Here is a 115,343-nt window from a genome sequence, read left to right as displayed (position 1 = left end):
TGCCGCCCACCCTGGGGGTCGAAAAGCCGAATTCCGGCGTGGATTTCGGCCGCAGCCCGTTCTACATCAACACCGAGGTCCGTCCCTGGTTCAACTCCAGGAAAGACGCCCCACGCCGCTGCGGCGTGAGCGCCTTCGGGTTCGGCGGCACCAATTTTCATGCGGTGCTCGAGGAATACACCGGCACCTACCGGGAAGGCGACACGGTCGATTTGACCCCCCGCGGCGCCGAACCTTTCGCGTTTTGGGGCCCCGACCGCGGACACATCGTCGAGACTCTGCAAAGCCTGGCCCAGGGCATCGAACATCCGGAGCAGCTGGATCTGGGCCAGCTCGCGTATGCGGTCCATGCGGAGCAGCAGCGCATCGCCCCGCCCCAGCGCGTTTGCCGGCTGGCGCTGGTGGCGACCTCCGTAACCGATCTAAAAGCCAAACTCGAACTGGCCCTGCACGAACTGGCGGATTCGAACAAGGCCGATTTCAAACATCCGCAGGGGATCCATTTCCGCCAGTCCATCGCCCCCGGCCAGGTCTGTTTCCTCTTCCCGGGCCAGGGTTCGCAAAAGATCAACATGCTTCGCGACCTGACGGCGACCGTTCCGTCGTTGCATGACATTTTCGAGCAGGCGGACGGCTTGCTCGAGGATCGCCTGCCGCGGCCGCTTTCCGGCTTCATCTATCCGGTTCCGGTGTTCAGCGAGGAAGACCGGAAACGCCAGCAGGCGGCTCTGAGCGCCACTCAGGTCGCACAACCGGCACTGGGCGTGGTGGAACTGGCCGCAGCGCGGCTTCTGGATTCGTTCGGCATAAAACCCGACTACCTTGCCGGCCACAGCTATGGCGAATACGTGGCCCTGTGCGCAGCCGGTGCGCTCGCGGCCGAGGATCTGATCCGGCTGTCGGAAATCCGGGGCCGTATCGCCGCCGCCGCGGGCCGCGACTCCGGCGGCGCCATGGCGGCGGTGGGCGCCGGGGGGCCGGCGGTAGAAGCGCTCATCGCCAAGCACCGCCTGCCCGTCTATGTCGCGAATTTCAACACTCCCGATCAAACCATCATCGCCGGCCCCGGTGCCGCGATCGACGAGGCGGTCGCCGTCCTGGGCGGCGAGTCGCTGCGGGTGACCAAGCTGCAGGTCAGCGGCGCTTTCCATTGCCCCGTCATGGCCAAGGCGCGCGAGGCATTGGCGGAGGAACTTTCCAGGATAAAGTTCACGGCGCCGGCCCTCCCCGTCTATAGCAACACCACCGCCGACGGCTATCCCGGCAAGCCGGCCGAAATCCAGGCGCTTCTGGCACGGCATCTGGTGGAACCGGTACGTTTCGTGGACGAAGTGAACGGCCTCTATGGGGCCGGAGCGCGCATCTTCATCGAAGTCGGGCCCGGCACGGTACTGAGCGGGCTCGTGGACCGGATTCTGGCGGAGGTTCCGCACACCACTCTGGCGATCGACATGCCGGGACGTCCCGGCTGGCTAAACCTGGCCCATGTATTGGCCCACACGTTCGCGCTGGGACTACCGGTCGACCTCCAGACCTGGTTCAAAGGGCGCGGCTTCCGGCAAAGCGCTCCGGCCGACTTGTTTACAGAGGCCGAACGGAAATCCCGGGGCGGGCCGCTGGTCTGGCGAATCAACGGCGGCAGGGCGGAACCTTGGGACTCCAAACCCGGAGCGATACCCGCCGCCGGCCCATTGCCCGAACCTGAAGCCACCCGCACCGACTCGCCCGCGATCGAAAGCACCGCAACTACACAAAGGAGCAACCCAATGAACAACCCGGAACTACCCCACGTCGGGGGGCCGGCCGGAGAGACGGGCGCCGCGCCGATACCGGCCGATCCTCGTCTCGCGTTCGTTCAGCAAAGCCTCATCCAATTCATCGAGCTGCAAAAGGAACAACAGCGGACGTTCACCCACCTGCTCAATTTCCTTCACGCCAGCGTCACCGGCGCCGAGGCTGCGCTGCCGGGAGGGAGCACGGAATCCAGCCCCCTGCCGCCGCGCGGCGCGGTTCTCGCCGCGGTCCCCCCCGCTCCCGTTCTGCCGAGCCGGATCGCCGCGTCGAGCGGACTCGCGGCCCGCACGGCTCAGCCCGCACGGACCGCGCCGGAAACGCCGGCGCCTCCGACCGCCGGCCCGGCTCCCGTCCCCACCGCCCCTGCCGCTGCGGCGATCGCCAAATCCGGCGGCCTTGCCCCGACCGACGAGTTCAAAGCCGATTTGCTGCATGCGATTTCGGAGAGGACAGGCTATCCGGAGAACATGCTCGATCTGGACGCCCAGATGGAGGCCGACCTCGGCATCGATTCCATCAAGCGCATCGAAGTCTTCGGCGCGCTGAAGGACCAGTACAACCTCCTGGAAGGGAGGGACGAGGAAACCGTCATCGAAGAGCTTTCCGGCCAGAAGACTCTGAATGAAATCATCGCCTGGTACGACCGGCTGCGTGAATCCGGACCGCAGGAAGCGGAAGGAGGGGCCGTTTCGCCAAAAAAATCCCCGGCTCCGCTGCCATCCTCGCCGGTTGAGGCAGCGGAGTCCGGTCCGATGGTCTACCAGCCGGCCGATCCCGTGGAATGCTATACCCTGAGGCCGGTCCCTGCGGCCTGGAACGGAACGGTGGCCGGACCCTGCGACCAGCCCGTTCTCCTCCTCGGACCGGCGTCGGAAATCAGCGAAACCTTCCGGGCGACGCTGGCCCAGGGTGGCTATACGACTTGGCTGATCGTGCCGGGGAAGGATACGGCCCGCCTGGACAGCGGGACGTTCGAGGTGGACTTCTCCGCAGCGGACGCAGCGGGCCGATTGAAAACCTTGCTGGAATCCGCGGGATCGCCCCCGGGCGGGCTGATCAATCTTCTCGGCGCGACCGCAGCCGGCGAGACGCTGGGCAACGCCGCCGATCCGGCCCGGATCCTGTTCCTCACCCTGAAGGCTTTGGGAAGCCGCCTGGCTGAAGGCGCAGGCGCCGGTGGAGGGTGGCTGGTCAACTTGACGGCGCTGAACGGGCAGTTCGGTTTGGGCGATGCCGGGGCTTCCTCGGTGGCGGGCGCCGGCACGCTCGGCGTCGCCAAATCCGCCGCGCGGGAATGGCCGCAGTTGCGGCTGAAATGCATCGACTTGCAGCCTGCCCAGACCGGCACCCAATGGGCGGAACACGTCTTGATGGAGATGCAATCCGCCGATCCCACGCCGGAAATAGGCTTCACGGACTCCGGCCGTTGGCGGCTGGAGCTGGTGCCCGTCCAGGGCAAGGCTGCCTCGGAGGAGACCGGCCTCGAGCCGGGCGCCGTCGTTCTGGTGACCGGCGGCGGCCAGGGGATCACGAGCTCCGTCGCGAAATCGCTGGCGGAGCAAGCCGGAGTGAAGCTCGTCCTGGTGGGACGCAGCCCTCTGCCGGAGGATGAGCCCGAGGCTACCCGGCACATCGCCGGGGCGGCCGAACTGCGGCAGTTCCTCATCGCCGAATCGAAAGCCAAGGGAGACAGGGTGAGCCCGGCGGAGATCGAACGGACGTTGAAGCAGATGCTCAGGGACCGCGCCCTCAGGGAGAATCTGGAAGCGATGAAGGCCAAGGGGGCCGAAATCTATTATCAGACCCTGGACATCCGCGATACCGACGCTTTTGCGGAGCTGATCGACGAACTGTACGTCCAGTTCGGCCGCATCGACGGGGTCATCCATGGCGCAGGCATCATCGACGACAAGCTGATCCGGGACAAATCGGAAGAGTCGTTCGACTCGGTCTATTCCACCAAAGTCGTCCCGGCCCTGACCCTGGCCGAAAAGCTGAAACCGGAAAGCTTGAAATTCATGGTTTTTTTCTCGTCGGTGGCGGGCCGCTTCGGCAACATCGGCCAGTGCGACTACGCCGCCGCCAATGAGGTGCTGAACAAGCTGGCGGACCGTCTCGGCAAGGAATGGCCGAACGTCCATACGGTTTCCATCAACTGGGGGCCTTGGGATTCCGGCATGGTGAACGCCGAGTTGCGGCGGCTCTACGCCTCCCGCAACATCGGCCTGATCCCTCTCGACGCCGGCGTCCGCTACTGCCTGGAAGCCTTGCGTAAACGCCCGGGGGTCGGGCCCGAACTGGTCGTGACGGCCAGCCTGGAAAGGATCGCATCGCTCCGCCGGACCGAAGCGGGCAGCGTCCCCCAACGCGGCAACGTTGAAACGCCTCGTGCACGGCCGCAGACAGAGATCGTATGAGAAAAACGGCTCGCCCGGCCGATCTGGACGCGGTGGAACACGAAACGAATACGGAGATTCCGGCGTGATGGCGAGGCTCGATAGAAACGACGAGATGAACGAAACCCGCGACGACGCGGCTTTGGAGGGCGACACGGCGCTTCCGTTCATTGGGGAAATACTCGAATTCATTCCCAATGAATCGCTTCTCGCCGAACGCTGGCTGACGCTGGAAGAGGACCTGCATCTGGCCGATCATGCCTTCGTCAGTGCCGCCGGGGTCAAACCGGTTTCCGCATGCCTGCCGGTGGTGCCCATGACCCTCAGCCTGGAGATGCTGGCGGAAGCGGCGGCCTGCCTCGCGCCGGACTTGGGTCTCATCGGTTTCGAAGACGTGAAAGCCACGAGCTGGATCGAGCTGGCCGACACGGACGTGCTACGCCTGTCGATCTCGGCCAGGATGCTGGAATCCGACCCGCAGGATCGATACTGCCGGATCGGAGCCGCCATCCAGGCGGAAGGCCAGCGTGGTCCGGCCATCCAGGCCAAGGTCTTGTTCGCCTCCCATTACCGTCTCGAGCTGTCTCCGGACTTCACGGAGCTCGTCAATCCGCGCGTCCATCCCCGCGATGCGCACGAAATCTACGCGGATCGCTATCTTTTCCACGGCCCCGTCTATCAGCGCCTGACGGGGAGGATCGTCCTGGGCGACCGCGGGGTCTTGGGTGAACTGGCGGTCAAGGCGCCGGCGGATTTTTTCCGGTCCACCGACCGCCCCCAGTTTCTGACCGACCCCGCATTGCTGGATGCCATAGGCCAGTTGATCGGCATTTGGGCGATGGACCAGGAGCGTTACGTTTTCCCCATCGGCATCGGCAAAATGGAGTTCTACCGCCCGCCACCGCCTGCCGGCACGAACGTCCCGGTGCGGGTCGAAATCACCCGGAACGAAGGCAAGACGCTGGATTGCGACGTCGAAATTCAAGACGGCGCCGGCGCCGTCTGGATGCGGATCAAGGACTGGAAGGACTGGAAATTTCGCTGGGACCGGCGGCTGGTCGACTTCCGCCGGATGCCGACCCGCTATCTCCTGAGCCGGCCGCTGCCGCTGCCGGAGCTTGGCCCGGACGCGGTCTGCTGCACGATATCGCCCGCCGAGATATCGGATTTCGATCCTCGCCTGCTGGCCTGCTTTTACCTTCACATGGAAGAGATGCCGGCATTCTCCGAGAAGAAGGGCCAAGCCCGCCGCCAGTTGCACTGGCTGCTCGGGCGCATCGCCGCAAAGGACGCCGTGCGTTCCTGGTGGGCGCGGAAGCAGGGGGTGCCCGACATGCTGCATCCCGCGGCGTTCGCCCTGCGGAACAGCGAGGAAGGTCGGCCGGAAGTGAGGTATTGGCCCACGGGTCCCGGCGCCGTTCCCGGCGTCAGTATTTCGCATTGCGAGGCCGGCGCGATCGCCATGGCGCTGGACGAACCGGTGGGCGTGGACATGGAAACGATCGAGGTTCGCGATCCGGACTTTCTCCAAACCATAGCCGTCGGCGCCGAAACCGCGTTGCTGGAAGCCTTGGACGGCGAATTCGCCAATAGGCCCGACGAATGGACGACGCGCCTGTGGTGTGCCAAAGAAGCAGCGGGAAAGCTGCTCGGCCTGGGACTGAACGGTTCGCCCCGGAACTACCAACTGAAAGCCGTCAGCCCCGGCGGGGAGATGCAGATCCTGCATGGTGAAAGCGGCCGGCTCATCGGGGTGCGCACGCTCAGGCTCGAGGGCTGCGTCGTTGCCTACTCGACCGCCGAGCCGCAACATGCCTCCTCGTCCAGCCGGCACGAATCCCACCCGTAGGAAGCCCTTTCGATGAAGCAGCAGCACACCGTGCCCGTGGTAGAACTCGACAAGGTCGGGAAGATCTACAGCCTCGGCGAAAGGACCATCACCGCGCTTCAAGCCGTCAGCCTCTGCATCCTTCCCGGCGAGTTCGTCGCTGTCTGGGGACCGTCCGGGTCGGGCAAATCGACGTTGTGCAACCTCATCGGGATGCTCGACGTGCCGTCCTCCGGCACCGTGCAGATTCTGGGGCAGGACGTGACCACGCTTCCCGACGGAAAACGCAGCGACATCCGTAACAAGACCATGGGATTCGTATTCCAGAGCTTCAACCTGATTCCGGTCCTGTCGGCCCTGGAGAACGTCATGCTGCCGCTGCAGATCGCCAAAGTCCCCGCGGCCCAAGCGAAACGGCTTGCCAGGGAACGTCTCGCCGAAGTGGGTTTGTCCGACCACGAGTCGCAGCGGCCGGCCAAGCTGTCCGGTGGACAGCAGCAGCGGGTCGCCATCGCCCGGGCGCTCGTCGCCAATCCGTCCCTGGTGATCGCGGACGAGCCCACCGCCAATCTGGACTCCGAAAACGCCATCAAGATTATCGAAACGATGCGGGAACTCAGCCGCCGGAACGGCACCACTTTCGTCTTTTCCACCCACGACCATCGCCTGCTGGAACGCGTGGAACGCCAGTTGCAGATGTGCGACGGAAAAATCATCGACGACCGGCTATCCGGACAGGCGGAATTCCTCCAACGAATCCAGGTGGCGCCATGATGACATGGCTCAAGCTAGCGATCAGGAATCTTTTCCGCAACCAGCGCAGGTCGCTCTTCACCATCCTTGCCATCGCCCTCGGCTTTGCCGCGGTCAACGTTCTGGGAGGGTTCACCGACTACATATTCAGTAATCTGGAAAATTCGTACATCCATGTTCAGGCCAACGGCCACCTCACGATTTTCAAGCCCGGGTTCCTGAAGGAAGGAAAGCTCGACCCGACCCGTTATCTGTTGGACGAAGAGTCCACCCGGAACGTCCAAGAAATCCTGCGTCATTACCCCGAGGTCCTGGTCGTGACCCCCCAACTGCATATTTCCGGCCTGCTCAGCAACGGCAAGGTTTCCACCATATTCCTGGCGTCGGGACGCGTTCCTTCCGATATCCGCGTCATCAACAGCCACAGCCGCGGGCTGGCGAGCAAATTCCAACAGTTCACCGGCAAGCCGCTCGAAGACGACGTGATTTATGGCGTCGGATTGAGCCGAGGCCTGGCGGAGCAGCTCAACCTGGACCTGGACGTCACCGCCGTAGCCATGGCACCGACCGTATCGGGACAGGTCAACGCGCTCGATGCCCAGGTATTCCAACTGTTTTCGGCGCCGATCGAGGCCCTGGACGACAAACTCATGCTGGTCCCGCTCAAGTTCGCCCAAAGCCTTTACGACACCGGCAGCGTCGACCGTCTCATCGTGCTGCTGCAAAACACCGCGCAGACGGAACCGGTGAGAAAACGGCTGGCACGGGATTTCGAAGCTCGCGGCCTGAATCTGGAAATCAAGACGTGGAACGAGCTTTCCACCTTTTACGTGAAGGTGAAGCAAATGTTCGACATCATATTCCTGTTCACATTTTTGATCGTATTCACGATCGTAGTGATGAGTGTCATCAATACCGTGAGCATGGCGATCATGGAGCGGACCCGGGAAATCGGAACGCTTCGCGCTCTGGGGCTCAAGCGCGGCGGCATCGTCGTACTGTTTGCCGCGGAAAGCCTGATGCTCGGCCTGTTCGGCTCCGCCCTGGGCATGGTCCTCACCCTCTTGACGTGGTCGGGCATTGCCCTGTTCAAACCAACCTGGGTCCCTCCCATGATTAGCGGGCGGGTACCTCTCGAAATCTACCTGGTGCCTGAATACCTGGCGTTCAGTATGGTCCTGCTCGGCGTACTGTCCCTCATGGCAGCGACGCTTCCGGCCAGGAAAGCCGCGCGGATGGAAATTGTCAGTGCCCTGGGACATACCTGAAAGGTCAGCAAAATGAATAAGCTGTATATATCCATTATGAGTGTCGCCTCCCTCTTATTGGTAACGGAAGTCCATGCGACCCAGAGCATCCACGACATCCTCAAGAGAGCCGATGAGTCCCGGGGCAACGTCGTAGGCATTTCCTGGGAAGTGGTCATAGAATCGGTGGAAGCACAGCGCACGACGGACACCATGGTGTACAACATCAAGGCCCGCGGATTCGACATATCCGGCCTGAGCCTGGAGCCGCCAAAATATAAAGGCAACAAAGTCCTCATGACAAATAACAACATGTGGTTCTACAAGCCGGGATTGAGCAAGCCCATCCCCATTGCCCAGAGACAAAAGCTTCTGGGTAATGCAGCCTACGGCGACATTGCCTCCACCAATTATGCCGAGGACTACGAACCCACCGTCTTGCCCGATGAAGCCGTCGAGGGGGAGGACTGCCACGTCTTCGACCTCAAGAGCAAGAACGATAAGACCACCTATGACAGAATCAAGTACTGGGTGTCCAAGAAACGTCTCGTCGGCGTCAAGGCAGACTACTACACGGTTTCCGGCAAGAAATTCAAGACCGCCGACATGGAATTCAAGAATACGGTCAAAGTCGATGGAAAGACACGGCCGTTCATTTCAAAGATCACCATGCACGACACGCTACTAAATGAAAACATAACCTATATGAATATGAACAAGCCGCGACTGGAAGCGCTACCGGATTACATATTCAATCTTAATCTTTTCATGAAATGAAACATCGTTGCTGGACTGTCTTTTCGTGCGCTGCCGCGATTTCGCTCGGCGCGGCAAATGCGAGTGACGAGCCGGTTTCGGCGTCCAGCTCTCCCGACGAAGAGTCTTTTTACGAAGAAATCGAGCGCGGATTCTACTCCCGAATAAACGTGCTGGCCTTCGGCATCACGCAGCAGCCCGCCAACCCTTCCGCCCTGAATCCGGACAACGTCCTCGGCATCTCCCGTTATCAGGCGGTGCTCAACCCGCGCATCGACCTCAATCTCGATTTCCGGCGCTTGGAGTTATCCGTAAAGGAGCGGTTCCTTTATGTTTGGGAACGCTGGGAAGATGGTCTTCCTTCGGGCCGGGAAGACAGCACGGCGCAGTTTTACCTCAACGAAGGATTTGCGCGTTATCGCCTTCTGGACGACCTGTTCGTTTCCTTCGGCCGGGAAAACCTCCAGTGGGGACCTTCGGTACTCCTCTCCTCTTCCAATCCGTTCAACCCCCAGAACGGCCGAAACAATCCGCGCGTGGAAGTCCCCGGCCTCGACTACGCCCGCGCGGTGTGGGTACCGGACTCGAACTGGTCGGTATCGTTTGTCGCCAACACCAGTCCGGGACGGCTCTTCAGCGCGAACGTCTTCGGTCTCGATCAAACCTCGTTCATCGGCCCAGCGACCAACGTCGAAGGCAGGCGCTTCGAACAGAGTTATGCCCTCAAGGCGGATTTTACGGGAGATGGAAAGTACTTCTCGCTAATTCCGACCTACCGGAACCAAAACGGGTATCAGGTCGGGTTCTTCGGCGGCTGGAACGTGTCGGACGCGCTTCTTCTTTACTCCGAAGGTTCAGCAGGCGAACAGAGAGACTTCGAGGTGCAAGTCGGCACGTCGTATACCTTCGAGGAGGGAGAGACTATAAATATGGAATATTATCATAACGAAAACGGCTGTCTGCTCGATAACATCCGTGACTGCTTCACCACACGCCAGATCACCTATCGAGATGTTTATTACAGACAGGATTACATGATGGGACAATTCACGGACAACAAGATAATCGGCGACTTGAACCTGAACCTCCGCTGGATCCATGACATCAACGACCAGTCGAATCAGATTATTGGAATATTCGAATATGAAGCAAACAGCAACACGCTGCTATACGTGATAGCAAACGGCTATACGGGCGGTTCGAAAAGCGAGTTCGGGAGCCTGCTCAACTACTCCCTGTTCGTAGGTGCCGGGTACACGTTCTAGGGCCCGGTTTCGGCATTTTTTGACCCCTATAGCCTTAACAGCGCTGAATATAACATTTTTTACAAGTGCTCATCCAATTTCCGATAATATAGTTTGCCTAACTAAATAACTTATGGTACTCATGTCGCATTAGAACGACCGAGTAAACAGTAGAGTTGTTTCCGATGATAACCGCATGATTACAAAGAAATTTTTAGATTCCAAAGGCCAGCGCCAAGCCCGAAAAAGCTATCTATGAATAGACTGAGTCGGTTTCTAATGCGATGCATCAAGCAATGAAAGGTCTTCATTCCTCCAATGGAGTGTTCGACGGAGATGCGAGTTCGCGCTTGCTTTTTGTTCTCGCGCCTTTGTTGATCTGCCAACGCGGGATGAGGATTGTTCTTGGAGGCTCTGGGTTTCTTATGAGGCAGGTGAATTCTGGCTTTATTCCCATAATCGGAAGCGGCCCCCAAGAACCCCAAATCCAACCAGACATCGGCACCGTCAAACCATGATAAGGCAGGATCGAACCATCGCTTCATCAGCGCATAATCATGAACACTGCCGGCCACGATACTTCCAACGAACAAAATTTGCCGTGCCAGGGTCGAAATGACTAGGGTTTTAACCGTATGGCGTTTTTTTTACCGCTATAGTGGGCTTTCTGCTGATCGTCATCCTGCGGCCTGACGCAACTGCATTCCACCCCGTCAATGATGATATCTCCATGTTTTTCAATCAGCTTCATCATCTCTCCCGGGGTCGTCAGCTCCCGCTCGGGCAGCAGATCAAGTTTCGCCAGGCTGCGCCGTAACACGGGCAGAAGTTGCGCCACATGGCGATGCGCGTGTCCCGAGCTGAAGCCAAAATGAAAGCCCAGGACATCGAAGGTACAGTAGGTCTTGAGGTAATGCAAAATGAAGAACAGCTTCTTATCTATCCGATCGAGATAGCCCACATGGCCACCTTTGGGTACCCGTTTTATTTCGCCTTGCTGAACGCGTTCTTGCTGAATCTCCGCATGAGCCTCCTCAAAGATAGGGCAAAGCTTGGCGAATTGCGCCTTACTCATTCCGATCAGGGCTCTGACGGTACGCTCACTGGTTTCTTCCATGAACTTTTCAAAAATCATTGGCTGACATCATTCGATTGTTGTTAATTGTTTTATACCACAACAAATCCATTTATTTCAACGGAAGCAACTCTAATAACTATGAATTGAAATCTGATGATGCCGACAGCCACTGAATATGTAATGCACCAGCAGCGATCCCAACCCCAAAACCGCCATAGTCAACCTGACTTGCAACAACACCGTTTTCCGTGACATACGTACACGCAGAATGACGGTTCACTGTCGACGCATAGTGGAGTGCCATCAATTGAGGACAGCCAATTCAATATTGGTCACAGGAGCAACTGGAATCCTTGGAGCCAGAATCGTCAAGGAGTTGCTGGACAAGACCACCTGCAAGATATATTGCCTGGTCCGCGCCGCCTCCGAACATGAAGGCATGGCAAGGATACGCGCCGCAATCGGCATATATGGAGAAGAATGCCTGGATGAGCGCATGCGGGGCCGCGTCACCGCGATTCCAGGCGACACACAGCTCCCTGGATTAGGCATAGCTCCCTCCACGTCCCGCATGCTGTCAGTGGACCGTGTCATACACTCCGCGGCCTCCGTCAATCTGATTGCGCTATACCACGCCCTTCGAAAGCCGAACGTAGTGGCGACCGAGAATGTGGCGAAATTCAGTGCGCAGCTTCAGGCCCCGATCATCCATGTTTCCACCCATGGAATATTTGGAACGAAGGCGTTTGAGCGCGATGCCATATTCAAGGAAACCGATCTTGACATAGGTCAGGAATTCCGGTTCTTCTATTATGCGAAGTCCAAATTCGACGCCGAACGAATCGTTCGAGGCCATGCCGACGCGGGACTGCCAACGATCATCGTTCGCCCCGGAGACATTTTTGGGGACAGCCAAACCGGTGCTTATCCATTACGGACACGGCGGGATGCGGATGTTTTCTATGACATATTCAAAACAGCAATCGACCTGGGCGTTGCACCTTTTAACGATGACTACTTCGATCTAACGCCCGTCGACTATGTCGCACAGGCCATCGTTGCGTTGATGCTGGACCCTGAATGTTATGGAAAGACATTCCATCTCACCAACCCTGACCGCAAGAAATATTATCAAGTCATTAACTATCTCGTCGAATACGGCTATAGAATCCGATTCGTACCGTTTTCAGAATATCTGGGGCTAGTAAAGAAAGGAGCCTTCACGAACAATGGCAAGAAATACACTTCGAAGTTTATATCCCTCACCGAATATTTCTCCAGCCTTTTCGACGGGAAGTCGCTCTGCGGAACCTTCGATACCACTTATACGCGGTCGGTCCTTAGCCGGAAAGGAATTCAATGCCCACAAGCGAACTTTGAACTAATCAAGACTTATCTGGATTACGCCGTCGCGGACGGATTCATTCCACCGCCATCGAGCCAGGTCCTCCTGAGCTATGAGGCGCGGACGACTCCAAACATACGAATCCCTGCCCTGTCCAGGTTGAGAAGGATATGATCCGGACATCTCCCGTCCAAGCTCTGTGCTTATGAGATCCAAGTCGAAACCTCCTGATAGCTCGAAAAATACGCTCGCATGGTATACGCCTCCCATATGGTTGGGTATGACCCTGTCGGGTTGGCTTCGAATGCTGGCCTATAATCGCTTCTCAGTGGACCCCCGCCATATTCCATGGGCGGTATTGATTACGCTGACCGCATTCCTGGGCGTTCCGTTCAACATCCTGCACGACCTGCGCTGGGGAGGGCGAATACGCCGCACCGAAATCGAACAGCCGCCTTTGTTCGTCATCGGACATTGGCGGTCGGGGACGACATGGCTGCATGAGCTGCTCACACTCGATGAGTCCCATACCTATCCCAATACCTATCAATGTTTTCTGCCCAGCCGCTTTCTACTTACCGAGCATTTCGATACCCACAGCCTCGGATTTATTTTCGACGCCATGCTGCCGAAAAAACGGCCTTTCGACAATGTCGAAGTCGGATGGACACGGCCCCAGGAGGACGAGTTTGCATTGTGCAACCTGGGAATCCCCTCGCCTTATCAAAAAATCGCTTTCCCGAGATGGGACCCCTACCCCGAATATTTCGACCTGAGCGGGATCGAGCCCGAACGACTCCGGAAATGGGAGGACGCTTTCGTCCGATTCCTCAAGCAGCTCACGCTTCGAGATCCCAGGCGCATCGTACTGAAATCGCCCACCCATACCTTTCGGATCAAAACGTTGCTCAATCTGTTTCCCGATGCGAAGTTCGTGCATATCGTTCGTGACCCTTATGTCACCTTTTATTCCACGTTGCGCATGTGGAAATCCTTGTACGAGGCCACCGGACTGCAGCGAGCGGGGGATACGGACGATCTTGAGCCTTACGTATTCCGGAATTTCATTCACATGCACGAACGGCTCGACGAAGCCCGCCCCCTGCTCGGCGCTTCCCGCTTCCATGAGCTGCGTTATGAGGATCTGGTGCGCGATCCCGTGGGGCAGATGGGGGCGCTCTATGGGCAATTGCAGTTGGGCGATATGGAACGCGTCATCCCAAATTTGGAACGATATCTGTCGGGATCGGCGGACTACAAGACGAACAGTTATGAGATTGCGCCCGCCTCGCGCGAGAAAATCAGGCAGCAATGGGGCCATATCATTGACAGGTATGGTTATTGACTTTGCACACTATGGCGGTTCTGGCCGGACATAGCCCACACCCTAAAGCGCGGCTTGACAATAACTCGGGGGCGGCGCACTGTTCAGCCTCACCCTATCGCCAATCCGTGTATCCTGGGAGAGTGCCGTGAGTAATGATTCGGCCCCCTATAATATCCTGATGATCTATCCGCGATTCAATGCGGAATCATTCTGGAATTACCCGGAAGCCTGCGAGCTCGTGGGTGCGCGCTATCCGGCCGCCCCCCTCGGCCTGATCACCGTCGCGGCCCTCCTGCCGGCCGATTGGGCGATCCGTCTGGTCGACCGAAATACCGAGGAGCTGAGGGACGAGGACATCGCCTGGGCGGACCTCGTCATGACAGGAGGCATGATCACCCAGCAGCCCGACACCCTCGATCTGATTCGGCGTGCTCACGGCATGGGCAAACCCGTGGTCGTCGGCGGCCCCGATCCGACCTCGAGCCCGCACGTCTACGACTCGGCGGATTTCAAGGTGCTCGGAGAAGCCGAAGGGGTCATGGGCGAGTTCGTCGAGGCCTGGACCGGTGGACGGCGGTCGGGAGTATTCACCGCTCCCAAGTTCCAGATCGATGTGACGACGACGCCGGTCCCGCGCTTCGATTTACTCAGGCGCGAGAACTATCTGTACGTGGGCCTGCAGTTTTCCCGGGGCTGTCCTTTCACCTGCGAATTCTGCGACATCATCGAGCTGTACGGCCGGGTCCCGCGGGCCAAGACGACCGCCCAGGTGCTGGCGGAGCTCGAAGCACTCTACGCGCTCGGGTACCGCGGTCACGTCGATTTCGTGGACGACAACCTCATCGGCAACAAGAAGCGGGTGAAAGCCTTCCTCGCGGAACTCAGGGCCTGGCAGGAATCCCATGGCTTTCCCTTTGAGTTTTCGACGGAAGCCTCGATCAATCTCGCCGAAGATGCCGAGCTTCTCGCCCTGTTGAAGCAGGCGAATTTCTTCCTCATTTTCATCGGCATCGAGAGCCCGGACCCGGACACCCTCATTGCGACCAAGAAAAGGCAGAACACCCGGCGGGACATGGTCGACAGCGTCCACAAGATCTATTCCTACGGCATGGCGGTTACGGCCGGCTTCATCGTCGGATTCGACAGCGAAAAGAGTTCGGTCGCCGATGCCATGGCGGATTTCATCGAAGCCGCCGCGATTCCCGTATGCATGGTCGGCCTCTTGTACGCCCTGCCGAACACCCAGCTCACCCGCCGGCTGGAACGCGAGGGGCGCCTGCATCCGGGCCATGACATCATGTCGACCGGCGATCAGTGCAGCGGCGGTTTGAACTTCGACACCCTGCGGCCTTTGCGCGACGTCCTCGGCGATTACCGGCGCATCCTGCTCCGGATCTACGATCCCGCAGCCTATGCCGACAGGATAAACCGGCTGGTCGCCATGCTGGACAGATCCGGCCGCCCGCCGGATTTGCCCGAAGGCGACAACCGGCGAAAAGCGGCCAGTGTAGAAACCGTACGGAAGACGTTCGGGGATGTGCCGGAACTGCGCGACGTGTTCTGGCCGACCTTCCTGAACTGCGCGAAAGTGAATCCGGCGGCGTTACGGTACGTCGTCATGCTCATGGCGATGTACCTCCATCTCGGCCCCTATTCGCGCTATGTCATCGGGACGATCGATCGGCGGCTCGAGGAGCTCGATCGGGAGGCCCAGGCCGAGAGACGGCTTCGTTACAAATCGAGCCTGCTGACCCGGGTTTGAATCCACGCCGGCGGGTCCGCGGTCAAACGTCCTCGCCCAGAAAACCCCCGCTCTGATGCCCCCAAAGGCGGGCGTACAGACCGCCCTCGGCCAGCAGATGCCGGTGGCCGCCCTCCTCCGCGATCCTTCCCTGATCCAGGACGACGATCCGGTCCATGGCGGCGAGCGTGGACAGGCGGTGCGCGATCGCCACGACGGTCTTGCCCTCCATCAGGCGGTACAGGCTGGACTGGATAGCGACCTCCACTTCCGAATCGAGGGCACTGGTGGCTTCGTCCAGAATCAGGATCGGCGCGTCCTTGAGCATCACCCGTGCGATGGCGATACGCTGGCGCTGGCCGCCGGAGAGTTTGACGCCGCGTTCGCCGACGTGGGCGTCATAGCCCCTGCGCCCTTGGGGATCGGCAAGGCCGAGGATGAAGCCGTGGGCTTCGGCCTTTTCCGCGGCGGCGACCATGGCGGCATCGTCGGCGCCCGGTCTGCCGTAGGCGAGGTTGTCCCGCACCGACCGGTGCAGCAGCGAAGTGTCCTGGGTCACCATACCGATCTGCGCCCGCAGGCTGTCCTGCGTGACCCGCGCGATGTCCTGCCCGTCGATCAGGATGCGGCCACCCTCGGCGTCGTAGAACCGCAGCAACAGGTTGACCAGGGTGGACTTCCCCGCACCGGAGCGGCCGACCAGGCCGATCTTTTCGCCGGGGCGGATGTGCAGCGAGAAGTTCCGGAACACCGGCGCGCCGCCGCCGTAGGCGAAATCGACGGATTCGAAGCGGATCTCGCCCCGGCTCACCCGGAGCGGCTTCGCGTCGGCCCAGTCCGTCACGGCGTGTCCCTTCGACAAGGTGTTCATGCCGTCCTGCACGGTCCCGACGTGCTCGAACAGGGCAGCCATCTCCCACATCACCCAATGGGAAATGCCGTTGAGGCGCAAGGCCATCGCCGTGGCCGCAGCGACCGCGCCGATTCCCACCATGCCCTGGGTCCAAAGCCACAGCGCCGCACCGGCCGTGCTGGCGATCAGCAGCATGCTGAGGGAATGGTTGACGATCTCGAAACCGCTGATCAGGCGGCTCTGCCGATACACCGTCGCCAGGAATTCCTTCATCGCTCCGCGGGCATACTCGGCCTCGCGCCGCGCGTGGGAAAACAGTTTGACCGTGGCGATATTGGTATAGGCGTCGGTGATGCGCCCGGTCATCAGCGAGCGCGCATCCGCCTGCCTGGCGGCCACCCGCCCCAGCCGAGGCACGAAGAACCTGAGCATCGCGAGATACAGCAGCACCCAGCCCAGGAACGGGACGAGCAGCAGACGGTCGAACCCGGCGGCCACCCGGCTCATGGTCGTGAAGTAGATGACGACGAAGACCAGCATGTCGGTGACGATGAGCACGGTGTCGCGCACGGCAAGCGCGGTCTGCATCACCTTGGCGGCCACCCGTCCGGCGAACTCGTCCTGATAGAAGCTCATGCTCTGGCCCAACATCAGCCGATGAAAATTCCAGCGCAGCCGCATCGGGAAGTTCCCGGCCAGCGTCTGGTGCTTGATCATCGTCTGCAAAGCGATGACCAGGGGACTGGCCAGCAGCACCCCCGCCAGCAGAGCCAAGCGGTCCCGTTCGTCGGTCCAGAACCGGTCCGGCGGGATTTGGCTGAGCCAGTCGACGATGTTCCCCAGCATGCTGAACAGCATCGCTTCGAACACGCCGATGCCGGCCGTCAGCAGCATCATGCCCGCGATGAAACCGCGCAGCCCGGCCGTACAGGCCCAGATGAAAGCCAACAGACCTTGCGGCGGGTGCGGAGGGACGGTCTCGGGAAAGGGATGGAGCAGTTTTTCGAAGAAGCGCAGCAAAGGATTTCTCTTGAGATAAAGATTTTCGGGAACGGCTCAAGCGGCTTGGAATGAGCTTTGGCAGAATTTGCGCCATCCATGGCCGGTTCAGTGCCGGAGGTTGCCGCTCTACGGAAGTTTCACGCCAAGCGCCACCCGCGGGCCGGGAGGAAAAACCGGCCCGAAAGACCGGCCGACACCGGAACCGTCGCACAAGCGTACCCTGGATGGCTTGCGGTATTTCGACTCGGCACCGGCGGACCTGAACCGATCAATTCAGCGGCAACTCCGTCCGCAGACGCTCCCCCATCATATCGACGAACGAACGGACTTTCGCCGACGAATGGCGACCTTCGCGATGCAGGATGTGGACCGGCACCGGCGGACTCTCGAACTCGCCGAGCACGATCTTCAGTTTGCCGGTCCGCAGCGGTTCGGCGATCTGGTAGGACAGCAAGCGGGTAATGCCCAGGCCCGCCATGGCGGCGCTGGCGGCCGCGTCGTTGTCGCTGACGCTCAATACCGGTTGCAGCTTGACCGTCTGCGGCGAACCGTCGCGCAGGAAGCGCATTTCGTTGTTCGGATTCAGGCCGCGCGCCAGGATGATGCGATGCTTGAGCAAATCGTCCGGCGTTTGCGGAATGCCGTGCGTGTCCAGATATTCCGGCGATGCGCACAGTACCTTTCTGACCGAGCCGACCCGCAGCGCCCGGTACGACGAATCGGGCAATTCGGCGATGCGGATCGCCACGTCCACGCCTTCCTCCAGTATGTTGACCACCCGGTCGACGAACAAGGCGTTCACTTCCACCGCCGGATGGCGGCGCAAATACTCGACGATGCCCGGCATCACGTACATGCGGCCGAACAACACCGAGGCGGTGACGGTGAGCTGGCCGCGCGGTTCGGCGTGGATGCCCAGCACGGCATCGTCGGCTTCATCGGCCAGGGCGATGATGCGTTTGGCGTCCTCGTAGTATTTCTGGCCGGCCTCGGTCATCCGCACGTAGCGGGTGGTGCGGTTCAGCAATTTGACGCCCAGGCGTTCTTCCAACGCCGCAACCGCGCGCGTCACGGCCGGCGGCGACATGTGCAGCTTGCGCGCGCCACCGGCAAAGCCTTCCGCCTCGACCACCGCGACATAGACGCTCATCAAATGCAGACGATCCACTGATAATTCCAGTTATCGGAAGAGTTAATTGATATTTTTAGTTATTCTTTAGTTTAGTGCAATATGAAACACTGCAACCGCCTGCTGAATTTCACACAGGCGTTTGACAAACCCTTTCATGAGCAGGAGAACGATCATGAGCCGTATCACCACCGTCAGTAACGAAAGTGCCAACACCGAACAACGCAGCCTGTTGGAAGCCATCCAGAGCCAATTGGGCATGGTGCCGAATTTCCTTCGGGTGTTCGCCCACTCGCCGGATGCCTTGAAGGCCTTTCTCGGCCTGCATCACATCGCGGGCCACGGTTCGCTGGACGCCGCCACACGGGAGCGCATCGCGCTGGCACTGGCCCAGAAAAACGAATGCGAATACTGCCTGGAAGGAGCACAAGGAAGTCGAGCGAAGCGAGCGAGTGCGACGACCCCCGCGAAGCCGTAGGCCCGGATGTTTTGTCGGAGTCCGCGGCTTCATCGCGGGCGGAGACAAAACATAAGGGAACCGACACGGCGTCGAGTCATTGTGGGAGCCTTGGCGGAGTGCGTCGCTTAAGAGACGGACGAAGCCGAGGCGGACGCAGGACGGCGCGGGCCGCCGAAGGCAAAGACGTCGCCAATTTTTTGCTCCCGAGGGTGACTGGGATGTCCCGTCGGGTTTCGCAAAAAATGGCGACGCTCCAGTCCGCCCACACCGCCATCGGCCGCAAGGCCGGTTTGAACGGGGCGGAAATCGAAGCCAACCGGGCCGGCTCCAGCCGGGACGCCAAGGCGGCGGTGGCGGTCGGATTCGCCCGCGCCCTGGCCGAGCACAAGGGCGAGGTCACCAACGCCGAGTTGCAGGCCATGCGCGATGCCGGTTACAGCGAGGCCGACATCGTCGAGGTGATCACTCATGTCGGCATGAACGTGCTGACCAACATCCTGGGCAAGGCCAGCCGGGTCGAGATCGACTTTCCGCGGGTGGCGCTGAAACAGGCGGCCTGACAGTGAACCGGGCCAAGTCCAAGGACAGACTTGCGCCCGGATTCCCGCGCCGATCGACGCGGCTGGCGGATGCACGACAGCAACCGCCAACCTGATTGGTAACATTTGTCAGCCGCCATGCTACGGCACCCACTTTTCCCGTCATTCCTGCAGGGAATGCCGGAATCCAGGTCACACGGATGTGTCCGAGTTACCATCCCTGGCACCTGGATGCCGGCCATCCATGCCGGCATGACGACGGTTGATATAGGTTTCCAATCAGGACCACCGATGTTTCAAACCCGATCAGGAGCAAGGTCATGGCCCGCGCTTTTGCCAAAATCAGTTTCACGCCCGACGTGCAGGCGGTACAAACCGAGATGGGCAGCCGCACGGCCTATCGGGCGGCCGAGCTCGGGGAGACCGAGGAAGCTTTGCTGGGCGACGCCGAGCAAACCTTCATTGCGGAACGCGACAGCTTTTATCAAGCCACGGTGAGTCAGACCGGGTGGCCCTATGTGCAGCATCGCGGGGGACCTGTGGGATTCCTGAAAGTGCTGGATGAACGGACGATCGGCTACGCCGATTTCAGCGGCAATCGCCAATACATTTCGGTGGGTAATCTGCGCGGCGACGGCCGGGTGAGTCTGCTGCTGATGGACTATCCAAAGCGGCGGCGCCTGAAAATCTGGGGCCGGGCGCGGGCGGTGGACGAACGCAGCGACCCGGAACTGCTGGTGAAGCTGGAGCTGCCCGACTTTCGCGCCCCGGTCGAGCGCGGCATCGTGATCCGGGTCGAAGCCTTCGACTGGAATTGCCCGAAATACATCACGCCACGCTACAGCCAACGCGAAGTCGAAGCGCTGCTCGAACAAGCCCGCCGCCAACCCGTAACGGCGGATAAACCGATCCCTCGCGCATTGGGCACCGGCGCCTTGCCGTTGACCATCAGCGGGATTCGGCAACTGACGCCGCGCATTCGCGCTTACGAACTGCGCCATGCCCATGGCGAACCGCTGCCCGACTACCGGGCCGGGGCGCATCTGCGCGTGCCGATCGAACTGCCCGACGGCAGCGTCACCTCGCGCGCCTATTCCCTGACCGACGCGCCGGACGATGCGGAGTGCTATCGCATCGCGGTGCTGCGGCTGGACGACGGCGAAGGCGGCTCGTCGGCATTGCACGCGGGCTGGCGACTGGGCACCCGCCTCAACGTCGATGCGCCGGACAATTATTTCCCCCTACACGACGACGACCGCCTGGCCTTGTTGATCGCAGGCGGCATCGGCATTACACCCATCAAAGCCATGGCCGAAGCCTTGGCCGCAAGAGGTGCGGATTTTCAACTGCATTACACCGGCCGAGCGCCGCAGGAAATGGCCTTTGTCAAAGAATTACAACGGCGGTTTGCCGATCGATGCCGGTTCTATTTCAGCCAAGTACAAAGCCCGACTCGGCTGGACGTATCGGCGCTGCTCGCTAGCGTCTCCGCCGATGCCGTCATTTACGTCTGCGGCCCGACCCGATTGATCGACGCCGTGCGCCAAACCGCCCACCGGCTCGGCATCGCCGACGAACGGGTGCAATCCGAAAGTTTCGTTTGACCAGGAGACCAGCATGATCACGCTTTATGACATGCCCCTATCCGGCAACTGCCACAAGATCCGCCTGTTGCTGAGTTTTTTGGCATTGCCCCATCAAACCCGGCCGGTCGATTTGGTCGGGGGCGAACAGCGCAGCCCGGACCATTTGCAACGCAACCCGTTCGGGCAAGTGCCGGTGCTGGATGACGACGGCCTGGTCATCCGCGACAGCCAGGCCATTCTGGTGTATCTGGCCAAACGCTACGGCGGCCCGCAATGGTGGCCCGACGATGCCTACCAACTGGCGCAGATCGCCGCCTGGCTTTCGACCGCCGCCAATGAAATCTTCCACGGGCCGGCCATGCTGCGCATACACCACAAATTCGGCCGCGCCGTCGATACGGCAAGAGCCCAGCAAACCGCCGAAAAGGTACTGGGCATTGTCGACCGCCACCTGGAAAGCCGCGATTGGTTGGCCGGCGATAAAGTGTCCGTCGCCGACATTGCCGTCTATCCCTACCTGGCGCTGGCGCCGGAAGGCGGCATCGACATCGGTGCTTATCGAAATATCGTCCTCTGGTTTCAGCGCATTCGTGCCTTGCCCGGTTATGTTCCGATGGCGGGCATGTGGCAGGCTTGACTCAATCACCATTCCATAATGGAGAAACGCCATGACCCAAGAGATCGAGGCTCCCGTCCCACCCTTTACCGCGGAGACCGCGTCGCCTTGGTTTAGGAGGAAGATGCCGGGCAGCGCAATCGCGCCGAATTTCCCGTGGGCCGCGAAGCGGACGTTTCTGCAACCCTGACACGCGCCGGTCCTGGCTGGCGGGTCGGGCGGGATGCCGCCGAAGCCGCCGGAAAGACCAAGGATTTCGACAACGCCGACGTCCGCAAGCTGGCGCACCGGACCACCGCCGGCTCGAGCGGCTCCTCCGGGCCAGAGCGGCGACGCGCAGGAATCGCGGTCTACATCGTCCTCTTCAGCAGCGGCTTCAGCGCATCGAGCGAACGGGTATTCAGCACGTCACCCTTCTCCAGCCAGCCGCGCCGCGCCTGGCCGACGCCGAAGCGGAGGTGGTCGAAATCCAGCACGCTATGGGCATCGGAGTTGATGCTGACCAGCACCCCTTCGGCCTTGGCCGCCTGGCAATAGGTGTCGAGCAGATCGAGCCGTTCGGGATGAGCATTCAGCTCCAGGTAACAGCCCCGTTCCTTCGCCTTGCGGATGATGCGCGGCATGTCCACGTCGTAAGGCTCGCGCCGCTCGATGAGCCTGCCGCTGGGATGGGCCAGCAGGGTGAAATGCGGGTGATCCATGGCCTTCAGGATGCGCTCGGTCTGCCTGGCGCGCGACAGCTCGAAGCGGCTGTGGACCGCCCCGACCACCAGATCCAGCCGCCCCAGCAGTTCGTCGGGCAAGTCCAGCCGGCCGTCTTCCAGTATGTCGACTTCGATTCCCTTCAGCAGGGTGATGCCCCGCAGCTCGCCGTTGAGCCGGTCGATCTCGTCGATCTGCTGCGCCAGTCGCAGCGGGTCGAGACCGTGGGCGACGGTCAGCCGGCGCGAATGCTCGGTGATGGCCAGGTATTCGAAGCCCCGCTGCCGGGCGGCTTCGGCCATTTCCCGCAAAGTGTTGTGGCCGTCCGTGGCCCGGGTGTGGACGTGGAGATCGCCTCTCAGGTCGCCCAGTTCCACCAGTTTCGGCAAGCGCCCTGCCCTGGCCGCCTCGATCTCGCCCCGGTCCTCCCGCAGCTCCGGCGGGATGAATGGCAGCCCGACCGCCCGGAACACCGATTCCTCGGTCTCGCCGGCTATGCGTTCCTTACCCTCGAACACCCCATATTCGTTGATCTTCAGCCCCCGCTCCTGCCCCAGCCGGCGGACGGCGATGTTGTGCGCCTTGCTGCCGGTGAAGTAGTGCAGCGCCGCGCCGTAACTGTCCGGTTCGACCACCCGGAGGTCGACCTGCAGCTTGCAGCCGAGCACGACGCTGCCGCGGGTCGGGCCGTGCGAGAGCACCTCCGCCACCTCGTCGGAGGCGGTGAAGCGTTCCATCACCGGACTGTCCGGCCCGGCGGTGACCAGGATGTCGATATCGCCCACGGTTTCCCGCGCCCGGCGGTAGCTGCCCGCCACCACCGCTTGGTGCACGCCGGGCACGGCGCGCAGCCAGGCGGCCAGCGGCTCGGCGTACTGGGCGGCGGTGGCCAGCTTGAACCGTCCCGCCCCGCCGGCCTGAGCGGCCAGGGATTCGGCGATGCGGCTTTCCGTCTTCTCGCCGAAGCCGGCCAGGGACCGGATGCGGTGATCGCGGACCGCGCGCTGCAACTGCTCGACGGTATGGATGTCGAGTTCGTGGTAAAGGGCCTTCACGCGTTTCGGCCCCAATCCGGGGATCTTGAGCAGTTCGGTGATGGCCGGCGGCAGCTTCTTGTGGAGTTTGTCCAGCGCCGCACAGCGGCCGGTCTCGGCGATCTCCCGTATCTTGCCGGCGAGATCGTCGCCGATGCCGGGCAGCTCGGTCAGATCCTCGCCCTTGTGCAGCATGGCCCGCACATCCCTGCCCAGCTCCTGCAGGATGCGCGCGGCATTGCGGTAGGCCCGCACCCGGAACACGTTGGCGCCCTCGATCTCCAGCAGGTCGGCGATTTCCTCGAAGATGGCGGCGATATCGGCATTATGGACGGGCATGGCACACTCCCACGGGATTTCCACGGATTCTGACGAGGCCGGTCCCGTTCTCCGCCGACCGGACATCCACCCGCGCCAGCCCGAAGCGCTCCACGACCCAGGCATTGGTGGTCAGATGCGGACTGATACGCTCGACGCTGAACAAAGACTCTTCCGGGCACAAGGCGGCGGGCAGGACGATCTGGTCGGCCAGATGCTGCTCCAGGGCCGCGCCGGAACGATAGTGGGCCAGCAGCGCCACACAGGCCTCCTCGGCAACCCGTTCGGCAGGCTTGCCTCTCTGTCCCAGCGCACTGAAGCCGGCCAGGCAATGATCGTAGCGGGCGGTCAGGAACAAGCCCGCACCGGCACAGGCCGCTTGCAGTACGGCCGGCTCGATGGCGGCGGCAATGCCCGCTTCCGCCAGGACCGCCTGGGCCCGGGCGGCCATCCGTTCCGGAATGTGGGCCGGCAGGTTCGCCGCCAGGGCACGCCCCGTGACCGCCTGCAAGGCGCCGCGATTCTGGACATGCAAAGCTCGCAAAGTTCGCCGGCCTCCTTTCACCGTCAGCGTTACCTCCCCCTTGCCGACGGGGTACCAGCCGGACCGGATCAGCGACAGCTCGGCCCGCAGGCCCATGCGGGCCAGAGTCGGCAGCCAGACGTCGAGGACGTAGTCGAAGGCTGGGCTCATCGGCACGTGGGTGCCGCCGCTCAGCGAGACCGTCGAAGTGCCCTCGGCCAGGGCCAGCGGCGGCAGAACCGTCTGCAGCACCAGCATCACTGCGCCCGCGCTGCCGCCCTCGCGGGCTTCCCCCACGTCCAGCGTGTAATCGCCCGCCCGGACGGGTCTGCACGGGATGAACTCCAGTGTCTGCGAGCCGAGCTCGGCGCCTTCGCTCCGGGCGTCGCAGAGCATGGCCGCCGCCCTCACCGCGGTGAGATGCTGCGCCGCCAGCCCTGGCTTCCGGCGGCGGGCACGGATGTTCTCCAGGCGCACCGCTCTGCCGGTCAACGCGGCCAGGCTCAAGGCGCTGCGAAGAATCTGCCCGCCGCCTTCGCCGTGAGAACCGTCGATGCGGAGCGATGCCATGTCATTCCCGTTCCGGCCCCGGCCGGTATTCACCTTCGCCGGTCAGCGGCACGAAAGCCACGGGCAGCACGCTGCAGGTCTCGATTTCGCCCTGGGCGTTCTTGTCCACCGTCATCAGCTCCTGGTGGTGGTAAGGCAGGCCGACCGGGATCACCATGCGCCCCCCCAGCTTGAGCTGCTCGATCAAGGGATCGGGGAAATACGGCGCGGCCGCGGTGACGATGATGCCGTCGTAGGGCGCGTGCTCGGGCCAGCCGAAGTAGCCGTCACCGACCCGGAGCTCCACGTTGTGGTAGCCGAGGCTCGATAGCCTTGCGGCCGCCTGCTCGCCCAGTTCCGGAATGATCTCGACAGTGTAGACCCGCTTCACCAGGCGCGACAGGATCGCCGCCTGATAGCCGGAGCCCGCGCCGATTTCGAGGATGACCGAATCTTCCTTCGGATTCAGCAGATCCGTCATCAGCGCGACGATGAATGGCTGGGAGATGGTCTGGCCGCAGCCGATGGGAACCGGACCGTTGTCGAAAGCGAACTGCGCCCGGTCGGCAGGCACGAAGCGATTCCGCGGAACCTTGCGCATCGCCTTCATCACGCCGGGCGACAGCCTGCTGCGGCCGGTGAGATGGCGCGTCAGCGCGACCTCGGCCTCGAGGTCCCGCATCATTTGGGACAGATTCATCGCCCATACCTCGCTTCAGGCGGAATAGGTAGACAATCTTACGCCTCTCCCGACGGTCTGGAACGCCGCTGCCGCCGCGATAGGCGAAACCCGCCCGAAGGCTTACAATCGCCGCACGATAACCTTGCTCCGTTGTCAGACTTTTTCCGCAGGAGGACGTCATGCAAGTCACCCGGCGCCAGTTCTTCAGACTGAGTGCCGCAACGCTCGGGGGTTCCTCGCTGGCCGTCATGGGGTTTTCGCCCCGGGAGACGCTGGCGGAAGTGCGCACGTTCAAGCTGGCGCGCACGACGGAAACCCGCAATACCTGCCCGTATTGCTCGGTAGCCTGCGGCCTCATCCTATACAGCCTCGGTGACGGCGCCAAGAACGCCAAGGCCGAGATCATCCACATCGAGGGCGACCCGGACCATCCGGTCAGCCGCGGCAGCCTCTGCCCCAAGGGCGCCGGCCTGCTCGACTTCGTCCACAGCCCGACCCGAACCAGGTTCCCCGAGTACCGCGCGCCGGGCGCCAAGGCGTGGACCCGCGTCAGTTGGGACTTCGCGCTGGAGCGCATCGCGAAACTGGTCAAGGAAGACCGCGACCGGCACTTCGTGGCCAAGAACGGCCAGGGGCAGACGGTCAACCGCTGGCCGACGGTCGGCTTCCTGGCGGCTTCCGCTTCGTCCAACGAAGCCGGTTACCTCACCCACAAGGTTCTCCGCAGCTTAGGAGTGGTCGCACTCGACAACCAGGCACGGGTCTGACACGCACCGACGGTGGCAAGTCTTGCTCCGACATTCGGTCGCGGCGCCATGACCAATACCTGGATGGACATCAAGAATGCGAACGTCATTCTGGTGATGGGCGGCAATGCCGCCGAGGCACATCCGGTCGGCTTCAAATGGGTGGTGGAAGCCAAGGCGCACAACAAGGCCAGGCTGATCGTGGTCGATCCGCGCTTCAACCGCACGGCTTCGGTGGCGGACTTGTACGCGCCGATCCGGGTGGGCACCGACATCGCCTTCCTGAGCGGCGTGATCCGCTACCTGTTCGAGCACGATGCGATCCAGCACGAGTACGTGAAGGCATACACCAACGCCACCTTCATCGTGCGTGAGGATTTCGGCTTCGACGACGGCCTGTTCTCCGGCTACGACGAGAGCGCCCGCAAGTACGACAAGGCGAGCTGGCAATACGAGCTGGACGGCCAGGGCTATGCCCGGGTCGACGAGACCCTGCAGCATCCCCGCTGCGTGCTGAACCTGCTGAAGCAGCACGTCTCCCGCTACACCGTGGACATGGTCTGCGACATCACGGGCACACCCAGGGACCTGTACCTGAAGGTGTGCGAGGCGATCGCCTCCACCGCGGTCCCGACCCGCACACTGACCAGCCTGTACGCCCTGGGCTGGACCCAGCACAGCATCGGCGCCCAGAACATCCGGACGCTGGCGATCCTGCAACTGCTGCTGGGCAACATCGGGATGCCGGGGGGCGGCGTCAATGCCCTGCGCGGCCATTCCAACATCCAGGGCCTGACCGACCTGGGGCTGCTGTCCGACCAGCTGCCGGGCTATATGACGCTCGCCCATGACGAGGAGACGACCCGCGCCGCCTATCTGGAAAAGCACACGCCCAAGCCCCTGCGGCCGGGACAGGTCAACTATTGGTCGAACTATCCCAAGTTCCACACCAGCCTCATGAAGGCCTGGTACGGCGAGGCGGCGACGGCGGACAACGACTTCTGCTTCGACTGGCTGCCGAAGCTCGATCAGGTTTACGACGGCCTGCGGGTGTTCGACCAGATGGAACAGGGCAAACTGACCGGCTATTTCTGCCAGGGCTTCAATCCGCTGGCCTCCTTCCCCAACAAGGCGAAGATCACCTCCGCACTGTCCAAGCTGAAGTTCCTGGTGGTGATGGACCCGCTGGCGACGGAGACTTCGGAGTTCTGGCAGGACCACGGCGAATACCACGAGGTGAAGCCGGAGGCCATCCAGACCGAGGTGTTCCGCCTGCCCACCACCTGCTTCGCCGAGGAGGACGGTTCACTGGTCAACAGTTCGCGCTGGCTGCAATGGCATTGGAAAGGCGCCGAGCCGCCGGGGGAATGCCGGACCGACATCGACATCATGGCCGAGCTGTTCGTCAAGGTTCGCGACCTGTACCGGCAGGAAGGCGGCGCCTTCCCCGATCCGATCCTGAGCCTGCACTGGCCTTACCGGATTCCGGAAGCGCCGGGACCGGACGAACTGGCGAAGGAGTTCAACGGCCAGGCCCTGGCCGATCTTACCGATCCCAAGGATCCGGCCAAGGTGCTGGTCAAGGCGGGGCAGCAGCTCTCGAGCTTCGCCCAACTCCACGACGACGGCAGCACCGCCAGCGGCACCTGGATCTTCTGCGGCGCCTGGACCGAGGCCGGCAACCAGATGGCCCGGCGCGACACCTCCGACCCCACCGGGCTCGGCATCGCGCCCAACTGGGCCTGGGCCTGGCCGCTGAACCGGCGGATCCTGTACAACCGCGCCTCCTGCGATCCCGCCGGCAAGCCCTGGGACGAGAAGCGCAAGCTGATCGAATGGGACGGCAGCAAGTGGAGCGGGCTGGACGTGCCGGACTTCAAGGCCGATGCCGGCCCCGACAGCGGCGTGTCGCCCTTCATCATGACCGACGAAGGGGTGGCCCGGCTGTTCGCGCGGCACCTGATGGCCGAAGGCCCCTTCCCCGAGCATTACGAGCCGTTCGAAACGCCGCTGGCGGCCAATCCCCTGCACAGCAGGGTGGTCAGCAACCCGGCGGCGCGTGTGTTCGCCAACGACCGGGCCATGCTCGGCGGCCGTGAGGAATTCCCTTACGTCGCCACCACCTACCGCCTCACCGAGCACTTCCACTTCTGGACCAAGCACGCACGGATCAACGCCTCGCTCCAGCCGGAACAGTTCGTGGAAATCGGCGAGGCGCTGGCGGCGGAACTCGGCATCGCCAACGGCGAGACGGTGGTCGTGCGCTCCAGGCGCGGCCGCATCAGGGCCGTGGCCTTGGTGACCCGGCGCATCGAGGCGCTGAAGGTCGCGGGCCAGACCGTGCACCAGATCGGCATCCCGATCCACTGGGGCTTCACCGGCGCAACCCGCAAGGGCTACATCGCCAACACCCTGACGCCGTTCCTGGGCGATGCCAATACCCAGACGCCCGAGTTCAAGGCCTTCCTGGTCAATGTGGAAAAGGACCTGTCCGAACTCATGCCGCACACCCACAAACCGGGCGAGGGGCACGAGGAACGCAAGCGGCCTGGCGGAAACGGAACTGCGGGTGCGACAGAGAAGTCATCCTGGCTGGCGCGCGTCCTCAAAGGCCGGACGGAGGTTTAACCATGGCACTGCAATCCCTGGACATCGTCCGGCGCTCCGCCACCACCACGCCCAGCCCCCAGCAGCGGCAGACGACGGAGGTGGCCAAGCTCATCGACGTCACCAAGTGCATCGGCTGCAAGGCCTGCCAGTCGGCGTGCCAGGAGTGGAACGATCTGCGCGAGGAGGTCGGCATCAACGAGGGCTCTTACCAGAATCCGCACGACCTGACCGCCAACAGCTGGACCCTGATGCGCTTCGCCGAGACCGAGGAAAACGGCACCCTCGAATGGCTGATCCGCAAGGACGGCTGCATGCACTGCGCCGACCCCGGCTGCCTCAAGGCCTGCCCCTCGCCGGGCGCCATCATCCAGTACAGCAACGGCATCGTCGATTTCCACGAGGAGAACTGCATCGGCTGCGGCTACTGCATCGCCGGCTGCCCCTTCGACATCCCCCGCCTGTCCAACAAGGACAGCAAGGTCTACAAGTGCACCCTGTGCTCGGACCGCGTGGCGGTGGGGCTGGAGCCGGCCTGCATCAAGGCCTGCCCGACCCAGGCGCTGGTGTTCGGCAGCAAGGAGGACATGATCGAGCACGCCAACGAGCGTATCGCCGACCTCAAGGAGCGCGGCTTCGGGAACGCCGGGCTCTACGACCCGGCCGGCGTGGGCGGCACCCATGTCATGTACGTGCTGCATCACGCCGACAAGCCGCAGCTCTACAACGACCTGCCGAAAGACCCGGCCATTTCCCCCACGGTCGGCCTGTGGAAAGGGATTTTCAAGCCCCTGGCCACGGCCGCCCTGGCCTTCACCGCGCTGGCCGGTTTTTTCCACTATGTCACGGTCGGCCCCAACGAGACCGAGGAAGACGAAGAGGAGGAAAAGGCATGAACACCGACCGCAATCCGCCGCCCGTCGAGCGGTACAGCCCGGCGGAACGCTTCAACCACTGGGTCACCGCCCTCACCTTCCTGCTGCTGAGCTTCTCCGGCCTGGCGCTGTTCCACCCTTCCATGTTCTGGTTCACCCAGTTCTTCGGCGGGCCCACCTGGACCCGCATCCTGCATCCTTACATCGGCATCGTGCTGTTCATCTCGTTCTCGGGCCTGGCGCTCAAATTCTGGCATCACAACCTGCTGACCCGGAACGACATCGTCTGGCTCAGCCGGATCGCCGACGTGGTGAGGAATCGCGAAGACCGGCTGCCGGAGGTGGACCGCTACAACGCCGGCCAGAAGATGCTGTTCTGGACCATGATCGCCACCATTCCGGCCCTGCTCCTCACCGGCATCGCGATCTGGCGGCCCTGGTTCGCTCCCTATTTCGGCATCGACGTCGTCCGCCTGGCGCTGCTGCTCCACGCGGTCTGCGCTTTCGTCATGATCGCCGGCATCATCGTCCACATCTACGCCGCCTTGTGGATCAAGGGCACCATCGGCGCGATGGTCCGCGGCACCGTGAGCCGGGCCTGGGCGCGCAAGCATCATCCGGGCTGGTACCGGCGGGTGATCGGCGGGGAGTAGGTACTGCCGTACGCCGCCGCCCGGTCTATAATGCCCGGCCTTTTTGCAGACCAGGACTTCACTCATGAGCCAGTTCGACAACGTCAGCGTCGTCAAGCAAGCCAATGTCTATTTCGACGGCAAATGCGTCAGCCACACCGTGCTGCTCCCGGATGGCAGCCGCAAAACCTTAGGGGTGATCCTGCCCTCCGCTCTGCACTTCGAAACCGGCGCCCCGGAGATCATGGAGATCGTCGCCGGCGGCTGCCGCGTGCAACTCGCCGGCCAGACGGAGTGGCAAAACTATCAGGCTGGCGATTCGTTCAGCGTTCCGGGAAACAGCAGCTTCCGGATCGAGGTGAGCGATACGCTCCATTACGTGTGCCATTTCGGATGAGGCCTCGGCAGCGCAAGGGGAACGTGAAGAGCGGGATGAGACAGAACTCCCCCTACCTGCGCAAGCTGATCGAGATCGCCCTCGGCATTGCCGCGCTGGAACTCCTGTTTTACCTGTTCCGGATCGGGGCCGCGGTTTACGCGCCGTAAACCCCACGGCGTCAGATCCTTGTCCGGCACCGGTGATATCATCGCGGCGGAACCGGATGCGCGGCGCCGCCCGGAGCGCGCAACGGCTATTGGCAACCTGATTTGAGGAATGAATCCATGAAATTCTTGTTCAAGCATCCACTGGTAGTTTTCGGTCTGGGCATCGCCGCCGGCTATCTCGTGCACAAGTACCGGCGGGAAATCCTCGCGACCACCGCGGGGTTCACGGAAAAAGGTAGAGAATTCGTGCTGGGTTCCCAGCAACACGACGTCGCCGGCAGCTGTGAGGAGTGCGAAGACTAACGATCATCCCCGGCCCTTCTCCCAGCGGGAGAAGGGAGTAAAGGTGCTGCGACTTTCACGTTAAAGAAAGAGGCGGCCGACCGGGGAATGGAGAGGGCCTTCTACGCATGGACCCCGGACGACCACTGCGAATGACTCAAGCAAATCCCGGTCCATAGAGCAAAAACGGACTGAGCGGGGCGCCGGCGGTTTTGCTGGCAGCGGAATCGCGTGAGCTCGCGATGGCACTGCGGGATTTCACGCACACCACACGCCCCCCGTCAGGCCAACCCGTAACGGGACACCTTCTTGTACAGCGTCGAGCGCGCGATGCCGAGAACACGGGCGGCTTGGCTCATGTTGCCGCGGCATCTGCAGATGGCCGCGGCGATGCTTTCCGATTCCACTTTCGACAGGCAGAGTCCGTCGGCGAAGCGGGAAGCTTCCCATCCCTCCGGGCCGGACGAGGCGCCGCCCTGCCCCGCCTCTTCGAGAAAATCCGCCGGCAGATCGTCCACCGTCAACACGCCACCGGAACAGGCGAACAGGGCATTCCTGATCACGTTGCGCAGTTCCCGCAAGTTTCCCGGCCAGGGGTGGCGCTCGAACAATGCCATGACTTCTTCGCTCAAACGAATCCGCCGGCCTCCCGCCGCCGCGGCTTCCTGTTCGAAAACCGCCTGCACGATCCGGGACCGGTCGGGCCGCTGCCGCAGCGGCGGCAGGTGCAGACGTGCCCCATTGAGCCGGTAATACAGATCGCGCCGGAAACGCCCCTGGCGGATCGCTTCCTGCAAGTCGACGTTGGTCGCCGCCACGACCTGGACGTCGACACGCAAGGGCTTGGCGCCACCGACCGGCACGAACTCGCCGGTCTCCAGCACGCGCAGCAGCGTCGCCTGGAGATCGAAGCTCATGTCGCCGATTTCGTCGAGGAACAGCACGCCGCCATCGGCCAGGAGAAATTTTCCCGGCTTTCCGCGGCTGCGGGCCCCGGTGAAACTGCCGGCCTCGTAGCCGAAAAGTTCGCTCTCGATGAGGTCCTTGGGAATCGAAGCGCAGTTGACGGCCACCAGCGGTCCTTTCCGCCGCGGCCCGAGGCGGTGGGCGAATCGAACCAGGTATTCCTTTCCCGTGCCCGATTCGCCGCTGACGAGAAGGGGAATCCCTCGCTCCTGCAACCGCAAGGCCTTGTCGAGGAGGCCCTCGACCGCCGCGTCGCTGATCAGGCTCTGTTCGCCGGGCGGAGTAGCCGGCGGCACTTCGAGCGTGTTTTCAGCCCTTCGGCATCGCTCGAGGCAAGGCCCGGCCGCCTGACCCTCCCGGTCCGATCGCGGTGCGGCCAGCCCGTCGCAAGCCATGCGCAGGAAGGCGAGCAACGCGCCCGCGGAGCCGCGCCGGTCGCTTATCAGGCCGACCAGGGCGGTCGTTTCGCCGGCCGCGTTCCGCAGCGGACAGCCGGCGGTCACGAGGGCGTGCAATCTCGCGCCATAGTGCTCCTTGCCTTCGAAGGCGATGGCCGTACCCAGCGCCGCCGCGCTGCCGATGCCGTTGTTGCCGAGCACTTCTTCCCGCCAGTCGGCACCGACCTTGAGCACTTCGCGGGCGACGGGCGCCATCCGCAGTCCGTCATCCAGCACCCGGAAAATCCGGCACCGGGCGTCCGCGACGACCAGGGCGGCCTGGGCGCCCTTCAGAAAATCGAAAACGCAGCGCACCCTTTCCCACACGGATGCAAGTTCCAAAGAAACGGACGGGCCGGGTTCGTCCGCGCCGTCCGCCTTGCGGGGCCAGTCGTCGGTGCCCGGCGGAAGCCGGTAATCCTCGAAGCAGCGGCACCATGCCTCCGCCACTTCCGGGCGGACCCAATCCAGGGCGGCCGGCAGAACCCCCGTCTGGCGCATCCATTCCCACGCCTGATCGGGCCGGTCCACGTACAAGCTGCTGAAACGGTTCCAATCGGGAAATTCGACGGGTCTGGAAACGGAAGACAGGTACTGTTCGCTCAACATCGGTGGCTATCTCCTTGGCATGAAGCTACGATCGACCATTCGTACGGCGGCCACCCTTCCAGGCGGAGCCGGCCATGCATAACCACATCTTGATTTCTTGTTTTGCCGGACCTTCCAAAGGCAAGTCTTGCCGGGTCCGAATGCCGCCCCTGTGCGGGACCGATTTCTGTCCATCGGCAACGGGGCGTGTGGGCGACACGGTAGCAACTCGGTCACGCGCCTTCAATGCGGCCGATTGTCGCAGAGAATCAGCGGCATGACCCAGCCTGACGCGGGCAGGACGCGCCGCCGGGCCGGCTTTTCCTACCGCGGAACCCTGTTGAAGCCGCAAACGATTTCACATTAGACTGCGCCGCAGTCCGAGCAAGGGTGGCCGCCGCCTCATCAACCGTTCGCGCCGCGGACCCCATCCCTGCCCACAACGCGTAAGGAAACCATGTCCGAAGATCTCACTTCCCCCCCTGCCATGCGGCAGCGCTTCCTGCGCTCCCTGGGCAGCATCTGCCTCATCGTCATCCTGACCGAAGTCGTCGTGATGGCGCTCTTGGAGGCGATCCGGCGCACCGGGCTGGAGCTGCCGCCGTGGCAGGAAAGCGCACTGGACGGGATGCTGCTTGCCGTTCTCAGCACCCCTTTGCTGTGGATCATGGCGCTGCGGCCCCTCGCGCGCCAGATCGCCATGGAAAGCCAGCGCAACAAGGAACTCTTGGAAGCGCTGGATGCGCATGCGCTGGTCAGCATCACCGACCTGCAGGGCAAGATACTGTACGCCAACGACAACTTCTGCGCGGTATCGCGCTACGGCCGCGACGAACTCGTGGGCCAGGACCACCGCATCGTCAATTCCGGCTACCACCGCAAGGCCTACATCCGCGACATGTGGCGCACCATCGCCCGTGGAAATATCTGGCAGGGCGAATTCTGCAACCGCCGCAAGGACGGAACCCGCTACTGGGTCGACAGCACCATCGTCCCGCTGATGGACAATACGGGCAAGCCACGCCAGTACATATCCATCCGCCGCGACGTCACGGCGCAAAAGGAAACCGAGGCCCAGCTCGCCCGCCTCAAGCAGGCGATGGACGCGAACAGCGAGATGATCCTGATCACCGACCACGCCGGCCGCATCATCTATGCGAATCCGGCGCTGTGCCGTTTCAGCGGAATGGCGGAACCGGAACTACTCGGCCAAAGCCCCAGTGTCCTGGACAGCCCGCTCGCCGATCCGCAGACCCTGGCCGCCATGCAGGCGGCGCTCCGGACCGGCCAACCCTGGTCCGGCCGGCTCCTGAACCGGCGTCGGACCGGACCCGACACCCGCGATGCCCAGGATTACTGGGCGGAGATCAGTACCACCCCGATCCATACCGAAGGCAACGGCCTGGTGGGCTATGTCCAGATCCAGCACGACGTGAGCGTCAAGGTCGAACGGGAACGCGCGCTCGCGATGGAGCAGGAGGACACCACCGCCCGCCTCCGCATCACCGAAACCCTGCAGCAAAGCGGCCCGCTGAGCGAACGGTGCCGGCGCGTGCTCGACATCCTGTTCGGGCTCGCTACTTTCGACCTGCAACGCAAGGGTGGGATATTCCTGAAGGCGGAGGACGAGGACCGCCTGAATCTGTTCGTCCTGGAAGGAAAATTCTGCGACGAATTCATCCGGCGCGAACAGACCATTCCCCTGGGCGCCTGCCTGTGCGGCCGAAGCGCGGTTTCCGGCGAAATCCTGGTATCCGACGACTGCTTCAAGGACGCCCGGCACGAACACCGCTTCGAGGGCATGGAAGCCCACGGCCATTACATCGTGCCCATCGCGTCCGGCGGCGACGTACTGGGCGTCATGTTTCTCTACACCGACCCCAACCCCGCTCGCAACGAGGCGCGGATGGCGATGCTCCGGCAGGTCGGCGAAATGCTGGCGCTGGCGATACTCGAGGACCGCGCCGAGGCCTCCCTGAAAGCCGCCCATGATGCCGCCGTGGAGGCCACCCAGGCCAAGAGCGCGTTCCTGGCCAACATGAGCCATGAGATCCGCACCCCGATGAACGGCGTGCTCGGCATGCTGGAGCTGCTGAAGGATACCGACATGTCCCGCGAGCAATGGGATCTGGTGGAAACCGCATCGAATTCCGCCGAATCCCTGCTCGAAATCATCAACTCGATTCTCGACTTCTCCAAGCTCGAAGCGGGGAAGGTCGAGATCGAGCGGACCGAATTCAACCTGCCCGACCTGGTCGAAGAGGTCTGCGCCCTGCTGGCCGGCCGCGCCCACGACAAAGGCTTGGAGCTGAACTGCTTCCTGCCCGCGGACATGCCCAGGATGTGGACCGGCGATCCGACGCGCATCCGCCAGGTGCTCACCAACCTGCTCGGCAACTCCGTCAAGTTCACCGAAAACGGCGAGGTTTCGGTCAAGGTGATGCAGGCGGACGCGGGCGAGGGGCGGACGAACCTGAGCTTCGAGATTCGGGACACCGGCATCGGCATCGCGCCGGAGGTTCAGGAGCGGCTGTTCCAGCCGTTCACCCAGGCCGACGGCTCCACCTCCCGCCGCTTCGGCGGCACCGGCCTCGGCCTGTCCATCTGCCGGAACCTGGTCGAACTCATGGGGGGAAACATCGGCCTGGAAAGCGCTCCCGGCCAAGGCAGCCGCTTCTGGTTCACGCTCCCCCTGGAACACATCGCCGGTGCGTCCGCACCGGCCCTGCCGGACTTCTCCCACCGGCGGGTGCTGGTGGTGGACGACAACGCCACCAACCGCGTCATCTTGACCCACTATCTGACCCACCGGGGCCTGGAGGTCGACGAAGCCGACCGGGGCGACACGGCCCTGGCCGAGCTGGAAGCCGCCCAGCGCGAATCGAGACCCTACGACCTCGTCTTGCTCGATCTCCACATGCCGCACATGGACGGCTACGGACTCGCCCGGGCCATGAATGCCGACCCGGGTCTCAAGGACATTCCGCGCCTGCTGCTGTCCTCCGGCGGCTTGGCCAGCGAAGCCGAGCTTCGGGCGCTCGGGATCGCACGCAGCCTGCTGAAACCGGTGCGGCAGTCGCTGCTGTTCAACGCCATCGCGGAAGTGCTCGCCACCAAGGCCAAGGAGAAGTCCCGGACACCCGACAAGTCGGAGGCCGTCCTGCCGGCTTATGAAGGCCGCAGGGTGCTGGTGGTGGAGGACAACCGGGTCAACCAGAAAGTGATCGTCGCCATGCTCGGCAAGTTCGGAATCGCTCCCGCCGTCGCCGACAACGGCCAGGCCGCGCTGGAGCTGCTGGCCCGCTCCCGCTACGACCTGGTTCTGATGGACTGCCAGATGCCGGTGCTGGGAGGCTACGAAGCCACGGAGGAACTGCGCGCAAGGGAGCTGTCCGCGGGGTCGGGACGCACGCCGGTCGTCGCGCTCACCGCCCATGCCGCGACGGGCGAGCGGGAAAAATGCCTGGCGGCCGGCATGGACGACTATCTCAGCAAACCGGTTTCCAGGGACCGCTTGGCCGAGGCGCTCGAGCGCTGGCTGGGCACTTCCGCGTCCATGGACTCCGGGGAAGCCGGGCAGGGACCCGCGGGCGACGATGGCGGGTCCGGCCCGGGCGGTCCTTCCTGGAGCAGGGAGGAAGCGCTGACGCGCCTGGACCACGACGAGGAACTCCTGGCGGAAATGATCGGTCTCTGCATCGAGGAAATCCCCAAGCACCTCGCCGCCTTGCGTGAAGCGGGAACGACTGCGGACAGGGCCGCGCTGGCCGATGCGGCGCATGCCATCAAAGGCATGGCGGGGCATTTCTGCGCCGGGGCGGTCCGGGAGCTGGCCGCACGGCTGGAAGACCGGGCCCGGACGGCGGGATCGGCCCCGGATCCGACGCTGATCCGTGCGCTGGAAACCGCCGCCGCCGGGTTGCTGGAGGATATGCGGAGCGGCTCCTCCCAGGGAGATCCGGCAAAGGGCGTTGACGATGAACCGCGATAAGCTCCCCAGCCCTGGCGCCGGAAGACCGGAAACCCTCGTTACGTCTCGACTCGGACCCGCGGACGATGCATAAGCCAACGCTGTGCGACTCGCTGCCCACCCCGTCCCGCACGGCCGCAGCGATCCTGAGCCTGGCTCAGCGCGAAGACGTCACGGCGGAAGCGCTGGCCCAGTTGATCCAGACCGACCCGGCGCTCACCGGGCGGATACTGCGCTTCGCCAACGCGCCCGCCCAGGGCACGCGCCGGCCCATCGCCAGCGTCATCGACGCCATGAACCTCCTGGGCCTCCCGGCCATCCGCCAGTTCGCACTGAGCCTCTCGCTCATCGACGCCCATCGCGAAGGCAGATGCCTGGAGCGTCGCCATTTTTTGCGAAACCCGACGGGACATCCCAGTCACCCTCGGGAGCAAAAAATTGGCGACGTCTTTGCCTTCGGCGGCCCGCGCCGTCCTGCGTCCGCCTCGGCTTCGTCCGTCTCTTAAGCGACGCACTCCGCCAAGGCTCCCACAATGACTCGACGCCGTGTCGGTTCCCTTATGTTTTGTCTCCGCCCGCGATGAAGCCGCGGACTCCGACAAAACATCCGGGCCTACGGCTTCGCGGGGGTCGTCGCACTCGCTCGCTTCGCTCGACTTCCTTGTGCTCCTTCGAGGCGTTCGACTATGCCGCCTACTGGCAAAAGTCCCTGGCCTGCGCCGTTGCGCTCCAGTCGATCACGGCCCAGGTGCCTACCGTAGCACCCAAGGAAGCTTTCACGCTGGGCCTCCTGGCCGACGTGGGCCGTCTCGCCCTGGCCACGGCCTGGCCGCAGGAATACGGCGAATGCCTGCGGCAGGCGGACGGCGAAAGGCTGATCGCCCTGGAACGGGAGCGCTTTGCCACCGATCACGACGACCTGAGCCGGATGCTGCTGACGGACTGGGGATTTCCGCAGGTTTTCATCGACGCGCTCGAACTGAGCCACCGGGACGAAATCCAGGACGACGGCCGCACCGGCCGTTTCGCCCGGCAGTTGGTCCTGGCGCGGCGGGTCGCGGATTACCGCCTCGCCGAAGAGCCGCGGCGGATGGCGTTGTCGCCGACACTGCAGGTGGAAGCGAGAAAATGCGGACTCGACGACGAGGATCTGGCACACCTGCTCGGCGGCCCGCAGGCGGAATGGCTCGACTGGACCCGGATGATCGGCATCGCCGACGACGATCAAACCGGCAGCGCGGAGCCTTCCGGCCAGATGCCGCAGGCGGACGAAAAGCTGCACGTGCTGCTCGCGGACGACGACCCCCTCATGCTGACCCGGCTGTCCCGCCAGCTCGAAGCGGACGGGCATCACGTCGCGTCACGGCGGGACGGCGAAGCGGCGCTCGAATACGCGCTCGAGCACGAACCGGAAATGGTGATCACGGATTGGCACATGAAGCCCATGAACGGGCTGGAGCTGTGCAAGGCACTGCGGGCGTCCGCGCTGGGCGGCAACGTCTACATCGTCATGCTCACGGCGAGCGAGAGCGAGGATGCGCTGGTCGAAGCCTTCGGCGCGGGCATCGACGATTACGTCATCAAACCGCCCAGCGTCAGAGTCCTCAAGGCCCGCATATGGGCCGGCCAGCGCATCATCACCCTGCACAAGAAGCTCGCGCGGGAACGCAAGGAAATCGAGCGCTACTCCTCGGAACTGGCCGCCGCGAACCGCCGCCTGGAACTCATGGCCCATACCGACCAGCTCACCGGCCTGCCCAACCGCCGCTACGCGATGGACAGACTGGAACAGGAATGGGCGGAGGCGCGGATGTTCGGCCGGCCGCTGAGCATCATGATGCTCGACCTCGACTGGTTCAAATCCATCAACGACACCCTCGGCCACGACGCCGGCGACCAGGCGCTCGTTCATGCCGCCCGCGTCATGCGGGAAACCGTGCGCACCAGCGACATCGTATGCCGGATGGGGGGCGAAGAATTCCTGATCATCACCCAGGACACGGGCGGAGCCGCCGCCATCCAGACCGCCGACCGCATCCGCAGCGCGATCGAGCGGCGCCAGCCCCTGGACCTCGAGCTGTCCCGCCCGCTGACGGCCAGCATCGGCGTGGCCGACTCCGCGTCCGCCACCAGCCTGAAGGACCTGCTGCTGAAGGCCGACAATGCCCTCTACCAGGCCAAGCAGAACGGTCGTAACGGCGTACGTTACGCTATGGCCTGATTTCCCGGAATTTGAGCTTTTCCCACCCCATTCAGACCCGCGGGTCCTCTCTGGTCGCGGCGGCCCAATTCGCGCTGAAGCCGGCAAAAGCCGCTTGATCGGGCACTTCCAGCACCACCGCTTCGGTGGTGAGAAAAGTGCCGGCGACCGATGCGGCTTTCTCCAGGGCCAGTCTGAGCACCTTGGCGGCGTCCCAGATTCCCTTGGCATGGAGGTCGCCGAAACTCCCGCTTTCCTGGTCGTAGCCCCAGCCGGGATTCGGGTGATCCATGACCTTGGCGACGACGGCCTCCCCCGACAGCCCCGAGTTTTCCCCGATGACCCGCAACGGCTCCGCCAGCGCCGAACGGACGATGCCGATGCCGCGCGCTTCGTCCGCGTCGCGCGCTCCGAGTTCCGCCAATGCGGGAAGGCTGCCGAGGAATCCGACCCCGCCGCCCGGCAGCACGCCCTCCTCCAGGGCGGAGACCACCGAGCGGTAGGCGTTTTCGATCCGCACCATCCGCTCCTTCATCTCCACGTCGGTCACGCCGCCCACGCGGTAAACCGCGGACTTGCCGCTCAGGCCGATGATGCGGGCCTCGAGTTCCTCGAGTTCGTGCAGGCGCCCGGTCGCCGAGCCCTGGCCGGGCTTGAGGGCCCGGTACTGTTCGGCCTCCAGGCGCAGACCTTCGAGGCGGGCGCGGGAGGCTTCGGTACCCGGCGTTCCGAGCAGCGCGGTTTCGTCGGCGCTGACCACCGCCCGGCGCACCCGCCCCAGATCGGCCAGCGTGACCCGGTCCAGCCGGTCGCCCTTGGCCTCCAGGATCGCGCGGCCACCGGTCAGCACGGCCAAGTCCAAGAGGCGGTTCGGCCGCTTGTCGCCGAACCCCGGAGCGGTGACGGCGACCGCCTTGAACACGCCGCGCACGTGATTGAGCAGAATGCCGGCGAGGGCTTTCTCGTGAACGCGGTCGGCGGCGATCAACAGACTGCCGCGGGCCTCGGTGACCTCCTCCAGCAGCGGCACCAGATCGATGAAATCGGTCACCTCCAGATCGGTCATCAGCAGGTACACGTCTTCGAGTTCGGCCAGCTCCCGGGTCCGGTCGGTCACGAAATAGGGCGACAGATAACCCTTCTCCCAGCGATAGCCGTCGACGACGTCGAGCACGTCCTCGCGCCGCTGCCCCAGCTCGACCGACACGGCGCCGTGGACGCCGACCGCCTCCAGCGCTTCCAGCAGCAGACGGCCCACCCCGGGCTCGTTCTTGGTCGCCACCGCGGCCACGCCCAGAATGAGCGACTCCTGCTCGCCGCGCCAGGCCCGGGCCCGGATGTCCTCGGTCACGCAGGCGACGGCACGGTCGATGCCGCGCTTGAGCGCGACGGGATCGGCCCCGGCGGCGAGGCTCTTGAACATCTCCTTGGCGATATGGCGGGCCAGCACGATGGCGGTCGTGGTGCCGTCGCCCGCTTCACGGGACATGGTGCCGGCGACGTCCCGCAGCAGCCGGGCGCCGAGATTGGCGACGCGGTCCTTGAGCACGATGGAATTCGCCACCGTGACGCCGTCCCGGGTCGAAACGGGGGGCAGGCCGTCGGCGCGGTGCTGGATCATGACGCTGGGGCCGGTGGCGCCCAGCGTCGGCATCGCCGCGCGGGCGAGAATCTCGATGCCCTGCATCATGCGCTGCCGCGCGTTCCCTTGGTAGACCACTTCCTTTGCCATGTTGAGTCGACTCCAGTCAGGATTGATTGTTTTTGCGCGCCGCGGGTGACAGGTGGCGCATGTAGGCTTCCCCGGCGTTGGCGCGGCTCGTGCGGGCACGCTTGAGGCGGGACCAGATCCACACCAGTTCGCGGTCGCGGAAGTCCATGGTCCGCTTGAGCTCCCATTCTTCCTCGGGAGTGAGGACGTGGTCCCAGTACTCCTTGAGTTCGGCGACCCTGCCCGTGCCCAGGGAGGCCGCGAGCCCCTTTTCCTTGCGCACGAGATCCTGGATGCTGGCATCCAGTTGCTCGATCATTTCGCGCAGGAATTGGGGCGGGAACTGCTCGGTGCTCACGGCGCTTCCCCGGTTCAGGCCGTACCGGACGGCAGGAACTTTTCGAAGAAGACCTGTTCGCCGGGAATGCCGTGGCTGCGCGCCACCTCGCAGGCGGCATCGATCATGCCCGGCGGGCCGCACAGGTAGATGTCCGGCCGGACGGCGCTGGCCTCCAGGTCTTCCCGCAGCAGATCGATGGGCGAGCCCTGCTCGCCTTCCCAGTCCGCGCCCGGCTTCCAGACACAAGCCTTCACGGTGAGGTTGCGCATGGATCGTTCCAGGGACTTCAACTCGTCGATGTAGAACAATTCCGGCTCGGTGTTCACGCCGAAATAGATGCGGGTCTCGTTAGGCGCGGTCCACTCCCTCATTTGCCGGACCATCGACACCACGGGCGCCAGCCCCGTTCCCCCGGCCACGAAATAGCGCGGCGCCATGCCATGCTCTTTCAGTCCGAACACGCCCAGCGGCCCCTTGACGGAAAGCACCTGGCCGACGCGCGCATCGTTGCGCAGGTAGTCCGAAAACCGCCCCTCCGGCAGCACACGGATCAGGAACTCCAAGCGACCTTCCGGGTTCGGAATGTTCGCCGGCGAATAGGCGCGGGAAACGTCGGTGCCGGGAATGGTCAGCTCCATGAACTGGCCGGGCTCGAATTTCACCCCCCGGTTGCCGCACTCGTCCGGCCGCTTCTGCAACAGGAACTGAACCGTGTTGGTCGACACCCAGTTGAGCCCGACGACCTCTGCCTCGAAGCTGCCGACCTCGCCGTAGCTGATCCGGCAATGGGTGTAGGGCAGCTCGACTTCCAGATCGGTCTTCGGGTAGGTCCGGCACAGCAGGACCAGCCCGTCCTCTTCCTCTTCCGGGGGCAGGGCCTGAACGCTGCAGCCCTTGAGGTCGTAGTCCCCTTCCGTGCACAAGGCCTTACAGGTCGCACAGCCGCCTTCCCGGCAGGACGACATCAGGAAGATATCCTGGCGCAGGGCGGCGGTGATGACGTCCTCGTCCGAACGGCATTCGAAGCGGAGCGATTCGCCATCCTCCGTGACCGCCGTGATAGTGTGAACTCTCTGCATAAACTTACCTGTTCAATGTTGAACCCCGCCGGTCCGGCCCTCGCCCGGAGCGCGTTGTTCGGTCATGCCAAAATAATTCAGTACGTGCGTCACCGCGCGGATCGACGATTCCAGGCTGATGGAGCAACCTTCCTGCACGACCCTTTCCTCCCGAACGATGACCCACCGCCACATGAAATCGAGATCCTTGGCGTAGGCCGCATAGGTGCCGTCGCGCTTGATCAGATGCCAGTCCGCGGAAGGGAAGAAACCGGCCTGGAGCCCTGGTTCCTCGAACCATTCGTCTGCATCGCCCGAAAATGGCTGAAATGCCGATTCGACCATGGTGATTTCCTTACGATAGATGGAGGAGCGCGCGGCGCACCGGCGCGCTCCTTGAAAAACCAAAAGCTCCGGGCCGGACCGGCTGGCCGGCCCGGAGCGGCATCCCTGCCCGGCTGGACTTTGCGGCATTGCCGTAAGTCCAGCCGGAGACTTCCTCCCGTCAGTGCGGCGCCTGCAGATGCACCACCCGCACGCCGCGCTGCTTGCGCAGATCTTCCAGCGGCGTGTCGTAGTAGTTGAGGTTGCGCAGCTCCATCAGCCGGGTTCCCAGTTGGCGTTCGCCGTCCAGGAAGTAATTGACCGGCATGATCGGCGGCTTGTAGGCCTGGCGGAAACCGATGTGGATCTTCTCCGCTTCCCACTTGTCCTTGGCCGCGTGCATCTTCTTGACGGTGCCGTCCAGAACGGCCTTGGCGTCCTCGCCGAAAGCGGTCTTGTGGCGGAAGTCCGCCTCGCTGAAGGCGTGTGCCTTGAGGACGGCGACCTTCTCCTCGAGCTTGGCCTCGATCCACAGGTAGTCGTTGTCCAGCTCGTAGCTGTTGCGGAACGGCGTGCTGTGGTCGATCCGGAACTGCTTCAGCATCTCTGCCGCCTTCTCCAGGGTGTTGAGCAGCGCGATCCTGTTCACCCAGGCGTCGCGGGTGTCGTTGCTGTGTATGCCCATGTCGATCTCCTTATTCGTGATAGTCTTCGAGCTTCCGGTCCAGGCCCATCAGTTCACTGGTGATGGTGAACTTGTTGCCGAGGGTGTAGGCCCGGCCGATGGTGGAGGAAACGTCGACCAGGAAGTCATAGACGTTGTAAGAGCGGCCCAAAAGCTCGGTCAGCTCGTCGCAGTCCACCTCGATCTTGCCGTTGGCCTTGATCCACCAGTAGCCGGCCCGGTCTTCCACGTTCACCGTCGGATTGACGTTCTTCTTGTAGTCCGTCAGAAGAATCTCCTCGATGAAGGTGTTGATCTCGTCCGATTTCTTGAGGACCAGAACGACCGTGTCGCTCTCGTGGACCACCTGGTTTTCGTCGGCAAAGAACTGATCGGCAAAATCCTTGCCTTTCAAACCCATGATGCCGGCGTCATATGCGTTGCTGCTTACGCTCATCGTGATATTTCCTATTTCAGTCCTGCCAAAACCGCGTTGACAATCTGGTCGCGGTCCGCCTTGAAGTCGATCCTGCTGGCGTAGTCCTCGATCCAGTCGTCGACGACCCGGTACAGGGAAGCGGTGATTTCATCCTTGTCGGTGGCGCCGGCCGGCAGTTTCGCGAACAACCCCATGAAGTCGCGCAGTGCCCCGATGGTGGGCTCCAGCCACTTTCCGGTCCAGTTGCGCATCACCGTACGGTTGTAGTCGCCGAATTCCGGATCGTCGCCCAGGGTGGTGTAGTACAGGTCCTGCACCCCCACCTTGGTGATCTGGAAGTAGGTCTGGGCCTGGTTGATGAAGAACGGCGTCAGGTTGTCGCCGAATCGAGGCGCCAGCCGCTGGAAGAACTCGCGGCGGACGAACTGGCCGAACAGCGAGTCGTAGACGGCATGGACCGAGAAGGCGCTCTCGTTCCAGTCGAACACCTCCTGCCACAGCGCCTCCACCGCCAGGCGAGCGCCCTTGTAGACGCCGCCCGTGGTCCACTCGGCCTTCGGCACCGCGGTGGATTCGTCGAATCCGGGCACGATCTTGGCCAGGAACCCGCGCTCCAACTGGATCATCTGGGCCAGGTCGATCTTGTCGAAACCCCAGAAAGTGATGCTGACCCGGGTCACGTCCGACAGCGCCTCGCGGGAAGCCTGCGAATGGGCGTTGAACAATCCGTATTCGTTGAACAGGAATGCGCCCCAGTATTTGTTGATGAACTCGTCCCGCCAGGTCGGGTCCATCGACCGGATCTGGCCGTCGGCGGAATAGCCCTGCAGGAAGCGGTCGGTGTAGCGCCATTCCTCGGCCTTGTCCTTGACGTAGGGCGCGTGCCAGCGGCGCAGCGGGTCGCGGTGCTTGTACCAGTCGACCGTCCGCAGCTCCGTGGTCTCGTTGCCCCAGGACGGACGGCCGCCATGGAACTTCTGGGTCCAGTCGCCCCAGTCCAGGCCGCCGGAGATCCAGTCGGCGTTGGGCTGCGCGTACACGGTCAGGGCTTCGTATTCCGTCAGGCGCTTCCAGCGCGGCGTGACGAAATAGCCCATCTTGTTGTTGCTGTCCAGCGGAGCTTCGGGAAGCGCCTTCAGGATGACGGCCGCCATTTCCGGATCGGTCAATCCGCGGCGTCTTTCTCCTAACCCGGATATTTCAAGAAAGTGGGCGAATCTCGCTTAACCAATTGATATAATTGGAGTTGCGCCAATAACGCTTCGTACGAAGCCTAAACGAGACCGCCCAATGAGTGATTCTATCCCGACCCAGCTCCGTTTTCCCACCGTCGCCGGCTTCACCGTCCGTGCCGACTTCGAAGGCGGCGCGGTGTCCAGCGACTTCGGCGCCCTCCTCCTGCAGGGCGTGGATCGGCAGACCGGATTGATCGCCCGTCTGGCCTCGGCCATTCAGGATCGCCGGCACCCTTCCTACATCGCCCACAGCTTGGCCGACCTCCTGCGTCAGCGCATCTTCCAGACCGCCTGCGGCTATGCCGACGGCAACGACGCCAACAGCCTGCGCCACGATCCCGTGTTCAAGCTGGCGGCCGAGCGGGCGCCGTTGGATGCCGACAACGCCCTGGCTTCCGGCCCCACCTTCTCGCGCTTGGAGAACGGAGTCTCCCGCAAGGACATCTACCGCCTGGCCCGCGCCTTCGTCGATGCCTTCATCGCCAGCTACACCACCCCGCCCGCGGTCATCGTCTTGGACATGGACCACTCCGAAGACCGCACCCACGGGCAGCAGGAACTGGCCTTCTACAATCACCACTACGGCAGCCACTGCTATCTGCCGCTGTTCTTGTTCGAGGGCCTCTCCGGCAAGTTCATCACCGCCGTGCTGCGGCCCGGCAAACGCCCCACCGGGCGCGAGAACGCCGCCATCCTCCAGCGGGTCGTGCGCCGCCTGCGCCAGGCCTGGCCGGATACCCACCTCGTCCTGCGCGGGGATGGCCATTTCGCCAACCCGGAGTTGATGGCCCTGTGCGAAGCCGATGCACGGATGGATTTCCTCTTCGGCCTGGCCGGCAACCAGGTGCTGACGCCCAAGGCCGAGCCGCTGCTTGCCAAGACGCGCGCCTTGCATGCGCAACGCTGTGATTTCGCTCGCCGCGCCGAACAGCCCGAGCCGGCGGCGACCCGTTTGTATGACGAGGTGGCCTACCAGGCCGGTTCCTGGCCCAAGGCCTATCGGGTGGTGCTCAAGGCCGAGGTCATGGGCCTGGGGGACAACCCGCGCTTCGTCGTGACCTCGCTCGCCGACCCGACGCCGGAGGCGCTGTACCGGGATCTGTACTGCGCACGCGGCCAGGACGAGAACTTCATCAAGGCGGTGAAGAACGATCTGGCCAGTGATCGCACCGCCGACCATGCCTTCCTCGCCAACCACCTGCGCCTGTTCTATGCCTGTGCCGCCTACAGCCTGATCCACAGCCTGCGGGAGCACACCCTGTGCCACACCGAACTGGCCAAGGCGCAGCCCATGACCCTCATCCTGAAGCTGTTCAAGCTGGCGGTGCGGGTGGTGCAGTACAAGGACCGGATCAAGTTGCACTTGCCGAGCGCCTGTCCGGTGAAGGCGCTGTTGCACCGGGTCACCGAGATACTCTATCTCGTCCGACCACCGGCCATGGCCTGAAGCGCGCCGTCACCCTCAACCGAGGAGGATCCGGCAGGACTCGGAGGGTTGATTGCGTCCAGTGTCTGGATTCCGGCCACCACCCCCGCGAAAAGAGGCAGGTCGAGGGGCTGCCCATGCCTCATGGGGGGCGTAGGTCAGTTCGGTGGACTGAAAAAATAGGCAGCTGGCCAAGCTATCGGGCGCAGGGGGCATTTTTATGAAACATCCGGGCTAACATGCTCATATCAATGTTCCTTTAGTTTGATGTTGATCGGGTGATTGCGGGACCGGACTCCGCCCAGGGACGGAGCCCGATGCGCGATCACTGGAATGCCTTCACCGGGTTCTTGAAGACGCAGTTCAGACGTTTGATGTCGTCCAGGGTCCACAGCTTGTCGCCGCGGACGTGGGGCTGGGCGATCAGCGTCTTGCCGTCGCTGCGCAGGCCGTGCAGCTGGGCGATCACTTCGGACAGCTCCATGCCTTCGTACTGTTCGAAGATGTTCTGGCACTCGTAGCGCTCCGGCTCGGCCAGCCACATGCGTTCACCCCACTGGTCGCTGAAGGTGTGCATCTGGCCGTTGTACTCGTGCACGCGCAGGGTGCTGGCGCCCTTGGCGAGGTTCGGGCAGAACGGCACCTGCGACACCCGGTCGATGTAGATCGGGTGGTTGTTTTCGATGAACCACATCAGCGGAATGAAGCCCGAAGACGGATCCTCGCAGCCGCGGGCGCGCCATTCCTCGTAGATCTTGCCGTAATGGTCGTACCAACCCGGATAGTTGGCCTCGAACCAGGCCATTTCTTCCTGGTCCGGCAGGGCCAGGCGGAAGAAGCCGGTCGGCCACAGCGCGTAGGCCAGCAGGAACAGGTCATGGTGCGCCCAGTAAGCGTCCTGCTTGGCGTCCTTCAGGCTGCGGGGGGATTCCACGCCGTACTTGCCCAGACGGCCGATCCAGATGCCGCCCCAGTCCTCGTACACCCAGCGGTTCCAGGTCTTGACCCAGGGCTCGACCTTGAACTTGGAGCCGTATTCGAACAGCATGCCCAGCGCCGGCGTGAAGTACTTCTGCTGGGTCCAGAACGCGTTGTTCAGGTCCGTATTGAGGTACTTGGCGGCAGCCGGATCGTTGGCGATGGAGACCACGGTCTGGTAGCCGTTGGCCATGTGGCGCAGCTCGTCGGTCTCGATCGACAGGAACACCGTCGGGGTGATTTCGTCACCGTTGGCGGCGGCCCATTCGGTCACTGCGACGATCAGCGGGTTGGTGAAGCAGGCTTCGCCCACCAGTTGCAGGTTGATGGAGCATTCCACCGCGTCGCCGGAGATGAAGCCGTCCGAGAACACGCGCTTCATGCCCTTCCACAGCGGCCCGATGGTGCGGGTGCGGCGGGCGTCGTTGTGGCCGGCCGGGTCCTGACCGTTCTTGGCGAAGTAGTAGTTGACGTAGGCGCACTGGTGGGTGTGGCGGATTTCGTCCAGCACCTGGGCCAGATAGCCGTTCTTCTGTTCCGCGGACTGGGCGGAGTCCCACAGCATTCCGCTGGCGGCGATGGCGTTGTATTCGCCCACTTCCAGGAAGTTGGAAACCACTTTCATGGTCTCGTTCCACTTCGGGTGAACGCGGTGGCCGGCGTTCAGACGGGTCAGCGCATCCTGCAGGCTGCCGAACTGGCGTTCGTCCTTCACGGCCTCCATGCGCGCATATTCCTTGGCGATCAGCTTGAACTGTTCCTTGGTCTCGTTCGCCATCTTGTACTTGGTGGCGTACTTGGTCCGGTTGTTCTTGAAGTCCCAGTTGAAGCTCTGGAGCCAGCGGTGCACTTCCTGTGCATTCACGCTGGCGGGTGCCCGATTGGCAGCCAGCGCGTCCGTCGCGGCCTTGGTTGCGGTGCTAAGTGCCATTGGTTGTTTCCTCCGTAACACATTCTTTGAATGACGAATGCCCGGTGACGTCAGTGGACACCGGACATACAACCTCCGACGAGGTCGTGACAACTTAATTACAGGGATCGTGCCAACTTTTAATTCAGGCCAGAGATACAGGGATATCAATACCTTGAGACGATGACAGGAATACCCAACCGTATCCGTCTTGAATGGACGATGTGTCCGATAACGCTACACCTGTCCGATCTCCGGACAGTTATCGGACATAATGATTCCATCCGGGCCCAACGAAGGGCTATGCATCGATGCCGGACCATGAGACATTTCGCCGCATTCAACGAAATTGCGATCCATGGAAAAATCGGGTAACGCACGATGCGCCTCGATCGACAAGCACGATACAGGCCGATCTTCTAAACCAAAAAAAACCTTCAGGCGAATAACCATGCCCAAATATGTCATAGAGCGTACGATTCCCGGCGCCGGAAACCTGTCGCGCGATGAGTTGCAGCGGATTTCCCGGAAGTCCTGTTCCATCCTCAACGCGATGGGACCGCAGGTTCAATGGCTTCACAGCTATGTCACCGACGACAAGGTGTATTGCATCTACATCGCCCCGGACGCCGCCACGCTGATGCAGCATGCGCTGGAAGGCGGCTTTCCCGCCGATGCGATCAACGAAGTCCGCACCGTCATCGATCCCACCACGGCGGAATGAACGCCATCCCCCGTTCCGGCGTGGCCGGTGACACACCCGCGGCGGCCGGCTATGCGGACCTCAAAGCGGAACTCCTGAGCCTGATCGACGAGCTGGCGGAAAACTTCCCCGGCGCTCTGCGCCCTGCCCTCGCCTTGCGCGACAAGCTGCAGGCCGGCCATTTCGACGTCCTGACGGTCGGGCAGTTCAAGCGCGGCAAGACCAGCCTGATCAACGCGCTGCTGGGTGAAAGCCTGCTGCCCACGGCGGCGGTGCCGCTGACCTCGGTGGTGACCATCCTCACCTACGGCGAGACGCACCGGGTCACCGTCCATCCGCTGGACGGCGGCCCCTTCGACATTCCCCCGGAGGCGCTCGCGGATTACGTCACCGAACCGGGCAATCCCGGCAACGGGAAAGGCGTGAGGGAGGTGCTGATCCGGACGCCCTCGCCCCTGCTGAGGAACGGCGTGCGCGTCGTGGATACCCCCGGCGTCGGTTCGGTATTCCGCCACAACACCGACACCGCCTATGCCCGGCTGCCGCAGTGCGATGCGGCTCTGTTCGTCCTCTCCGCCGACCAGCCCGTGAGCGAGGCCGAACTGGAATTCCTGCACGAGGTCCGGAACTACGCCGGCCGCATCTTTTTTCTGCTGAACAAGATCGACATCCTGCGGGAAGCCGACACCGGCGAGGTCGAGCGCTTCTCCCGCCGCGCCCTGGCCGAGGCGGTGGATGCGGATGTCCGCCTTTTTCCTGTCTCCGCTGCACAGGCGCTGGCGGGGAAAGCCGCCGATGATCCCGCGCGCCTGGAGGCGAGCCGGCTCCCGGTCTTCGCCGAGGCGCTCGAGCGCTTCCTGATGGAGGAAAAAGGCGCCCTACTGCTCGACGCCGCGGCTTCCGGCCTCGCGCGCCTGATCGGCCGGATGCGCATGGAAACCGGGCTGGAGCGGCGCTCCTTGACCCTGCCGATAGCGGAACTGGACGAAAAGATCGCCCGGTTTGCCGCCCGCCGGGCGCAGGCGGAGCGCGAACTGCGGCGGCTCGACGGGCGTCTGCGGCAGGAGTTCCGCCTGCTGGCCGACGGGATTTTCGCGGGCGATCCCGAGCGCCGGCTCGAGGAGCTGAGTTCACGCCTGGGCCGGAGATTCGACGGACTGGTCCTCGATCAGGACCATCGGACCCCTAAGGATTTCGACGAGCGCCTGGAAACCTTCATCCGGGAGGAAGTCGCGGAGGCTTTCTCCGGCTGGCGGGATGCGCTGGAACGGCAAGGCGGCGCGGCGGTCGCGGAAATCGCCGAAGAATTCAATCTCGGCATCGACGAAACGATCGCCGACCTCCAGCGCTTCGCCGGCGGTCTGTTCCGGCTTGCCGTGCCGGCCGCCGCCCCGGAAACACCCTGGCCGGAGAGACCGCACACCGGCTTCCGCCCCCCCGGCGAACCCGTGGGGCTGGAGCTGCTCGCGGAACAGGCGCTGAAACGGGCGCCGGACCTGGTCGCGCCCCGCTTCCGGAAGTTCAAGGCCCTGGCCGAGCGCTGGGCCAGGCACGGCATCGTCCGGCGGCGCAGACGCCAGTTGGCCGAAGCGGTGGAAATGCTGGCCGGACGCATCCGCAGCGACTTCCGGCGGCACTTGGAGGAAGCGAGGGAGGAGCTGTCGGCCAGCTTGCGGCAGCGCCTGGCGAACGTGGCGGACGGACTGGAGCAGGCCTTGGCCAGGGGCGCGGCGGAGCGCTCACAGGCCTCGGGCGAGGCGGCCCCGCAGCTTCAGCGGCTCGAAGCCCAAATGGCGTTGCTGGACGGCTTCGATGAACGCATCCAGGCCTTCCGCATGCGCGCGGCGGCCCAGGCCCGAACTTAACCGCTCTTGCCGACCGGCATCTTCACTTCCAGCGTTCCAGTCGAACAGAACAGGCGGACGGTGATCCACTCCCCCTCGTGAAAATCTCTGGCAGGCTTGATCAGCATCAGATGGCGCTCGCCCGACTTGATGGCGAGCGAGCCATGCGGCGGCACGGTCAGCGAACTGTCCACCGTCATCCGGATCAGCCCGTCCCGCCGCACCAGCGAATGGAATTCCACCGCCGAGAAATCCGGGCTGTCGGCGCGGCGGATGACGAGCGGCGCATCCCCGCCGTTGCGCAGGGTCGCAAACCCCGCGAGGACGCTGGCGCCGGGCGGGGATTCCATCACTCTGGCGTCTGAAACCTCCAGCCCTTCGCAGGCGTGGCCCGGCATGGTGACCAAAGCCAAGGCCCCGCAGAGGATACGAACAGTCATCATCGAGCAACCCGTTTCCTGAGTATCGTTCCGAGATCGGCGGCCAGCGTCTCGGCCTGGAACGGCGGAGTCAGATAGCCGGCCAGGCGCGCCTTCGGATCGAGCAATATCAGCTCGGCGGAATGATCGATGCCGTAACCCTCGCCTTCCGCGCCGGGATTCTTGACGAACACGAAGCCGAGCTGGCGCCCCAGCGCCGTCAGCGCATCCACCGGGCCGGTCACCGCCCGGAAATCCTTGTCGAAATAACGCACGTAGCGCCCCAGATGGTCCGGCGTGTCGCGCTCGGGATCGACCGAAACGAAGAGCACCGCCAGCCGCGCGCCATCGGCACCGAGCCTGGCTTTGGCGGCCTTGAGCCGGGACAGTGTGGTTGGACAGACGTCGGGGCAGTGGGTATAGCCGACGAAGACGACGGTCCAGCGGCCGAGCAGGCCGGCCCGCGTGAACGGCCTGCCGTCGTCACCGGTCAGTGCGAAATCGGCGATGGGCCGCGGCTGGGGCAGCAGGCTGCCGGATACCAGCGGGCGGGCGCGCTCCGCCTGCTCCCGCCATGCCAGCATGCCCAGGGGCAGCGCGACCGCCGCAATCATTGCGATCGCGGCGATCCGGCTGACGCCATTGCGGGCGGAGCCCCCCCTCCGGCCGCGTAGAGCGCTCCGTACCTGTCCGTTCAAAACTCCTGCCTGTTTTCCTCACGTATCCGCCGCCCGCCCCTGCCGGTAAACCCCAGTGCGATGCGCGCCAGTGCCGGCAATAGGCGCGGACGCAGCAAATCCCGATCGTATGCGTCCAGCCGGCGCCGGTTTTCCTCCAGACAGGCCTCGAGGAGCCTGCCCACCGTGAAGCCCTGCATCAGGCCGGCGGCCTGGGTCGCCGAAAATTCCCGGCCGTTGCCCTGGTGGCGGGCGTTCCGCGAGGCGACTCCGGCCAGCGCCGCGATCGCGCGGGCGTAATACCATGCCGAGGTCAGGCCGCGCAAGGGAGCCGCGCCGCGGCCGTGCCGCGCTTCGTGCCAGGCCATCCAGTTGACGAAGAACAGCACGTGGCGGACTTCCTCCCCCATGAGGATTTCCAGGATGGCGAACATTCCCGGCGGCAGGAATCCGCTCTCCCGCGCGAGCCGGAAGAAGCCGAATCCGAGGAAGGAATCCACGCATTCGCCGTAGCCGAAGTCGATGAACGTCCGTTCGACGTTCGACGGCAACGGCGGAATCTCCCTGGCTTCGATCACGATCCCGTAGCGGGCGATCAGGTGGCGGACCAGACGCTCGTGGCGCCTTTCCTCCTCGGCCATCAGGTCCATGGCCTCGCGCACCAAAGGGTCCGGAATGGTCGGCGCGAACGCCTCGATGATCCGGATCGCCCGCATCTCGGTGTACAGGACCTCCTGCCAGAACGGCACCTCCCTGAGCCGCTGCAGCATGGCCGGCTCCAGCGCCGGCCAGGCCAGCCGTTCCGGCTCGAACCGCAGATGGCTGTCGATGAAGCTGCGGCAGAACCGTTGCCCGTGCTCCGCCGATCCCGCCTTCAGTTTCCCTCCCGCCATCGCCTCAGCTCCCCATGGCATCGTTGCGCAACGGGGGCCGGAGCGCCGCCAGCCGCCGCCAGGCGAACGTCCGTTCCAGGACGTAGGCCGCCGAAACGCCAAGCTCCAGCAGCCATTGCTTGGGCCTGCTCCAACCCAGGAGCGCCGCCATGTGGCGGACGAACGCCAGGCCGACGTCCCGGTAAACACGGATCTCGGCCCGCGCATAGGCCTTCAGCATTTGCGCGATGCGCTCTCCGTGGCCCCGGCCGCTGAGCTTCAGCAGTTCCTCGTGGGCGTAGGAGAGATGGTTGACTTCGTCCTCCGCGATGACCCGCAAGCTCGGCGCCAGTTCCGTATCGCCGCCGAACACCCGGAGCAGACGGTTCACCTCGTCGGACGCGCGTTCCTCGGTCACCTTGCTGTGCACCAGGTACTGCAGGATTTCCTCCAGACCGAGCGGCTCGTCACGGCCGAGCCGGCCATGCGGCAGCCCGATGCCACGGCTTTCCAGCATCATGCAGTAATCGGCATCCGCCGGCACGGGCACTTCGTCCAGCCCGGCCTTGCGGAGCAGCTTGGAAAACATCAGGCCATGCTTGGTTTCGTCGGCGCCGTGCCGCAGGATCTTGCGCGCCAGCGCCGGGTCGGGCGTCAGCGCCGCAATCCGCTCGTTCTCCCAGCCGCCCTGGGTCTCGCCCTTGGCGGCGATGCTCATCAGAAGCTGGAACGCCCGGGGATCGCGCCGTATCTCCTGAAAAACGCTGCGTGTCGAAAGCATACGCATCTCCCTCGATGAACGCCGGATCGGCTCAGGCCAGCAGCGGCGCGATCAGCACGGACACCAGGCCCATCAGCTTGATCAGCGGATTGAGCGCCGATCCCGCCGCCTCCTTGCAGGCGGTTCCGACCCGGTCGCCGGTCAAGGCCGCGCGGTGCGCCTCCGAATCGCTGCCGCCGTACATGCCATCCTCGATGTACCGCCTCGCGCTGTCCCAGGCGCCGCCGCCGCTGCTCATGGCGAATGCCTGGAACAGGCCGGTGACGATGGCGCCGACCAGCATGCCGCCCAGTGCCTCCCGGCCGCCGCCGAACCCGACGAGGAGCGGAACCGTCAGGGGCACCAGCACCAGGATCAGCGTCCGCTTGAACGCCGCGCGCATGGCGGCATCCGCCCGCCGGCCCGTTTCGCCGGAAACGCTCCCGACCGCCCCGAGCGACACCGAACCCAGCAGGTACGGCATCAGGCCGCCGGCGAACAGTCCGGTCAGCACGACCGGATCGGACAGATTCAGTGCCAGGGGAACGCTGAAACACTTCGAATACTCGGCGAACAAGGCGAGCATCGCCAAGCCGCCGGCGCCCACGGCATAACCCTGCACCACTGGCCGTGTCGCCCGGCCGGCGGCGTCCAGGGAAGCGGTGGCCTGGCGCACCTCGTCCGGCAATCCGGCGGTTTCGGCAATCCTGTGCGCGGCCTCGGCGGCGATGCCATAACCGTCGATGGCGACCATGACGCCGCCGAGCGAAGCCATCGCGACGGCGGCAAGTCCCACTGCGAACAAGCCCGTCCCCTCGTGTCCCGAAAAGCCGCCGCCGAGGGAGTAAGGGCCGAGGAAAGCCGCGCACAGAATGGCGATGGACCATCCCGTGGATTTCAGTCCCGCGGCCAGACCCGCGACGACGTTGGTCGCCGGGCCGCCGCGCGAGGCCGCCGCGATGCGCCGGGCGAAACCGAAACTCTTCGAGGTGTGATATTCCGCCGCGGCGATGTTCAGTCCGGCCAGCACCAGACCGGTACAGGCCGCGGAGAATAGGTTCAGCACGCTGAAGGCTGGCTGGGCGGCGGGCAGGCCGAGGAACCACTCGGACGCGTAATAGAGGCCCACGCCGGCCAGGATCATGGTGACGACCACGCTGCGGTACAAGGCGCCCACGAGATAGCGGCTCCTACCCAGGCGCACGAAGCAGGCGCCGGCCAGGGAAGCCGCCAGGACGAGGCCGGCAACCAGCAAGGGGAACTCCACCCAGGGGCTGTCGGCGCCGAAGACGCTCCGGGCCAGCAGCATCGCCGCCACCAGCGCCAGCGTGATGGTTTCGAACACATCGGCCGCGGTTCCGGCCGCATGGCCGGCATTGGCGCCGACACTTTCCCCGACGGCCGCGGCCTCGTCCGCCTCCTGCCTAGAGAAGCCGCCCACGGCTTTCGCCCAGACTCCGCCGACCGTCCTGGCGAACACGCTCATCAGCGAACCGCCCAGCGCCAGTCCCAATAGGCCTCCATGCACGTCGTCCGGCGTCCCCATGGACAGCGCGAGGGCGTAGTAGCCCGCCACGGCCGACAGCGCGAGGCCGGCCACGAGGAGCCCCATGGCCGTTCCGCTCCGGAAGGCCGTCGACAGCGCCGCGCCCAGCCCCGCGCCCGCCGCGTCTGCGATGCGCGCCTCGGCCCGCACCGAAACGGCCAAGCCAACGTAACCCGCCAGCGCCGAAGCGACGACGCCGGCGATGAAGCCGTTGGCGGTCCAGGCACCGAGCTTGGTCAAAGCCAGCGCGAGAAGGCTCCCGACCACCGCCACGGCGAGGTATTGCCGCTTCACGAACGCTCCGGTGCCTTCCTGGATCGCCTTCGCCACCGCCTGAACGTCCGGAGACCCGGCGCTTCTTCGCAGGACTCCTCCGGCGTTCAGCAACGCGCAGGCGATTCCCGCCGCCCCGCTGCCCAAGGCAAACACCACGATATTGCTCATATTCATCCCATACGCTCCTGTCGGTTGGTTGATATCCGAATTCGCCGCCGCGGATGCGGCGCCTGATTCCATCGCCATACGCTCGGTATATAAATCCGGCCCAATCGTCCGGAACCGGCCTATATCAGGCGGCAGAGTATGGCAGATATCCACTATTGGAGGATGCGACAAATTGTCCTGCGGCATTTTGCCATATTCACTTCAGCGCTCCGCTCATGTCAGCATCCGGCGCCTTGAGATAACCGAAGGCAAAATATATGGAATTACTCGAATCCGCCGCCGAGAACCCTATGGGAATTTCTCCCTGGCGAACCTTGGCGAATTTCCATGAGGCGCCATACCAGCAACCCCAAAGCGAGATAAATCACCGCCATGGATAACTCGATTGAGATACTCGGCCTTTATCCCACCTGGTACCAGCCGGCCCTGGGCAGCGGCTGGGTATTGGGCATCATCGCCGTCGTCCACGTGCTGGCGTCCCATACCTCGGTCGGGGCGGCCCTGGTGTCGACCTGGCTCGCCACCGTCGCCGTCCGGCGGAACCGCCCGGAACTGCTGGAGTACGTCAGGCGGTACGGCGTCTTCCTGCTGGTGTTTTCCTACGTGCTCGGCTCCATCACCGGTCCCGGCATCTGGTTTTCGGCCACGGTCGCCAGCCCCCGGGGGCTTTCGGCCCTGATCCACAGCTACGTGTGGTGGTGGGCGACCGAATGGGTGTTCTTCTTCATCGAGGTGGTGGGCATCTATCTGCTGGTCTATCTGGCCGGCAAGGTGGATGGCAGGAGCTATCTGAAGATCGCCTGGATCTTTGGCCTCGCCTCCTGGGCCACCATGCTGATCATCGTCGGCATCCTGTCGTTCATGATGTGGCCCGGCCAGGAGCGCTGGTTCACCGAAGGCGGCACCCTCAACGGCTTTTTCGGCCTCTATACCTTTGCCCAGATACTGAGCCGCACCTGTTTCATGCTGATGGCGGCCGCCCTGGCCGGCGGGCTGATCGCCGCCTATCTCCGGGACGGCGCCTTCCGGCTGGAGATGACCCGGAAGCTGGCCTGGGTGGGCATGCTCGGCGCGGTGCTGGGCGCGGTGTTTTTTCAGTGGGGTCTGACGACGCTGCCGGAAAGCGCCCAGCTCCTCATGAAGACCCGGCTGCCGGGATCGTTCGTCCCCGCGATGTGGGCGATCCTGGCGGCGATCGTGATCTATTTCGCGGCGCTGCTGCTGCGCCCCGGCGCGCTCAATGTCCCCCTCGCCGCCGGGATGATGGCGGCCTTGCTGATATTCGGCATCTGGCCGGAGGAGCGGGCGCGCGAATCCATGCGCAAACCCTACGTCGCCGGCCAGTTCGTCTACTCGAACCAGATCATCGCCCGCGACGTGCCGGCGCTGGGCGTGAAATCCGAACTGCCGGCGCTCGAATCCCGCGGCATGCTGGCGCTGCATCCGTTCATCCCCGAGCGCCTGCGCCGCATCGGCGAAGGCAACGAACTGGAAGCCGGCCATGCGCTGGCCATCGTGTACTGCTCGAACTGCCACGGCCTGGGCACCACCGGCACCCGCCCCTTCGGCGAGATGTTCGCCGGCAACCGCGACGCCGAGGACATCGAACGGTTCATCAAAGGCGCCCTGGTCACCGGAAACATGGTGAACATGCCGCGCATCCCCTTGCGCGACGACGAGACGCACGCCCTGGCACAGTTCATCGCCAGCCTGCCCCTGTGGCACTCCATCACCCGCTGAACGGAACCCATCATGGACATCGAAACGCTTTACGCATTGCGCAGCAGCTCCGGACTGCCCAGCCATCCCGCCATTTTCCTGGTTCTCCTGGTGCTCACCTGGGCGCTGCACATGATCGCCGTCCACGTCATGCTGGGCAGCACGGCCCTGGCACTGACCGGCGCGTTTTCATCGAACGCCAACTGGCGCCGGCTGGCGGGCCCGATGCTCGACACCGCCAAGGTCGCGGTCTCGATCGCCATCGTGATCGGCGTGGCGCCGCTGCTGTTCGTCCAGGTCATCTACGATCCGTTTTGGTACGTCTCCAACGTACTGTCGGCGCGCTGGGCCATCGCTTTCATCGTGGTGCTGCTGGTGGCCTACTGGGCGATGTACCACCATTACTTCGTGGGCAAGGAAGGCGGATCGGCCACCAGCCGCTGGTCGCTGGCCGTATCGCTCGCGCTGCTGCTCGCGGCGGGCTTCATCATGCATGCCCTCACCTCCCAGGCGCTGCGGCCCGAACTGTGGATGGCCTGGTATGCGCCGGAAGGGCACCTCGAAACCGCCGGTTCCGGTATCCACGAGTTCAACCTCGGGCGGTTCCTTTTCTTCATCGTGCTGGCGGCCCCGGTCACCGGCGCCTGGCTGCTGGGCTGCCGGCGCTACCTCGACCGCCGGGAACAGAGCGACGCGCCGTACCTGGACTGGATCGCCGGCCTCGGCAACAAGCTCATGACGACAGGCGGCTTCGCCGCCCTCATCTGCTATGCGGCATGGATGGCGACGCTGCCGGACAGCGCAGCCGGCTTTCCGGTGTCACTCTGGTCCATCGCCGCCAACGCAAGCATCCTGCTGTTGATCGTGACCCCCGCCTTGTTCAGATCGGCCTCCGGCGGCTACGCGCCCTTCGCCGCCGCCGCAGGCGCCGTCCTGCTGATCGCGATCGCCCGCGAGGCGCTGCGCCACCGCATCCTGTTCGGCACGCACGGCTATGAACTGTCCACTTACACGGTCAACCTCGACCGGTACAGCAACGCGCTGTTCTGTCTGACCTTCGCCGGGGTGGGGGGCTTCGCCATCGCCTATTCCGTGGCGATATCCTGGGAAGCCGGCAAGAGCCCCGGCGTCTACACGGCCTCCCCGCGAGTGGACCGCCTCGGCGGATTCGCGCTCGCGGCGCTCCTCGTCTGGATCGCCCAGTACTTCTTTTTCGGCTTTCTCGTCATGACCCGATAGGGAACCCGTATGCGCCAAACTTTCTCCTACCTGTTTTTGGGGTTCGGCCTGGCCGCCGGAGCAACGGCCGCCCTGGCGGAAGCCTTGCCGCTGCCCGAATGGCAGCGCGAACTCGCAGCCAAACCCCAAGGCGATGCCGCACGGGGAGACACGCTCTACGCCGGGCGCGGCTGCGCCGGCTGCCATGGCCCGGACGGCGTGGCGGACAACCGGCAATGGCCCGTGCTGGCCGGGCAGCGTCCGCTGTACCTCTACAAAATGCTGACGGATTACCAGGCCGACCGGATGGCCGGACCGGACGCTGCCACCATGGCTTCCGTGGTCCGGGAACTGAGCCCTCAGGACATGGCGGACCTGGCCGAATGGCTGGGCGCGCTTCCGCGGCCGGCAGCGGCCGAGGCGCCGGAACCCGCGATTCTTCGCGGCGACAGGAAGCGGCTCATCCCGCCCTGCTCGGCCTGCCATGGCGCCCACGGCCAGGGCTGGGATCTTCAACCCGCGCTGCGGGGTCAGAACCGGGACTACCTCATGAAAGCTCTGCAGCGCTTCAAAAAAGGCGAGCGCAGCAACGACGTCGACGCCGGCATGAGCCAGTTCGCGGTCAAGCTCACGGATGAGGAAATCCGGGCGCTGGCCGACTATTACGGGCGTTGAGACCCAAGCTCTCGGCCTAAACGGCTGGCTCCGCCCCAAAGGACGCCGGAACCGCCAGGACCGGGCGCAATTCCCTGCGGGAATTGGAACGGGTTGCGCGATGGGTCGGCATGGGTCTTGGCGTTGACACCATGTAGCCGGAACCCGATGAAGCCGGTTCCGGCCTACCGCGGCGGACTGGCGTTCACGGCCACCGTGCAAAGAACGTAGTCGAGGGCTGCAACTTCAGTCGCGGGTTATTTACCCAGCAACGCCTTCTTGGCTTTTTCAAGCGATACCCGGAGAAGCTCGTAAAGACGTTGTCTTTACATCCTGCTATAGTAGCCCGAAGTGGAGGTATCGCTATGACCACGACTCACTCTCAGACCACCAGGCGCGATAGCCTGAATATCCGCATCAAACCGGAAGATCGCGGATTGATTGACCGGGCCGCCAAGCTTTTGGGCAAGAACCGGACGGATTTCATGCTCGATGCCGCGCGTAGAGCCGCCGAGGAGGCTCTACTCGACCGCGCCGTGTTCGTGGTGAGTCCGGAAGCCTATGCCGAATTTCTCGCGCGTCTGGATGCGCCGCCGCAGCCCAACGAGCGCCTGCGAAAAACCATGCAGACGTCCGCGCCGTGGGAGTAAGCATTGCCGCTTCTGGCTCCCCGACCGCTCGCTGAACACCATCGAACGGAAAGCTTCGCTTCCGGCATTACCTCCCTGGACGACTGGTTGAAGCGCAGGGCATTGGCCAATCAGTCCAGTGGCGCCTCCCGGACCTTCGTGGTCTGCGACGAACACCGGCTGATCGGGTATTACGCCCTCGCGGCCGGAGCGATCAGAATCCAGGACGCTTCGGGCCGGTTTCGGCGCAATATGCCCGATCCCATTCCCGTCGCGGTTCTGGCGCGTTTCGCCGTCGATCAAGCTTACCAGGGTCAAGGGATTGGCCGCGCCCTTTTCCGCGACGGCGCCCGACGTGTGGTTCAGGCTGCGGATACGCTTGGCATTCGTGGGATCGTCGTCCACGCCATTTCCGAGGACGCCAAGGCGTTTTATCAAGCGCTGGGCTTTGATCCATCCCCGGTTGATGCCATGACACTCCTGGTGACGTTAAGCGACCTGCGCGCCGCACTGCCCGGCTAACCCCGAATGTTTCATCCCCCCTGACTCAACTGGCGTCGCGGACGCGCGGCCTGATTCTTGATCCCCTTCGCCCCGTGATGCCCCATTGAAGGCTGAAATCGACGGGTTCCAGCCCGTTGATCGCCGACCGAATCCAGCGGACTCCGGGGTCGAGACGCGCCGCTCCTTCGGGCCATGGCCCGATACCGGTCTTTTGGGCGAGGCATGGGACATGATGGTGCTGAGCCACGCGATTCACAAATGGCACGCCATTCAAGAATTCGGCGCCAAAAAAGGGGCGCCGAAGCGCCCCTTGAGAGGGTTTCTCTTCTCCGGTTACATGCACATGCCGTGGTCGCTGTGCCAGGTCTTCGGCGCCACGCGCACGTTGACCGTGACGCTCTGGCTGGCATGGCCGCCCTGGCCGTCGGTCACCAGCACCTGGAACGTCACGCCGCCGGATGCCTCCGCGGCGGCCTGCCAGGTGATGAGGCCATTGGCGTCGATACTCATGCCGGCGGGCTGCCCTTCCAGGGCGTAGCTCAGCGGCAGGCCCTTATCGCTGGTGGCGGTGACCTGGTAGCTGTAGCTTTTGCCGGCATTGAGTCCGCCGATGCCAGGAGTGGAGGTGATGGTGATACCCACCGCCTGCGTCACACAGGACCCGTTCCAACTGTTCGGGTCCCAAACCGAGGACTGGCCGTCCGGACAACGCAGGTTCATGGTGGCGGTCTGCGTGGCGTAGCCGCCCTTGCCGTCGCTGACCGTCACGGTATAGGGGAAGGTGAAGGGACCGTTCGGCCAGACCGAGAATGCGGCGGCGGGCCAGTTGTAGCTTACGAGGCCGTTCTGGTCGACGGTCATGGTTTCGGTCTTGGGATCGTAACCATGCTGGGGACGATAGCCCAGGAAGAAGGTCAGCGGATCGCCGTCCGGATCGGTCGCAATCACCTGGAAGGAGCACAAGGAAGTCGAGCGAAGCGAGCGAGTGCGACGCTCCCCGCGAAGCCGTAGGCCCGGATGTTTTGTCGGAGTCCGCGGCTTCATCGCGGGCGGAGACAAAACATAAGGGAACCGACACGGCGTCGAGTCATTGTGGGAGCCTTGGCGGAGTGCGTCGCATAAGAGACGGACGAAGCCGAGGCGGACGCAGGACGGCGCGGGCCGCCGAAGGCAAAGACGTCGCCACAATTTGCTCCCGAGGGTGACTGGGATGTCCCGTCGGGTTTCGCAAAAAATGGCGACGCTCCAGGCGGAAGCACCGAAAAACCGTGCGAACCAGCAAGAGAACTCCGGCTAGCTGGACCGGAACAGGATACATGCTTGTCCGTCCCTGCCGATCTTGGCTAAGATCGACCAGAGACCTTTCGAAGGAAGCCCAATGAACACCGTCAACATGCTGGAAGCCAAAACCCATCTGTCGAAGTTGGTGGAACAGGTGGAATCCGGCCAGGAACAGGGAATCGTCATCGCCCGCAACGGCAGGCCCGCTGCCAGGCTGGTGCGCATCGGCGTCGCCAAAGGGGCCTTCGTCGTGCCCGACGACATCGATGCGGATAACGCCACGATCGCGAAACTCTTCGGCATGGTCGCAAATTGAGGCTGCTGCTCGACACGCACATCGCACTGTGGGCGATCACGGACAGTCCGAGGCTGCCTGCCCGGGCACGCGAACTGATCCTGGCACCGGCATCGGAGATTTTCGTAAGCGCCGCGTCGGTCTGGGAGATTGCCCACTCAACCGCGGCAATATGCCGGTTTCCGGCGCAGAAGCCGCCCGCTATTTCACGGAGGCCGGCTACGTCCCGCTCCCGATTACCGCCGATCATGCCGCCGCTACCGGCACGCTGCCCCGGCTCCACGCCGATCCCCTCGACCGCATACTGATCGCTCAGGCCATCACGGAACCGCTCAGGCTGATGACCTGCGATGCGAGCGTGGCGAAATACGGCGACCTGATGCTGCCGGTTTGAGGCACTAGGCTCCCAGCAGCTCCGCCGACAGCCTGGCGGCCTGCCCCCGTATTTCCGGCACCGCCGTGGTTTCCCACAACCGCCCCTTCTGCGGCGGCCCGAGCGTGAACAGGAACTCGGACGCGGCGCCTTCCGCATCGACCAAGGCCCCGTTGTCGGCGACGTCCAACCCGAGCGCCAGGGGATCCGGCCGGATCAGCCGTCGCACGAGCAGATCCTTGACCAGGGGACTGTCGAGCCTGCGGTAATCGCTCTCCGAACCGGAACAGTTCACGACCGCAGCGACATTGAACACGTAGCTTTGGTCGCTTCCCCGCGGCCGGATGGCGACTTCGACCCGGCCGCCCTCGTCGCGGAAGCCGCGGATGCGTCCGACGTGACGAACCAATTGGGCGGACTCCAGCATCCGATCGAGCCGCGCGGCGATGCCGGGCGCCAGCCGATGGCGGTGGCAATCCCAGAACGTGCGCAGATGGCGCAGGAAGCGGCGCTGCTCGGACAGTCCGAGACTCTTCCATAGCGTCTGGGTCATAGGCCGCAGCGCGTCGATTGCGGGACGCCAGTCGGCGCCGGTGTCGCGGATGAAAGCGCGGATACTGTGCAGGCCTTTGCGGACGGCCCCGACGGCACCGGAGGGCTCGACGCCGAACGCCGCCGGCGCTCCCGGTTTGTGCCGCTGAGGCCAAAGGCCCCGCCTCGACACCACGTGGATGGCGCCGCGGTAGCCGGCCTGGTCCAAGGTGATGGCCCAGTCGACCATGGTGAGGCCGCTGCCCACCAGGAGGCAGGACTCGGTCGGCAGGAGCTTTTCCAATACATCGGGCGCCCAGGGATCGCCGTGATAGCGGGCGCTGCGGTAAAACGCGGCATCGGCGCCGGACGGATCGCCGGGGCGGAAATTCCCCAGCGCCAGGACGACGCGGTCGGCCCGGAGCTGCGCGCCGGAGGCCAGCCGGAGGCCGACGGCTCCCTCCTCGACCTTCAAGGAAGCAACCTCGTCGATCCGGCGCTCAAGGCCTACGCCGGGCGCCGCGCCGCGCTCGGCCTCATCGAGCACCTGGGTGATGTAATCCCCATAGGCCCGCCGCGGCAGATAAGCCGCCGCACTCACCTCGCCGACGCAAGGGCAATCCAGCAATTCATCCTTCCGGGCCTGCGCCCAGCGCAGGAAGTGCTCGCGGTCGTCGGGATAAGCGCTCATGTTCCCGGCGGGTACGTTGAGGAGGTGGCAGTCCTCGGTGGTGCTGTAGGCGACGCCGCGGGCGAAGCGGCCGCGCTCCCGCTCGATCAGATGGACCGTCAGCGGCGCCTTCGCCCTGGACAACAGGTGCGCGGCCACCAGGGTGCCGCTGAAGCCGGCGCCGACGATGGCGATGGTTTGGGGTGGGGAGGCAGGTTTCATGGATCGCTCGCTCAGAGTGCGAAAACGACGCCGGCTGTGGAACAGCCGGCGTCGATCGAATGACACAAGGTTAAATATTAGCAGACTCTGATTATCTCATCACCGATCCAGGATATCCCCCTCAACGGCCCAACTCCACGCTCCCCGCCTGGATGCGCCGCACGGCGGCGACCAGCGCGTCGACATCCTCGCGCGTGTTGTACAGCGCGAACGACGGCCGCACCTTGGTCTCCAGGCCGAACCGCCGCAGGATGGGCTGGGCGCAGTGGTGGCCGGCGCGCACCGCGATGCCCTGGCGGTTGAGCGCCTTCCCCACGTCCTCGGTGCGGAAGCCCGGCAGCACGAAGGAGATCACCCCGGCCTTTTCCGCCGCCGTGCCGATGATGCGCAAGCCCGGCACGGTCGACAGCCCCTCGGTGGCGCAGGGAGTATCTCCTGCTCGTGCCGCTCCAGGTTTTCCCGGCCAAGCCGATCCACGTAATCCAGCGCCGCGCCCAGCGCGACCGCGTCGGCGATGTTGCCGGTGCCGGCCTCGAACCGGTGCGGAGCGGCGTGGTAGATCGTGCGCTCGTGGGTCACGTCCTGGATCATGTTGCCGCCGCCCTGCCAGGGTGGCGTGGCGTTGAGCAGATCCAGCTTGCCGTAGAGCGCGCCGATCCCGCTCGGGCTGAAGATCTTGTGGCCCGAAAATACGTACCAGTCGACGTCCAGCGCCTGCACGTCGATCGGCATGTGGGCGATGCCTTGGGCGCCGTCCAGCAGCACGCGGGCGCCGTGGCGATGGGCGATTTCGATCATCTCGCGGGCAGGCGTGACCGTACCGAGCGCGTTGGAGACCTGGGTGAAGGCCGCCAACTTGGTCCGAGACGTGAACAGCTTTTCGTACTCATCCAGCAGGATCTGGCCGCGATCGTCCACCGGCGCCACCCGCAGCCGGGCGCCGGTTTCGGCGCAGAGCTGCTGCCAGGGCACGATGTTGGCGTGGTGCTCCAGCCAGGTGATGACGATTTCGTCGCCCTTGCCGATGTAGCGCCGGCCCCAGGACTGGGCCACCAGGTTGATGGCTTCGGTCGTGCCGCGGGTGAATACGATCTCGTCCTTGCTCGAAGCATGGAGAAAGCGCGCCACCTTGTCCCGGGCACCCTCGTAGGCGTCCGTCGACCGCGCCGCCAATTCGTGCGCAGCCCGGTGGATGTTGGAGTTCTCATGCTGGTAGAAGTACACCAGCCGGTCGATCACCGCCTGGGTCTTCTGGGTGGTCGCGCCGTTGTCCAGCCAGACCAGCGGATGGCCGTGTACCTTTTCCTGCAGGATCGGGAAATCGCGCCGCACCGCGTAGACGTCGAAGCCCGGATGCGTCGAGGTTTCGCCCGCCACCAGCGCCGGGACGCCCTCGTCCAGTTCGGCCTCCGGCAGACCTGCACCGCTGCCAAAAGCCAAAGTTTCGCCGAGGAAATACCAGCCGGCCTCGGTCCCCTCCCCGCCCGCCGTCAGCGGCGATCCCGCCGGCGCCAAAAACTGCCCGAGCGGAATCCCGTTCAGGCCGTCCAGCGCCGACGAAACCGGCACCGGCGTCGTGTCCCGGTTGGCCCCGAATGCCGATGCCGGAGGAATCGCCCCGGCAACCGGCAGCGCGCCGACCTCGACGCCGGGCGTGACCGGCGCGGTCGATCCCAGCCGCAGCCCCGGCGGCGCGCTGCGCGCCGGAGCCGAACGGGGATCGGCGGCCAGCCACACCGTCGGGACCGTGAAGCCCAAGGGCGGCTCGAATCCCGGCGGCACCACGTTCAGATTCGGCACAGCCTGCGGCGAACTGGGCCGGGCCGATTCCAGGAAATAGAACGCCGATCCCGTGGACTCGGGTTCCGGCGGCTCCTGGAGCACACGCGGCGAGACGCCGATGGCGCCCGCCAGCGCGGCGGGTATGGACCGCAACGCCGCTTCCGACGGAGGCGTCGGCAACGGGGTGCCGGGCGGCGACTGCGGCGGGAGCCGCCGCCAGCGGCGGCTCCACGGCGCCGACCGGGGAACCGGGCACCGCCGCGAACAGCGCGTTGGCGATCTGCCGCAGCAGCGCCGTATCGTGCGGTGCGGCGGCGTCGGCCTCCCATTCCGGTACCGCGCCCGGCTCCAGGATGCTGCCGATCCACGTATCCGGACTATTTGTACTCGTGCTTATAGTCATGGTACTTGCCCACCTCGACCCCTTCGAGCACAGCGACTGCATCGTCCGTCAGCACCGCCAGCGAGCAGTACAGCGAAACGAGGTAAGAAGCGATGGCCTTGCGGCTGATTCCCATGAACTTCACCGAGAGCCCCAGGCCCTGTTCACCCGGCAAGCCCGGCTGATACAGCCCGACCACGCCCTGGCGGGCCTCGCCGGTGCGCAGCAATAGGATGCTGGTCTTGCCGTCCTGGATCTTCAGCTTGTTGGTCGGGACGATCGGGATGCCGCGCCAGGTGAGGAACGGCGAACCGAACAGGGTGGCGGTCGGTGGCGGCACGCCGCGGCGGGTGCACTCGCGGCCGAACGCGGCGATCGCCTGCGGATGAGCGAGAAAAAAGGCAGGCTCCTTCCACACTTTCGTGATCAGTTCATCCAGATCGTCCGGCGTCGGCGCGCCCGTCAGCGTGGAAATGCGCTGCTCGGGCACGACGTTGTTCAGCAGGCCGTATTCCTTGTTGTTGATGAGTTCGTCTTCCTGGCGCTCCTTGATGGTCTCGATGGCCAGGCGCAGCTGCTGCTGGATCTGGTCGTGCGGACTGCTGTACAGGTCCGACACCCGGGTGTGCACGTCCACGGTGGTGGACACCGCGCTCAAGAAATACTCGCGCGGGTTTTCGTCGTAGTCGACGAAGGTCTCGGGCAAGTCCCGCTCGTCGCGCTGCGAGCAGGCGGTCAGCACCCGGGATTCGTCCTTGACCCGGTTGAGCCGGTAGATGCCGGCTTCGACCCCGACCCAAGGCAAGAGGTGCACCAGCCAGCGCGGCGTGATGGGCTGGAGCTGGGGAACGGTCTTGGTGGCGTTGGCGAGCTGGCGAGCCGCCGCATCGCCCAGTGCGAGTTGTCTCGATTCGATTTCTGCCATCGGTTACTCCTTGAGGGTTTGATGGTCGTGGGGGTAAGGCTGTTAAGTTAAGAGAAGTCCCGTCACTCCGGCACGGATTCGCATACGCGCTCTGGCGAGTGCCGGAGCCCAGAGGCCATGGATGACTCGCGCCGCACACATCCCTGTGACCTGGATGTCGGTATTCCCTGCCGGCATGACGGCTTAACTCAAGGGCATTGGTCGTAGGAGTGTGCTTCACTTGCTGCGGGTCGGATTTTCCTCCTGCACTGGGGTTCAAATGCCGGCGCCGGCATCGAAGGTTTCGTTGCGCACTTGCGCCTGGCTGACGTTGCTCCTGGGCGGCACGCTGCGGGTCAGCCAGACGTTGCCGCCGATGACCGAGCCGCGGCCGATGGTGATACGCCCCAGGATGGTGGCGCCGGCATAGATCACGACCTCGTCCTCCACGATGGGATGGCGGGCGTTGCCCTTGATCAGGGCACCGCTTTCATCCACCGGGAAACGCTTCGCGCCCAGCGTCACCGCTTGGTACAGCCGCACCCGCTCACCGATGATCGCGGTTTCGCCGATGACGACACCGGTGCCGTGGTCGATGAAGAAGCTGCCGCCGATCTGTGCGCCGGGATGGATGTCGATGCCCGTGGCCGAGTGGGCGACGTCGGAGACGATCCGGGCGATCAGCGGAACGCCCAGTCGGTACAGTTCATGCGCCAGCCGGTGATGGATGACGGCGGTCACGCCGGGATAGCAGGCCAGCACCTCGTCGACGCTGCGCGCCGCGGGATCGCCCTCGAATGCCGCACGCACGTCCGTGTCCAGCAGTTCCCTGATCCGCGGCAGCCGAGCGGCGAACTCCCGGACGATTGCCACGGCGCGCTCCTGCGCATCCTCACCCGACTCCTGGCCGGAAACGAAAAGCAGTTCGCAGCTCACCTGCTCGCGCAGCGACCGGAGGCTGGAATCCAGGGTGTGGCCGACATAGTGGTCGATCCCTTCCCGCGCGATCTCCACGGCCCCGAGCCGATTGGGAAACAGCGCCGCGCTCAGCCCGCCCACGATCTCCGACAAGACCTTGCGCGAAGGCAGCTTGGGCGGGCGGTCCAGCCGCTGGCGCGCTTCCAGCGAGCGCTCCCGCAGATGGCGCAATTCGGCGACGATGGCATCGATGCCCCAGTTGGGGCCGGCGGACAACCGGGTCTCGAAGGACTTCATCCGTGCGCTCATGCGGCCAGCCCCGTCGCGTCGAACACGCCCTCGAACAGCACGCTGCTGAGGTAACGCTCGCCGGAATCGGGCAGGACGACGACGACGGTCTTGCCTTCATTGCCCGGCCGCTTGGCGACCCGCACGGCGGCGGCCACCGCGGCGCCGCTGGATATCCCGGACAGGATGCCTTCCTCGCGCGCCAGACGGCGGGCGTAATGGATGGCTTCCTCGTTGCTGACCGGCTCGATCTCGTCCACCAGCGACAAATCCAGCACCTCCGGCACGAAACCGGCGCCGATGCCCTGAATCTTGTGCGGCGCGGGCTTGAGCGGCTCGCCGGCGCGGCGCTGGGTCAGCACGGGGCTGGTGGCCGGCTCGACCGCGACCGAGAGCACCGGCTTGCCGAGCGTCTGCTTGAGATAGCGAGAAACCCCGGTGATGGTGCCGCCGGTCCCGACGCCTGACACGAAGATGTCGACCGCGCCCCCGGTGTCGTCCCAGATTTCAGGGCCCGTGGTCTCCTCGTGAATTTTGGGATTGGCCGGATTCCTGAATTGCTGCAGCAGGACGTAACGGCCGGGATCGGAGGCGGCGATCGCTTCCGCTTGGGCCACCGCGCCGGACATGCCCTTGGCACCCTCCGTCAGCACCAGTTTGGCGCCGTAGGCGATCAGCAGCTTGCGCCGTTCCAGGCTCATGGTTTCCGGCATGGTCAGCGTCAGCGGGATGTTGCGGGCGGCGGCGACGAAGGCCAGCGCGATCCCGGTGTTGCCGCTGGTGGGCTCCACCAGTTCCTTGCCCGGCCCCAGCAGGCCGCGCTGTTCCGCATCCTTCACCATCGCCGCCCCGATCCGGCATTTAACCGAATAGGCGGGATTGCGCCCCTCGATCTTCGCCAGCACCGTGGCCGGCGCGCCGTCGGTCACCCGGTTGAGGCGCACCAGGGGCGTGTGTCCGATGGATTGCGAGTTGTCTTCGAACCAATGTGGCATGGAAACCTCCCTAAGTTCCGCCCGATCCGGATCGCGGGCAACAAAAAAGCCAGCGGTCCCCAAGGGGACACGCTGGCTTCCGGTGGTCCGGTCAGCTCCGGTATGTGCGAAACAAGGTACAGAGAGCGCTCGGGGCTTGTCAAGCCGGATCGCGGCCAACGATCTACGAAGATTATGGAATATAAATAGCTCTGTTGATTCTTTAACAAGATAAACGAGCTCGGATAAACTCGCGCCAAACCACAGGCTTTTCCGGACAGAAAACGAACATGAGGAGTTACCGGCAACACAGCGTCCTGCCCGGCTTCCCGCTGGCACTGGGCTTCACCCTGCTCTATCTCAGCCTGATCGTGCTGATTCCCCTGTCGGCGACCTTCCTCAAGAGCGCGACCCTGGGCTGGGGCGGGTTCTTCGAGGCGGTGACGACACCGCGGGTACTGGCGTCCTACAAGCTGACCTTCGGCGCCGCGCTCGCCGCCGCGGCGATCAATGCCGTCATGGGCCTGCTGGTGGCCTGGGTGCTGGTGCGCTACGAATTTCCCGGCCGCAAGCTGGCCGACGCGTTCGTCGACCTGCCCTTCGCCCTGCCCACCGCCGTCGCCGGCATCGCGCTTGCCACCCTCTATTCGAGCAAGGGCTGGATCGGGCAGTTCGCGGCCCAGGCGGGATTCAAGATCGCCTTCACCCCGCTGGGCGTCACGATCGCCCTGACCTTCATCGGCCTGCCCTTCGTGGTGCGCACGGTACAGCCGATCCTGGAAGACCTGGAACAGGAACTGGAGGAAGCGGCGGCCAGTCTGGGCGCCACCCGCTGGCAAACCTTCCTCAAGGTGATCCTGCCGACCCTGTCACCGGCGCTGATGACAGGATTCGCCCTGGCCTTCGCCCGCGGCGTCGGCGAATACGGCTCGGTGATCTTCATCGCCGGCAACATTCCGCTGGTCTCGGAAATCACCCCGCTGCTCATCATCACCAAGCTGGAGCAGTACGACTACGCCGGCGCCACCGCCCTGGCGGTGTCCATGCTGCTGGTTTCGTTCACCCTGCTGCTGGCCATCAACCTGCTGCAATGGTGGACCCAGAACCGCCGCGGCTCCCGCATCTGAACGGCACACCGACCGAATCTATCGCCATGTCCGCACAAACGCTCACCTTCGCCTCGCACATCCATCATGTCCATCACGCCGCCCGCGGCGAAGCGCCCTGGGTGCGCTGGTCGCTGACCGCCGCCGCCCTGGTCTTTCTCGCATTATTCCTGCTGATGCCGCTGGCGCTGGTGTTCGTCCAGGCCTTCGCCAAGGGCTGGGAAACCTACGTGTCCGCGCTGGTCGACCCAATGGCCCTGGCCGCGATCAAGCTCACCCTGCTGGTTACCCTGGTCGCGGTGCCGCTGAACACAGTGTTCGGCGTGGCGGCGGCCTGGGCTATCGCCAAGTTCGAATTTCCCGGCAAGAACCTGCTCACCACATTGATCGACCTGCCATTCTCGGTGTCGCCTGTCGTGTCCGGCCTGATCTACGTGCTGCTGTTCGGCATGCAGGGCTGGCTGGGTCCCTGGCTGCACGAGCACGACATCAAATTGATCTTCGCGGTACCGGGCATCGTGCTGGCCACGATCTTCGTCACCGTGCCTTTCGTCGCCCGCGAGCTGATTCCGCTGATGCAGGCCCAGGGCAACGACGAGGAAGAAGCCGCGCTGGTGCTGGGCGCCTCGGGCTGGCAGACCTTCCGCCACATCACCCTGCCCAACATCCGCTGGGGCCTCTTGTACGGCGTGATTCTCTGCAACGCCAGGGCGATGGGCGAATTCGGGGCCGTGTCCGTGGTGTCCGGCCATATCCGGGGCGCCACCAACACGATCCCGTTGCACGTGGAGATCCTCTACAACGAATACAACAGCGCCGCGGCCTTTGCCGTCGCTTCGCTCCTGGCGATGCTGGCCCTGGTCACCCTGGCCTTGAAGAGCGCCCTGGAATGGCGGCTGGCCCAGCAGATCGACGCCGCCAAAGACGAAGAATGAATCGAGACTGAACGACCATGAGCATCGAAATCCGCGACATCACCAAATCCTTCGGCAGCTTCCAGGTCCTCAAGGGCATCGACCTGACCATCGGTTCCGGCGAACTGGTGGCCCTGCTCGGTCCCTCCGGCTGCGGCAAGACCACGCTGCTGCGCATCATCGCCGGGCTGGAGGCCGCGGACAACGGCCAGATCCTGTTCCACGGGGAAGACACGACGCACCGCCACGTCCGCGAGCGCCAGGTCGGTTTCGTGTTCCAGCACTACGCCCTGTTCCGGCACATGAGCGTGTTCGAGAACATCGCTTTCGGCCTCCGGGTGCGCCCGCGCGGCCACCGCCCGCCGGAGGCCGAAATCCGGCGGCGGGTGCACGAGCTGCTGGAACTGGTCCAGCTCGACTGGCTGGCCGACCGCTATCCCGGCCAGCTCTCAGGCGGCCAGCGCCAGCGCATCGCCCTGGCCCGCGCGCTGGCGGTGGAGCCCAAGGTTCTGCTGCTCGACGAGCCGTTCGGCGCACTGGACGCCAAGGTCCGCAAGGACCTCAGGCGCTGGCTGCGGCGGCTGCACGACGAGCTGCACATCACCTCCGTGTTCGTCACCCACGATCAGGAGGAGGCGCTCGAAGTGGCCGACCGGGTCGTGGTGCTGAACGCCGGGCAGATCGAGCAGGTCGGCTCGGCGGACGAGGTCTACGACCATCCCGCCACGCCCTTCGTGTGCCAGTTCATCGGCGACGTCAACCTGTTCCACGGCCGGGTGCACGACGGCCGCGCCCTTATCGGCGAGACGGTGATCGACCTGCCGGGCACGGCGGAATCGGACGCGGAGCAGGCCTTGTTCTTCGCCCGTCCCCACGAAATCGAAATCGGCGGCGACGGCACAGGCCTCGACGCCGTCGTCCGGGACATCCGGCGCCGAGGCAACGCGGTGCGGGTGGAGTTGGAGCGCAAGGACGGCCAGGGCGCCGTGGAAGCGGAACTCAGCCGCGAAGCCTTCGGCCGCCACGCCATCAAGCACGGCGACGAGGTGGTGATCCAGCCCAGCCGGATCAGGGTGTTTCAGCCCTGAAACGCGCAGCGCATCGCGGCATAGCCGCTCCCACAAACGGGTGGTGGGAGCGGCTGTGCCGCGACACGGGGCGGTTAAAACATCCAGGCGGCGAGCGCGGCGTGAGCGATTCCGGCATGGCGACCAGGGCTTCCAGCCCCATCGAGCCGTGGCGGAAGCTCAACGGCACCCTGTTCCGGTCCTATCCCTTCACCAGGACGGGAAGCGTCGCGGTCGGTGAAACCCGCGTCGATTTCCGCGTCGCTTACGATTACCGATCGGGAAACGCATCGCGGCATAGCCGCTCCCACAAACGGGTGGTGGGAGCGGCTGTGCCGCGACACGTGCGAATCCGCAACGAAGGAGCACAAGGAAGTCGAGCGAAGCGCCTCGTGTCAGCGCTGGCCGCCGCCCCCACGGCGTCGGCACTTGGTGGGAGCCGCGGGCGTTGGGAACGTCCAGCAGGCGCTGATTGGCCAATGCTGTCAGGCGACGCGGGTGGACGCGGTGATCGACCCGCACGAGCCGTTCCATTCCGAGTTCAAGACCGACCTCGATCCGGAACGGCTGCCCTTCGGCAAGCCTGTCCTGAGCTCGACCCGTCTGCACCCTCTGATAGGCCTCGACCGTCGAGACCTCCTAGGCCTGAGCCGGCTTCGTTATGTTAGCATTAGCATATCGAAGTGCCTGCGCCGCCAGGTTCGCCCTGTTCCACCCTCAGGATCGCCTGACCGACTCGACCGTCCTTTTGCGGATTCGGGCGTCGCACCGTGTTCGTAACGTATTCGTAACACCCGTGTAATACGATGAAAGCAATCCCATTCAACACTACGCGTTTCAGGGCGCGGCGAGAGATATGAAGACATTGAGGCTGATCGTATTGGTATGTCTGGCCATGGTGCCGGCCATCGCGCTGTCCTGGTGGAACGACGACTGGCGGTCCAGAAAGCAGATTTCCGTGGACGCCAGCGTCACCGGTGCGGATACCCGCGACCTGGTGGCAGACTTCCCGCTCCTGATTCGCCTGCATACGGGCAATTTCAGCTATTTTGGCGAACTGGCCGAAGGCGGGAAAGACCTCCGCTTCATGGCGGACGACAAGACGCCGCTCAAGTTCCACCTGGAAAAGCTCGATCCGGTCAACGAAATGGCGCTGATCTGGGTCAAGGTGCCGCGGATTCCGGGCCAGTCGGCCGACGAGTCGTTCTGGATGTATTACGGCAACGAGGAAGCGCCGGACGGCAGCGACGCGAAGGGAACCTACGACGTCAGCCAGGGCCTGGTCTTCCATTTCGACGAAAAGGATCCGCTACCCAAGGACGCCACGGCTTACGGCAACGACGCGGCCAAGTCGGCGGCCCTGCCGGAACCGGCGGGCTGGATAGGGGCCGCGGCCCGGTTTGCCGGCACGGGCGGCATCGAGATCAATCCGTCGCCGTCGCTGCAACTGGACCCGGCTAAGGGCTGGACTTTTTCGAGCTGGATCAAGCTCGAGCCTGGCGCGGCCGAAGGCATCGTGTTCCGCGCCGCCGAAGGCGAGGCGAGCGCCGTGGAGCTACTGGTGCGGGGCGGGGCGCTGGTGGCGCGTTATCTGGCCGCGGGCAAAGCGGTGGAGACGGCGCCCGTGGAAATCGCGCCTCCGGACCGCTGGCAGCACGTGGCGTTGGTGTTGCGGCCGGACAAGCTGGAGCTCTTTCTCAACGGCGAGCCCGCAGCCGAGGCCGCCGCCGCTCCGGCGGCCATGAATCCCTCGATCACCTTGGGAGGCGCCGCGGCGGAAGGTTTCCTGACCGGCTTGCTCGACGAGGTCCAGATATCGAACGCCGCCCGCAGCGCGGAATGGATCAAGCTGTCGGCGCGCAGCCAGAGCCAGGATTTCAGCGTCGTCGGTTTCGGCCAGGACGAAGGCAAGGGCAGCGCGGGGGATATAAGTTCGTTCGTGGTCATCATCCAGAACGTGACGGTTGACGGCTGGGTGGTGATCGCTTTGACCGGCGTCATGTTCGTGGTTTCGGTGCTGGTCATGATCATCAAGGCCGTGGTGATCTCCAAGATCAAGAAGGACAACAAGGCGTTTATGGCCCAGTACGAAGCCTTGAGCCCCGATGCCGATCCCGGTCAACTGGATCGTGAGGAAACCGAGGACGAAAAGGAGTTGGCCGACTCCGAATTCCTTTCGGCCCTGGTCGGCCAGCACGACCATTACCAGAGCTCGCCGCTTTATCACATCTACCACGCCGGCATCCGCGAGGTGAAAAAACGCCTGGGATCCTCGGCCAAGCCCCTCACGCCGGAAGCGCTGCACGTGGTGCGGGTCAAGCTGGATTCCATCGTGGTGCGCGAGAGCCAGCGCCTCAACAGCAAGATGGTGCTCCTGACCATCGCCATTGCCGGCGGGCCGTTCCTCGGGCTGCTGGGCACCGTGGTGGGCGTGATGATCACCTTCGCGGTCATCGCCGCGACCGGCGACGTCAACATCAACTCCATCGCGCCCGGCATCGCGGCGGCGCTGCTGGCGACGGTGGCGGGGCTGGCGGTCGCGATTCCGTCCCTGTTCGCCTACAACTACCTGCTGACCCAGATCAAGGACGTCATCGCCGACATGCGGGTGTTCTCGGACGAGTTCCTCGCCATGCTGTCCGAGCGCGTGGCCGACCGCTGCAGGGAGGCATCGTCATGAAGGTCGAATCCGAAGAGAAGGTCTACGACGACATCAACATCACGCCCATGCTGGACGTGGCGTATGTGCTGCTGCTGATCTTCATCATCATGACCACGGCGACGGTGCAGGGCATCACGGTGAACCTGCCCAAGGCCAGCAGCACGCCCAGCCTGTCCAAGCCCAAGACCAAGGCGATTTCCATCACCCAGGACGGCACGATCTACCTGGACACCTATCCCGTGTCGCCCGAGGAGCTGGAAACCCGCCTGGCCCAGTACAAGGCGGCGACGCCGGACCTGCCCGTGGTGCTCAAGGCGGACGCCTCGATCCAGTACCAGAAGGTCGTCGAAGTGCTGGACATCGTCACCCGCCTCGAAATCAGCCAGTTGGGGCTGGTGACGCAGAAGCTGGTCAAGTAGCGGGCTCGTTCCATGAACATCAAGCTGATGCGCCGATATCTGCCAGTCGCCGTCGGCGTGGTTCTGGTCCTGCTGGTGGCCCTCGGCGTCTATCTGGCCAGGGATCTGTTCGACAAGCCGGCGCAGACCAAGAAGCAGATCCAGCAGATCACCGTGGTTCAGCCGCCACCCCCACCGCCGCCCCCGCCTCCGCAGGAGAAGCCGCCGGAGCCCCAGGTCAAGGAGGACAAGATGGAGGAGCCGGAACCCCAGCCGGAGCCGGAACCCGAGCAGGCCGAGGAGCCGCCGCCGGGCGAAGACCTGGGGGTGGATGCCGAAGGCGGCGCGGGGAGCGACGCCTTCGGCCTGGTCGGCAAGAAAGGCGGGCACGGCCTGATCGGAGGAGGCGGCGGCAACGCCATCATCTGGTACGGACAGCAACTGCAGCGGACCGTCTCCAGCGAGCTGCAGAGAAAGCTCAAGGACCGGGCACGTAACAGCCGGTACCAGGCCGTGCTCCACATCTGGATCAGCCCCCAGGGCACCATCAGCCGGGTCGAGCTGGGAAAGTCCAGCGGCATCGAAGAGATCGACGAGGCCCTCAAGGCCGCGCTGGCAACGATTCACGGACAGCTCGAGCCGCCCCCGGAGCGCATGCCGCAACCGGTCAAGATCAGGGTCCAATCCGAAGGTTAAACAGGCCACCTACTGAAAACAACCGCACCTTGGATGCGGCGAGGCAAACAAACGGGACATTATGAAAAGCGAACACAAATCCCTTGCGCTGCTGGTCTCCTGCGCGCTGGCGGGGTCGCCCGCCGCCTACGGCAGCGAGAAGAACGAGAAGGAGGAACTGCTCAAGCTGCGCAACACCACGCTGAACCTGATCGATCTGCTGGTCCAGCAGGGCATCCTGGACAAGGGCAAGGCGGACCAGATGATCCGGCAGGCCGAGCAGAAAGCCGCTGCCGAGGCCAAGGCCGAAGCGCGGCGGGAAGCCGAGCAGTCGGCAGCGGCGGGCGGCGCGGAGAAAGCCGAAGAGAAGGATGGCGCTTCGGGCAAGGCTGGAAAGGGCAAGGGCGAACCGGGTACCGTACGGGTCACCTACGTACCGGACTTCGTGAAGGACGAAATCCGCGCCGAGGTGCGCAAGGAACTCAAGGATGAGGTGGTCAAGGAGGTCAAGGCGGATGCCAAGCACGAGAAATGGGGCGTTCCGGCGGCCCTGCCCGACTGGGTCAACCGTTTCAAGCTGTTCGGCGATTTCCGCGTGCGGTTCGACGACGAATTCTTCGGCAGCAACAACCGGCCCAACACCTATTTCAACTGGCCGGCGATCAATGCCGCCGGGGGTATCACCAAAGTCGGTGATCCTTTCCGGAACACCACGAACGATTTTCAGCGCTGGCGCCTGAGGCTCCGGCTCGGCCTGGACGCGAAAATCACCGACAGCCTGAAGACCCAGGTCCGTCTGACCACCAGCAACGACTACAGCCCCATTTCCACCAACCAGACCCTGGGCCAGTACGGGCAAGGGTACGAGGTGCAGCTCGACCGCGCCTTCCTGCAATACGACTACCTGGACGACAAGGGCCAGGACTGGGCCACCTTGTGGGCGGGCAGGATCGCGAATCCGTGGTTCAGCACCGACAACATGTTCGATCCGGACCTCAATTTCGAGGGATTTTCCGGAACCTTCCGCTTCCCGTTCGGGCATGACTTCAATCCGGAAGTCATCGCCTACCACGTGGTCAGCACGGAGGGACGCCAGCAGTTCAACTGGGGCTACACCAAGCCGAACGAAGCCTATCTGACCCTCGGCGCTTTCCCGCTCGAGGAAGACATATTCTTCGGCACCAGCAAGTATCTGTGGGCGGCGCAGGGCGGCCTGGACTATCTGTTCAACCGCAACAACCGCTTCAAGTTCGGTGTGGCCTATTACGACTACAACAACACCCAGGCGCGGCGCGATCCCCTGGGCAGCACCAAGTACGACTGGACCGCCCCCGAGTTCTTCACCCAGGGCAACAGCCTCGCGCGCATCAGTAACGATCTCAATTCCGCGACGGAGCCGCGCCTAGTGGGCCTGGCGTCGAAATTCGAAATTTTCGACGTCACCATGACCTACGACTACACCGGCTTCTATCCCCATCACGTCATGCTGATCGGAAGCTACTCCCACAACTTCGGCTTCGACCAGCAGCAGATCTACAACACCCTCGGCGAGGACCTGTCGCCGCATACCAATGCCTTCCAGGCGCGGGTCGAAGTCGGCGAGCCCAACATCCAGCGGTTCGGCGACTGGAACGTCTGGCTAGCCTACAAGTACCTGGACGCGGACTCGGTGCTGGACGCCTTCACCGATTCCAATTTCCACGCCTACGGCGGCACCAACGCCAAGGGCTGGGTGCTGTCCGGCAACTATGCCATCGCCAACAACACCTGGCTCAATCTGCGTTGGATGTCCAGTTCGGCCATCGTGGGACCGACCTATGACGTGAACTCCTTGCTGGTCGACCTGAATGCCCGTTTCTAGCGCCGACGCGATGAAGAAAGTGACGCCCTCCGCCAAGGACATCGAGAATGGAACCAGGGATATGACCCCGCAGCCGCTTCGGTCCCGCCTGGCGCCAGCCATAGCGCTCGGCTTGTGTTCGCTGGTCTGGAGCGGCTCGGTCTTCGCCGAGAAGCCGAAGGGGGACGACGGCGTCGTCCAGACCCTGCGCAAGGCCCAGGGCATGCTACGGCAGCTCAGCCAGGAGAAAATCGAACTGGAAGCGAAGAACGCCGCGCTCGAAAAGCAGCTCGCCGAGCAGTCCGCCGCGCTCAAGGCGCTCGAGGCCAAAGCCGCGAAGCTGGAACCCCTGGAGGGGGAACTGAAGCAGATCACCGCCGCCCGGCAGAGCCTGGAACAGCAGCTCGGCGGCCAGACCTCACGGCTGCATGCGCTGGCCGAGCAGCAAAAGAAAGCCTTGGCCGAACTTCAGCGCTACCGCAGGGACAATCAGCTTCTGGTCGATGCGGTCAAGGAGCGGACGCGCTGGATCGAAAGCTGCACAGCCAAAAATCGCGACCTGGTGCGGGCGAACGAGGAAATGCTGGAAAAATTCGGCAACAGCAGTTTGCTGGACAAACTGGTGGAATCCGAGCCGTTCACCGGTATCGCCGCGGTCGACAAGGAAAACGCCGTACAGGAATTCCGTTACAAGATCGAAGATCTGGAAGTCACACCCTGGAAGGACGTGCCAGCGGCAGCGGCTCCGGCGAGCGGCGGTTCCGAGACATCAGCGGCGCCGGAAGAAGAAGACGAAGATGGGGAATAGAATCCCGTTTCCTGCCGCTGCCAACCCTTCGCTACAAGTTAAATCACCCCCCGGCAAAGCCGGGGGCTTATTGGATGAGCGCCTCAAAGGCGCCTTAAAATCGGGAGCCGCCCAAGGCGGCTACCTACAGCCCCAGCTTCATCTGGTCGTAACGCTCATCCTCCTGTTCCTGCCGGCGGATATACGCCCGAACCATAGCTTCATCCAGTCCCACGGTGGAAACAAAGTAGCCCCTGGCCCAGAAATTCTCTCCGCTGAAATTCCTTTGGCGACCGCCAAACTTTCGAGCAATTTGAATCGCGCTCTTACCCTTGATGTAACCCACCACGTTCGACACCGCGTACTTCGGCGGGATGCTGATGCACATATGAACGTGGTCCGCCATCAGATGACCCTCCACTATCTTCGAATCCTTGTGCCCGGCAAGCTCATGGAACAGTTCGCCCAAATGCCGCTTCAGCGCCCCAAAAAGCTGCTTCTTCCGCCTCTTGGGGATGAACACCACGTGATACTTACAATCCCATCGCCTGTGGGAAAGACTCTGGTACTCTTTCATCGTGAACCTCATATCTCTTGGTCGAGATTTCAGGTTCACGGCGACCGCCGCATAGGTCAAACCCCGTGAGTCCCCCGGCAGAGCCGGGGGCTTACCTCAATGAGTTACCAATACCCTTTGCGAACGCTCTGAGCCGTGTGTCGCCTATTATTAGGGAAACCTCGAACAAGTCGCCGCCTCCGATAACATGACGCCAACAGTCGATATTCGGCAGATCGTTCCCCGATGAAGTAACCCGGACTCAGCGCCGGCGTATTTGTGAAGAAGCCGAAGCTGACCAAAGCGGCAAACATTTCTCCGGGAGATCGAACAGGTGATTCCTTGGGCGTTGTGGATGAATCGTTGTGCCGCACAAGCCTCGGAAGACGGAGGGCGACCTCCCCGTCCCTTGGCGACGATGTTGCGCATCTCCATGACGCAGCAATGGCTCAGCTATTCCGATCCGGGGATGGCGGAAGCCCTGCACGATATCCTCAAGGTTTGCCGCCTGTCAAAAACCCTTCAATCGGCGCAAACGCTGTTGCTGAGACTTCCCCAAAGGCTCGCCCCCCCGGGTCGCCCCCCTTACGGTTCATCGCTACCGGCGATATGGCCACGGATTTCGAGAAAACCTACGGGCCCACCGCTTCGCGGTGGCGTCGCGCTCCCTTCGCTCGACTTCTGTGCGCACCTTCAAGGTTCCCTTAACGCTTGTTTAATAAATTAGAAGTATATAATATGCTAATGTTCCTGCTCGATCCGCCTCAGACGCTTCGTAGCTGGAGCGAACGGCGTGGGGGCGCGGGTGCATCATCCAGAATTAAAGGAGAGTCGAAGTGTTAAACCTCCCAGCAGCAAGAGAAATATTTGCGCTTACGCTCGGCTTGGCGGCCTCAATATTCGCGCCGCTTACGGTGGCGGGGAGCGGCCAGGTTTTCTTGATCCACACCGGTGATATTCATGGTCACCTCGTGCCCCGTCCGAATGTGCGCAGCGACGCTGTTGGTGGCACAGAAGGCGGCTTGGCGCGTATGTACACACTTATCCAGCAGATCCGCTCTAAGGCGAGACAAGGGAAGGTGAATAGGTCTTTGCTGATCAACACGGGCGATACATTGCAGGGTTCAGGCGAGGCCCTGTTTACACGCGGCCAAGCAATGATCGATGTGTTGAACCTTTTCAAATTAGACGCACATGCCCCCGGGAACTGGGATTTTCTCTATGGAACCGCGCGGTTTGAAGAGGTTTTCAAAGGGACGAACGAACAGGCGCCTCTGGCTCCCTGGAACGCCTTGGCATCCAATCTCTACTACACCAAACAATTTGACGATGCGACCGAGTGCGGCATTACAGGCAAAGATGCCCACGGAACCATTCGCAAGCTCAAGCGCGTGCTGCCCCCTTACGCTATCAAGCGGCTCGGTGAGGTCAAGGTGGGACTCCTAGGGTTTACGACGGCACGCGCCGTTGCAGCCTTAGGCCCGAAAGTCACTGCCGGCTATGAATTCACTGATGCTGAAACTGAGTTGCCCTGCTACGTCGACTTGCTGCGTAATCGGGAGAAGGTGGACCTGTTGGTCATGATCTCCGAGCTGGAACTGTCCAGGGACATCAAGCTCGTTGAAGTGAATTCCGGCGTCGACGTGGTCCTGAATTCCGACATGCACGAAAAGACCACTCGCCCCATTATCGTCCGTCACACCAGCGCGCCAAGTACGCTTCTTTTTGAGGAGGGGCAGGATGGCACCATGCTCGGAGAACTCCAGCTCAATGTGAAGGGCGGCAAGATCGCCGATTGGAAGTGGACGCCTCACATCATTAGCGCTGCCATCAAGGAGGATAAGGGTATCGTCGCCAAAGTGGCCGAGGTCCGCAAGCCCTTCCTCAAGGGTAGCTTTGTGCCGGGCCAAAGCGTGACTGTGGGAGGCAATACCAGCACGCTATTACACCCGGTGGATGAGGTTATTGCGTACAGTCAGGTCAGCTTGCATCGTTCCAACTTTGTGGACGAAGATATGCCGGCCGTCGTCGAAGGCTCATCCCACGACTTGATTGCCGATGCAATGCGTTGGGCTGCCGGTACCGATGCCGCGACTCTCCGCGGATTTCGCTATGGAACGCACATTCCTGCCGGTCAACCCATTACCATGGAAGATATCTATCACTATGTTCCTATAGCAGCCAAACTCGGCAGGTCCCTGAAAGCCTGTGGGGGGGATCTGAAGACTCAGGTAGAGAATTCAACCGCTGGGGTATTCCATCCGGATTCCAGCCGCTGGCAAGGTGGATGGATGTTTGCTTACAGTGGCGTAACTTATGATCTCGATGCGTGCGGCGGTTTCGGTGTTCCCGGTATGCCTGATGAACGCGCCACCAACCTCAAAGTCAATGGCGCGCTTGTTAATGCTTCAGACGCCTACGATCAGGCAAGCGGGCAATGTAAAAGTGGTAACCACGGATACAAAGTTGCCGGCTATTGGTATGCGGACGATCCAACCACCATCAATAATTGCGCCTCATGTAGAGGTCGTTTAATCCAAATGGTCACTCACGACCTTCAGGTAGTGGACCTCGTTCCCGATCAGCCACTTCCCGATAACCGTAGCTTGCTCGACATCACCGAAGCGGTGGTTAAATATTTGCGAGAGGGCTTGGGCGGTAAAGTAACGACCGACAACTTGCCGCTACACCGAATTACCGTCAAGCGCCTACCAAGATTGAATCCATATTCGTTCAAAATCGTCCAGCCACTCAAGGGTGCGACAGCCGAAACTTGTCCAATTTCGTAATCATCGGTCGGTGGGATTAGCATGAGCGGCCGCCGCCTGATCTTGCAACCTTTTTGGAAAGCGATTACGCGGGACATACTAAGCAAGGTCACATGCACAGTCCCTCTCTTCGGAACGAGTCCCAAGCGCCGGATTTACACTCACCCTCAGTGTGTCCGGCAGCACGGAGCTGCATAATAGAACTGGGGTAATGGCAATATCACAATATGCTGAACGTTTGGTGCGCGGAAAATAACCGATAGAGCTAAACTCAATCAAAATAAAATATGAATCATAACCGACCTACGTCGGTTGATAGGATTTCACTTCAAGCCGAAATACGGTTGAGTTAACGAGTGAAGCGATAAGGTGCTGGACAAGATTATAAAAAATGATGGGCAACATGACTTGCGGGTGATCGGCTAAAGCGACTGAAACCAGCACCAGTCCTGTGCCATTATTATTCATGCCAAGACCAAACATCAGCGATGCCATGTCTTTACGGTTTGTGCGAAAAACTTTTGCCACTAAGTAACCGGTGGAAAATCCGGCGATACACAGCAATGCTACAATTGTCAACATGATGGCGAGAAAGTCGATATCAGGATGAGAAAGTGCTTTAGGCAGGCTTAGTGATGCATTGGAATAATTTAGCAACAACAGGATGATATAGTTTACGAGTTTGAGAACGGCCTTTGCCAAGCCGGGGAATTGGGTGTATACGACACGATGCACCAAGATGCCGAGCAAGGAAGGCATGATGACCCAAATGCCTAGAAACGTCGTCACACCATCAGAGGCAATTTCATGTAAATCTTCAGAATAATCACCTGTGGTCACAAAGCCAGCCGTATGGAGAACCAGCGGTGAGGTTAGCGGACTGAGTATCGTTGTGAACAATATCAAACCCAGGCTCAATACAAGATTACCGTTAGCGTTCTGCGTCCATGCAGTAGATGCTCCGGCAATTGGCATGGAAGCGACCAATGCGAGACCGACAAGAATATGTTGGACTTCTTCCGGATTATGCCAAAAGTTCATGATGAAGCTAATTCCGATGAGGAAAGCTAGCGGTGTGACTAGCCCGGATGTTTCATAAAAATGCCCCCTGCGCCCGATAGCTTGGCCAGCTGCCTATTTTTTCAGTCCACCGAACTGACCTACGCCCCCCATGAGGCATGGGCAGCCCCTCGACCTGCCTCTTTTCGCGGGGGTGGTGGCCGGAATCCAGACACTGGACGCAATCAACCCTCCGAGTCCTGCCGGATCCTCCTCGGTTGAGGGTGACGGCGCGCTTCAGGCCATGGCCGGTGGTCGGACGAGATAGAGTATCTCGGTGACCCGGTGCAACAGCGCCTTCACCGGACAGGCGCTCGGCAAGTGCAACTTGATCCGGTCCTTGTACTGCACCACCCGCACCGCCAGCTTGAACAGCTTCAGGATGAGGGTCATGGGCTGCGCCTTGGCCAGTTCGGTGTGGCACAGGGTGTGCTCCCGCAGGCTGTGGATCAGGCTGTAGGCGGCACAGGCATAGAACAGGCGCAGGTGGTTGGCGAGGAAGGCATGGTCGGCGGTGCGATCACTGGCCAGATCGTTCTTCACCGCCTTGATGAAGTTCTCGTCCTGGCCGCGTGCGCAGTACAGATCCCGGTACAGCGCCTCCGGCGTCGGGTCGGCGAGCGAGGTCACGACGAAGCGCGGGTTGTCCCCCAGGCCCATGACCTCGGCCTTGAGCACCACCCGATAGGCCTTGGGCCAGGAACCGGCCTGGTAGGCCACCTCGTCATACAAACGGGTCGCCGCCGGCTCGGGCTGTTCGGCGCGGCGAGCGAAATCACAGCGTTGCGCATGCAAGGCGCGCGTCTTGGCAAGCAGCGGCTCGGCCTTGGGCGTCAGCACCTGGTTGCCGGCCAGGCCGAAGAGGAAATCCATCCGTGCATCGGCTTCGCACAGGGCCATCAACTCCGGGTTGGCGAAATGGCCATCCCCGCGCAGGACGAGGTGGGTATCCGGCCAGGCCTGGCGCAGGCGGCGCACGACCCGCTGGAGGATGGCGGCGTTCTCGCGCCCGGTGGGGCGTTTGCCGGGCCGCAGCACGGCGGTGATGAACTTGCCGGAGAGGCCCTCGAACAAGAACAGCGGCAGATAGCAGTGGCTGCCGTAGTGGTGATTGTAGAAGGCCAGTTCCTGCTGCCCGTGGGTGCGGTCTTCGGAGTGGTCCATGTCCAAGACGATGACCGCGGGCGGGGTGGTGTAGCTGGCGATGAAGGCATCGACGAAGGCGCGGGCCAGGCGGTAGATGTCCTTGCGGGAGACTCCGTTCTCCAAGCGCGAGAAGGTGGGGCCGGAAGCCAGGGCGTTGTCGGCATCCAACGGCGCCCGCTCGGCCGCCAGCTTGAACACGGGATCGTGGCGCAGGCTGTTGGCGTCGTTGCCGTCGGCATAGCCGCAGGCGGTCTGGAAGATGCGCTGACGCAGGAGGTCGGCCAAGCTGTGGGCGATGTAGGAAGGGTGCCGGCGATCCTGAATGGCCGAGGCCAGACGGGCGATCAATCCGGTCTGCCGATCCACGCCCTGCAGGAGGAGGGCGCCGAAGTCGCTGGACACCGCGCCGCCTTCGAAGTCGGCACGGACGGTGAAGCCGGCGACGGTGGGAAAACGGAGCTGGGTCGGGATAGAATCACTCATTGGGCGGTCTCGTTTAGGCTTCGTACGAAGCGTTATTGGCGCAACTCCAATTATATCAATTGGTTAAGCGAGATTCGCCCACTTTCTTGAAATATCCGGGCTAGGTTACCGCACAGACCACCCAACAGCACCAATGGCCTGCTTGCCAGCCGTTTGAATTCTTCGGTTCTGATGCCTAAACCAGCATTGAACAACAATAATGATAGCATCAATGGCGGCAAAGATAACTCGACTTGTTCGTGGCGTAAGGTGATGCTGCCAAGTTTAACTTCCCGAATCCAGATACCAAATTCCGGCAGCAAGGCGGCCATAAAATAGGAACCGATGATTATCCAAATGAAATATCGGTGAAACATATGCGCTACCGTTTCGATGCAATGTTTTGTTCTACGCATGATTGAGTTCCATTTGAAAAGTGGCGGATGAAATATTACCTAAGGGCGTACCAAAAATTGATCTCGCTGAGTTCTTTATTGAAGCGTCCATCAATCGCAGACGAATTACATAGGTTTGGCCAGATCATTGCTTTTTTTGGTTGTCGTCAGCAGGAACGTTGATACCGCCCGCTGGAATCGGTTTGCTAACCTGAGCACTTGATAGCGAAGGTTTGCTAATCTTTAGAAGAAAGCCTTGAATATAAGCCGACGTCAAAGTGAATGGGGCAGAGACAGAGCTATTTGGGCCATAGAGACGCATTGTAATGCCTTTATGTTTATGTCCAACCAGATACTCTTCGGTCAACTCGATTTCAATGACGTCTTGAAATTCACAGTAAAATTCGCAATCCACCTGTTGTTGTAAAGACGCGGCGTGAAATACGCGGCCTTCTTCGTCGGACGCTTGGATCGAACCACGCCAATGACCTTGATAGCGATCGTTGACCGTTAGAAAGTAGCGGATGGAATCCGGCGGATTGCTACTAGCATACAAAGCAACTTCTTCGACTTCAGGGTTATCTTCCCATTCTGCTTTGTGGCTGACGATCGGCCCCTGATAGAAAACCGACCCAGTGGAGGGATCACGTCTGATTTGTACAGCCCTATTGATAGAAGCTGTGTCATTTGGATCAATATTCATACTGGCACAACCAGTCATCAGAGCATTTAATATCAGAACAACAGAAGCGCGCATTATTATCTCTCGGGTTTTTGCAGCCTTTCCGAAACCCTTGCCCGGCTACTTTTTTGTTAATACGCATCTACCAGGGTTAAAATGGTTCGATGATTGAATAGGGAGAGCTGCTAGATTTCGGCACACGAGAACTCATCGCCATCCCCCGCCCAGTGACTTGTAAAGGTCGACCATTGCAAGCACTTGTTTTTGCTTTGTTTCGATCAACTCCCGTTTAGCATCTAAAGCATCCCGCTGGGTCGTCAATACGTCAAGATAATGCGTTCGCGCAGATATGAAGAGTTGAATAGATATATCAATTGACTTGACCAGGTGATCCACTTGGTTCTTTTTAAGATCGAAGCTTTTGCGCATATTTTCGATATTTGCGATCTGGTTCAATACCTCAACGTAGGCGTTGATGATGGATTTTTCATATTCGAATGCGGCTTCGACCTGTTTGACATTAGCGGTCTTATAAGCAGCGATGATCGCATTTTGATTCACCAGGGGAGCCACCAATTCGCCAGCGACATAGGCCGCCAATGACTCCGGTGTATTGATGAGATATTTCATCGCAAATGCATCAAATCCAACCCCGGCCCTAATGCCGAATGAAGGGAAGAACTCCGCTCTGGCCACTTCAATATTCAGCTTGGCCGCAGCCAACTCCAGCTCAGCCTTTCTGATGTCAGGTCTGTTCTGGAGCAGTTGTGATGGTATGCCGGTATTGAGAATCTTTGGATTAAGTTCCAGGAAACCGGAGGACGTTCGCTTGATCGGCTCTGGAGTCCGACCTAACAAGTAATTGATCCGATTTTCTACAACAGTGATCTCCTGCTTGATCTCGTACCTCCTGCTTTGGTTTTTTGCTACTTCCGCTTCATAACGCTTGATAGCGAGAGTATCTGCTCTTGCAAATTTCTGAAGCTCCCTGACGATCTGTAACGCATTCTGCTGGATCGCAATGTTCTGCTCGAGATTTTCCAACTGGTTATCCAGAGTAACCAGTTCGTAGTAGGACTGCGCAACTTCCGCCACAAGGTTCGTTATCAGGAAATTCCTCCCCTCCACCGTAGCCATATACTCCAGCATGGCCACCTCGGTAGCGTTCCTAAGCTTTCTCCAGATGTCGATTTCCCAGGTCGATGTCAGCCCAAACTGATAGTCGCCAACAAAAGTTGGAAACGGATTTCCTGCAAGAGGAAGATTACGTTCAACCGCGCCGTTGAAGGTATAATCGCCGGGTTTTTCTCCTCCTGCAGCTGCTCCGGTTCTAATGAATGGCAGGTACGAACCTCGCCGCGCCTGTATCTCGTTTTCGGCGGCACTGATCCTCTGCATCATGATATTGATTTCCTTGTTGTTGGCGACAGCGATTTCCAACAGATTCAACAGATTCCGATCCTCAAAGAAATCTTTCCACTTGATATTTGATGAGTTGGTTTTTTCGGCAAGCTCAAGCTTGAATTGATTCGGCAGGTGGATATCTGCCGTCCGGGTTGTCATATCAGGAATACCGCAAGCTTGCAACGTCAATAATACCATGGTGATTGACAAACAATGCATCACCCTAGTCATTATGGTTATCCTTGGTATAGTGATAGGTTTCCGTAAAAGGATCGCTTTCTTCGTTCCTGATCAGTGATTTACCATCGATAATTTTGCCGAATAGGTAATAAAGTCCCGGGATGAGGACGACACCTATTACCGTCCCGAAGAGCATGCCACCCATCGAAGCCGTACCGATGGTACGGTTACCGACCGCGCCCGCGCCCGTGGCGATGACCAATGGTATCAATCCTGCGATAAAGGCGAACGATGTCATGAGGATGGGGCGGAAGCGCGCCTTCGCTCCTTCGATTGCGGCCTCCTTGACGGATAATCCTTGGGTATGCCGCTGAACAGCGAATTCGACAATGAGGACGGCGTTCTTTCCCAACAAGCCAATCAGCATTATCAACGCGATTTGCGAATAGACATCGTTGGCTAGTCCAAGTACTTTCAATAAGAAATAGGAGCCAAAGATACCTGCAGGCAAAGAACATAACACTGCCAGGGGCAAGAGGAAGCTTTCGTACTGGCCTGCCAAAACCAGATAGACGAATACAATGACGACGAGAAACACAATGATTGCTTCGCTACCACGGGCGGCTTCGTCGAACGATAAACCCTCCCAGGCAATGTCATAACCACGTCTTAGCGTGGCTGCCGCAACTTTCTTGACCGCCTCGATAGCGTCGCCTGATGTATATCCATCGGCTGGCACCGCTCGTATAACTGCGGAATTGTAAAGATTGTAACGGGTAATTTCATTCGGCCCTTGCGTCTTTTTCATCGTCATGAATGACGAGTAAGGCACCATTTCCCCTTCATCATTCTTGACAAAATAGTTGAGAATGTCTGATGGATACCTCCGGAATTCCGGGAGCGCCTGCGCATAAACCTTGAAAAAGTTATTGAAACGGATGAAGCCTTGCTCGTAGGTGCTTCCAATCATGATATCCAGGTTTTCCATCGCTTTGGAAATTGAGACATGCTTCTGCATTGCGAGCTTATTGTCGATTACTAGCTCATACTGCGGGAAATTGGCCGCATAGAACGTAAAAAGGCCTGTTAACTCCCTGCGCTTTCTCAATTCCGACAGGAAATCTTGAGTGATTTTGTCAAATTGCTGGTAGTCTATATTCTCTGACTTGTCCAGCAAACGTAACGCCAAACCTGATGCGGCCCCATAACCGGGGACCGCAGGGGGCTCGAAGAACTCGATAATCGCTCCAAAATCCTTGGATTTTTCCTCAAGTTCCTTGACAACATCTTGTACGGAGTTCTTGCGCTCAGACCAATCTTTGAGGTTGATAATACAAGTGCCCGCATTTGAACCACGACCTTCGGTGAGAACCTCATAGCCGGCAAGTGATGAAACGGATTGCACGCCCTCGATACCCTTAGCTATTTCCTCAAGTTCCCGAGCTACCTTGTTAGTGGTCTCAATCGTCGATCCAGGCGGAGTTTGAATTATGGCGTATATCATTCCTTGATCTTCACCGGGAATGAAACCTGCCGGCAAGGTTAGGTTGATCCCATAGATTCCGAAGGAGAAAGCGAAAAAAGCCAAAATGGTTACGATTCGTCGAGTGACAATCATATCCAGAATCTTGACGTATCGTCCTGTCGCCTTCTCGAAGTAATAATTGAACGCATCGATGAAGATGCTGACCGGGGTTCTCCTTTTTGTCTGTCCATGCATATTTTTCAAAATCATGGCGCAAAGCACTGGAGCAAGCGACAACGCGACTAGGGCAGAAATCAGGATCGAGGACGCCATCGTGATGCCGAATTGCCGATAAAACACCCCCACAGGGCCGCTCATGAATGAAATCGGCACGAAGACCGAAATCATGATCAGTGTGATTGCGATGATGGCACCCCCGATTTCACCCAGCACTTTCTTGGATGCTTCATATGGAGAGAGATGCTCCGCTTCCATCTTTGCATGTACGGCTTCCACCACCACGATGGCGTCGTCGACGACAATACCGATGGCGAGTACCAAGGCAAATAAAGTGATCAGATTGATCGATAGTCCGAAAGCCTGCATGACAGCGAACGTACCAATCAAGGAAACGGGGATCGAGAGGATGGGGATTAACGTGGAGCGCCAGTCTCCCAGGAAAATGAACGTAACCAGTGCAACCAGTATGAAGGCTTCCATCAATGTATGAAGGACCTTGTGGATAGATGCATCTAGAAATCTGGATACGTCGTAATTAATTTCGTAATCCATACCCTCAGGAAAAGCGTCCTTCAGTTCTTTCAACTTCTCCTTTACACCCTCGATCACCTTGCTCGCGTTGGTGCCGTAGTTTTGATTGAGTACAATCGACGCAGAAGGGAGTCCGTCCTTATCCGAATATATATTGTAAAACTCACTATTCAGATCGACGGTCGCAATATCCTTAAGGCGCAAGATCTCTCCTTCTGAATTGGCGCGTATAATGATATCCTCATACTGCTCAGGCTTATTGTATCTCCCCTGATACACCAAAACATATTCCTTGGACTGCGCAGTAACTCCGGTGCTCTGCCCCAATCTGCCCGGCCGACCAATAATGCTCTGCTCGCCGATTGCCTTCATTACCTCCTCGGTTGATACCTTATAGGCCCTCATCCGCTCCGGATTGAGCCATACTCGCATGGCATATTGGCGGCTGCCCAATATTCTTGCCTGCGCAATCCCATTTACACGTTGAATCTCAGGAATAACATTGACAAATGCGTAATTGAACAAGAATTTTTGATCGGCGTTCTTATCCTTGCTGAATAGATTGATATACATGAGCATACTAGGCTGTACACGCTGCACCCATACACCTTCGAGCGTAACCAGTTGTGGAAGGCGGCTCATGGTTGTATCCAACCGAGTCTTGACGTCGATCATGGCTTGCAGAGGATCGACTCCCAGATCGAATAAAATCTGGATCGTAGCTTCTCCTGCGCTCGTCGAGGCGGAGACCATGTATTTCATCCCGGGAACACCATTGATCGCACGCTCGATGGTGATGATGGACGACTGCACCAACACGTCTGCACTGGCACCAGGGAATGAAAGAGAAACGGTTACGCGTGGAGGCGCAATATCTGGAAACTGCGATACCGGCAATGATTTGATAGACAAAAATCCCATGAAGACAATCAAAAGTGATAGCGAGATTGCCATCACCGGTCTATTTATAAAAGTACTAAACATGTTTGAGTAAGATGCCTGATTATTCAGCATGCAGCTGCAGATTCGACTGTAGCTTCTCCTTCGGAATCACAGTGACGTCTACATGATCACCTGGATGTACTTTACGCAAACCTTCGATCAAGATCTTGTCGTCATCTTTGACGCCTTCCTTTACCAGAAAGAAATACGGTATCTCGGCGTCAATCGTGATCAGTCTCTGCTCAAGTGTTCCATTGTTGTCAATTACGTAGACAAACATCTTATCCATGACTTCAAACGTGGCCTTTTGCGGAATGAGTAAAGCATTTTTGTAGGGCTTTCTCATGATGATGGTTCCGGTTTGGCCGTGCCGAAGGGTGCCGTCCGGATTCGGGAATGTGGCCCTGAATTCGATATTGCCTGCAGTATTGTCGAAATCCGCCTCTATCGTTTCTATCGTACCTTCCTGATCGAATATCGCACCATTTGCCATCTTCAGTCTCACTTTTGAATAAGTCTGGTCATCATTTTTTTTAGTCTTATATTCAAGATATTCGGATTCCGGCACGTTGAAATAGACCCATAGTTTGCTGATGTCAGAAAGGGTAGTTAATAAAGCCCCTTCATCTAAAAGACTGCCATTTCTGACCAAGAGATGATCCATAATCCCGTTGAATGGCGCTTTTATATCTGTGAAGCTGAGATGGGTCTCCGCCAGCTTTACCTCCGCATTAGCCTTATCTAATTTTGCTTTGGCTAAAGCGAGTTCATTCTTGGATACGATATTCTGGTCAGCCAAACCCTTGGTATTCGTGTATTCGATATTCATGATATTGGCTTCGGCCTGCGCCTTCATAAGCTCCGCCTGATATATATTCGGCATGATTTTGAACATTGGCTGGCCTTGATGCACCATCTGCCCTTCATCAACATATATATTCTGCAAATAGCCTTTCTCCATGGCGCGCACCTCAATATGTCTGATTCCATGTATCTGACATACATATTCCTTTCTGATTGAAACGTCTTTGCGAAATGGAGTGGTTGCCTCATATCTCGGATTTTCATGGTGCACGCCAGTCTCAGACTGCTGACAGCCATACATTAACATGGATATTAAGAAGAGATATACGTGAGCCTTGGTGATCATTTTTGAAGGCGCTTTCGTCATTATTAGATCCGATTAGCCACCCATCTCGCATAGAGTTTGCTTAAAAAATTGGGTCGACTTTAGGAAATGATATCCTGGTATTTAACCGTCTTCTTTCTCTCGAGAAGATAACGTCAGGGAGGTATCACGTGGGCGAAACCACTGGGCTGCTGAATTCGTTGGAAAGGGTTGCCTGAGCTATATCGACCTTGCCTTGTTGAACGGGTAAGAAAATATCGTTACCCAAGATTGAGGTAAGCCATGATCACAGCCGTCAGGCTTGTATACAGATAGGTAATAGCTAGCCAGTTTTCACTCTCATTTGCTTCACTGATCCACACAGGCAATCATTTTAGTTTTTGGGGCGCGCCAACGCAGGAGAATGCATCCCTCGTAGGGTTGGTGGTCCCTTCACCGCATACAAACATTTCGTCATACATTTCGTCATTGATCATCGCCATGATGTGGAATCCGTAGGTACCAACGCCTTGGACTTCGGAAGATGCGCCGATCTTCGGGCCGGTCGGCCCTGTCATGAAGCGTGCCGAATATTTGTAATTGAATATAGGGTCCATGCTTTGGACCAGTGGCCCCATCATGGTGTACCCGTAATATGGTTTCAGCATGGTGGCGCTAATGACGTTCTTATCCGATTCACTATTTATATGGACTTGTTTTCTAAGGCGCAGGACGTGAATCATGACATTCATGATGGTGTCCTCTTTCATGACGTCGACCGGAACATATTTGGCGCCGCCATTATTTGTGTCATCGTCAAAATCCGGAATGGTCTTTGTGATATCCAGCGTGGTCGGTGTGCCAACGTTCTTTTTGATCCACACATCGAGTCCATTCATCTCATTGGCGAGCGCGGGTTCATGGGTGAATCCCACGAGGATCAGGTAATAACAGGGGTCGTTATGGGCGGCACTTGCAAGGCAACGCGCCTCATGAGCCTGAACATCCTCTGTTATGAAAAGGCTGGCGCTTAAGAGAATAAGGGCAATGTGACCTGCTTTTTTCACGGGAAGTCCTCTTGTCGGTGACAGAAATACTGATGAGAGTCTGCGCATGCTGCTCCATGGAGTTCATGGAGATCCATGGTTGGCGGTTCGCAAGCTAGATCAAGCAGGTTCAGTGCCAGTAGTGGATTATAGGTTTTCTTGGGTTGACGGAGTTCCCGCTATCCGATAGCGGGGTATATGAACCAGAAATGATGGTTCAATACGAGCCAAAACCTTGCCGGTCGGTGAACGGGGAAGATCCTTGTCCGTCACGCCGCGACGCGCTGAACAGACGAGTGCCAGCAACTGTGAGGGGGCGATCGGAAGTCGAGTGAAGTGAAGTGGGTAGTGCGACGCCCCTTGCAAAGGCCCGGTGTTTTGTCGGAGTCTTGGCTCTATCGAAGGTGGAAACAAGGGGGCGTGGCGATATGCGTCTCGGAGACAGAGGCGGCGCGGTAGCCGTTCAGTCCCCTGGGAGCGTGGGTGTCCCACCCGCTGAAAAAGCGGCCAGGATGGCCGCGTTCCCAGCAAAAAAAGGGGGGGGTTGAACGGGTACGCGGCGCGTTGTGGGGATGTGGGGCGGGCCTGGAAGGTAAACACGTCGCTGCGATTCGCTTCCCAGGGGCTGGGCTGGTCAGTCGGGCTCCGCATGAAATGGTGACGCTTCGGCTCCACGTGTCAAAGAGGATTTACGGGGACTTGACCTTTTCCTAAAAAAAATCCCCCCGGAGCCCCCCTCCCCCAACCGAACCTGGAAACGTGCCATGTATCCCCCCGGACGGCTTATCGTCGCCCGTCAGCGAGCGGCGGCCGGGAACGGCCCGCTCCGGTCAGGTGCAGCCGGGCGAGCCGTTCTTGATGTCGCTCGTCGAACATTCTCCGAATCCCAGCAGTTCGACCTTGAGGGGATTGAGGCTGCTGGAATCGGCAACCTTCGGTTCCGATTTCTCCTCGCTGTCGGACACCGTGGACTGCATGGCCGCCTGCGTGGCCGCACCTGCGGCGGCGGCCGCCCCTGCGGGAACCACGGGAACGCTGACGTTGCCGCTGGGGACGCCCGTCGCGGTGCCGCCGACCTGAATGTTGCTGGCGCCGAGCACGGCCGTCGCCGCGATGGCGACGTTGGTGCCGCCGATGCCAGCTTCGCCGGCATCGACCACGCCCCGCGGCGCGGCGAGGAAGACGTCGCCCGGCAGGGGGGCCGTGCTGGCGGCGGTGCGGATGCCGCTGCCCGACACCACTGGCGGGAATTCGACCTGCAGGTTGCCGCGCTCGTCGAAGGTGATCCGCGGCGGCGGGGCGGCGATGGCCGACTTGGCGCCCCGGCCGGCGTCGATGTTGCCGTTGGACGACCAGATGGTGATGTCGCCCCCGTCCATGGCGAACACGCGCGACTGGTTGACCATGAAATTGCCGTTCACCAGGGCGTTCACGGCGCCTTGCCGCTGGGCGACGATGCCGAGATCGCTGGCGGCCTTCGATCCGGCGAAGGCGACCGCGAGGCCCGCATTCACGCCGCCGCCGGGGACGAGAAGATTGATGTCTCCGCCGTCGACCGTGTGGATCTTGCTGAAGAACAGGCTGAGATTGCCTTTGTACTTGGTGTCGCCGTCGTTCGGGAACAGCGTATCGATGGCAGCGAAGCCGCGGTCGTAGTCGGATCTGCGCCCGGTCTTGGCCGCCTGGGCGGCGGAGCCCCGGATTTCGTCGAACAGGATCGCCAGCAGGAGTTCGCGCCGCTGATCGCCCGGCAAGGCTTGGTAGGCCTCGGCGGCACCGGCGTAATCGAGCCCGGCGTTGCCTGTCCGCCGGCGCATGTAGCCAAGCAGGAGTTTCCGGTACCGGCTCGAGGTGGGATCGTATTTCTCCGCGAACTTGTCGAAGCGCGCCGTGTTGCCGTTCAGGCCGGCCATGACCGAAACCGAGGCGCCGTTGTCGGCCAGGGCGTTGTTTTCGGTATTGCCGATGGTGTAGATGCCCTCCGAAGCGCCCAGGTCGATGTTCCTTCCCGCGCTGACCCAGAGCTGGCCAGGGCCCGACAGCCGGACTTCACGGGTCAGGTTCACCAGGTTGCCCTGCGCGTTGCGCGGAGAGGTGAAACGGATGTCCCGGCCGGCGGTAACGGTGGACATCGCATAGTCGGGATGCTGTACGTGCAGGCTGACGTCGAACAGGTCGCGGCCCGCCATGACGTCCACCGCCTTGGGCAGGACGAGGAGGAGGGGATCGACCGAGGCGATGTTGCCTTTCGCGTATATCCTTGCCGCCTCCGAGTCGCCCCGATGGACCGGAACCTGCGCGTGGATCAGGTTCGAGGCGCCGAAGGGCTGCAGCCGTTGCGAGGCGTCCTCCCAGCTTCGGGCGGGATTGGCGATCCCCGGCAACAGGGAGGGGTCGGCGTCCGACTGGGTGACGTTGACGTTGTCCCCCACTGAACCGGTTCCGATGTTTCCGCCCGCCAGGAGGGTGAAGCTCGCCTTGGCGGCGGGATAGGTGGTGAAGCTCCGTTCCAGCACGACGTCGCCCTGCAGCGCGGCGACGTCGAGAGACGCCGGGTATACGCTGAGCGCGCTCAGCGAAGCGCCGGGGAAGCTGAGCTGGTTCTTGGCACTGCGCAGTTTGTTCACGGCGCTGACCATGCCCGGGATATTGTTCTGGATCCGGACGTCTCCGGCGAGCGATTCGAGCGCGATGCCGCTCCGGTCGGAATAGGTGAAGAAGAAGTTGCGGGCGCTGGTGCTGTTGATCACGGTGGGGTTGATGGCTGCGCCCAATTCGATGTCCTGTCCTGCGCTCAGGCTGAACCGGGAGTCCCCCAGCGCGAGGACTGGCCCCAGCCCACCCGTGGAAGCCTTGATCGACCCCCTGGCGCTGATGTCGCCGACACCCTTGCCGGTGTAAAAGGTTCCGCCCAGGACATCGCCGCCGGCGCTGACGGTCAGGTTCCCGCCGCCGGAAATCTCCACTTCGTTGGTGTTGAACCCGGTATCCGACGGAACGTCCGGCTTGGACGGGGTGCCGACCTGCTTGCCGTTGGTGGCGATGACCGCCGAAAGGTCGGACACGTCCCGGCCGGCGTCGACCGTGATGTTGCCGCCGCCGAGCGCGCCGACGTTCTGCTGGAAGCTCCCCTGCTGCGCCGAGGTGCCGACCGGTCCGCCGATCGCCACGGCCCAGGCCGTCGGCGTCTCGCCCAGGTGGCTCGTGCCTTCCGTCCAGTTGCCGGTCCGCACCAGCCAGCCGTCGAAGAACTGGCCGGTCCGGGCCCCGATCACATCGCGGCCGGCACTGATGTTGATGTCTCCGCCGTCCACGGGATATTCGCCGTAGAACTGGAAGGCCACGAAGCCGTTCTTGAAATTGCCGTAGCGCTGGCTGTCGGTCGGACGGCCCGCCGTGTAGACGGACGAGCCGGCATTGGTCAGGATCACGTCCCGTCCGGCGTCGACGTCGATGTCGCCGGTGCCGGTCCGCACCGCCACGTCGGCGCCGACCACCACGTCGGTACCGGCCTGCAGCCGGTAGCTCCAGGACGAGCCGGTCTGCAGCATGTCCTTGACCGCGACTGTTGCGCCGGGGCCGAGCAGGCCCGAGACGTCGATGCCGTTCGGTTCGTCGCGGAAGCCGTCGCTGAGCTTGCCGTCGATCGAGAGCTTGCCTCCGGCTTTCAGGGTCAAGACGCCCGGACGGCCGTCATAGCGCCAGTCGACCAGATCCCAGCCCACCGATCCCAGGGTCAGGTCGCCGCTGCTGCGGATTTCCAGGCCTGCCCTGAGGCCGCCCGGCAGTCCCAGGCGGGTTTCGATGGCGCCGGCGTTGGTCATGTAGGCATCGGTGTCCGTTTTCCAGGCGGCGATGTCGGTACTGCCGATGGAGCCGCTGTGATCGTAGATGCGGACCGCTTCCACGGTGGTCTCGGCGGCGCCGGTCACGGACGATCCGAGGTCTCCGGCGACGGCGACGTCCTGATCGGTGCGCAGCGCGCGCAGATTCAGGGTACCGTTGGCGGAGCCGTCGGTGGCCCTCACGTCGATGCGGGCGCCCGATGCCACCGTAATCCCGCCCTGCGGCCCTTGGCCCAGGGATTCCAGCGCGATCCGGCCGCCCTGTTCGGCGCTGCCGTGCGCTTCCAGGTCGGCGCCAGCCGCCAGGGTCAGGCCGCTGCCGGCCTTGAGATCCAGCCTGGCGTCGTCGCCTTGGGCCTTCAGGCTGCCGTCTATCCGGACGGAACCCTGGTCGGCCGCGAGTTCGACCGTGCGCGCCGCCACGGTGTCGACCGCATTCAGATGCAGGTCTCCGATGCGCGTCCTGAGGCTGACGCCGTCGCTGAATCCGGCCGATGCGAGCTTGCCGGCCATCCCGCCCACGTCGCCATCGTTCTCCAGGGCACGGACGTCGAGAGCGAAACGGCCGCCGCGTTCCGCGCCCTGGGCGTCGACGCCGCCTTCGAACCGGAATCCGCCCGCTGCCGCGGACACCACCAGCTCGCCGCCCTTGCTTCCGTTGAGCGCGAGCCTGGCGCCGGATTCCAGCGCGACGTTGCCGATCCGGCTGGAGAGTTCCACCGCGCCGCCGGCGGTCGCGATGCTGGCGTTGCCGATGCTCACTTTCCGGCCGGAAACGTCGATGTTCGAGCCTGCGGCGAGGACCACGTCGCCTTTGAGCGCATCGAGCTTGACGACGCCGGACTTGAGCGAAATCGTTCCGGTGTTCCGGATGCTGTCCGCGGTGATCGACAACTGGGCGCCCAGCGCGTCGGCCGCGGCTTGAGCGGGGCCGGAGGACCGGATGCCGACCGCGTGGCCGGTGGCGTCGATCCGTGTGTCCGCCCCGCGGTCGCCGGTGACGACGGCGGTGTTGAAGTCGAGGTCGGCCGATGCGGTCAGCGTGCCCGAACCCGAGCCGACGATCGCCTTGCCGGCTTCGAGATTCACGTTGGAATAGCCCTTGAGCGCGTAGGCGCCTTCGCCCAGTTCGATGGTGTCGGCGACCAGCGAGAGGGTGCCGGTGCCGTTGCCGGTTTGGCTGGTCTTCGCATCGAGCGGATTCTCCAGGCGGATGTCGCCGGCTTTGATGCTGGCGGTCTGGCCGGCGTTGTCGAATCCCAGGAGCCCGCCCGAGCGCAGGACGACGCGCTGCGATGCCAGTTCGACCGCGCCGAACAGGCTGATGTCGCTGCCGCTGTTCAGGCGCAGCTCGTTCGCCTGGAGGGCGTTCAGCGCCGCCTGGCTCAGTGCCAGGCCGTTCTGGAAGCTGGCGTCGGCGCCCAGGCCGATCCGGCTGGCGCCCAGCGACACCGATCCGCCCTGGGCCAGGAGCTTGCCGGAAAGGTCCATGTCCGCCGTGGCATCGACGATCATGGAATTCGACGTGGCCAGGGTCGCGCCCGAGCCGATGCTGATCGAGCCGGTGCGCCCCGAGACGCCGTTGCGCTGGAGGTCGGCCTGGTCGGAAGACGATACCCGCAGGAAGGCGGCGTCGCCGCCGAGCTTGTAGACCTCCGGCGTGCCGGTGCCCTTGGAGGAGCCTTCGGCGGTGATGCCGGAACCTTTCGCGAGGGTGATGTTGTCCTTGGCGGTGAGGATGAATTCGGCGCCTTTGAGCCTGGCGTTCTGCTCCAGGGAGATGTTCGAGGCGTGGGTGTCGACCGTGACGGCGCCGTCTTCGCCGCTGCGCACGCCGCCGATCGCGATGCTGGCTACGCCCAGGCCGTTGAGCTTCTCCGCGACCAGCTTGATGGTGTTGCCCGTCGTCTGTCCGGCCTTGCCCTCGGAGACGATGGCGATGTTGGCGGCGTCGATGTCGAGGCGTCCGCCACGGCCTTTCGCGCCGGCCTTGGCCGACACCCGGCCGTCCAGGCCCAACGCCGTTTCCGCCGAGATGAGCATGGCGCCCGCGTCGCGCGGAAGATAGGGCACGGCGGCCTCGTTCTTGGCCGCCTTGGCGGAGAAGAAGTCGTTGGCGCCGTAGGTCGAGTATTCGGCGCGGGTCCGGGCGGCGCTTCCGGGTTCCACCGCGAAGCCGCTCCAGAGCGCATCGCGTATGCCCGTGCCGGAAACGGTCCGGTACCCGGCGACGATCGGGGCGCCGTCGGCGCGTTGCAGGTTGAGACCCGGCACGATGTCGGTGGCGTTCTTGTCGGGCGTCACCAGATAGGCGCCGGGGAGGAGCGCGTAATGGGCCGGCAGGAGGACATAGTAGCCGGCCTTGAGTCCACCGCCGCCGGAGAGATAGACGCTGTCTCCGACCTTCAGGCCGGAGTTCGCGGATTCCAGCGGATCGTAGGGGGCCGTCGTGCCCTTGAAGGAAGGCAGGATGGCGTAGGCTTCCTGATAGCCTTTGCTCGCGGGGTCGAGCAGATCGTACGAACCACCCGGCCCCGGCACGAATTCGAAGGCGAACAGGTCGCCGCCGCCCCGGGTGTCGATCACCGAGCCGTCGGCGATGTCGACCTTCGGACCGTCGAGCACCAGTTTCTTTTCCGGCGGCGCGGTAAAGACGAGGTTCTGGTCGCCCAGCGGGTAGATCCAGTCCAGCCCGCCCTGGGCGCGGCCGAAAGGAATGATCGCACCCTTGGCCGAATTGGAGGTGACGCTGCCCGCGGCCAGCTCGAGGCGCTTGGAGACCTGGAAGTTCAGCTCGCCGAGCGGCGCCTTCACGGTGCCGCCCTGGACGATGTTCGGGGCTTCCAACGTCAGCTTGCCGCCGGCGGAGAGCACCGTTCCGCCGTTCGAATCGCCCGGCTTGATCGTGAGCGTTCCGTCGGTCGTCCCTCTCACGGCGATCCGGAATTCGCTCAGGGTCGAGGGATAGACCTGGTCCGCGGTCAGGGTGAGATCGCCGGCCGCCAGGAACTCGCCCAGGAAGTCCCGCTGCTGCTGGGTCGTGCGCACGCCGATCAGGCGCAGGTCGCCGGAGCTTTTCAGGTCGGCGCCGTCGAAGCCCTGGAGCGCGGTGGTGCCGACCAGGTCGATCAGTCCGGCGTTGACTTGCAGGCTGCCGTTGCCGGCGGTCGGGGCCGCGTTGCCCGGCCGGGTCTGCGTCGAACCGAGCGCGACATGGGCGGAGTCGAGCGACACCTTGCCGGCAGTGGCTCCGGCGGCGGGCGCGAAGACCAGCACCGGCGCGTCGAGCACGATGCTGCGCTCGGTGTGCAGGTTGACGCCGCTGGCCAGTTCGATGCGGCTCGGCGTGCGCAGCGTCAGCTCGCCGAAGCCGCCGCGTTCCACTTGGCCCGCGCTCAGCACCGCCTGGCCGTAGCGGTTGGACGCCACCGCCTCGCCCTGGACCGTCGCCGTCCCGCCGGGTCCCGACTGGGCCAGCGATATCACGCTGGGAACCTTGGGGAAGGGCGTCTGGCCCAGCCCGATTTCGTCAGGCTCGGCGCGGGTGTTGGGATTGAGTTCCAGCGACAGCCCGCCGCCCGCGGCGCCGGTTCCGGCTCCGGCCCGTCCTTCCAGCTTGCCGTAGAGCTGGATGCCCTCGGCGGCGCGGATCCCGATGTTGCCGCCGGAGGAGGCGATCTGCCGGCGTTCCTGGGAGATGGCGCCGTTCGGTCCCCTGACAGGCACGTCCAGGCGTCCCTGCGTCCCCGAAACGTCGAGTTCCGAGCCCTCGTCCGCCACGACGAAGCCGCGGTCGGCGTGCAGGGTAATGGTTCCGCCGTTCAGCACCTTGCCGGTCACGTGGTCCGGCCGGTCGCTGTAGAGCAGTGCCGTGCCGGACACGTCCACCCGCGCGCCGGAACCGATCCAGATGCCCTGGTCCGCCTTGAAGCCGGGGTCGGTGCCGGCGGGCGGCGTGACGGTCATCGCCACGTCGCCGCCGGCGGCTTCGAGCGCCCCGTTCATGAACACGCTGGAGTCCGATTGCAGCGAGATCCTGCCGCCCGCATCGGTACGGATCACCGCCCCCTCCCCGATGCGCACCGCCGCGTCTTTTCCGCCCTGCCCGACTTTCTGGGCCAGCACCAGATCGAGTTCGCCGGCCTGGCGCGAAAACTCCGACAGCAGCTTGACTTGGGCGAAGTTTAGGAAATTCGAGCCGCTGACGCGGCGGACGGCATCCGGATCGAGGACCCGGTTCTTGACGCTGAGCCGGATCTCGGTGCCATCGGTGACGGTGACCCCGCTCTTGTTGGAACCCACGGAATAATGCGCGAACCCGCCCTGGCCGAAGAAATCCGGGTTGAGGACGAGCGGGTCGGCGCCATTGGCGATGTCGGCGTCCGCGGCCCTGCCCAGGACCACCTGGTCGGAGACGAGGCTCAGCGACCCGCCCTTGCCGCCGGCGAAGGCATAGCCTTCGAGCGTGCCTTTCAGCTTGAGGTCCGAGCCGTCGACCGCCGCGGCTTCCAGTCTGATGCTCCCGGCATCGCCGGCGTTGAAGCCGTTGTCGCCGGTGCGCCGCGCGCCGCCGCTGACGTCGATGCGGCTGCCTGCGGCGAGACTGACGTCGCCTTCGGCCTTCATCGAAACGGTTCCGCCGTTCACCAGCACGCGGCTGCGGTCCTGCCCGCTGTTGCCGGTGGCGTCCGCCGGACGGTCGTTGATCCACTGGCCGCTGACGTCGATGGCGGCGCCGGAGCCCAGCTCGATGGCGCCGGACAGCTTCCCCTGGGTGGCGCTGGTGAGCTGGGTCGAGAAACCGACTTGGCCGGCGTGGGCCGTGATCATGCCGTCGACCTTGATTTCACCGCCGCTGAGCGCCAGGCTGCCGCTGTCGGTCATGGTGAGGTTCTCGCCGGAGCGGATGGCGACCTTGCCGTTGGTCTTGATGTCGGCATACATGATGCCGGAGTTGCGCAGCTTGTCGCCGGACAGGACCAGGGCGGCCGGCTGGCCGGTTTTCCCGGGGTCCTGGGGAAACGGCTCGTCCTTGCCGACGCCGAGAGCCGCCGAAGCTCCGCCGAAAATCACGGATTGGGTGCTGTCGGGGCTGCGCGCGAGGTCGATCTTCAGGGTGCCGCCGGCGGGCTGGGTTCCCGCTTCGCGCTGATGGAGACCGGCGGTCGAGGCGCCGCGCATCTCGGCTTCCAGCGCCAGCGCCGCCGCCTTGATGTCGAGCTTGCCAGCGGCCTTGCCTTCCACGTAGCCCTGTTCGTAGCGTCCCAGGTTCCTGGGACCGATGACGTCCCAGGTCTTGGTGATGTTCCAGGCTTTGAATTTCTGGGAGACCTGGCCGAAGATGCCGGCATAGGTCTGGTTCGGGTCGGCGCTGCCGATGTCCACCGTCTTGCCGTCCGGTGTCAGCAGCTGGGTGGTGTCGATGTAGCCGGAGCGGTAGGCCACCGATCCGCCGGAAAAGTCCAGCAGCGCGCCGCGCCGCAGGATGGCGTCGCCTTCCGATGCCAGCTTGAGCGTACCGCCGATGGTGCTGCGTTCGGCCACGGTGCGGGCGATGCGCTCCAGCTCGCCGGAGATGTCGGCGATCGGCGTGCCCTTGCGGATGTCGACCCGTATCTTCTGCGCGTAAAGCACGCCATCGCGCTGCAGGGGCGAGTCGCGCAGTTCGTTGCTGCGGAGTTCGACCGTCACCACGTTGCGCTCCATCGCCACGCCCACGTCCTTGATGCCCGACACGTCGATCCTCGCACCCTTGTCGACATGGATGCGGGCGTCGTTCTTGACGTTGTCGAGGCCGGGGTTGGCGGGGTTTTCGGTCGCCGTCACCGTCACCTTGCCGGAGCGGGAGACCAGTTGCGCGCCGTTCCCGATCCGGACCTGGTGCCCCATGACCTCCACCCAGGAAGCGTCCTGCGACTGGCCGTCCACGGCGGTGGCCTGGTCGTTCAGGTCCGGATTCGCCGAGGTCTTGCTACCGCCTTTCAGGTTCACCGTGGCCTTGGTGCCCAGGCCGTCGTCCAGTTCGGCCGTGCGCTTGGTGCGGTTCGCCTGCAGCAGCCAGGCGTCGCCCTCGCGGCGCACGCTGGCGCCTTCCCGCGCCAGGAGCCGCACCGAGCCGTTGACCCGCACCGAGGTGGTCGCCGACACCCGGCCCTGCTGGTTCACCGCGAAGCCCATCAGCGTCACGTTGCCGCGCTCCGCCAGCGCCTTGCCGATGTTGGCGACTTCGCCGCCGGTTCCGACTTCGACGAGGAGCCCGCGCAGGTTGGAATCCTTGCCGGCTTCCTGCAGATAGACCTTGTCGGTGGCGGCGATGAGGAGAATCTGGCCGTCCGGCGCGGAGAGGTCGCCCTTGTTCACCACGGAAGGGCCGGCGGCGATGATACGGCCGGATTTGGCGGTCTTGACGGAGGAGCCTTCGGCGAATTCGATGCCGATCTTGGTGCGGTTTCCCTTCTCGTCGAGGACGAAATTGCCCTGTTCGTCGAGCCGGTAAACCTTGCCGTCACCCACCAGCGCCGCGCGTCCGTCCTGGTCGACGACCTTGGTGATGCCCCGCTGGAAGGTGTCGTCGGTGATGTTCAGCGTACTGACCAGGAGGGTGTTGACGTCGACTTGCGAGCCCTTGCCGAACAGAAATCCGTTCTGGTTGAGCAGGTAAACCTGGCCGTTGGCGGAGAGCTTGCCGAAGATGCGGCTGGGATCGTTCTGGTAGATGCGGTTGAGGGCGATGGACGAGGCCGACGGCTGCTTGAACTGCACGGTGTTTTCCGCGCCGATGTTGAAGCTCTTCCAGTTCAGGATGGCGCGGTCGGAGTGCTGGTTGATCGTCATCATGTTGCCGGCGATCGACTGGTTGGCGCTGCCGCTCGATACGAAGACGCCGGCGGGTACCGGCAGGCTTCCGGCCTGCGCGGCCCCGCCCGCCAGGAAGGCGCCGGCCAGCACGGTGCGGATGGACGAAGCCAGCGGCTTGAGGCTGATGTCGGTCGGCGGAAGATTTGCTTTGCGGGTTGCAGGTTCGCGGGTCGTCATGCTCGTTTCCCGGTCAGTAATCGTAAGCGATGCGGAAATCGACGCGGGTTTCACCGACCGCGACGCTTTCCGTCCTGGTGAAGGGATAGGACCAGAACAGGGTGCCGTTGAGCTTTCGCCACAGCTCGATGTTGAATCCGGCGCCGGTGCTGGCCAGGCTGAAGTGCTGGGGCTGGTCGGGCAATGCATCCTTGACCCAGAGGTAGGCGAGGTCGCCGAAGACCAGGAACCGCAGCAGCCCCATGCCTTCGTAAAGATGTTTGCCGAGGTCCGGGCTGTAGAGCTCGAGCGAGCCGTTGACGCCGTTGTCGCCCAGCCGTTCGACCTCGTGGTAGCCGCGCACGCTGAACATGCCGCCGGCCCCCATCTGCTCGTTGCTGATGAGAGGCACATTGGTGACCTGTCCGGTCAGCCGCACCTGCATGGACAGGTCCTCCGGCAGCATCTGCCGGTGTCTCACGTCACCTCTCAGGTAGACGTAGTTGGGGGTCGCGCCGAAGCGCCTGTCCTCGAATTCCTGGTAATCGCCCCAGAACAGGAAATGGGTTTCGAGGTTGAGCTGGCTGAACGATCCGTCCTCGTACCCGAGGCTGGCGTCGTAGCCGGCCATGAAGGGCGAATAGCTGATCGGCGTCATCAGGGTGTCGGTGTCGGACAGGATGGCCTGACCGAAGTTCTTGTAATCCCAGCCGATGGTCGCGTAATGCCCGAGATCCTTCGCCAGGCGCGGGAGGGGCTTGATCCAACGGAGCCCGAAGATTTCACCGTCGCCCACCACATTGAGGGCGCCGACCGTCGACACGCCGCTTTTCGAATTGAGGCCGATGCCGTAGAAGACCATGCGGGCGTCGGAATCGAAGATGTCCATGGGCATCACGTAGGTGCCCGACCAGACCTGCACGTTGTCCGTGTTTTCGGGGGAAATCTGGAACTGCAGCGAGGCGCTGTGGTTCAACTGCCAGAGGTTGTCGTAGCGCGCCGAGGCGATCAACCGGGTGCGGCTGGTGTCGACGCTGTTGCGGCCGTTGAATTCCAGCCCCGCGTGCAGGGGAAGTTGGTCGTCCACCGCCAGTTCCACCTCCACCGTGCCGGGCGTGTTGCCGGCGCGCATGACGGGCGTCACGGTGCGGTCCGGATTCTCCGACGAGAGTTTGCTAAGCTGCTCCTGCGCGGCGGGCATATTGAGCGGCTGGCCCTCGGCCAGTGCCGGCACTTTTTCCTTGATATGGCCGAGGGAGAAATATCTCGATCCGGTCACTTTCAGCCGGTCGACCTTGCCCTCGCTGACCTTGAGGATCACCACGCCCTCGTCGACGTCCTGTTCGGGGATGTCCACCAGCGCCGCCGAATAGCCGGCGTCGTGGTAGGCCTTTTCCAAGGCCGCGCGCGCGCTTTCGACGTCGCCGATCGACTTGCCCGGTCCCAGAAATCCGTAGACGGTCTTTTCGACCACTCTCTGATCGAGCACGGAATTACCTTCGACCCGATACTCCCAGACGTCGAAAGCCGGGGACTGCCCGGCCGCCGCGTCAGGCGGGGCAACCTCCTCGGCGGCGTTGCCGGCCGGGTCGGCATTTGCCAGGGATGCAGCCAAGGCAAGACAGAAGGGAAAGCCGGCAAGGATACCGGTGCGGCTCCGCGACATTGTTTCTTGCATGTGATCCATTCGATACCAGAGAGACAAGCTTTGCCATTATATGGCGATATATATCAACAAATAAAAATAACAAATAGAAATAGCGATAAAACCGGCGTCCCTTTCGGAACGCCGGTTCATGCCCCCGCTGCGGGGATGCGGGGCCGCGCGCGGCCCCGCTACCGACCCGCTCGATCAGAGCCGGTTCGGCTGGTTGTTGTCGATCACCGGCACGCGGCAGTTGTCCAGGGACAGGCCGGGCGCGTGGGTATAGGGGTTGACCGGATTGTTCGCGTCGAACTTTCCGTCCGCAGGCGCGGAATTACCCGAGGTGGTCGCTGCCAGATAACCGCCCTGCCCGAACGGATGCGCGTACTTGGCATTGTTCTTGGCGATGATGCTGGGGCTGCCGGCATCGGATGCGATCTTCTGGATGAGCTTCAGCTTGTCGCCGGTCGGACCGTTGTACGCGGGTTTGCGCCACTGATAGGTGACTTCCGCCCAGTCCAGGTAATGGCCGCTTGCCGTGTTGGCGAGCGTCGGCGCAACGCCATCGATGGCGATGAATCGATAGTTGTATTTGAGGTCAGCATTGCGCTCGGTGCTCTGAACGCCGATGGCCCAGGCCTTGGCGCCGGCCGTATTCGCTTTGCTGTTGTTGGTACCCTGGTTGAAGTCGTCGAGACAGGTGTCGACATTGCCCGAGCCCGAGTTCAGCACCACGATCGGACCAGCCAGCGGGTTGGAAGTGGAGGCGGGGCTCACCGCGCTGTCGGTGCAAGGCGCGTTGAGCAGCTTTGCATTGGTCGTGGCCTGGGTGCCCGATCCGTTGACGCGGCGGCAGATCGTAACCTTGTCATCTGTGATCGAGCCGTTGGCGTATTGGGTCAAGTCGCCTTTTGGCTGGCCACCCTTGTCGACGACCTTGATTTCGCTCCATTTGCCGATGTTGCCAGTGAGGAGGCTCGCGATCTGCTGCTTGCTCAGGCTGGGCATGCAGCGCTCGGTGTCCTGTCCTTCGCAATCGGCATCCAGCGTGCCCATGTCGATCTGGGCGCGCTGCAGCGCGTCACGCAGAGATTTGGTCACCGGGGTGTTGAACACCAGGCCACCACCCGAAACGACGTCCAGGCGCTGCGCGATCTTGGAAGGATCCACTGGGGCCACGCCATCGGGCGTGTTGATGCCCCGGAACAGCTCGGGATTGACGTCCGAGACGCCGGCGTCGGATACCTTCTTGACCAGGTCGCCGGGCTGCGAAGTCCGGCACAGCCAGTTTCCGTTCGCCGCACCCTTTTCACAGTTGCCGTTGTTGATCGCCATGGCGTCGATCGCCTGCTCGTCGAGCACGGGGCCCACGCCTTGAGCGGAACCGCCTGCCGAGCGCTTGTGGAAGAGCACTTTGGGGTTGTTGACGGAAAGCCCCGTCACTTTGGACGAGTCGATCTGGCAAAAGATGGCCGTGTGTGCGGAACCGGGGCTGGAGGGGTTCGAGTTGTCGAGATAAACATCGAGCGTTCCCCCAACGCAAAGCTCTTCGAACAACTGCCTGACATTGCCATCCTGTGCCGATGCGCCGGACATGAAAATTTCGATGTCGGGCGACGCGCCGGGTTCCAATGCCCATGACTGACCGCAGAATCCCAAAGAGCTTGCCGCAACCGCTGCAGCGATTTTTTTGACTTGCATGAGTTAACTCCTGTCTGTTTGAGAGAGATTGGGTTGTGAAGTCAGGCGGCTCGGCAACCGCGGCTGCCGGCCCGCCTTTCAGTTCAGTGCCTTGCTGGGTTAGGGCTCTACCGTGATGTCGATCTGATCGCAGACGAATGGAGATTTTTTGCTTGGCTTGACGCAAACCCGGAGTACGCCCTGTTCCGTGATGTGCTTCTTGGTCGGTTTCCACAAGGTCTGCCCCTTCTTGTTGGCGACGCTCTTCAATTTCTTGAATTTGGAGCCGCCGTCCTTTGAAAAATCAATATTGACCAGCTTGTTGGGCGGAACTTCGGTGGCGGTCCAAGAGATCGCTTGCTTTCCTTTCACCTTCCAGGCATTGGGTGCGTTGATATGGATGGAAGGTCCGGCGGGGCCGCCTTCAACCGTGACCGTCGCCTGGGCGGTATGGGTGGCGGCGCCGTCGCTGACGGTCAACTGGAAGCCGTAGCTGCCGACCTCGGCAGGCGTGAAGCTCGCTTTCGCCTGATTGGCGCTGGTCAGCGTGACCGTAGGACCGGAGGTCTGTTTCCATGCATACGACAATGGTTGCGGGCCGTTGTCGGCGTCGGTGCTGGCGCTGCCATCCAGAGTCACGGGGGTGTTCACCGCGACCGTCTGAGCCGGATTGGCAATGACCGCCGTCGGAGCTTTGTTGCCCGATCCCGAGCAGAGGGTCGAGGTGCCGGTGCCGCTGTAGTTCAACGCGCCGGCGCTCGACAGGCTCCACGCGCCCAGCTTGGAGACATTCTCTCCTTTGGAATCACCGGTGGAGTTGTTGACGAAATAGAACTCGAGTTCCGCGCCCGGCTTGCCCTCGGTGTTGCCTTTGACGCCCTGTCCCATGGTGGGACCCCAGGTGCCCTTGCCGTGATAGGCGAGGTCATCGGGACCGAACACACCCGATTTGTTCTCCGCCGCCTGCCCGGGCTTGTTCTCGAACGGCTCGACGTTGAGGGCGGCGATGTAACCCTGGATCTTCTGGATCGCATTGTCGATCAGGTTCCATTTGGCGCTGAAACTGTCCTTGCCCTGGCTCGAGGTGGCCAGATAGCCCCATTGAGCCATGTTGCTGGCATCCTTCAGCAACGGATTGACCGCCGCGATGTTAAAGACCAGGTTGTCTTTGCCGGCGAAGGCTGCAAAGTTGGGATCCTGCGCCAGATTGGCGTCGAGGCAGCCCTGGCCGTTCATGAACTGGACCATATCGACGCCGAGGTCCTTGTAGTACGACTTCTTTCCGTCCACATCCAGGATCGAGATGAACAACTCGCCCGGCGCACCGAACTTTCCGTCGTTGATGGCCGCATGGGCTTGATGCCCCGCGGCCACCAGCGTGCCCAGAAAAACCGCTCGCAATTTCTTCATGGTTTTCGCACTCTCCGTAAATGGGAAAAAATCTTGTTCGCCACGCAAACCCGGCGGTTCAAAGCCGGCCAAATCCGTAGTGAACGATGCATTGACGCTCCCGATGGCCGGTTTCCCCCCGCCCAAAAATCCCATCGGGACACATGGGGCATAACCGCCGAATGTCCCGTCAGAAGATGAGTGCGCAAAAGTAGCCGTGTTTTGTTACGAAGGTATGACTTGGAAATTACATTTGTGTTGCGGTTGCGTGACATGAGCCGGTCGTTACCCGTTGTGGGGCGCCGGTCTTGGAGGGGGGAGTCGCCGGGAGGGGCGAGAAGAGGGGCTCACCGTCTTGATTCTGCAGTTGAACGGGTTCGATAGGGGGAGCGGGCTTCAGCCTGCGACCAACGCCGATCGCAGACTGAAGGCCGGGGGATATCCTTCGGCTCAACGCGGAGCGTCGTAGCGCTGCGGAAGTCCCTTGGGCGAGAGCACGATCTGCCAGAGCTGGATGTAGCGAGCCCGGAACGCACCGGCGAAGCTCAGCAGATAGAAACGCCACATCCGGTAGAACCGGTCGCCGTAGCGGGGGCGCAGCGACGGCCAGTGTCGTTCGAAGCTGTCGCACCAGCACAGCAGCGTCCGGTCATAGTCCGGACCGAAGTTCTGCCAGTCCTCCATCACCAGCCGGTTTTCGGTGGCCGCGCCGATCTGGGCGATGGAAGGGAGCATGGAATTGGGGAAGATGTAGCGCTCCACCCAGGGATTGCCGTGGTTGTCCGAGGTATTGATGCCGATGGTGTGCAGCAGGAACAGACCGTCGTCGGCAAGACGGTCCGCCACGACCTTCATATAAGTCGCATAGTTCTTGCAGCCGACATGCTCGAACATCCCGAGGGAATAGGCGCGGTCGAAGCGTCCGTCGATGTCCCGGTAATCCTTCAGCTCGATCGTGACAGGCAAGCCCTGGCAGATTTCCCGGGCATATCGGGCCTGCTCCGCGGAAACGGTGACGCCGTGGACCTCCACCCCGTACTTTTCCGCGGCGAACTTCGCCGCTCCGCCCCAGCCGCAGCCGATGTCCAGCACCCGCATGCCGGGCTCCAGCCCAAGCTTGCGGAACACCAGGTCCAGTTTGGCCTCCTGGGCCTCATCGAGCGTCGCGGCGTTCTTCCAGTAGCCGCAACTGTAAATCATGCGCCGGTCCAGCATGCGGCTGTAGAGATCGTTGCCGATGTCGTAATGGCGCTGGCCGACGTGGAACGCCCGCGCCGCGTGCTGGAGGTTGAACAGGCGGGCCTGCAGGGCGGCGGCGACGTCCCGCCAGGAGCGGAAGCGGTCGGCCAGACCGGCGCGGACGACGCGGCAGATGAACTCGTCGATCCGGTCGCAGTCCCACCAGCCGTCCACATAGGACTCACCGAGGCCCAGCGAGGCATCGGCGAACATGCGCCGGAAAAAGGCCGGGTCGTGGACCCGGATATCCCACGGCCGGTCTCCGTCGATCCGGACGCCGGCCTGTTCCAGAAGCGATTCGAGCCGCTCGCGGCAAAAATCGTGATGGCTTCCCCGCCAGGGCAACGACTCCAAGGTATTGATCGGCATGGTCCGTCCTCCACCTTCATCATTCGGGCCCCGTTATTCAACAACGGGAGGAGCGCAGGAGCAATACGGGGAACTCCCGGGTTGCCCGGATCATCTTTCGTCATGGCGTCCAGCCAAAGCAAGGCCAGGCGATGACCGTTCAGGTATGTTCTCACCTCTCCGTCCGCGATTTGAGCCGGAAGACGGCTTGGGGGAAATCCGGGACGCCGAGGGAGCAAGGCTACCGCTCGGGCGCGCGCGGCCTGAGGCTTCGTTACGGCCGCTACACGCAGCGATGGTCATCGCTGCGGCATAGGGCACGGCAAACGCGAAACGTCGGCCGGCGCCGACGCGGCGAGAGGCGTCTTCAAGGTTTCCGGAGTGTCGCGATGTAGGCCGCGATGTTGTCGATATCCGAGTCGCTCAGTTCCGAAGCGATCTCCCGCATCGAATCGCTATCCTTGGACCGGTGCTCCCAGCCGAACGGCTGGATGCGCTCTTCAGAACCGCCGCAAGGAGGGAGCCAGTCGTCCGGGCGGCATCGCTTGTAGGTATTCAGCACCTTTCTGATGTAATTCGCATCCTTTCCGGCCAGGCTGGGAACATTGGGGGCAGCGTCCTCCTCCCCTCGGCCGTGGCACTCGACACAACTCTCATATTTCGCCTTGCCGGCCGCGACATCGCCGGCGTAGACCGCACCCGCTGCGAGTGCCAGCACGACCCCGTATCCCAAATCTAAGGACCTTCTCACTGCCTATCTCTCCGTATGGTTAATATTTGTGGAATCCAGACAAGTCTTTGAAGCGGCTTCGCGGCGCGCGAAGCCAAGCTTCCGCTTATTCAGGATACAGCACAAGTCAGGAAATTTTGACATTACCACAGCCGTTTGAAACGCACGCCTGCACCGGCCGCGGGATGGTCACAGATGCCGGCGACGCGGCCGCCCCACCCTCGACCCGGTTGTGCGCTACTCCTGGAAAATCGGGAACTGACGGCGCAAAGCTGGGGGATTAAAGTCCGGAATCCCTCCCCGGTTTGCTATGGGAAGACGAAATGCAAGCCCTGGCAGGGAGCCACTGAGAGGGGACGGCATCTTCACCGAGACCAAGGATGCGCGGAATGCTTGGACGCCGGCAATAAAATCGTCGGGAGGTGTCGATTTCGCCGCCTCCCGTTCGACTCACTGTAGAGCCTGGCTTCAGCAGGTCGAGACCCTCAGGAAGCCGGACGTTTGACCCGTAACCAAGAGGAGCATTCGCCATGTCGAACCTGAAACCCATACCCGACGGGATGCATTCCGTCACTCCCCATCTGATTTGCGCGGGCGCCGCGGACGCCATCGCGTTTTACAAGAAAGCCTTCGACGCCGTGGAACTCATGCGGGTGCAAACCCAGCAGGGCAAGCTCGTTCACGGCTGCATCCGCATCGGCGACTCGGCCGTCATGCTGGCCGACGAGTTCCCCGACTGCGGCTCGGTCGGGCCGAAAGCCCTCAAGGGGTCGCCGGTCGTCATCCATCTCTACGTCGACGACGCCGACGCCTTTGTCGCCCGTGCCGCCGCCGCCGGGGCCAAGATCACGATGCCGGTCGACGACATGTTCTGGGGCGACCGGTACGGCCAGATCGAAGATCCCTTCGGCCACCGTTGGTCGGTTGGAACCCATGTTCGGGACGTGAGTCCGGACGAATTACAGGAAGCCGCACGCAAGCTGTTCGGCTGACCGATACCAGCGAGGAGTAAACCATGAAATATCTGTGTCTGGCGTACGAAGAGGAAAAGACGCTTAACGACCTTTCCAGAGACGAGTGGGATGTCCTCCGGGGCGAGACCCTCGCCTACGTGGACGAACTCCAGAAGAGCGGCCACCTGCTCGCCGCCAATGCGCTCCAAAGCGTCCGGACCGCCACGACCGTGCGGGTGCGCAACGGCAGACTGTCGGTCACCGACGGCCCGTTCGCGGAGACCAAGGAGCAACTCGGCGGGTTCTTTCTGATCGAGGCGCGTGACCTGAACGAGGCCCTCCATATCGCCTCGAGGTGGCCCTCGGCCCGTCTCGGGAGCATCGAGGTACGGCCGATCGAGGAGACACTCAGACCGGAAGGCCGCTATGTCTAAGCTTCAAAAGATCACCCCCTGCCTGTGGTTCGACCGTGAGGCCGAAGAGGCCGCCGCGTTTTACACCGGCATCTTTCCCGACTCGGGAATCACTCAGGTCTCCCGGTACGGCGAAGCCGGTCACGAACATCACGGGAGGCCCCCAGGCTCGGTGATGGTCGTGGCGTTTCGACTGGAGGGACAGGCGTTCACCGCCCTCAACGGTGGCCCGATGTTCAAGTTCAACGAAGCCGTCTCGTTCCAGGTCGGCTGCGAAACCCAGGCGGAAGTCGACTACTACTGGGAGCGGCTGTCCGCGGGCGGGGATGAAACCGCCCAGCGGTGCGGCTGGCTCAAGGACCGGTACGGCGTTTCCTGGCAAATCGTTCCCACCGTCTTGCCCGATCTCATCAGTCATCCCGATCCCGCGATATCGCAAAGAGCCTTCAAGGCAATGCTGCAGATGACCAAGATCGATATCGATGCGCTCGAGCGAGTGCAGGCCGGCTAGCATTTCAAGCCGAACGCGCCATTGCGCGGGGCAGCACGACCCTCACCAGCAGTCCGCCGCCCCGCCTGTCTTCCAACGCCAGGTCGCCGCCGTGCCGGTGCACGACGGCGCTGGCCACGGTAAGTCCGAGCCCCATCCCGCCGGTTTCTCGGCTGCGCGAGGACTCCAGCCGGAAAAACGGCGCAAGAACCCGGCTGCGCATGGCCTCCGGGATGCCGGGACCGCGATCCCCCACCGTGATTTCGGCGGCTTTGCCGTGTTCGGCCAGCGTCACGGCGGCCTCCTGTCCATATTTCAGGGCGTTGTCGATGAGATTGGCGAAAGCTCTGCGCAGCGAAATCGGCCGCCCCTCGTAGTTCAGGTGCAGCGGCCCCTCGTAGGAAACGGTCTTCCCCGCATCATGGAGATCGTCGCAAAGGCTTTGCAGGAGCATTGCCAGATCGATCACGGCCAATGGCTCCACAGCCGCGTCATCGCGGGCGAACACTAAGGTCGACTGCAGCATGGCCTGCATTTCGTCCAGGTCGGCGCCCGCCTTTCTCCGCTGATCGGGGTCGGCGATCAACTCGGTCCGAAACCGCAGCCGAGTCAGGACGGTTCGGAGATCATGGGACAAAGCGGCCAGCATCAGCGTACGGTCTTCGATCAGGCGGGAAATGCGGCGCTGCATGCTGTTGAAGGCCTCGGCGGCCCGGCGGATTTCGCTGGGACCCTCTTCGGCCATGGGCGGCGCATCCACATCGGCGCCCAGGCATTGCGCGGCGAGGGCAAAGCGAGCCAGCGGGGCGGTCACCTTGCGCGCGGCCCAGACGCCCAGGCCTGCGATCCCCGCGATGAGGAGCCCGGCGGCCACCGTCAGACGCAAGGTCCACAGCCCGCCGATCTCTTCAGCCGCGATGGCGAAGCGAAGCCAGGTACCGTCCGAAAGCGCGATCCAGACCTCCGCCGGTCCCGGCTCCGGCATCAGCCATCCTCCGGTTGCAGGGCCGCCGGGCGGATAGCCTGCTGCGATGCGTTCCAACCCATGCACTTCGGAGAGGACACGGACGTCCCGCGCCAAATGACGGGTCATGCCGTCCTGGCGCAGCGGCGGCGGGGTGGTACGAGGCTCCCACGTCACCGCGACGCCCTGCTCATTCAAAGCGGGGAGCAGTTCGGGACGGGAATCGCGCGGCACCCGATCCATGATGGAAGCGATGACGGCGACGCGATCCAGGTTCCGGAAAGTCTCGTCCCAGCCCTTGCCATGGAAAAAATCCAGTTGGAACACGGAGAGGCTGACCGTCACCGTGAACACCAGGCCCAGGAAAAGCAGCCCGACGGTTCTGCCGGCGATGCTGTCGGGCCAGAGCCTCATTGCGGTCACCGCTCGCGCTCTACGCGAGGCGTGAACAGATAGCCGCCGCCGCGCACGGTCTTGATCAGCACCGGATCGCCGGGATCGGCTTCGATCTTGCGCCGCAGTCGGCTCAGTTGGACATCCACGCTGCGGTCGTAGGCGGAGGCCGCGCGTCCCCGGGTCAAGTCCAGCAACTGATCGCGGTTCAGGACACGCTGGGCGTGCTGCGCGAAAGCGGCCAGGAGGTCGAATTCGCCGCCGGTCAGCGGCATCAGCACGCCTTCGGGAGAATGCAGTTCGCGCTTGGCGAGATCGAGCCGCCAGCCGTCGAACACCAAGATCGCCCCCGTCCCCTCCCGGCTGTTCGGGACGCTGCCGGTGCGGCGCAACACCGCCTTGATGCGGGCCAACAGTTCGCGCGGGTTGAAGGGCTTCACGACGTAGTCGTCGGCGCCCATTTCCAGTCCCACGATGCGGTCGGTCTCATCGGCCAGCGCCGTCAGCATGATGACCGGAAGACTCGAAACCGCCCGCAGGCTCCGGCACAGCGCAAGGCCGTCCTCGCCGGGCAGCATCACATCGAGGACGACGAGGTCGAAACGTCCCGTTTCCAGCAATTTGGCCATGCCTTTGCCATCCACGGCCGCATCCACCCGAAAGCCGTGCCGGCCCAGGAACCCGGTCAGGAGTTGCCGGAGTTCGCGGTCGTCATCGACGATGAGGATGTGGGGAGATCGCGCCATGACGGCATTATGCCGAATAGTCCGCCCTGCTTAAGGGTGAGTTTTGTAACGGACGATTGCAAAGGCGAATAGGGAAACCGTGCGTTACCAAAACCGGTCCGCGGTGAAATCGTTCCGTTACCCGCGAGGACGACCATCCGCCACATCGACAACGAAAATAAGACAAAACCATGACCGCGATGCCCCTCTTCGACCCGTCGGGCGATCATGCAAACCGGCTGATACCGGCAGGCTGGCTGTTCTATCTGGCCATCGGCCTGGAAATCCTGTTCATGATCAGCCCGGCCGCCGGCTATTTCTATGCACTGTACGGACCCGCCCTGAACCTGCTCGATCGTTGGGCGGTCACGGCCTGGCTCACGCAGTTCTTCCTGCCCCATATTTCGACGACCCGAAGTGCCGTCCTCAATGCGCTGCCCTGCATCGGGGGATTCTGCGTGCTGGTCGGCGCGGCATGGTTCCTCATCGCGGCGGCTCAGCTCTACTGGAGCAAATTCCGCCGCCTGGGCCCGGTCACGACCGGCTTGTATCGCCTCAGCCGCCATCCCCAGTACTGCGGCCTGGCGCTGCTCGGCCTGGGTGCCCTGCTGCTGTGGCCTCGATTCCTGGCATTGATCGCGTACGTCTTGATGTTGTTCCTGTATCGATTCCTCGCCGCCGCAGAGGAGCGGCGTTGCGAGCAGCGCTTCGGCGACTCGTACCGGGATTACCGAACCCGTACCCGGATCACCTGGCCGCTGGCGTCAGCCGGAACAGAACCGGCCAAGGAAGCCGCGGTGCCTGGAAGTCCTTGGCGGGTCCGATCGCAGGCAGGGCTTACCATGATCGCCGTCGTCGTTTCCGTGGTGGTTGCCGTCGGTCTGAGGGAATACACGCTGTCCCAGCTCAGCGCGCATTACGACAAACACACGGCCGTGCTGTCGCCCGCTCCGCTCGACGGCGAACTGTTGGCGGCCTACCGCGCGGCGGTCGAGGACGGCCGCGTTCGGCAACTCCTGGCGGACGCCGGCACAAAC

89 protein-coding genes and 2 pseudogenes (2 of these 91 only partly in view) are annotated in these 115,343 nt (G+C 62.6%); 46 read left to right on the top strand and 45 right to left on the bottom strand.

All coding sequences use genetic code 11. The features are described from left to right. The 6 genes from ABZN20_RS19460 to ABZN20_RS19435 form a co-directional block, all read left to right on the top strand. Positions 1-4,211, top strand: the 3' portion of a protein-coding gene (locus ABZN20_RS19460) for an SDR family NAD(P)-dependent oxidoreductase (RefSeq protein WP_367026333.1). Its footprint begins 3,238 nt before the window's first position; the window shows 4,211 of its 7,449 coding nt (coding positions 3,239-7,449); the start codon falls outside the window, past its left edge; the stop codon is at positions 4,209-4,211. A gap of 67 nt (positions 4,212-4,278) precedes the next feature. Beyond that, on the top strand, positions 4,279-6,039 hold the full coding sequence (locus ABZN20_RS19455) for a polyketide synthase dehydratase domain-containing protein (RefSeq protein WP_367026332.1): 1,761 nt from the start codon (positions 4,279-4,281) through the stop codon (positions 6,037-6,039). A gap of 12 nt (positions 6,040-6,051) precedes the next feature. Beyond that, the gene (locus tag ABZN20_RS19450) at positions 6,052-6,792 is read left to right on the top strand and encodes an ABC transporter ATP-binding protein (RefSeq protein ID WP_218806022.1); all 741 of its coding nucleotides are present in this window, start codon (positions 6,052-6,054) and stop codon (positions 6,790-6,792) included. After that, the gene (locus ABZN20_RS19445) at positions 6,789-8,039 is read left to right on the top strand and encodes an ABC transporter permease (protein WP_367026331.1); all 1,251 of its coding nucleotides are present in this window, start codon (positions 6,789-6,791) and stop codon (positions 8,037-8,039) included. Before ABZN20_RS19450 ends, ABZN20_RS19445 begins: the two co-directional genes overlap by 4 nt. Before the next feature lie 12 nt (positions 8,040-8,051). Then, positions 8,052-8,795, top strand: coding sequence for an outer membrane lipoprotein-sorting protein (locus ABZN20_RS19440; RefSeq protein WP_367026330.1), 744 nt, complete (start codon positions 8,052-8,054; stop codon positions 8,793-8,795). After that, the gene (locus ABZN20_RS19435) at positions 8,792-10,039 is read left to right on the top strand and encodes a hypothetical protein (RefSeq protein ID WP_367026329.1); all 1,248 of its coding nucleotides are present in this window, start codon (positions 8,792-8,794) and stop codon (positions 10,037-10,039) included. The genes ABZN20_RS19440 and ABZN20_RS19435 overlap by 4 nt, the downstream gene beginning before the upstream one ends. 179 nt (positions 10,040-10,218) lie before the next feature. Here ABZN20_RS19435 and ABZN20_RS19430 read toward each other — a convergent pair whose 3' ends face one another. Both ABZN20_RS19430 and ABZN20_RS19425 read right to left on the bottom strand, forming a co-directional pair. Then, complete coding sequence (locus tag ABZN20_RS19430; RefSeq protein WP_367025614.1) at positions 10,219-10,611, bottom strand: transposase family protein; 393 nt, start codon at positions 10,609-10,611, stop codon at positions 10,219-10,221. 26 nt (positions 10,612-10,637) lie between these two features. Then, positions 10,638-11,153, bottom strand: coding sequence for a helix-turn-helix domain-containing protein (locus ABZN20_RS19425; protein WP_367025613.1), 516 nt, complete (start codon positions 11,151-11,153; stop codon positions 10,638-10,640). 211 nt (positions 11,154-11,364) lie between these two features. Here ABZN20_RS19425 and ABZN20_RS19420 point away from each other — a divergent pair, with 211 nt between their 5' ends. The 3 genes from ABZN20_RS19420 to ABZN20_RS19410 all read left to right on the top strand — a co-directional run bounded on the left by ABZN20_RS19420 (position 11,365) and on the right by ABZN20_RS19410 (position 15,530). Beyond that, complete coding sequence (locus tag ABZN20_RS19420; protein WP_423246418.1) at positions 11,365-12,615, top strand: thioester reductase domain-containing protein; 1,251 nt, start codon at positions 11,365-11,367, stop codon at positions 12,613-12,615. Positions 12,616-12,745: 130 nt separating this feature from the next. Beyond that, positions 12,746-13,786, top strand: a complete 1,041-nt coding sequence (locus ABZN20_RS19415; protein WP_367026327.1) for a sulfotransferase family protein — start codon at positions 12,746-12,748, stop codon at positions 13,784-13,786. Between the two features lie 127 nt (positions 13,787-13,913). Beyond that, positions 13,914-15,530: a B12-binding domain-containing radical SAM protein gene (locus ABZN20_RS19410; protein ID WP_367026326.1), complete on the top strand. Its 1,617-nt coding sequence runs from the start codon at positions 13,914-13,916 to the stop codon at positions 15,528-15,530. 22 nt (positions 15,531-15,552) lie between these two features. Here the strand turns inward: ABZN20_RS19410 and ABZN20_RS19405 are convergent, their stop codons facing one another. Together ABZN20_RS19405 and ABZN20_RS19400 are read right to left on the bottom strand one after the other, a co-directional pair. Next, the gene (locus ABZN20_RS19405; RefSeq protein ID WP_367026325.1) at positions 15,553-17,382 is read right to left on the bottom strand and encodes an ABC transporter ATP-binding protein; all 1,830 of its coding nucleotides are present in this window, start codon (positions 17,380-17,382) and stop codon (positions 15,553-15,555) included. 250 nt (positions 17,383-17,632) lie between these two features. Beyond that, positions 17,633-18,514, bottom strand: coding sequence for a LysR substrate-binding domain-containing protein (locus ABZN20_RS19400; protein ID WP_367026324.1), 882 nt, complete (start codon positions 18,512-18,514; stop codon positions 17,633-17,635). A gap of 154 nt (positions 18,515-18,668) precedes the next feature. Between ABZN20_RS19400 and ABZN20_RS19395 the strand changes: the two genes are divergently transcribed. The 4 genes from ABZN20_RS19395 to ABZN20_RS19380 all read left to right on the top strand — a co-directional run bounded on the left by ABZN20_RS19395 (position 18,669) and on the right by ABZN20_RS19380 (position 21,715). Continuing rightward, a complete protein-coding gene (locus tag ABZN20_RS19395) occupies positions 18,669-18,971 on the top strand; it encodes a carboxymuconolactone decarboxylase family protein (RefSeq protein ID WP_367026323.1) in 303 nt (100 codons plus the stop codon). 200 nt (positions 18,972-19,171) lie between these two features. Next, positions 19,172-19,513 carry a carboxymuconolactone decarboxylase family protein gene (locus ABZN20_RS19390; RefSeq protein WP_367026322.1) on the top strand — a complete coding sequence of 114 codons (342 nt, stop codon included), beginning with the start codon at positions 19,172-19,174 and terminating at the stop codon, positions 19,511-19,513. Positions 19,514-19,812: 299 nt separating this feature from the next. Further along, entirely contained in the window at positions 19,813-21,096 is a 1,284-nt protein-coding gene (locus ABZN20_RS19385; protein WP_367026321.1) for a pyridoxamine 5'-phosphate oxidase family protein, read from the top strand. Between the two features lie 13 nt (positions 21,097-21,109). Further along, the gene (locus tag ABZN20_RS19380; RefSeq protein ID WP_367026320.1) at positions 21,110-21,715 is read left to right on the top strand and encodes a glutathione S-transferase family protein; all 606 of its coding nucleotides are present in this window, start codon (positions 21,110-21,112) and stop codon (positions 21,713-21,715) included. A 329-nt stretch (positions 21,716-22,044) separates the two neighbouring features. On the opposite strand, the gene polX is transcribed toward ABZN20_RS19380, so the two are convergent. Genes polX through ABZN20_RS19365 form a run of 3 tightly spaced genes read right to left on the bottom strand, consistent with a single transcriptional unit; the run spans position 22,045 to position 25,520 of the window. Next, the gene (polX, locus tag ABZN20_RS19375; RefSeq protein ID WP_367026319.1) at positions 22,045-23,769 is read right to left on the bottom strand and encodes a DNA polymerase/3'-5' exonuclease PolX; all 1,725 of its coding nucleotides are present in this window, start codon (positions 23,767-23,769) and stop codon (positions 22,045-22,047) included. Beyond that, on the bottom strand, positions 23,756-24,841 hold the full coding sequence (rtcA, locus tag ABZN20_RS19370) for an RNA 3'-terminal phosphate cyclase (RefSeq protein WP_367026318.1): 1,086 nt from the start codon (positions 24,839-24,841) through the stop codon (positions 23,756-23,758). The genes polX and rtcA overlap by 14 nt, the downstream gene beginning before the upstream one ends. A gap of 1 nt (position 24,842) precedes the next feature. Continuing rightward, positions 24,843-25,520, bottom strand: a complete 678-nt coding sequence (locus tag ABZN20_RS19365) for a protein-L-isoaspartate(D-aspartate) O-methyltransferase (RefSeq protein ID WP_367026317.1) — start codon at positions 25,518-25,520, stop codon at positions 24,843-24,845. A 161-nt stretch (positions 25,521-25,681) separates the two neighbouring features. Here ABZN20_RS19365 and fdnG point away from each other — a divergent pair. From fdnG to ABZN20_RS19340, 5 genes and pseudogenes are all read left to right on the top strand, one after another. Continuing rightward, positions 25,682-28,732: pseudogene (fdnG, locus tag ABZN20_RS19360) on the top strand (formate dehydrogenase-N subunit alpha); the annotation flags it as partial. Positions 28,733-28,878: 146 nt separating this feature from the next. Next, entirely contained in the window at positions 28,879-29,751 is an 873-nt protein-coding gene (gene fdxH, locus ABZN20_RS19355) for a formate dehydrogenase subunit beta (RefSeq protein WP_367026316.1), read from the top strand. Further along, a complete protein-coding gene (locus tag ABZN20_RS19350) occupies positions 29,748-30,383 on the top strand; it encodes a formate dehydrogenase subunit gamma (RefSeq protein ID WP_218806003.1) in 636 nt (211 codons plus the stop codon). Before fdxH ends, ABZN20_RS19350 begins: the two co-directional genes overlap by 4 nt. Before the next feature lie 64 nt (positions 30,384-30,447). Beyond that, positions 30,448-30,759 carry a pyrimidine/purine nucleoside phosphorylase gene (locus tag ABZN20_RS19345; protein ID WP_367026315.1) on the top strand — a complete coding sequence of 104 codons (312 nt, stop codon included), beginning with the start codon at positions 30,448-30,450 and terminating at the stop codon, positions 30,757-30,759. A gap of 266 nt (positions 30,760-31,025) precedes the next feature. Next, positions 31,026-31,211: a hypothetical protein gene (locus tag ABZN20_RS19340; RefSeq protein WP_218806001.1), complete on the top strand. Its 186-nt coding sequence runs from the start codon at positions 31,026-31,028 to the stop codon at positions 31,209-31,211. Between the two features lie 260 nt (positions 31,212-31,471). Here the strand turns inward: ABZN20_RS19340 and ABZN20_RS19335 are convergent, their stop codons facing one another. Continuing rightward, positions 31,472-33,202 carry a sigma-54-dependent Fis family transcriptional regulator gene (locus ABZN20_RS19335; protein WP_367026314.1) on the bottom strand — a complete coding sequence of 577 codons (1,731 nt, stop codon included), beginning with the start codon at positions 33,200-33,202 and terminating at the stop codon, positions 31,472-31,474. A 436-nt stretch (positions 33,203-33,638) separates the two neighbouring features. On the opposite strand from ABZN20_RS19335, the gene ABZN20_RS19330 reads away from it, so the two are divergent. The 3 genes from ABZN20_RS19330 to ABZN20_RS19320 all read left to right on the top strand — a co-directional run bounded on the left by ABZN20_RS19330 (position 33,639) and on the right by ABZN20_RS19320 (position 39,372). After that, positions 33,639-37,172 (top strand): response regulator, encoded by a 3,534-nt coding sequence (locus ABZN20_RS19330; protein WP_367026313.1) that lies wholly within the window; start codon positions 33,639-33,641, stop codon positions 37,170-37,172. Positions 37,173-37,237: 65 nt separating this feature from the next. Then, positions 37,238-37,657, top strand: coding sequence for an HDOD domain-containing protein (locus tag ABZN20_RS19325; RefSeq protein ID WP_367026312.1), 420 nt, complete (start codon positions 37,238-37,240; stop codon positions 37,655-37,657). A gap of 155 nt (positions 37,658-37,812) precedes the next feature. Continuing rightward, a complete protein-coding gene (locus ABZN20_RS19320) occupies positions 37,813-39,372 on the top strand; it encodes a GGDEF domain-containing response regulator (protein WP_367026311.1) in 1,560 nt (519 codons plus the stop codon). Between the two features lie 31 nt (positions 39,373-39,403). Here the strand turns inward: ABZN20_RS19320 and ABZN20_RS19315 are convergent, their stop codons facing one another. From ABZN20_RS19315 to mmoY, 7 genes are all read right to left on the bottom strand, one after another. Continuing rightward, positions 39,404-41,083, bottom strand: coding sequence for an Hsp60 family chaperonin (locus ABZN20_RS19315; protein WP_367026310.1), 1,680 nt, complete (start codon positions 41,081-41,083; stop codon positions 39,404-39,406). 16 nt (positions 41,084-41,099) lie between these two features. Next, positions 41,100-41,420, bottom strand: coding sequence for a hypothetical protein (locus tag ABZN20_RS19310; protein ID WP_218805997.1), 321 nt, complete (start codon positions 41,418-41,420; stop codon positions 41,100-41,102). A gap of 14 nt (positions 41,421-41,434) precedes the next feature. Next, on the bottom strand, positions 41,435-42,481 hold the full coding sequence (gene mmoC, locus ABZN20_RS19305; RefSeq protein ID WP_218805996.1) for an aromatic/alkene monooxygenase hydroxylase FAD-binding subunit MmoC: 1,047 nt from the start codon (positions 42,479-42,481) through the stop codon (positions 41,435-41,437). A 12-nt stretch (positions 42,482-42,493) separates the two neighbouring features. Then, positions 42,494-42,805 carry a soluble methane monooxygenase-binding protein MmoD gene (gene mmoD / locus ABZN20_RS19300; protein ID WP_218805995.1) on the bottom strand — a complete coding sequence of 104 codons (312 nt, stop codon included), beginning with the start codon at positions 42,803-42,805 and terminating at the stop codon, positions 42,494-42,496. 160 nt (positions 42,806-42,965) lie between these two features. Then, the gene (gene mmoZ, locus ABZN20_RS19295) at positions 42,966-43,469 is read right to left on the bottom strand and encodes an aromatic/alkene monooxygenase hydroxylase subunit gamma (protein WP_367026309.1); all 504 of its coding nucleotides are present in this window, start codon (positions 43,467-43,469) and stop codon (positions 42,966-42,968) included. A gap of 10 nt (positions 43,470-43,479) precedes the next feature. Beyond that, complete coding sequence (mmoB, locus tag ABZN20_RS19290) at positions 43,480-43,905, bottom strand: methane monooxygenase regulator MmoB (RefSeq protein WP_218805993.1); 426 nt, start codon at positions 43,903-43,905, stop codon at positions 43,480-43,482. Between the two features lie 11 nt (positions 43,906-43,916). Further along, the gene (gene mmoY, locus ABZN20_RS19285) at positions 43,917-45,086 is read right to left on the bottom strand and encodes an aromatic/alkene monooxygenase hydroxylase subunit beta (RefSeq protein WP_367027588.1); all 1,170 of its coding nucleotides are present in this window, start codon (positions 45,084-45,086) and stop codon (positions 43,917-43,919) included. Positions 45,087-45,177: 91 nt separating this feature from the next. On the opposite strand from mmoY, the gene ABZN20_RS19280 reads away from it, so the two are divergent. Next, positions 45,178-46,569 carry an IS1380 family transposase gene (locus ABZN20_RS19280; RefSeq protein ID WP_367025178.1) on the top strand — a complete coding sequence of 464 codons (1,392 nt, stop codon included), beginning with the start codon at positions 45,178-45,180 and terminating at the stop codon, positions 46,567-46,569. Between the two features lie 304 nt (positions 46,570-46,873). Here ABZN20_RS19280 and mmoX read toward each other — a convergent pair whose 3' ends face one another. After that, positions 46,874-48,457 (bottom strand): aromatic/alkene monooxygenase hydroxylase subunit alpha, encoded by a 1,584-nt coding sequence (mmoX, locus tag ABZN20_RS19275; RefSeq protein ID WP_218805991.1) that lies wholly within the window; start codon positions 48,455-48,457, stop codon positions 46,874-46,876. A gap of 430 nt (positions 48,458-48,887) precedes the next feature. Between mmoX and ABZN20_RS19270 the strand changes: the two genes are divergently transcribed. Together ABZN20_RS19270 and ABZN20_RS19265 are read left to right on the top strand one after the other, a co-directional pair. Beyond that, on the top strand, positions 48,888-49,160 hold the full coding sequence (locus tag ABZN20_RS19270) for a DUF4242 domain-containing protein (RefSeq protein WP_218805990.1): 273 nt from the start codon (positions 48,888-48,890) through the stop codon (positions 49,158-49,160). Further along, complete coding sequence (locus ABZN20_RS19265) at positions 49,157-51,004, top strand: dynamin family protein (protein WP_367026308.1); 1,848 nt, start codon at positions 49,157-49,159, stop codon at positions 51,002-51,004. Before ABZN20_RS19270 ends, ABZN20_RS19265 begins: the two co-directional genes overlap by 4 nt. On the opposite strand, the gene ABZN20_RS19260 is transcribed toward ABZN20_RS19265, so the two are convergent. The 5 genes from ABZN20_RS19260 to ABZN20_RS19240 form a co-directional block, all read right to left on the bottom strand. Further along, positions 51,001-51,426 carry a copper chaperone PCu(A)C gene (locus ABZN20_RS19260; RefSeq protein WP_367026307.1) on the bottom strand — a complete coding sequence of 142 codons (426 nt, stop codon included), beginning with the start codon at positions 51,424-51,426 and terminating at the stop codon, positions 51,001-51,003. The two genes, ABZN20_RS19265 and ABZN20_RS19260, sit on opposite strands and share 4 nt — an antisense overlap. Then, positions 51,423-52,016 (bottom strand): SCO family protein, encoded by a 594-nt coding sequence (locus ABZN20_RS19255; protein WP_367026306.1) that lies wholly within the window; start codon positions 52,014-52,016, stop codon positions 51,423-51,425. Before ABZN20_RS19255 ends, ABZN20_RS19260 begins: the two co-directional genes overlap by 4 nt. A gap of 80 nt (positions 52,017-52,096) precedes the next feature. Beyond that, positions 52,097-52,972, bottom strand: a complete 876-nt coding sequence (locus tag ABZN20_RS19250) for a hypothetical protein (RefSeq protein WP_367026305.1) — start codon at positions 52,970-52,972, stop codon at positions 52,097-52,099. 4 nt (positions 52,973-52,976) lie between these two features. Then, entirely contained in the window at positions 52,977-53,732 is a 756-nt protein-coding gene (locus ABZN20_RS19245) for a ferritin-like domain-containing protein (protein WP_367026304.1), read from the bottom strand. A gap of 31 nt (positions 53,733-53,763) precedes the next feature. Then, on the bottom strand, positions 53,764-55,707 hold the full coding sequence (locus ABZN20_RS19240) for a sodium/proton-translocating pyrophosphatase (protein ID WP_367026303.1): 1,944 nt from the start codon (positions 55,705-55,707) through the stop codon (positions 53,764-53,766). 366 nt (positions 55,708-56,073) lie between these two features. Between ABZN20_RS19240 and ABZN20_RS19235 the strand changes: the two genes are divergently transcribed. The 5 genes from ABZN20_RS19235 (at position 56,074) to ABZN20_RS19215 (ending at position 60,443) form a co-directional block, all read left to right on the top strand. Then, positions 56,074-57,441: a c-type cytochrome gene (locus tag ABZN20_RS19235; RefSeq protein ID WP_367026302.1), complete on the top strand. Its 1,368-nt coding sequence runs from the start codon at positions 56,074-56,076 to the stop codon at positions 57,439-57,441. Between the two features lie 12 nt (positions 57,442-57,453). Further along, on the top strand, positions 57,454-58,659 hold the full coding sequence (locus ABZN20_RS19230) for a hypothetical protein (protein ID WP_367026301.1): 1,206 nt from the start codon (positions 57,454-57,456) through the stop codon (positions 58,657-58,659). A gap of 9 nt (positions 58,660-58,668) precedes the next feature. Continuing rightward, entirely contained in the window at positions 58,669-59,313 is a 645-nt protein-coding gene (locus tag ABZN20_RS19225) for a c-type cytochrome (RefSeq protein ID WP_367026300.1), read from the top strand. A gap of 344 nt (positions 59,314-59,657) precedes the next feature. Further along, positions 59,658-59,942, top strand: a complete 285-nt coding sequence (locus ABZN20_RS19220) for a DUF1778 domain-containing protein (RefSeq protein WP_218805980.1) — start codon at positions 59,658-59,660, stop codon at positions 59,940-59,942. Between the two features lie 3 nt (positions 59,943-59,945). Continuing rightward, the gene (locus tag ABZN20_RS19215; RefSeq protein ID WP_367026299.1) at positions 59,946-60,443 is read left to right on the top strand and encodes a GNAT family N-acetyltransferase; all 498 of its coding nucleotides are present in this window, start codon (positions 59,946-59,948) and stop codon (positions 60,441-60,443) included. 315 nt (positions 60,444-60,758) lie between these two features. On the opposite strand, the gene ABZN20_RS19210 is transcribed toward ABZN20_RS19215, so the two are convergent. After that, positions 60,759-61,469: an Ig-like domain-containing protein gene (locus ABZN20_RS19210; protein ID WP_423246417.1), complete on the bottom strand. Its 711-nt coding sequence runs from the start codon at positions 61,467-61,469 to the stop codon at positions 60,759-60,761. Between the two features lie 334 nt (positions 61,470-61,803). Between ABZN20_RS19210 and ABZN20_RS19205 the strand changes: the two genes are divergently transcribed. From ABZN20_RS19205 to ABZN20_RS19195, 3 genes and pseudogenes are all read left to right on the top strand, one after another. Further along, complete coding sequence (locus tag ABZN20_RS19205; RefSeq protein ID WP_367026297.1) at positions 61,804-62,022, top strand: type II toxin-antitoxin system Phd/YefM family antitoxin; 219 nt, start codon at positions 61,804-61,806, stop codon at positions 62,020-62,022. Next, positions 62,019-62,126 (top strand): annotated as a pseudogene (locus ABZN20_RS19200) (PIN domain nuclease); the annotation flags it as partial. The gene ABZN20_RS19205 and the pseudogene ABZN20_RS19200, both read left to right, overlap by 4 nt. 47 nt (positions 62,127-62,173) lie before the next feature. Further along, complete coding sequence (locus ABZN20_RS19195; protein ID WP_367027601.1) at positions 62,174-62,395, top strand: hypothetical protein; 222 nt, start codon at positions 62,174-62,176, stop codon at positions 62,393-62,395. A 4-nt stretch (positions 62,396-62,399) separates the two neighbouring features. Here the strand turns inward: ABZN20_RS19195 and ABZN20_RS19190 are convergent, their stop codons facing one another. The 6 genes from ABZN20_RS19190 to cysK all read right to left on the bottom strand — a co-directional run bounded on the left by ABZN20_RS19190 (position 62,400) and on the right by cysK (position 69,066). Next, positions 62,400-63,797: an FAD/NAD(P)-binding protein gene (locus ABZN20_RS19190; RefSeq protein WP_367026296.1), complete on the bottom strand. Its 1,398-nt coding sequence runs from the start codon at positions 63,795-63,797 to the stop codon at positions 62,400-62,402. Between the two features lie 121 nt (positions 63,798-63,918). Then, a complete protein-coding gene (locus ABZN20_RS19185) occupies positions 63,919-64,188 on the bottom strand; it encodes an aminotransferase class V-fold PLP-dependent enzyme (RefSeq protein WP_367026295.1) in 270 nt (89 codons plus the stop codon). After that, on the bottom strand, positions 64,149-65,732 hold the full coding sequence (locus ABZN20_RS19180; protein ID WP_367026294.1) for an aminotransferase class V-fold PLP-dependent enzyme: 1,584 nt from the start codon (positions 65,730-65,732) through the stop codon (positions 64,149-64,151). The genes ABZN20_RS19185 and ABZN20_RS19180 overlap by 40 nt, the downstream gene beginning before the upstream one ends. A gap of 224 nt (positions 65,733-65,956) precedes the next feature. Beyond that, positions 65,957-66,886, bottom strand: coding sequence for a family 2A encapsulin nanocompartment shell protein (locus ABZN20_RS19175; RefSeq protein ID WP_218805973.1), 930 nt, complete (start codon positions 66,884-66,886; stop codon positions 65,957-65,959). Between the two features lie 255 nt (positions 66,887-67,141). Further along, the gene (epsC, locus tag ABZN20_RS19170) at positions 67,142-68,080 is read right to left on the bottom strand and encodes a serine O-acetyltransferase EpsC (protein ID WP_367026293.1); all 939 of its coding nucleotides are present in this window, start codon (positions 68,078-68,080) and stop codon (positions 67,142-67,144) included. An 8-nt stretch (positions 68,081-68,088) separates the two neighbouring features. Further along, positions 68,089-69,066: a cysteine synthase A gene (gene cysK, locus ABZN20_RS19165; RefSeq protein WP_367026292.1), complete on the bottom strand. Its 978-nt coding sequence runs from the start codon at positions 69,064-69,066 to the stop codon at positions 68,089-68,091. 269 nt (positions 69,067-69,335) lie between these two features. Here cysK and cysT point away from each other — a divergent pair, with 269 nt between their 5' ends. The 8 genes from cysT (at position 69,336) to ABZN20_RS19125 (ending at position 78,515) form a co-directional block, all read left to right on the top strand. Continuing rightward, positions 69,336-70,172: a sulfate ABC transporter permease subunit CysT gene (gene cysT / locus ABZN20_RS19160; protein ID WP_367026291.1), complete on the top strand. Its 837-nt coding sequence runs from the start codon at positions 69,336-69,338 to the stop codon at positions 70,170-70,172. A 26-nt stretch (positions 70,173-70,198) separates the two neighbouring features. Then, the gene (gene cysW / locus ABZN20_RS19155) at positions 70,199-71,086 is read left to right on the top strand and encodes a sulfate ABC transporter permease subunit CysW (RefSeq protein ID WP_367026290.1); all 888 of its coding nucleotides are present in this window, start codon (positions 70,199-70,201) and stop codon (positions 71,084-71,086) included. Positions 71,087-71,103: 17 nt separating this feature from the next. After that, positions 71,104-72,153 (top strand): sulfate/molybdate ABC transporter ATP-binding protein, encoded by a 1,050-nt coding sequence (locus ABZN20_RS19150; RefSeq protein WP_367026289.1) that lies wholly within the window; start codon positions 71,104-71,106, stop codon positions 72,151-72,153. 835 nt (positions 72,154-72,988) lie between these two features. Then, positions 72,989-74,812, top strand: coding sequence for a DUF2341 domain-containing protein (locus ABZN20_RS19145; RefSeq protein WP_367026288.1), 1,824 nt, complete (start codon positions 72,989-72,991; stop codon positions 74,810-74,812). Next, positions 74,809-75,213, top strand: coding sequence for an ExbD/TolR family protein (locus ABZN20_RS19140; RefSeq protein ID WP_218805966.1), 405 nt, complete (start codon positions 74,809-74,811; stop codon positions 75,211-75,213). The genes ABZN20_RS19145 and ABZN20_RS19140 overlap by 4 nt, the downstream gene beginning before the upstream one ends. A gap of 12 nt (positions 75,214-75,225) precedes the next feature. Then, entirely contained in the window at positions 75,226-75,888 is a 663-nt protein-coding gene (locus ABZN20_RS19135) for a TonB family protein (RefSeq protein ID WP_218805965.1), read from the top strand. Positions 75,889-75,949: 61 nt separating this feature from the next. Next, complete coding sequence (locus tag ABZN20_RS19130) at positions 75,950-77,728, top strand: putative porin (RefSeq protein ID WP_218812198.1); 1,779 nt, start codon at positions 75,950-75,952, stop codon at positions 77,726-77,728. Beyond that, positions 77,715-78,515, top strand: a complete 801-nt coding sequence (locus tag ABZN20_RS19125) for a hypothetical protein (RefSeq protein ID WP_256994122.1) — start codon at positions 77,715-77,717, stop codon at positions 78,513-78,515. Before ABZN20_RS19130 ends, ABZN20_RS19125 begins: the two co-directional genes overlap by 14 nt. 124 nt (positions 78,516-78,639) lie before the next feature. Here ABZN20_RS19125 and tnpA read toward each other — a convergent pair whose 3' ends face one another. Beyond that, positions 78,640-79,071: an IS200/IS605 family transposase gene (gene tnpA, locus ABZN20_RS19120; protein ID WP_367026287.1), complete on the bottom strand. Its 432-nt coding sequence runs from the start codon at positions 79,069-79,071 to the stop codon at positions 78,640-78,642. Between the two features lie 334 nt (positions 79,072-79,405). Between tnpA and ABZN20_RS19115 the strand changes: the two genes are divergently transcribed. Continuing rightward, positions 79,406-79,777: a transposase gene (locus tag ABZN20_RS19115; RefSeq protein WP_367027587.1), complete on the top strand. Its 372-nt coding sequence runs from the start codon at positions 79,406-79,408 to the stop codon at positions 79,775-79,777. Between the two features lie 109 nt (positions 79,778-79,886). Continuing rightward, the gene (locus ABZN20_RS19110) at positions 79,887-81,839 is read left to right on the top strand and encodes a bifunctional metallophosphatase/5'-nucleotidase (protein ID WP_367026286.1); all 1,953 of its coding nucleotides are present in this window, start codon (positions 79,887-79,889) and stop codon (positions 81,837-81,839) included. A gap of 282 nt (positions 81,840-82,121) precedes the next feature. Here the strand turns inward: ABZN20_RS19110 and ABZN20_RS19105 are convergent, their stop codons facing one another. The 14 genes from ABZN20_RS19105 to ABZN20_RS19040 form a co-directional block, all read right to left on the bottom strand. Further along, on the bottom strand, positions 82,122-82,937 hold the full coding sequence (locus tag ABZN20_RS19105) for a bile acid:sodium symporter family protein (protein ID WP_423246454.1): 816 nt from the start codon (positions 82,935-82,937) through the stop codon (positions 82,122-82,124). Positions 82,938-83,114: 177 nt separating this feature from the next. After that, positions 83,115-84,506, bottom strand: a complete 1,392-nt coding sequence (locus tag ABZN20_RS19100; protein WP_367025178.1) for an IS1380 family transposase — start codon at positions 84,504-84,506, stop codon at positions 83,115-83,117. Positions 84,507-84,556: 50 nt separating this feature from the next. Further along, a complete protein-coding gene (locus ABZN20_RS19095) occupies positions 84,557-84,901 on the bottom strand; it encodes a hypothetical protein (RefSeq protein WP_367026284.1) in 345 nt (114 codons plus the stop codon). A gap of 124 nt (positions 84,902-85,025) precedes the next feature. Next, complete coding sequence (locus ABZN20_RS19090) at positions 85,026-85,637, bottom strand: hypothetical protein (RefSeq protein ID WP_367026283.1); 612 nt, start codon at positions 85,635-85,637, stop codon at positions 85,026-85,028. Positions 85,638-85,769: 132 nt separating this feature from the next. Beyond that, a complete protein-coding gene (locus ABZN20_RS19085; RefSeq protein WP_367026282.1) occupies positions 85,770-87,197 on the bottom strand; it encodes a TolC family protein in 1,428 nt (475 codons plus the stop codon). Further along, the gene (locus ABZN20_RS19080) at positions 87,190-90,366 is read right to left on the bottom strand and encodes an efflux RND transporter permease subunit (protein ID WP_423246453.1); all 3,177 of its coding nucleotides are present in this window, start codon (positions 90,364-90,366) and stop codon (positions 87,190-87,192) included. Before ABZN20_RS19080 ends, ABZN20_RS19085 begins: the two co-directional genes overlap by 8 nt. Before the next feature lie 19 nt (positions 90,367-90,385). Next, positions 90,386-91,495, bottom strand: a complete 1,110-nt coding sequence (locus tag ABZN20_RS19075; RefSeq protein WP_367026280.1) for an efflux RND transporter periplasmic adaptor subunit — start codon at positions 91,493-91,495, stop codon at positions 90,386-90,388. Between the two features lie 326 nt (positions 91,496-91,821). Beyond that, positions 91,822-92,499 carry a hypothetical protein gene (locus ABZN20_RS19070; RefSeq protein WP_367026279.1) on the bottom strand — a complete coding sequence of 226 codons (678 nt, stop codon included), beginning with the start codon at positions 92,497-92,499 and terminating at the stop codon, positions 91,822-91,824. A gap of 809 nt (positions 92,500-93,308) precedes the next feature. Then, a complete protein-coding gene (locus ABZN20_RS19065) occupies positions 93,309-103,358 on the bottom strand; it encodes a filamentous haemagglutinin family protein (RefSeq protein ID WP_367026278.1) in 10,050 nt (3,349 codons plus the stop codon). Between the two features lie 13 nt (positions 103,359-103,371). Further along, positions 103,372-105,015 carry a ShlB/FhaC/HecB family hemolysin secretion/activation protein gene (locus ABZN20_RS19060; protein WP_367026277.1) on the bottom strand — a complete coding sequence of 548 codons (1,644 nt, stop codon included), beginning with the start codon at positions 105,013-105,015 and terminating at the stop codon, positions 103,372-103,374. 174 nt (positions 105,016-105,189) lie between these two features. Further along, positions 105,190-106,578 carry a hypothetical protein gene (locus ABZN20_RS19055; RefSeq protein ID WP_367026276.1) on the bottom strand — a complete coding sequence of 463 codons (1,389 nt, stop codon included), beginning with the start codon at positions 106,576-106,578 and terminating at the stop codon, positions 105,190-105,192. Positions 106,579-106,782: 204 nt separating this feature from the next. Beyond that, on the bottom strand, positions 106,783-108,207 hold the full coding sequence (locus ABZN20_RS19050) for a PKD domain-containing protein (RefSeq protein ID WP_367026275.1): 1,425 nt from the start codon (positions 108,205-108,207) through the stop codon (positions 106,783-106,785). 294 nt (positions 108,208-108,501) lie between these two features. Beyond that, entirely contained in the window at positions 108,502-109,659 is a 1,158-nt protein-coding gene (cfa, locus tag ABZN20_RS19045; RefSeq protein WP_367026274.1) for a cyclopropane fatty acyl phospholipid synthase, read from the bottom strand. Positions 109,660-110,005: 346 nt separating this feature from the next. Continuing rightward, positions 110,006-110,356 carry a c-type cytochrome gene (locus tag ABZN20_RS19040; RefSeq protein ID WP_367026273.1) on the bottom strand — a complete coding sequence of 117 codons (351 nt, stop codon included), beginning with the start codon at positions 110,354-110,356 and terminating at the stop codon, positions 110,006-110,008. Between the two features lie 542 nt (positions 110,357-110,898). Here ABZN20_RS19040 and ABZN20_RS19035 point away from each other — a divergent pair. From ABZN20_RS19035 to ABZN20_RS19025, 3 genes are read left to right on the top strand one after another with little or no spacing between them, the layout of a single operon-like run. After that, positions 110,899-111,360: a VOC family protein gene (locus ABZN20_RS19035; protein WP_218805952.1), complete on the top strand. Its 462-nt coding sequence runs from the start codon at positions 110,899-110,901 to the stop codon at positions 111,358-111,360. A 23-nt stretch (positions 111,361-111,383) separates the two neighbouring features. After that, complete coding sequence (locus ABZN20_RS19030; protein ID WP_218805951.1) at positions 111,384-111,755, top strand: YciI family protein; 372 nt, start codon at positions 111,384-111,386, stop codon at positions 111,753-111,755. After that, a complete protein-coding gene (locus ABZN20_RS19025; RefSeq protein WP_367026272.1) occupies positions 111,748-112,245 on the top strand; it encodes a VOC family protein in 498 nt (165 codons plus the stop codon). The genes ABZN20_RS19030 and ABZN20_RS19025 overlap by 8 nt, the downstream gene beginning before the upstream one ends. 4 nt (positions 112,246-112,249) lie before the next feature. Here ABZN20_RS19025 and ABZN20_RS19020 read toward each other — a convergent pair whose 3' ends face one another. Together ABZN20_RS19020 and ABZN20_RS19015 are read right to left on the bottom strand one after the other, a co-directional pair. Then, the gene (locus ABZN20_RS19020; RefSeq protein ID WP_367026271.1) at positions 112,250-113,602 is read right to left on the bottom strand and encodes an ATP-binding protein; all 1,353 of its coding nucleotides are present in this window, start codon (positions 113,600-113,602) and stop codon (positions 112,250-112,252) included. Between the two features lie 5 nt (positions 113,603-113,607). After that, complete coding sequence (locus ABZN20_RS19015; RefSeq protein ID WP_218805948.1) at positions 113,608-114,327, bottom strand: response regulator; 720 nt, start codon at positions 114,325-114,327, stop codon at positions 113,608-113,610. Between the two features lie 170 nt (positions 114,328-114,497). Between ABZN20_RS19015 and ABZN20_RS19010 the strand changes: the two genes are divergently transcribed. Next, positions 114,498-115,343, top strand: partial view of a methyltransferase family protein gene (locus ABZN20_RS19010; protein WP_367026270.1) — the 5' portion only. It continues 300 nt past the right edge of the window; the window shows 846 of its 1,146 coding nt (coding positions 1-846); the start codon lies at positions 114,498-114,500; its stop codon lies off the right edge, out of view.

The organism is Methylococcus sp. ANG (assembly GCF_040730495.1).
GTDB lineage: Bacteria > Pseudomonadota > Gammaproteobacteria > Methylococcales > Methylococcaceae > Methylococcus.
This window is presented reverse-complemented; position numbering and strand designations above follow the sequence as displayed.

Excerpts from the sequence above, each read along its gene's own strand:
- mmoZ (WP_367026309.1), bottom strand. The coding sequence starts at position 43,469 with ATGGGCATACACAGCAACGACACCCGCGACGCCTGGGTGAACAGGATC.
- ABZN20_RS19225 (WP_367026300.1), top strand. The coding sequence starts at position 58,669 with ATGCGCCAAACTTTCTCCTACCTGTTTTTGGGGTTCGGCCTGGCCGCC.
- ABZN20_RS19330 (WP_367026313.1), top strand. The coding sequence starts at position 33,639 with ATGTCCGAAGATCTCACTTCCCCCCCTGCCATGCGGCAGCGCTTCCTG.
- rtcA (WP_367026318.1), bottom strand. The coding sequence starts at position 24,841 with ATGGCATCGCTCCGCATCGACGGTTCTCACGGCGAAGGCGGCGGGCAG.
- ABZN20_RS19325 (WP_367026312.1), top strand. The coding sequence starts at position 37,238 with ATGCATAAGCCAACGCTGTGCGACTCGCTGCCCACCCCGTCCCGCACG.
- tnpA (WP_367026287.1), bottom strand. The coding sequence starts at position 79,071 with ATGAAAGAGTACCAGAGTCTTTCCCACAGGCGATGGGATTGTAAGTAT.
- epsC (WP_367026293.1), bottom strand. The coding sequence starts at position 68,080 with ATGAAGTCCTTCGAGACCCGGTTGTCCGCCGGCCCCAACTGGGGCATC.
- ABZN20_RS19100 (WP_367025178.1), bottom strand. The coding sequence starts at position 84,506 with ATGAGTGATTCTATCCCGACCCAGCTCCGTTTTCCCACCGTCGCCGGC.
- ABZN20_RS19055 (WP_367026276.1), bottom strand. The coding sequence starts at position 106,578 with ATGTCCGGCGCATCGGCACAGGATGGCAATGTCAGGCAGTTGTTCGAA.
- ABZN20_RS19020 (WP_367026271.1), bottom strand. The coding sequence starts at position 113,602 with ATGAGGCTCTGGCCCGACAGCATCGCCGGCAGAACCGTCGGGCTGCTT.
- ABZN20_RS19335 (WP_367026314.1), bottom strand. The coding sequence starts at position 33,202 with ATGTTGAGCGAACAGTACCTGTCTTCCGTTTCCAGACCCGTCGAATTT.
- ABZN20_RS19205 (WP_367026297.1), top strand. The coding sequence starts at position 61,804 with ATGAACACCGTCAACATGCTGGAAGCCAAAACCCATCTGTCGAAGTTG.
- ABZN20_RS19135 (WP_218805965.1), top strand. The coding sequence starts at position 75,226 with ATGAACATCAAGCTGATGCGCCGATATCTGCCAGTCGCCGTCGGCGTG.
- ABZN20_RS19210 (WP_423246417.1), bottom strand. The coding sequence starts at position 61,469 with ATGAAGCCGCGGACTCCGACAAAACATCCGGGCCTACGGCTTCGCGGG.
- ABZN20_RS19190 (WP_367026296.1), bottom strand. The coding sequence starts at position 63,797 with ATGAAACCTGCCTCCCCACCCCAAACCATCGCCATCGTCGGCGCCGGC.
- ABZN20_RS19270 (WP_218805990.1), top strand. The coding sequence starts at position 48,888 with ATGCCCAAATATGTCATAGAGCGTACGATTCCCGGCGCCGGAAACCTG.
- ABZN20_RS19250 (WP_367026305.1), bottom strand. The coding sequence starts at position 52,972 with ATGGCGGGAGGGAAACTGAAGGCGGGATCGGCGGAGCACGGGCAACGG.
- ABZN20_RS19175 (WP_218805973.1), bottom strand. The coding sequence starts at position 66,886 with ATGGCAGAAATCGAATCGAGACAACTCGCACTGGGCGATGCGGCGGCT.
- ABZN20_RS19340 (WP_218806001.1), top strand. The coding sequence starts at position 31,026 with ATGAAATTCTTGTTCAAGCATCCACTGGTAGTTTTCGGTCTGGGCATC.
- ABZN20_RS19450 (WP_218806022.1), top strand. The coding sequence starts at position 6,052 with ATGAAGCAGCAGCACACCGTGCCCGTGGTAGAACTCGACAAGGTCGGG.
- ABZN20_RS19140 (WP_218805966.1), top strand. The coding sequence starts at position 74,809 with ATGAAGGTCGAATCCGAAGAGAAGGTCTACGACGACATCAACATCACG.
- ABZN20_RS19025 (WP_367026272.1), top strand. The coding sequence starts at position 111,748 with ATGTCTAAGCTTCAAAAGATCACCCCCTGCCTGTGGTTCGACCGTGAG.
- ABZN20_RS19015 (WP_218805948.1), bottom strand. The coding sequence starts at position 114,327 with ATGGCGCGATCTCCCCACATCCTCATCGTCGATGACGACCGCGAACTC.
- ABZN20_RS19065 (WP_367026278.1), bottom strand. The coding sequence starts at position 103,358 with ATGACGACCCGCGAACCTGCAACCCGCAAAGCAAATCTTCCGCCGACC.
- ABZN20_RS19420 (WP_423246418.1), top strand. The coding sequence starts at position 11,365 with ATGACGGTTCACTGTCGACGCATAGTGGAGTGCCATCAATTGAGGACA.
- cysW (WP_367026290.1), top strand. The coding sequence starts at position 70,199 with ATGTCCGCACAAACGCTCACCTTCGCCTCGCACATCCATCATGTCCAT.
- ABZN20_RS19400 (WP_367026324.1), bottom strand. The coding sequence starts at position 18,514 with ATGAGCGTCTATGTCGCGGTGGTCGAGGCGGAAGGCTTTGCCGGTGGC.
- mmoB (WP_218805993.1), bottom strand. The coding sequence starts at position 43,905 with ATGAGCGTAAGCAGCAACGCATATGACGCCGGCATCATGGGTTTGAAA.
- ABZN20_RS19230 (WP_367026301.1), top strand. The coding sequence starts at position 57,454 with ATGGACATCGAAACGCTTTACGCATTGCGCAGCAGCTCCGGACTGCCC.
- ABZN20_RS19255 (WP_367026306.1), bottom strand. The coding sequence starts at position 52,016 with ATGATTGCGGCGGTCGCGCTGCCCCTGGGCATGCTGGCATGGCGGGAG.
- ABZN20_RS19345 (WP_367026315.1), top strand. The coding sequence starts at position 30,448 with ATGAGCCAGTTCGACAACGTCAGCGTCGTCAAGCAAGCCAATGTCTAT.
- ABZN20_RS19060 (WP_367026277.1), bottom strand. The coding sequence starts at position 105,015 with ATGCAAGAAACAATGTCGCGGAGCCGCACCGGTATCCTTGCCGGCTTT.
- mmoX (WP_218805991.1), bottom strand. The coding sequence starts at position 48,457 with ATGGCACTTAGCACCGCAACCAAGGCCGCGACGGACGCGCTGGCTGCC.
- ABZN20_RS19085 (WP_367026282.1), bottom strand. The coding sequence starts at position 87,197 with ATGACTAGGGTGATGCATTGTTTGTCAATCACCATGGTATTATTGACG.
- ABZN20_RS19385 (WP_367026321.1), top strand. The coding sequence starts at position 19,813 with ATGGCCCGCGCTTTTGCCAAAATCAGTTTCACGCCCGACGTGCAGGCG.
- ABZN20_RS19395 (WP_367026323.1), top strand. The coding sequence starts at position 18,669 with ATGAGCCGTATCACCACCGTCAGTAACGAAAGTGCCAACACCGAACAA.
- ABZN20_RS19245 (WP_367026304.1), bottom strand. The coding sequence starts at position 53,732 with ATGCTTTCGACACGCAGCGTTTTTCAGGAGATACGGCGCGATCCCCGG.
- ABZN20_RS19260 (WP_367026307.1), bottom strand. The coding sequence starts at position 51,426 with ATGATGACTGTTCGTATCCTCTGCGGGGCCTTGGCTTTGGTCACCATG.
- ABZN20_RS19195 (WP_367027601.1), top strand. The coding sequence starts at position 62,174 with ATGCCGGTTTCCGGCGCAGAAGCCGCCCGCTATTTCACGGAGGCCGGC.
- ABZN20_RS19130 (WP_218812198.1), top strand. The coding sequence starts at position 75,950 with ATGAAAAGCGAACACAAATCCCTTGCGCTGCTGGTCTCCTGCGCGCTG.
- ABZN20_RS19125 (WP_256994122.1), top strand. The coding sequence starts at position 77,715 with ATGCCCGTTTCTAGCGCCGACGCGATGAAGAAAGTGACGCCCTCCGCC.
- ABZN20_RS19455 (WP_367026332.1), top strand. The coding sequence starts at position 4,279 with ATGGCGAGGCTCGATAGAAACGACGAGATGAACGAAACCCGCGACGAC.
- ABZN20_RS19050 (WP_367026275.1), bottom strand. The coding sequence starts at position 108,207 with ATGGGATTTTTGGGCGGGGGGAAACCGGCCATCGGGAGCGTCAATGCA.
- cysT (WP_367026291.1), top strand. The coding sequence starts at position 69,336 with ATGAGGAGTTACCGGCAACACAGCGTCCTGCCCGGCTTCCCGCTGGCA.
- ABZN20_RS19095 (WP_367026284.1), bottom strand. The coding sequence starts at position 84,901 with ATGCGTAGAACAAAACATTGCATCGAAACGGTAGCGCATATGTTTCAC.
- polX (WP_367026319.1), bottom strand. The coding sequence starts at position 23,769 with ATGCCCGTCCATAATGCCGATATCGCCGCCATCTTCGAGGAAATCGCC.
- ABZN20_RS19035 (WP_218805952.1), top strand. The coding sequence starts at position 110,899 with ATGTCGAACCTGAAACCCATACCCGACGGGATGCATTCCGTCACTCCC.
- ABZN20_RS19365 (WP_367026317.1), bottom strand. The coding sequence starts at position 25,520 with ATGAATCTGTCCCAAATGATGCGGGACCTCGAGGCCGAGGTCGCGCTG.
- ABZN20_RS19075 (WP_367026280.1), bottom strand. The coding sequence starts at position 91,495 with ATGACGAAAGCGCCTTCAAAAATGATCACCAAGGCTCACGTATATCTC.
- ABZN20_RS19090 (WP_367026283.1), bottom strand. The coding sequence starts at position 85,637 with ATGCGCGCTTCTGTTGTTCTGATATTAAATGCTCTGATGACTGGTTGT.
- cysK (WP_367026292.1), bottom strand. The coding sequence starts at position 69,066 with ATGCCACATTGGTTCGAAGACAACTCGCAATCCATCGGACACACGCCC.
- fdxH (WP_367026316.1), top strand. The coding sequence starts at position 28,879 with ATGGCACTGCAATCCCTGGACATCGTCCGGCGCTCCGCCACCACCACG.
- ABZN20_RS19265 (WP_367026308.1), top strand. The coding sequence starts at position 49,157 with ATGAACGCCATCCCCCGTTCCGGCGTGGCCGGTGACACACCCGCGGCG.
- ABZN20_RS19440 (WP_367026330.1), top strand. The coding sequence starts at position 8,052 with ATGAATAAGCTGTATATATCCATTATGAGTGTCGCCTCCCTCTTATTG.
- cfa (WP_367026274.1), bottom strand. The coding sequence starts at position 109,659 with ATGCCGATCAATACCTTGGAGTCGTTGCCCTGGCGGGGAAGCCATCAC.
- ABZN20_RS19280 (WP_367025178.1), top strand. The coding sequence starts at position 45,178 with ATGAGTGATTCTATCCCGACCCAGCTCCGTTTTCCCACCGTCGCCGGC.
- ABZN20_RS19080 (WP_423246453.1), bottom strand. The coding sequence starts at position 90,366 with ATGTTTAGTACTTTTATAAATAGACCGGTGATGGCAATCTCGCTATCA.
- ABZN20_RS19445 (WP_367026331.1), top strand. The coding sequence starts at position 6,789 with ATGATGACATGGCTCAAGCTAGCGATCAGGAATCTTTTCCGCAACCAG.
- ABZN20_RS19220 (WP_218805980.1), top strand. The coding sequence starts at position 59,658 with ATGACCACGACTCACTCTCAGACCACCAGGCGCGATAGCCTGAATATC.
- mmoD (WP_218805995.1), bottom strand. The coding sequence starts at position 42,805 with ATGGTCGAATCGGCATTTCAGCCATTTTCGGGCGATGCAGACGAATGG.
- ABZN20_RS19350 (WP_218806003.1), top strand. The coding sequence starts at position 29,748 with ATGAACACCGACCGCAATCCGCCGCCCGTCGAGCGGTACAGCCCGGCG.
- ABZN20_RS19425 (WP_367025613.1), bottom strand. The coding sequence starts at position 11,153 with ATGATTTTTGAAAAGTTCATGGAAGAAACCAGTGAGCGTACCGTCAGA.
- ABZN20_RS19315 (WP_367026310.1), bottom strand. The coding sequence starts at position 41,083 with ATGGCAAAGGAAGTGGTCTACCAAGGGAACGCGCGGCAGCGCATGATG.
- ABZN20_RS19415 (WP_367026327.1), top strand. The coding sequence starts at position 12,746 with ATGCTGGCCTATAATCGCTTCTCAGTGGACCCCCGCCATATTCCATGG.
- mmoC (WP_218805996.1), bottom strand. The coding sequence starts at position 42,481 with ATGCAGAGAGTTCACACTATCACGGCGGTCACGGAGGATGGCGAATCG.
- ABZN20_RS19380 (WP_367026320.1), top strand. The coding sequence starts at position 21,110 with ATGATCACGCTTTATGACATGCCCCTATCCGGCAACTGCCACAAGATC.
- ABZN20_RS19240 (WP_367026303.1), bottom strand. The coding sequence starts at position 55,707 with ATGAATATGAGCAATATCGTGGTGTTTGCCTTGGGCAGCGGGGCGGCG.
- ABZN20_RS19435 (WP_367026329.1), top strand. The coding sequence starts at position 8,792 with ATGAAACATCGTTGCTGGACTGTCTTTTCGTGCGCTGCCGCGATTTCG.
- ABZN20_RS19030 (WP_218805951.1), top strand. The coding sequence starts at position 111,384 with ATGAAATATCTGTGTCTGGCGTACGAAGAGGAAAAGACGCTTAACGAC.
- ABZN20_RS19145 (WP_367026288.1), top strand. The coding sequence starts at position 72,989 with ATGAAGACATTGAGGCTGATCGTATTGGTATGTCTGGCCATGGTGCCG.
- ABZN20_RS19235 (WP_367026302.1), top strand. The coding sequence starts at position 56,074 with ATGGATAACTCGATTGAGATACTCGGCCTTTATCCCACCTGGTACCAG.
- ABZN20_RS19390 (WP_367026322.1), top strand. The coding sequence starts at position 19,172 with ATGTCCCGTCGGGTTTCGCAAAAAATGGCGACGCTCCAGTCCGCCCAC.
- ABZN20_RS19150 (WP_367026289.1), top strand. The coding sequence starts at position 71,104 with ATGAGCATCGAAATCCGCGACATCACCAAATCCTTCGGCAGCTTCCAG.
- ABZN20_RS19115 (WP_367027587.1), top strand. The coding sequence starts at position 79,406 with ATGAATCGTTGTGCCGCACAAGCCTCGGAAGACGGAGGGCGACCTCCC.